108 protein-coding genes, 1 tRNA gene and 2 pseudogenes (1 of these 111 running past the window's edge) are annotated in these 113357 nt (G+C 60.8%); 39 read left to right on the forward strand and 72 right to left on the reverse strand.

What is annotated here, in order from left to right:
• Positions 1 to 635 precede the first annotated feature (635 nt).
• The 11 genes from AC5ZG5_RS21000 to AC5ZG5_RS21050 all read right to left on the reverse strand — a co-directional run bounded on the left by AC5ZG5_RS21000 (position 636) and on the right by AC5ZG5_RS21050 (position 12868).
• Entirely contained in the window at positions 636 to 788 is a 153-nt protein-coding gene (locus AC5ZG5_RS21000; RefSeq protein WP_165435298.1) for a hypothetical protein, read from the reverse strand.
• Positions 789 to 954: 166 nt separating this feature from the next.
• A complete protein-coding gene (locus AC5ZG5_RS21005; protein ID WP_456643070.1) occupies positions 955 to 2421 on the reverse strand; it encodes a flavin-containing monooxygenase in 1467 nt (488 codons plus the stop codon).
• A 127-nt stretch (positions 2422 to 2548) separates the two neighbouring features.
• Positions 2549 to 3976 carry an adenosylhomocysteinase gene (gene ahcY / locus AC5ZG5_RS21010; protein ID WP_208824339.1) on the reverse strand — a complete coding sequence of 476 codons (1428 nt, stop codon included), beginning with the start codon at positions 3974 to 3976 and terminating at the stop codon, positions 2549 to 2551.
• Positions 3977 to 4105: 129 nt separating this feature from the next.
• Positions 4106 to 5302 carry a methionine adenosyltransferase gene (metK, locus tag AC5ZG5_RS21015; protein ID WP_028164937.1) on the reverse strand — a complete coding sequence of 399 codons (1197 nt, stop codon included), beginning with the start codon at positions 5300 to 5302 and terminating at the stop codon, positions 4106 to 4108.
• 58 nt (positions 5303 to 5360) lie between these two features.
• Positions 5361 to 6716 carry a hypothetical protein gene (locus tag AC5ZG5_RS21020; RefSeq protein ID WP_456643071.1) on the reverse strand — a complete coding sequence of 452 codons (1356 nt, stop codon included), beginning with the start codon at positions 6714 to 6716 and terminating at the stop codon, positions 5361 to 5363.
• A gap of 291 nt (positions 6717 to 7007) precedes the next feature.
• Positions 7008 to 8126: a cobalamin-independent methionine synthase II family protein gene (locus tag AC5ZG5_RS21025; RefSeq protein WP_456643072.1), complete on the reverse strand. Its 1119-nt coding sequence runs from the start codon at positions 8124 to 8126 to the stop codon at positions 7008 to 7010.
• A gap of 24 nt (positions 8127 to 8150) precedes the next feature.
• Entirely contained in the window at positions 8151 to 8867 is a 717-nt protein-coding gene (locus AC5ZG5_RS21030) for an ABC transporter ATP-binding protein (protein WP_456643073.1), read from the reverse strand.
• Positions 8860 to 9612 (reverse strand): ABC transporter ATP-binding protein, encoded by a 753-nt coding sequence (locus AC5ZG5_RS21035; RefSeq protein WP_456643074.1) that lies wholly within the window; start codon positions 9610 to 9612, stop codon positions 8860 to 8862. Before AC5ZG5_RS21035 ends, AC5ZG5_RS21030 begins: the two co-directional genes overlap by 8 nt.
• Positions 9609 to 10640 (reverse strand): branched-chain amino acid ABC transporter permease, encoded by a 1032-nt coding sequence (locus AC5ZG5_RS21040; protein ID WP_456643075.1) that lies wholly within the window; start codon positions 10638 to 10640, stop codon positions 9609 to 9611. Before AC5ZG5_RS21040 ends, AC5ZG5_RS21035 begins: the two co-directional genes overlap by 4 nt.
• Positions 10641 to 10648: 8 nt before the next feature.
• Positions 10649 to 11518, reverse strand: a complete 870-nt coding sequence (locus tag AC5ZG5_RS21045; protein WP_456643076.1) for a branched-chain amino acid ABC transporter permease — start codon at positions 11516 to 11518, stop codon at positions 10649 to 10651.
• 177 nt (positions 11519 to 11695) lie between these two features.
• On the reverse strand, positions 11696 to 12868 hold the full coding sequence (locus tag AC5ZG5_RS21050) for an ABC transporter substrate-binding protein (protein ID WP_456643077.1): 1173 nt from the start codon (positions 12866 to 12868) through the stop codon (positions 11696 to 11698).
• Between the two features lie 306 nt (positions 12869 to 13174).
• Here AC5ZG5_RS21050 and AC5ZG5_RS21055 point away from each other — a divergent pair, with 306 nt between their 5' ends.
• Entirely contained in the window at positions 13175 to 13453 is a 279-nt protein-coding gene (locus AC5ZG5_RS21055) for a hypothetical protein (protein WP_028164929.1), read from the forward strand.
• A 22-nt stretch (positions 13454 to 13475) separates the two neighbouring features.
• Here the strand turns inward: AC5ZG5_RS21055 and purU are convergent, their stop codons facing one another.
• Complete coding sequence (purU, locus tag AC5ZG5_RS21060) at positions 13476 to 14339, reverse strand: formyltetrahydrofolate deformylase (RefSeq protein WP_456643078.1); 864 nt, start codon at positions 14337 to 14339, stop codon at positions 13476 to 13478.
• 169 nt (positions 14340 to 14508) lie between these two features.
• Here purU and AC5ZG5_RS21065 point away from each other — a divergent pair, with 169 nt between their 5' ends.
• Positions 14509 to 15351 carry a uroporphyrinogen-III synthase gene (locus AC5ZG5_RS21065; RefSeq protein ID WP_456643079.1) on the forward strand — a complete coding sequence of 281 codons (843 nt, stop codon included), beginning with the start codon at positions 14509 to 14511 and terminating at the stop codon, positions 15349 to 15351.
• A 150-nt stretch (positions 15352 to 15501) separates the two neighbouring features.
• On the opposite strand, the gene AC5ZG5_RS21070 is transcribed toward AC5ZG5_RS21065, so the two are convergent.
• From AC5ZG5_RS21070 to AC5ZG5_RS21080, 3 genes are all read right to left on the reverse strand, one after another.
• Positions 15502 to 16458, reverse strand: coding sequence for a GDP-L-fucose synthase family protein (locus tag AC5ZG5_RS21070; RefSeq protein WP_456643080.1), 957 nt, complete (start codon positions 16456 to 16458; stop codon positions 15502 to 15504).
• Positions 16439 to 17524 carry a GDP-mannose 4,6-dehydratase gene (gene gmd / locus AC5ZG5_RS21075; RefSeq protein WP_130227074.1) on the reverse strand — a complete coding sequence of 362 codons (1086 nt, stop codon included), beginning with the start codon at positions 17522 to 17524 and terminating at the stop codon, positions 16439 to 16441. Before gmd ends, AC5ZG5_RS21070 begins: the two co-directional genes overlap by 20 nt.
• 152 nt (positions 17525 to 17676) lie before the next feature.
• Positions 17677 to 18351 (reverse strand): Crp/Fnr family transcriptional regulator, encoded by a 675-nt coding sequence (locus tag AC5ZG5_RS21080; RefSeq protein ID WP_028167639.1) that lies wholly within the window; start codon positions 18349 to 18351, stop codon positions 17677 to 17679.
• 333 nt (positions 18352 to 18684) lie between these two features.
• On the opposite strand from AC5ZG5_RS21080, the gene AC5ZG5_RS21085 reads away from it, so the two are divergent.
• From AC5ZG5_RS21085 to AC5ZG5_RS21110, 6 genes are all read left to right on the forward strand, one after another.
• Positions 18685 to 19506 (forward strand): ABC transporter ATP-binding protein, encoded by an 822-nt coding sequence (locus tag AC5ZG5_RS21085; RefSeq protein ID WP_456643081.1) that lies wholly within the window; start codon positions 18685 to 18687, stop codon positions 19504 to 19506.
• Positions 19503 to 21431 carry a long-chain fatty acid--CoA ligase gene (locus tag AC5ZG5_RS21090; RefSeq protein WP_456643082.1) on the forward strand — a complete coding sequence of 643 codons (1929 nt, stop codon included), beginning with the start codon at positions 19503 to 19505 and terminating at the stop codon, positions 21429 to 21431. The genes AC5ZG5_RS21085 and AC5ZG5_RS21090 overlap by 4 nt, the downstream gene beginning before the upstream one ends.
• Before the next feature lie 130 nt (positions 21432 to 21561).
• Entirely contained in the window at positions 21562 to 22455 is an 894-nt protein-coding gene (locus AC5ZG5_RS21095) for a branched-chain amino acid ABC transporter permease (protein ID WP_456643083.1), read from the forward strand.
• 2 nt (positions 22456 to 22457) lie between these two features.
• Positions 22458 to 23531, forward strand: a complete 1074-nt coding sequence (locus AC5ZG5_RS21100) for a branched-chain amino acid ABC transporter permease (RefSeq protein ID WP_130227079.1) — start codon at positions 22458 to 22460, stop codon at positions 23529 to 23531.
• Between the two features lie 49 nt (positions 23532 to 23580).
• Entirely contained in the window at positions 23581 to 24864 is a 1284-nt protein-coding gene (locus AC5ZG5_RS21105) for an ABC transporter substrate-binding protein (RefSeq protein WP_456643084.1), read from the forward strand.
• 140 nt (positions 24865 to 25004) lie between these two features.
• Positions 25005 to 25844 (forward strand): ABC transporter ATP-binding protein, encoded by an 840-nt coding sequence (locus tag AC5ZG5_RS21110; protein WP_456643085.1) that lies wholly within the window; start codon positions 25005 to 25007, stop codon positions 25842 to 25844.
• 14 nt (positions 25845 to 25858) lie between these two features.
• On the opposite strand, the gene AC5ZG5_RS21115 is transcribed toward AC5ZG5_RS21110, so the two are convergent.
• On the reverse strand, positions 25859 to 27007 hold the full coding sequence (locus tag AC5ZG5_RS21115; RefSeq protein ID WP_456643187.1) for an AGE family epimerase/isomerase: 1149 nt from the start codon (positions 27005 to 27007) through the stop codon (positions 25859 to 25861).
• A gap of 102 nt (positions 27008 to 27109) precedes the next feature.
• On the opposite strand from AC5ZG5_RS21115, the gene AC5ZG5_RS21120 reads away from it, so the two are divergent.
• Complete coding sequence (locus tag AC5ZG5_RS21120; protein ID WP_456643086.1) at positions 27110 to 28333, forward strand: phenylacetate--CoA ligase family protein; 1224 nt, start codon at positions 27110 to 27112, stop codon at positions 28331 to 28333.
• Between the two features lie 343 nt (positions 28334 to 28676).
• Here the strand turns inward: AC5ZG5_RS21120 and AC5ZG5_RS21125 are convergent, their stop codons facing one another.
• The 3 genes from AC5ZG5_RS21125 to AC5ZG5_RS21135 all read right to left on the reverse strand — a co-directional run bounded on the left by AC5ZG5_RS21125 (position 28677) and on the right by AC5ZG5_RS21135 (position 30521).
• A complete protein-coding gene (locus AC5ZG5_RS21125; RefSeq protein ID WP_456643087.1) occupies positions 28677 to 29009 on the reverse strand; it encodes a hypothetical protein in 333 nt (110 codons plus the stop codon).
• Positions 29009 to 29530: a hypothetical protein gene (locus AC5ZG5_RS21130; protein ID WP_456671196.1), complete on the reverse strand. Its 522-nt coding sequence runs from the start codon at positions 29528 to 29530 to the stop codon at positions 29009 to 29011. The genes AC5ZG5_RS21125 and AC5ZG5_RS21130 overlap by 1 nt, the downstream gene beginning before the upstream one ends.
• A 229-nt stretch (positions 29531 to 29759) precedes the next feature.
• Complete coding sequence (locus AC5ZG5_RS21135) at positions 29760 to 30521, reverse strand: hypothetical protein (protein ID WP_456643089.1); 762 nt, start codon at positions 30519 to 30521, stop codon at positions 29760 to 29762.
• A gap of 947 nt (positions 30522 to 31468) precedes the next feature.
• Here AC5ZG5_RS21135 and AC5ZG5_RS21140 point away from each other — a divergent pair.
• The gene (locus AC5ZG5_RS21140) at positions 31469 to 32008 is read left to right on the forward strand and encodes a hypothetical protein (protein ID WP_456643090.1); all 540 of its coding nucleotides are present in this window, start codon (positions 31469 to 31471) and stop codon (positions 32006 to 32008) included.
• A complete protein-coding gene (locus tag AC5ZG5_RS21145; RefSeq protein WP_456643091.1) occupies positions 32001 to 32345 on the forward strand; it encodes a hypothetical protein in 345 nt (114 codons plus the stop codon). The genes AC5ZG5_RS21140 and AC5ZG5_RS21145 overlap by 8 nt, the downstream gene beginning before the upstream one ends.
• 170 nt (positions 32346 to 32515) lie before the next feature.
• On the opposite strand, the gene AC5ZG5_RS21150 is transcribed toward AC5ZG5_RS21145, so the two are convergent.
• From AC5ZG5_RS21150 to AC5ZG5_RS21175, 6 genes and pseudogenes are all read right to left on the reverse strand, one after another.
• Positions 32516 to 32607, reverse strand: a tRNA-Ile gene (locus tag AC5ZG5_RS21150).
• A 345-nt stretch (positions 32608 to 32952) separates the two neighbouring features.
• On the reverse strand, positions 32953 to 33900 hold the full coding sequence (locus AC5ZG5_RS21155) for a plasmid partitioning protein RepB C-terminal domain-containing protein (protein ID WP_456643092.1): 948 nt from the start codon (positions 33898 to 33900) through the stop codon (positions 32953 to 32955).
• Complete coding sequence (locus AC5ZG5_RS21160; protein ID WP_456643093.1) at positions 33897 to 34763, reverse strand: ParB/RepB/Spo0J family partition protein; 867 nt, start codon at positions 34761 to 34763, stop codon at positions 33897 to 33899. Before AC5ZG5_RS21160 ends, AC5ZG5_RS21155 begins: the two co-directional genes overlap by 4 nt.
• On the reverse strand, positions 34760 to 35707 hold the full coding sequence (locus AC5ZG5_RS21165; protein ID WP_456671200.1) for a recombinase family protein: 948 nt from the start codon (positions 35705 to 35707) through the stop codon (positions 34760 to 34762). The genes AC5ZG5_RS21160 and AC5ZG5_RS21165 overlap by 4 nt, the downstream gene beginning before the upstream one ends.
• Positions 35708 to 35977: 270 nt before the next feature.
• Positions 35978 to 36325 (reverse strand): annotated as a pseudogene (locus tag AC5ZG5_RS21170) (recombinase family protein); the annotation flags it as partial.
• 379 nt (positions 36326 to 36704) lie between these two features.
• Positions 36705 to 37046 (reverse strand): helix-turn-helix domain-containing protein, encoded by a 342-nt coding sequence (locus AC5ZG5_RS21175; protein ID WP_456643095.1) that lies wholly within the window; start codon positions 37044 to 37046, stop codon positions 36705 to 36707.
• Here AC5ZG5_RS21175 and AC5ZG5_RS21180 point away from each other — a divergent pair.
• The 3 genes from AC5ZG5_RS21180 to AC5ZG5_RS21190 all read left to right on the forward strand — a co-directional run bounded on the left by AC5ZG5_RS21180 (position 37033) and on the right by AC5ZG5_RS21190 (position 39837).
• Positions 37033 to 37860, forward strand: coding sequence for a YqaJ viral recombinase family nuclease (locus tag AC5ZG5_RS21180; protein WP_456643096.1), 828 nt, complete (start codon positions 37033 to 37035; stop codon positions 37858 to 37860). The genes AC5ZG5_RS21175 and AC5ZG5_RS21180 overlap by 14 nt on opposite strands.
• Positions 37847 to 38974 carry an ERF family protein gene (locus AC5ZG5_RS21185; protein ID WP_456643097.1) on the forward strand — a complete coding sequence of 376 codons (1128 nt, stop codon included), beginning with the start codon at positions 37847 to 37849 and terminating at the stop codon, positions 38972 to 38974. Before AC5ZG5_RS21180 ends, AC5ZG5_RS21185 begins: the two co-directional genes overlap by 14 nt.
• A 344-nt stretch (positions 38975 to 39318) precedes the next feature.
• Positions 39319 to 39837, forward strand: coding sequence for a D-glycero-alpha-D-manno-heptose-1,7-bisphosphate 7-phosphatase (locus AC5ZG5_RS21190; protein WP_456643188.1), 519 nt, complete (start codon positions 39319 to 39321; stop codon positions 39835 to 39837).
• Positions 39838 to 39849: 12 nt separating this feature from the next.
• Here the strand turns inward: AC5ZG5_RS21190 and AC5ZG5_RS21195 are convergent, their stop codons facing one another.
• The 12 genes from AC5ZG5_RS21195 to AC5ZG5_RS21250 all read right to left on the reverse strand — a co-directional run bounded on the left by AC5ZG5_RS21195 (position 39850) and on the right by AC5ZG5_RS21250 (position 50994).
• Positions 39850 to 40512 (reverse strand): acyltransferase, encoded by a 663-nt coding sequence (locus AC5ZG5_RS21195; protein ID WP_456643098.1) that lies wholly within the window; start codon positions 40510 to 40512, stop codon positions 39850 to 39852.
• A 358-nt stretch (positions 40513 to 40870) separates the two neighbouring features.
• Complete coding sequence (locus tag AC5ZG5_RS21200) at positions 40871 to 41533, reverse strand: class I SAM-dependent methyltransferase (protein ID WP_456643099.1); 663 nt, start codon at positions 41531 to 41533, stop codon at positions 40871 to 40873.
• Between the two features lie 42 nt (positions 41534 to 41575).
• Positions 41576 to 42607 carry an aminoglycoside phosphotransferase family protein gene (locus tag AC5ZG5_RS21205; protein ID WP_456643100.1) on the reverse strand — a complete coding sequence of 344 codons (1032 nt, stop codon included), beginning with the start codon at positions 42605 to 42607 and terminating at the stop codon, positions 41576 to 41578.
• Entirely contained in the window at positions 42594 to 43220 is a 627-nt protein-coding gene (locus AC5ZG5_RS21210) for an HAD family hydrolase (protein WP_456643101.1), read from the reverse strand. Before AC5ZG5_RS21210 ends, AC5ZG5_RS21205 begins: the two co-directional genes overlap by 14 nt.
• Positions 43221 to 43238: 18 nt before the next feature.
• Positions 43239 to 44279 (reverse strand): zinc-binding dehydrogenase, encoded by a 1041-nt coding sequence (locus tag AC5ZG5_RS21215; RefSeq protein WP_456643102.1) that lies wholly within the window; start codon positions 44277 to 44279, stop codon positions 43239 to 43241.
• Positions 44280 to 44292: 13 nt separating this feature from the next.
• Entirely contained in the window at positions 44293 to 45213 is a 921-nt protein-coding gene (locus tag AC5ZG5_RS21220; RefSeq protein ID WP_456643103.1) for a transketolase family protein, read from the reverse strand.
• Complete coding sequence (locus AC5ZG5_RS21225; RefSeq protein ID WP_456643104.1) at positions 45210 to 46058, reverse strand: transketolase; 849 nt, start codon at positions 46056 to 46058, stop codon at positions 45210 to 45212. Before AC5ZG5_RS21225 ends, AC5ZG5_RS21220 begins: the two co-directional genes overlap by 4 nt.
• 40 nt (positions 46059 to 46098) lie before the next feature.
• Positions 46099 to 47097: a GDP-mannose 4,6-dehydratase gene (locus AC5ZG5_RS21230; protein WP_456643105.1), complete on the reverse strand. Its 999-nt coding sequence runs from the start codon at positions 47095 to 47097 to the stop codon at positions 46099 to 46101.
• 18 nt (positions 47098 to 47115) lie between these two features.
• Positions 47116 to 47718, reverse strand: a complete 603-nt coding sequence (locus tag AC5ZG5_RS21235) for an SIS domain-containing protein (protein WP_456643106.1) — start codon at positions 47716 to 47718, stop codon at positions 47116 to 47118.
• Positions 47715 to 48653, reverse strand: a complete 939-nt coding sequence (locus tag AC5ZG5_RS21240) for an NAD-dependent epimerase/dehydratase family protein (protein WP_456643107.1) — start codon at positions 48651 to 48653, stop codon at positions 47715 to 47717. The genes AC5ZG5_RS21235 and AC5ZG5_RS21240 overlap by 4 nt, the downstream gene beginning before the upstream one ends.
• 66 nt (positions 48654 to 48719) lie before the next feature.
• The gene (locus AC5ZG5_RS21245) at positions 48720 to 49481 is read right to left on the reverse strand and encodes a nucleotidyltransferase family protein (protein ID WP_456643189.1); all 762 of its coding nucleotides are present in this window, start codon (positions 49479 to 49481) and stop codon (positions 48720 to 48722) included.
• 7 nt (positions 49482 to 49488) lie between these two features.
• Positions 49489 to 50994 carry a PfkB family carbohydrate kinase gene (locus tag AC5ZG5_RS21250; protein ID WP_456643108.1) on the reverse strand — a complete coding sequence of 502 codons (1506 nt, stop codon included), beginning with the start codon at positions 50992 to 50994 and terminating at the stop codon, positions 49489 to 49491.
• A 687-nt stretch (positions 50995 to 51681) separates the two neighbouring features.
• On the opposite strand from AC5ZG5_RS21250, the gene AC5ZG5_RS21255 reads away from it, so the two are divergent.
• Together AC5ZG5_RS21255 and AC5ZG5_RS21260 are read left to right on the forward strand one after the other, a co-directional pair.
• Complete coding sequence (locus tag AC5ZG5_RS21255; RefSeq protein ID WP_456643109.1) at positions 51682 to 52824, forward strand: glycosyltransferase family 4 protein; 1143 nt, start codon at positions 51682 to 51684, stop codon at positions 52822 to 52824.
• Between the two features lie 111 nt (positions 52825 to 52935).
• On the forward strand, positions 52936 to 53820 hold the full coding sequence (locus tag AC5ZG5_RS21260) for a class I SAM-dependent methyltransferase (protein WP_456643110.1): 885 nt from the start codon (positions 52936 to 52938) through the stop codon (positions 53818 to 53820).
• Positions 53821 to 53917: 97 nt separating this feature from the next.
• Here AC5ZG5_RS21260 and AC5ZG5_RS21265 read toward each other — a convergent pair whose 3' ends face one another.
• From AC5ZG5_RS21265 to AC5ZG5_RS21295, 7 genes are all read right to left on the reverse strand, one after another.
• Entirely contained in the window at positions 53918 to 54922 is a 1005-nt protein-coding gene (locus tag AC5ZG5_RS21265) for a TylF/MycF/NovP-related O-methyltransferase (RefSeq protein ID WP_456643111.1), read from the reverse strand.
• A 118-nt stretch (positions 54923 to 55040) separates the two neighbouring features.
• Positions 55041 to 56510, reverse strand: a complete 1470-nt coding sequence (locus AC5ZG5_RS21270; protein ID WP_456643112.1) for a putative sugar O-methyltransferase — start codon at positions 56508 to 56510, stop codon at positions 55041 to 55043.
• 173 nt (positions 56511 to 56683) lie between these two features.
• On the reverse strand, positions 56684 to 57784 hold the full coding sequence (locus AC5ZG5_RS21275) for a glycosyltransferase family 2 protein (RefSeq protein WP_456643113.1): 1101 nt from the start codon (positions 57782 to 57784) through the stop codon (positions 56684 to 56686).
• A 36-nt stretch (positions 57785 to 57820) separates the two neighbouring features.
• Positions 57821 to 58501 carry a class I SAM-dependent methyltransferase gene (locus AC5ZG5_RS21280; protein WP_456643114.1) on the reverse strand — a complete coding sequence of 227 codons (681 nt, stop codon included), beginning with the start codon at positions 58499 to 58501 and terminating at the stop codon, positions 57821 to 57823.
• A 58-nt stretch (positions 58502 to 58559) separates the two neighbouring features.
• On the reverse strand, positions 58560 to 59822 hold the full coding sequence (locus AC5ZG5_RS21285) for a methyltransferase domain-containing protein (protein WP_456643115.1): 1263 nt from the start codon (positions 59820 to 59822) through the stop codon (positions 58560 to 58562).
• A gap of 15 nt (positions 59823 to 59837) precedes the next feature.
• Positions 59838 to 60728 (reverse strand): sugar nucleotide-binding protein, encoded by an 891-nt coding sequence (locus tag AC5ZG5_RS21290; RefSeq protein WP_456643116.1) that lies wholly within the window; start codon positions 60726 to 60728, stop codon positions 59838 to 59840.
• A gap of 103 nt (positions 60729 to 60831) precedes the next feature.
• The gene (locus AC5ZG5_RS21295) at positions 60832 to 62865 is read right to left on the reverse strand and encodes a hypothetical protein (RefSeq protein WP_456643117.1); all 2034 of its coding nucleotides are present in this window, start codon (positions 62863 to 62865) and stop codon (positions 60832 to 60834) included.
• A 349-nt stretch (positions 62866 to 63214) separates the two neighbouring features.
• Here AC5ZG5_RS21295 and AC5ZG5_RS21300 point away from each other — a divergent pair, with 349 nt between their 5' ends.
• From AC5ZG5_RS21300 to AC5ZG5_RS21315, 4 genes are all read left to right on the forward strand, one after another.
• On the forward strand, positions 63215 to 63745 hold the full coding sequence (locus tag AC5ZG5_RS21300; protein ID WP_456643118.1) for a WbuC family cupin fold metalloprotein: 531 nt from the start codon (positions 63215 to 63217) through the stop codon (positions 63743 to 63745).
• A 52-nt stretch (positions 63746 to 63797) separates the two neighbouring features.
• Entirely contained in the window at positions 63798 to 65060 is a 1263-nt protein-coding gene (locus tag AC5ZG5_RS21305; protein ID WP_456643119.1) for a methyltransferase domain-containing protein, read from the forward strand.
• Positions 65061 to 65140: 80 nt separating this feature from the next.
• Positions 65141 to 65989 carry an ABC transporter permease gene (locus tag AC5ZG5_RS21310; protein WP_456643120.1) on the forward strand — a complete coding sequence of 283 codons (849 nt, stop codon included), beginning with the start codon at positions 65141 to 65143 and terminating at the stop codon, positions 65987 to 65989.
• 10 nt (positions 65990 to 65999) lie between these two features.
• Positions 66000 to 67091: an ABC transporter ATP-binding protein gene (locus AC5ZG5_RS21315; protein WP_456643121.1), complete on the forward strand. Its 1092-nt coding sequence runs from the start codon at positions 66000 to 66002 to the stop codon at positions 67089 to 67091.
• Positions 67092 to 67100: 9 nt separating this feature from the next.
• Here the strand turns inward: AC5ZG5_RS21315 and AC5ZG5_RS21320 are convergent, their stop codons facing one another.
• From AC5ZG5_RS21320 to AC5ZG5_RS21330, 3 genes are all read right to left on the reverse strand, one after another.
• Complete coding sequence (locus tag AC5ZG5_RS21320) at positions 67101 to 67922, reverse strand: class I SAM-dependent methyltransferase (RefSeq protein ID WP_456643122.1); 822 nt, start codon at positions 67920 to 67922, stop codon at positions 67101 to 67103.
• A 408-nt stretch (positions 67923 to 68330) separates the two neighbouring features.
• A complete protein-coding gene (locus tag AC5ZG5_RS21325) occupies positions 68331 to 69170 on the reverse strand; it encodes an EamA family transporter (protein ID WP_456643123.1) in 840 nt (279 codons plus the stop codon).
• Between the two features lie 8 nt (positions 69171 to 69178).
• Positions 69179 to 69709, reverse strand: a complete 531-nt coding sequence (locus AC5ZG5_RS21330; protein WP_456643124.1) for an NUDIX domain-containing protein — start codon at positions 69707 to 69709, stop codon at positions 69179 to 69181.
• A gap of 149 nt (positions 69710 to 69858) precedes the next feature.
• Between AC5ZG5_RS21330 and AC5ZG5_RS21335 the strand changes: the two genes are divergently transcribed.
• The 6 genes from AC5ZG5_RS21335 to AC5ZG5_RS21360 all read left to right on the forward strand — a co-directional run bounded on the left by AC5ZG5_RS21335 (position 69859) and on the right by AC5ZG5_RS21360 (position 76101).
• Positions 69859 to 71205, forward strand: coding sequence for a hypothetical protein (locus AC5ZG5_RS21335; RefSeq protein WP_456643125.1), 1347 nt, complete (start codon positions 69859 to 69861; stop codon positions 71203 to 71205).
• A gap of 51 nt (positions 71206 to 71256) precedes the next feature.
• A complete protein-coding gene (locus AC5ZG5_RS21340; RefSeq protein ID WP_456643126.1) occupies positions 71257 to 72435 on the forward strand; it encodes a CgeB family protein in 1179 nt (392 codons plus the stop codon).
• Between the two features lie 117 nt (positions 72436 to 72552).
• Positions 72553 to 72999 carry a cupin domain-containing protein gene (locus AC5ZG5_RS21345; RefSeq protein ID WP_130223574.1) on the forward strand — a complete coding sequence of 149 codons (447 nt, stop codon included), beginning with the start codon at positions 72553 to 72555 and terminating at the stop codon, positions 72997 to 72999.
• Positions 72996 to 74117, forward strand: a complete 1122-nt coding sequence (locus AC5ZG5_RS21350) for a DegT/DnrJ/EryC1/StrS family aminotransferase (protein WP_456643127.1) — start codon at positions 72996 to 72998, stop codon at positions 74115 to 74117. The genes AC5ZG5_RS21345 and AC5ZG5_RS21350 overlap by 4 nt, the downstream gene beginning before the upstream one ends.
• Positions 74114 to 74887, forward strand: coding sequence for a class I SAM-dependent DNA methyltransferase (locus AC5ZG5_RS21355; protein WP_456643128.1), 774 nt, complete (start codon positions 74114 to 74116; stop codon positions 74885 to 74887). The genes AC5ZG5_RS21350 and AC5ZG5_RS21355 overlap by 4 nt, the downstream gene beginning before the upstream one ends.
• The gene (locus tag AC5ZG5_RS21360) at positions 74806 to 76101 is read left to right on the forward strand and encodes a glycosyltransferase (protein WP_456643129.1); all 1296 of its coding nucleotides are present in this window, start codon (positions 74806 to 74808) and stop codon (positions 76099 to 76101) included. The genes AC5ZG5_RS21355 and AC5ZG5_RS21360 overlap by 82 nt, the downstream gene beginning before the upstream one ends.
• Before the next feature lie 15 nt (positions 76102 to 76116).
• Here AC5ZG5_RS21360 and AC5ZG5_RS21365 read toward each other — a convergent pair whose 3' ends face one another.
• Positions 76117 to 77682 carry an MATE family efflux transporter gene (locus tag AC5ZG5_RS21365; RefSeq protein ID WP_456643130.1) on the reverse strand — a complete coding sequence of 522 codons (1566 nt, stop codon included), beginning with the start codon at positions 77680 to 77682 and terminating at the stop codon, positions 76117 to 76119.
• A gap of 320 nt (positions 77683 to 78002) precedes the next feature.
• On the opposite strand from AC5ZG5_RS21365, the gene AC5ZG5_RS21370 reads away from it, so the two are divergent.
• Positions 78003 to 79196, forward strand: coding sequence for a CaiB/BaiF CoA transferase family protein (locus AC5ZG5_RS21370; RefSeq protein ID WP_456643131.1), 1194 nt, complete (start codon positions 78003 to 78005; stop codon positions 79194 to 79196).
• A gap of 4 nt (positions 79197 to 79200) precedes the next feature.
• Here AC5ZG5_RS21370 and AC5ZG5_RS21375 read toward each other — a convergent pair whose 3' ends face one another.
• From AC5ZG5_RS21375 to AC5ZG5_RS21390, 4 genes are all read right to left on the reverse strand, one after another.
• Complete coding sequence (locus tag AC5ZG5_RS21375; protein ID WP_456643132.1) at positions 79201 to 80712, reverse strand: tripartite tricarboxylate transporter permease; 1512 nt, start codon at positions 80710 to 80712, stop codon at positions 79201 to 79203.
• Between the two features lie 22 nt (positions 80713 to 80734).
• Positions 80735 to 81277, reverse strand: coding sequence for a tripartite tricarboxylate transporter TctB family protein (locus AC5ZG5_RS21380; RefSeq protein WP_130223586.1), 543 nt, complete (start codon positions 81275 to 81277; stop codon positions 80735 to 80737).
• Positions 81278 to 81346: 69 nt separating this feature from the next.
• A complete protein-coding gene (gene mtnA, locus AC5ZG5_RS21385) occupies positions 81347 to 82444 on the reverse strand; it encodes an S-methyl-5-thioribose-1-phosphate isomerase (protein ID WP_456643133.1) in 1098 nt (365 codons plus the stop codon).
• A complete protein-coding gene (locus tag AC5ZG5_RS21390) occupies positions 82441 to 83316 on the reverse strand; it encodes an S-methyl-5'-thioadenosine phosphorylase (protein WP_456643134.1) in 876 nt (291 codons plus the stop codon). The genes mtnA and AC5ZG5_RS21390 overlap by 4 nt, the downstream gene beginning before the upstream one ends.
• Positions 83317 to 83416: 100 nt before the next feature.
• On the opposite strand from AC5ZG5_RS21390, the gene AC5ZG5_RS21395 reads away from it, so the two are divergent.
• Positions 83417 to 84058 (forward strand): class II aldolase/adducin family protein, encoded by a 642-nt coding sequence (locus tag AC5ZG5_RS21395; protein ID WP_208824448.1) that lies wholly within the window; start codon positions 83417 to 83419, stop codon positions 84056 to 84058.
• Positions 84059 to 84088: 30 nt separating this feature from the next.
• Here the strand turns inward: AC5ZG5_RS21395 and AC5ZG5_RS21400 are convergent, their stop codons facing one another.
• The 3 genes from AC5ZG5_RS21400 to AC5ZG5_RS21410 all read right to left on the reverse strand — a co-directional run bounded on the left by AC5ZG5_RS21400 (position 84089) and on the right by AC5ZG5_RS21410 (position 87335).
• Positions 84089 to 85075: a Bug family tripartite tricarboxylate transporter substrate binding protein gene (locus tag AC5ZG5_RS21400; RefSeq protein ID WP_456643135.1), complete on the reverse strand. Its 987-nt coding sequence runs from the start codon at positions 85073 to 85075 to the stop codon at positions 84089 to 84091.
• A gap of 231 nt (positions 85076 to 85306) precedes the next feature.
• Entirely contained in the window at positions 85307 to 86104 is a 798-nt protein-coding gene (locus AC5ZG5_RS21405; protein ID WP_130223594.1) for an enoyl-CoA hydratase/isomerase family protein, read from the reverse strand.
• A gap of 31 nt (positions 86105 to 86135) precedes the next feature.
• Positions 86136 to 87335, reverse strand: coding sequence for a pyridoxal-phosphate-dependent aminotransferase family protein (locus AC5ZG5_RS21410; protein WP_456643136.1), 1200 nt, complete (start codon positions 87333 to 87335; stop codon positions 86136 to 86138).
• A 178-nt stretch (positions 87336 to 87513) separates the two neighbouring features.
• Here AC5ZG5_RS21410 and AC5ZG5_RS21415 point away from each other — a divergent pair, with 178 nt between their 5' ends.
• Positions 87514 to 90513, forward strand: a complete 3000-nt coding sequence (locus AC5ZG5_RS21415) for an FAD-binding and (Fe-S)-binding domain-containing protein (protein WP_456643137.1) — start codon at positions 87514 to 87516, stop codon at positions 90511 to 90513.
• A complete protein-coding gene (locus AC5ZG5_RS21420; RefSeq protein WP_028164903.1) occupies positions 90506 to 90934 on the forward strand; it encodes a GlcG/HbpS family heme-binding protein in 429 nt (142 codons plus the stop codon). The genes AC5ZG5_RS21415 and AC5ZG5_RS21420 overlap by 8 nt, the downstream gene beginning before the upstream one ends.
• A 46-nt stretch (positions 90935 to 90980) precedes the next feature.
• Here AC5ZG5_RS21420 and AC5ZG5_RS21425 read toward each other — a convergent pair whose 3' ends face one another.
• The 10 genes and pseudogenes from AC5ZG5_RS21425 to AC5ZG5_RS21470 all read right to left on the reverse strand — a co-directional run bounded on the left by AC5ZG5_RS21425 (position 90981) and on the right by AC5ZG5_RS21470 (position 99314).
• Positions 90981 to 91763 carry an enoyl-CoA hydratase/isomerase family protein gene (locus AC5ZG5_RS21425; protein ID WP_130223602.1) on the reverse strand — a complete coding sequence of 261 codons (783 nt, stop codon included), beginning with the start codon at positions 91761 to 91763 and terminating at the stop codon, positions 90981 to 90983.
• 68 nt (positions 91764 to 91831) lie between these two features.
• Positions 91832 to 93928: a molybdopterin oxidoreductase family protein gene (locus AC5ZG5_RS21430; RefSeq protein WP_456643138.1), complete on the reverse strand. Its 2097-nt coding sequence runs from the start codon at positions 93926 to 93928 to the stop codon at positions 91832 to 91834.
• A gap of 98 nt (positions 93929 to 94026) precedes the next feature.
• A complete protein-coding gene (locus AC5ZG5_RS21435; protein WP_130223606.1) occupies positions 94027 to 94296 on the reverse strand; it encodes a hypothetical protein in 270 nt (89 codons plus the stop codon).
• 117 nt (positions 94297 to 94413) lie between these two features.
• Positions 94414 to 95148 carry a Crp/Fnr family transcriptional regulator gene (locus AC5ZG5_RS21440; RefSeq protein ID WP_027582438.1) on the reverse strand — a complete coding sequence of 245 codons (735 nt, stop codon included), beginning with the start codon at positions 95146 to 95148 and terminating at the stop codon, positions 94414 to 94416.
• Between the two features lie 329 nt (positions 95149 to 95477).
• The gene (locus AC5ZG5_RS21445) at positions 95478 to 96026 is read right to left on the reverse strand and encodes a flavin reductase family protein (protein WP_456643139.1); all 549 of its coding nucleotides are present in this window, start codon (positions 96024 to 96026) and stop codon (positions 95478 to 95480) included.
• Between the two features lie 10 nt (positions 96027 to 96036).
• Positions 96037 to 97263: an acyl-CoA dehydrogenase family protein gene (locus tag AC5ZG5_RS21450; RefSeq protein WP_456643140.1), complete on the reverse strand. Its 1227-nt coding sequence runs from the start codon at positions 97261 to 97263 to the stop codon at positions 96037 to 96039.
• A gap of 195 nt (positions 97264 to 97458) precedes the next feature.
• Positions 97459 to 97905 (reverse strand): GNAT family N-acetyltransferase, encoded by a 447-nt coding sequence (locus tag AC5ZG5_RS21455; RefSeq protein WP_456643141.1) that lies wholly within the window; start codon positions 97903 to 97905, stop codon positions 97459 to 97461.
• 27 nt (positions 97906 to 97932) lie between these two features.
• A pseudogene (locus tag AC5ZG5_RS21460) lies at positions 97933 to 98225 on the reverse strand (hypothetical protein).
• A 5-nt stretch (positions 98226 to 98230) separates the two neighbouring features.
• Complete coding sequence (locus AC5ZG5_RS21465) at positions 98231 to 98434, reverse strand: hypothetical protein (protein WP_456643142.1); 204 nt, start codon at positions 98432 to 98434, stop codon at positions 98231 to 98233.
• A gap of 646 nt (positions 98435 to 99080) precedes the next feature.
• Positions 99081 to 99314, reverse strand: coding sequence for a hypothetical protein (locus AC5ZG5_RS21470; RefSeq protein WP_456643143.1), 234 nt, complete (start codon positions 99312 to 99314; stop codon positions 99081 to 99083).
• A 230-nt stretch (positions 99315 to 99544) separates the two neighbouring features.
• Between AC5ZG5_RS21470 and AC5ZG5_RS21475 the strand changes: the two genes are divergently transcribed.
• Positions 99545 to 99805, forward strand: a complete 261-nt coding sequence (locus tag AC5ZG5_RS21475) for a hypothetical protein (RefSeq protein ID WP_456643144.1) — start codon at positions 99545 to 99547, stop codon at positions 99803 to 99805.
• A 164-nt stretch (positions 99806 to 99969) separates the two neighbouring features.
• Positions 99970 to 100155, forward strand: a complete 186-nt coding sequence (locus tag AC5ZG5_RS21480) for a hypothetical protein (RefSeq protein WP_028164894.1) — start codon at positions 99970 to 99972, stop codon at positions 100153 to 100155.
• A gap of 8 nt (positions 100156 to 100163) precedes the next feature.
• Here AC5ZG5_RS21480 and AC5ZG5_RS21485 read toward each other — a convergent pair whose 3' ends face one another.
• The 3 genes from AC5ZG5_RS21485 to AC5ZG5_RS21495 form a co-directional block, all read right to left on the reverse strand.
• Positions 100164 to 100388, reverse strand: a complete 225-nt coding sequence (locus tag AC5ZG5_RS21485; RefSeq protein WP_245474541.1) for a hypothetical protein — start codon at positions 100386 to 100388, stop codon at positions 100164 to 100166.
• Between the two features lie 204 nt (positions 100389 to 100592).
• Positions 100593 to 101726 carry an alpha-hydroxy acid oxidase gene (locus AC5ZG5_RS21490; protein WP_456643145.1) on the reverse strand — a complete coding sequence of 378 codons (1134 nt, stop codon included), beginning with the start codon at positions 101724 to 101726 and terminating at the stop codon, positions 100593 to 100595.
• Between the two features lie 146 nt (positions 101727 to 101872).
• Positions 101873 to 102838 carry a GlxA family transcriptional regulator gene (locus tag AC5ZG5_RS21495; protein ID WP_456643146.1) on the reverse strand — a complete coding sequence of 322 codons (966 nt, stop codon included), beginning with the start codon at positions 102836 to 102838 and terminating at the stop codon, positions 101873 to 101875.
• Positions 102839 to 102954: 116 nt separating this feature from the next.
• On the opposite strand from AC5ZG5_RS21495, the gene AC5ZG5_RS21500 reads away from it, so the two are divergent.
• The 5 genes from AC5ZG5_RS21500 to AC5ZG5_RS21520 all read left to right on the forward strand — a co-directional run bounded on the left by AC5ZG5_RS21500 (position 102955) and on the right by AC5ZG5_RS21520 (position 106336).
• Positions 102955 to 103668, forward strand: a complete 714-nt coding sequence (locus AC5ZG5_RS21500; RefSeq protein WP_456643147.1) for a hypothetical protein — start codon at positions 102955 to 102957, stop codon at positions 103666 to 103668.
• On the forward strand, positions 103668 to 104960 hold the full coding sequence (locus tag AC5ZG5_RS21505; protein ID WP_456643148.1) for an MFS transporter: 1293 nt from the start codon (positions 103668 to 103670) through the stop codon (positions 104958 to 104960). Before AC5ZG5_RS21500 ends, AC5ZG5_RS21505 begins: the two co-directional genes overlap by 1 nt.
• A 73-nt stretch (positions 104961 to 105033) precedes the next feature.
• The gene (locus AC5ZG5_RS21510; protein WP_456643149.1) at positions 105034 to 105741 is read left to right on the forward strand and encodes a YqcI/YcgG family protein; all 708 of its coding nucleotides are present in this window, start codon (positions 105034 to 105036) and stop codon (positions 105739 to 105741) included.
• Positions 105738 to 106058 (forward strand): cupin domain-containing protein, encoded by a 321-nt coding sequence (locus tag AC5ZG5_RS21515; protein ID WP_456643150.1) that lies wholly within the window; start codon positions 105738 to 105740, stop codon positions 106056 to 106058. The genes AC5ZG5_RS21510 and AC5ZG5_RS21515 overlap by 4 nt, the downstream gene beginning before the upstream one ends.
• 119 nt (positions 106059 to 106177) lie before the next feature.
• Positions 106178 to 106336, forward strand: a complete 159-nt coding sequence (locus tag AC5ZG5_RS21520; protein ID WP_245474543.1) for a hypothetical protein — start codon at positions 106178 to 106180, stop codon at positions 106334 to 106336.
• Positions 106337 to 106430: 94 nt separating this feature from the next.
• On the opposite strand, the gene AC5ZG5_RS21525 is transcribed toward AC5ZG5_RS21520, so the two are convergent.
• Both AC5ZG5_RS21525 and AC5ZG5_RS21530 read right to left on the reverse strand, forming a co-directional pair.
• Complete coding sequence (locus AC5ZG5_RS21525) at positions 106431 to 107684, reverse strand: CaiB/BaiF CoA transferase family protein (protein WP_456643151.1); 1254 nt, start codon at positions 107682 to 107684, stop codon at positions 106431 to 106433.
• A 196-nt stretch (positions 107685 to 107880) separates the two neighbouring features.
• On the reverse strand, positions 107881 to 108933 hold the full coding sequence (locus AC5ZG5_RS21530) for a hypothetical protein (RefSeq protein WP_456643152.1): 1053 nt from the start codon (positions 108931 to 108933) through the stop codon (positions 107881 to 107883).
• Positions 108934 to 109094: 161 nt separating this feature from the next.
• Between AC5ZG5_RS21530 and bamA the strand changes: the two genes are divergently transcribed.
• Complete coding sequence (gene bamA / locus AC5ZG5_RS21535; protein WP_456643153.1) at positions 109095 to 111521, forward strand: outer membrane protein assembly factor BamA; 2427 nt, start codon at positions 109095 to 109097, stop codon at positions 111519 to 111521.
• Here the strand turns inward: bamA and AC5ZG5_RS21540 are convergent.
• Together AC5ZG5_RS21540 and AC5ZG5_RS21545 are read right to left on the reverse strand one after the other, a co-directional pair.
• Positions 111502 to 112077, reverse strand: coding sequence for a DUF6456 domain-containing protein (locus AC5ZG5_RS21540; RefSeq protein WP_456643154.1), 576 nt, complete (start codon positions 112075 to 112077; stop codon positions 111502 to 111504). The two genes, bamA and AC5ZG5_RS21540, sit on opposite strands and share 20 nt — an antisense overlap.
• Before the next feature lie 97 nt (positions 112078 to 112174).
• A complete protein-coding gene (locus AC5ZG5_RS21545; protein ID WP_456643155.1) occupies positions 112175 to 112714 on the reverse strand; it encodes a GcrA family cell cycle regulator in 540 nt (179 codons plus the stop codon).
• 132 nt (positions 112715 to 112846) lie between these two features.
• Here AC5ZG5_RS21545 and AC5ZG5_RS21550 point away from each other — a divergent pair, with 132 nt between their 5' ends.
• Positions 112847 to 113357 carry the 5' portion of a S24 family peptidase gene (locus AC5ZG5_RS21550; protein ID WP_456643156.1) on the forward strand. The gene runs 122 nt beyond the window's last position, so the window shows 511 of its 633 coding nt (coding positions 1–511); its start codon is at positions 112847 to 112849; the stop codon falls past the right edge of the window.

The raw sequence follows: 113357 nt of genomic DNA on the forward strand, positions 1-113357 counted from the left end.
GTGGTCCTACCCCCGTGCTTTTTGTTGCACGGGACCCATGGGTGCAACCGGCACCCGGCTTTCCCTGCGCCCTCTGTCTTCGAGGAGGGTGAAACGAGATGCAAAGCTCGGGCGTAACGCGCCGCGAGAATGCGGAGTTACACCACCTCACACACTCCACCGTCATGCCCGCCAAGGCGGGCATCCAGTACTCCGCGGCGCTTCGGATCAGCCTCGAACGCTTCTGGAATACTTCATCGTCCGGTCAAGCCGGACGATGACAGTGGAGAGCTGTTTGACATTTGAATCAGAACCTCTCCCCTCGTCATTGCGAGGAGCGAAGCGACGAAGCAATCCACGCCTGCGCAAGCGGCGCGATGGATTGCTTCGCTCCGCTCGCAATGACAATGGCGAGGGCAGCGCACTCCAACCTGTCCCCTCACTCTGACGAGACCGCGCAGCGGTCGTCTCGAAGGGCGAGGCCACCGGCGGGGCCTCATCCTTCGAGACGCGGCCAAATGGCCGCTCCTCAGAGGGGCTAACGGCGCACGCCAAATTCGTAAGATGGGTAGAGCGAAGCGAAACCCATCATTCACGCCGCGTGCACTATGGCGATGGGTTTCGCTCCGCTCTACCCCTCCTACGGCGCGGCTCCCTCAGGCGCGCATCGCCTGCAGGCCCTTGAAGGTCAGGCGCTTGGGGTCCTTGATGCCGGCGAGGTAGAAGCGGCGGATGAAGGCAACGGCGGCGTCGCGGTCGCAATCGGTCAGCGCCACGAGGGCATCGACGGCAATTCGCTGGGCGTCCATGGGCTTCCTCTTGCTATCAGCAGCCACAGGCCGTGCAGCGTAGGGTGTCTCGGTTAATCCGGCGTTAACCGTCGCGGCAGAATGGCTGATTCGGCGGGAAGCCCGAATCCGCAAAACTACCCATGGGGCGTTAAGGCGCAGGTTTCGCCGAGAACAACGAGGACTGTCACGAATACTGCATCACGCCGTCATCCACCTTGCCGTAGCGCAGGGAGACGATGTCGAGCGCATAGTTCTGGTAGAGCCGCCACGGCCGCTTCGAGCCCTGCTTGGGCAATTTCGCGATCGAGCGCTGGACATAGCCGGACGAGAAATCCAGCGCCGGCAGCGCCTCGATCGAAGGATCGAGATTATGCGCCACGCACTGCCTGAAGCCGTGCCGGTCCATGTAGTTGATCAGACGGCAGGCATATTCGCAGGTGAGGTCGCATTTCAGCGTCCACGACGCGTTTGTGTAGCCGAGCGTCGCCGCGAGGTTCGGCACATCCGAATACATCATGCCCTTGTAGCTCAGCGTTTTCGCGAAATCGACGATGCGACCGTCGACGCTGACCTCGACGCCGCCGAGCACCTGCAGGACCAGCCCGGTAGCGGTGATGATGATGTCGGCCGGAAGCTCGCTGCCGTCCTTCAGGCGAATGCCGTTCCTGGTGAAGGTATCGATCTGGCTGGTGACGACGGAGGCGCGCTTCTCGCGGATCGATTTGAACAGGTCGCCGTCCGGCACGAGGCAGAGCCGCTGCTCCCACGGATTGTAGCGCGGCGTGAAATGCGTGCCGATGTCGTAATCCGGACCGAGCGCCATCTTGATGCCGCCAAGGATGAGCTCCTTGGCGCGCTCCGGCTTGCGGCGGCAGAGCTGGAAGAAATACATGCCGAGCAGCACGTTGCGCCAGCGGATCAGATGATAAGCGAGCCCCGCCGAGAGATTGCGCCGGAGCTTGTTGGCGAGCGCATCCTCCGCCGGACGCGCCACCACGTAAGTCGGCGAGCGCTGCAGCATCGTCACGTGCGCGGCTGTCTTGGCAAGCTCCGGCACCAGCGTCACCGCTGTCGCGCCCGAGCCGATCACGACCACGCGCTTGCCGGCGTAGTCGAGATGCTCGGGCCATTTCTGCGGATGAACGATCTGACCCTCGAAGTCGGCGAGACCTGCGAATTCCGGCGTGTAGCCTTCCTCATATCTGTAATAACCCGAGCACATGAGGAGGAAATTGCAGGTGATGCGCACGATCTCGGCCGCGCCCTCGCCTGCCCTGCGCTCCGCCTCGACGGTCCAGCGCGCCTCGTCGGACGACCACGAGACACGCTTGACGCGATGGTTGAAGCGGATCTTGCGGTCGATCCCGTTCTGCGCCGCGGTCTCGCGTACATAGTTCAGGATGCGCGGCCCGTCCGCGATCGCCTTCGGTTCGGTCCACGGGCGGAACGAGTAGCCGAGCGTGTACATGTCGCTGTCGGAGCGGATGCCGGGATAGCGGAACAGATCCCAGGTGCCGCCGATGCAGTCGCGGCCCTCGAGGATGACGTAGCTTTTGGTCGGGCACTTCTGCTGCAGGTGATAGCCCGCGCCGATGCCGGACAGCCCGGCGCCGACGATCAGAACATCGAAATGCTCCATTGCCTCGGTCATGACGCTCTCCCTGCCAAAGTATTGAGCAGGCGGGAACCAATTTGCAACTCGCTTCGGTTGGCCGCGGCAAAGAAAAAGGCCCCGGACTGCGCCGGGCCCCTGCATATTCCGTTCAGGAGAAGTGGGATCAGTAGCGGTAATGATCCGACTTGTACGGCCCTTCCGTCTTGACGCCGATATAGTCGGCCTGGTCTTTGCGCAGCTCGGTCAGCTTGACGCCGATCTTGGCGAGGTGCAGGCGGGCGACCTTTTCGTCCAGCGTCTTCGGCAGCACGTAGACCTTCTTCTCGTACTTGCCGTTCTTGTTGTTGGCGAACAGCTCGATCTGCGCCAGCGTCTGGTTGGTGAACGAGGCCGACATCACGAAGGACGGATGGCCCATGGCGTTGCCGAGGTTCACGAGGCGGCCTTCCGACAGCAGAATGATGCGGTGCTTGTCAGGGAATTCGATCTCGTCGACCTGCGGCTTGATGTTGGTCCATTTCAGATTGCGCAGCGACGCGATCTGGATCTCGTTGTCGAAGTGGCCGATGTTGCAGACGATGGCACGATCCTTCATCGCGCGCATGTGCTCGATGGTGATGATGTCCTTGTTGCCGGTGGCGGTGACGAAGATGTCGGCGCGCGGCGCGGCATCTTCCATGGTTACGACCTCATAGCCTTCCATCGCCGCCTGCAGCGCGCAGATCGGATCGACCTCGGAGACCATCACGCGGCAGCCGGCCTGGCGCAGCGAAGCCGCCGAGCCCTTGCCGACGTCGCCGAAGCCCGCGACCATCGCGACCTTGCCCGACAACATCACGTCGGTGCCGCGGCGGATGCCGTCGACCAGCGACTCGCGGCAGCCATAGAGGTTGTCGAACTTCGACTTGGTAACGCTGTCGTTGACGTTGATGGCCGGGAACAGCAGCGTACCCTTGTTCGCCATCTCATAAAGGCGGTGCACACCGGTGGTGGTCTCTTCCGAGACGCCCTTGATGTTCTTGGCGATCTCGGCGAACCAGCCCTTCGGCTTCTCCTTCAGAAGCCGCTTGATCAGCGCGTAGAAGATCTCCTCTTCCTCCGAGCCGGGCTTGTCGAGGAACGCAGTGTCGCCCTGCTCGGCGCGGTAACCGGCATGAACCAGCATGGTGGCGTCGCCGCCGTCGTCGAGGATCATGTTGGGCGTGCCGCCGCCGTGCCAGTCGAACAGCTTGGCGGTGTAGTCCCAGTATTCGGTGAGGGTCTCGCCCTTCACCGCGAACACCGGAATGCCGGCAGCAGCGATCGCGGCCGCGGCGTGGTCCTGGGTCGAATAGATGTTGCAGGAGACCCAGCGGATGTCGGCGCCGAGCGCGGCCAGCGTCTCGATCAAGACAGCGGTCTGGATGGTCATGTGCAGGGAGCCGGCAATACGCGCGCCCTTCAGGGGCTGCTTGGGGCCGAACTCCTCGCGTGTCGCCATCAACCCGGGCATCTCGGTTTCTGCGAGCGAGATTTCCTTGCGGCCGAAGTCGGCGAGCGAGATGTCCTTGACGATATAGTCGGTGAAGCCAGGCTTTGTCGGGGCGTTCATCGCGAGATTCCTGTTGTTAAACTCGTCATTCCGGGGCGCCGCGAAGAGGCGAACCCGGAATCTCAAAATGATGGACAAGGATTCCGGGTTCGCTCGCTCTCGCGAGCGCCCCGGAATGACGTACGCTGCTTAGACTGCGCGCTTGAGCGGCTCGACAAGATCGGTCTTCTCCCAGGAGAAGCCGCCCTCATTATCGGGCGTGCGGCCGAAATGACCGTAGGCCGAGGTCCGCGCGTAGATCGGACGGTTGAGGTCGAGATGGGTGCGGATGCCGCGCGGGGTCAGGTCCATCGCTTGCGCCACCGCCTTCTCGAGCTTGTCCTCCGGCACCTTACCGGTGCCATGGGTGTCGATGTAGATCGACAGCGGCCGCGCCACGCCGATCGCGTAAGCGAGCTGCAGGGTGCAGCGGTCGGCGAGACCGGCGGCGACGATGTTCTTGGCCACATAGCGCGCGGCATAGGCGGCCGAGCGGTCGACCTTGGTCGGATCCTTGCCGGAGAAAGCGCCGCCGCCATGCGGGGCTGCGCCGCCATAGGTGTCGACGATGATCTTGCGGCCGGTGAGGCCGGAGTCGCCATCGGGGCCGCCGATGAAGAACTTGCCGGTCGGGTTGATGTGCCAGATGGTCTTGCCGTTGATCCAATCCTTCGGCAGCGCCTCGCGCACATAGGGCTCGACGATGTCGCGAACCTGATTGGAGGAGAGATCCTCGACCAGATGCTGGTGCGAGACCACGATCTCGCGCACGCCGACCGGCTTGCCGTTCTCGTACTGTACGGTGACCTGGCTCTTGGAGTCCGGCCCCAGCACCTTCTCGCGGCCGGAGTGGCGCGCTTCGGAAATCAGCCGCAGGATCTTGTGGGCATAGAAGATCGGCGCCGGCATCAGGTCCGGCGTCTCATTGGTGGCGTAACCGAACATGATGCCCTGGTCGCCCGCGCCCTCTTCCTTGGCGTCGCCCGGCTGCTGCCCATCGACGCCCTGCGCGATATCGGCCGACTGCGGATGCAGGAGGATCTCGATGTCGCAGTTCTTCCAGTGGAAGCCCTCCTGCTCGTAGCCGATGTCCTTGATCGCCTCGCGGACGGTGCTTTCGATCTGGTCGTTGGTCACCGACTGGGGCCCGCGGGTTTCGCCGGCGATCACCACCTTGTTGGTCGTGGCGAGCGTTTCGCAGGCGGCGCGGATCTGCCACGGGTCGATGCCGGCTTTCGGCCCTTCCCGATAGAACAGATCGACGATCTCGTCCGAGATCCGGTCGCAGACCTTGTCTGGATGCCCTTCGGAGACCGACTCGCTGGTGAACAGGTAAGACGCGCGCATCAAGCAAACCCCTTGTTATGTCGACTTCCGACGTTTGTGTGAGTGTGTTCCTGACATGTCAGTCCCGGCGACGCGAGATGACGTAGGATTCGTCGTAGAACCAAAGCCCATTATGTTTGCGCAGAACGTCGCGGGTGGCTTCGAGAGTTCGGCCGCTTTCCGCCAACTCCGCCAACCGGTCGTCTTCAACCTGGGCGACATACACCGCCGCGTTCCACGCTGCAAAGGCAGTCGAGGTTCCGATCGAGCCGGTGACCTCGTTAGGCAAGGCTTCCATATCATAGCGGAAGATCGAGCGGTTATCCGCGTATGCGTTAAAGTTAAGGTCGCGCCCGGCCGACCCCAGCTCGTATTTGACCGCGCGCAGTATCTCATGGCGGCTGACGGCGAAAGGATTTTCTCCGGGCCACACGGCCTGGATAATTTCCAAACCCGGATCGTCGCCATGGGAGTGAATACCGATCAGGCGACCGCCGCTGCGCAAGGCGCGCGCCAGCGGCGCAATGATGCGCTTGGCCCGGAAATTCACCGAGGATTTCGCCCGGTATGGCTGGGATGCGATGACGAGGTCGAAATTGGCCTCGGTCTTGCCGGCCCGCGGGATGATCGAATCGAGCAGGAATCTCTGGTCCTCCCGGTAGAGCACCAAAACCACCGGACGCTCATAGATGGGCATCCCGGATCGTGGGCTGACGCGGGCACGCCAATTCTGCTCGAGAAACGGGCCGAGTTCCGCGATCTGGGCCTCGAATTCGCCCGACGAGCCGCCCCGCAGCGGCACCTCGTGCCAGAGCGTGCTGGCGGCCGCCACCGGGGATTTGGGGGTCAGCCAAGGCGCCTCGTCGTAATACATGTTGGTCAGCACGAACACGGTCGAGGGGTGTTCGAACAGCCGGTCCGGCACCTTGTCGAGGGTCAGCCGGACGTCCTCCAGGCTGAGTTCCTTGCCGGCCACGTAGAACGGCATATGGGGAAAGCGGCTATGCATGGCGCGCAGCACCCGCGCCAGCACCGTGCCATCGCCGACGCCGGCGTCGAACACCCGCAGCGCCGGCGGCCGGGGATGGATAGCGGAAAGCTCCAACGCCACCCGCTGCGCGATCACCCGCTTCTCGCCGCAGGTATGGACGAACAGCAAATACCGCTGCCGGTTCTCGAAAAAACGGAAATTCTGCCGCGGATCGCGCTTCTCCAGTGGCACCACCAGCCCCCGCGGCGGCGCCACACCGCCCGGCGTCGAGGTGGCAATGAAGGCCTGGATGCGGTCCAGCGTGTCGATGGTGATCTTTTTGCCCTCCCGCAGCCGGTGCACCAGCTTGCCGTCATTGACCGCACGCCGGCCGAACGTGGACTCGGCCATGTCGGCCCCCCGGCAGAAGTCAATGATCTGGCTCAGGATTTGGTCGTTCTTCATCGGGCCAAGTGAGTGGGACAGCAGTGGGCAGCCATAGAGGGCAGCATGCTGTTAGCACATATTTCCCACTCTTTGAACCCCCCTCGCCCGCCCTGCCATAAAGCAGGCCGAACGCCCCCCGACGGCAGCGATGGCAGGCCGTGGTCGAACTCGTCGCTATCGGGAAAGGTCTAGCTGGCGCAGAAGTGACGGGGTGCTTCCACACCGTCACTCCGGGGCGATGCGATACATTGAACCTCGAGATTCCCGATGCGCGTCTGCGACGCGCCCCGGAATGACAGGCCGTGGCTACTACTTACCCCACACCTCTTCTGCGACTTCCACTGCAAGCCTGAGCTTCGCCCACTGTTCTTCTTCGGAAAGGACGTTGCCTTCCTCGGTCGAAGCGAAGCCGCATTGGGGCGAGAGCGCGAGTTGTTCGAGCGGCGCGAATTTGGAAGCTTCCTCCAGGCGCCGCTTGATGGCGTCCTTGTTTTCGAGCTCGCCGAACTTGGACGTAATGACGCCGACCACCACGACCTTGTTGCCCTTTGGCAAATAGCGCAGCGGCTCGAAACCGCCGGCACGGTCGGAATCATATTCGAGGAAATAGCCATCGTAGTTAGTGCCGCCGAGCAGCGTTTCCGCCACCGGCTCGTAGCCGCCGGACGAAATCCAGGTGGAGCGGAAATTGCCGCGGCAGACATGGGTCGAGATCACCATGTCGGACGGACGGTCCGCGATCGCGTAGTTGATGACGCGGGCGTAGATCTCCTGCAGGCCATCGGGATTGTCGCCGCGCTCGCGCGCCTTCTGCAATTCGTCCTGCGAGCAGAGATAGGCCCACACCGTGTCGTCGAACTGCAGATAGCGGCAGCCGGCGTCATAAAACGCCTTCACGGCCTTGCGGTAGGTCTTGCCGAGATCCTCGAAGAACGGTTCGAGCTCGGGATAGACCTCCTTCGAGATCAGCTTGCGGCCACCGCGGAAGTGCAGCACCGACGGCGCGGGGATCGTCATCTTCGCCGTGACATGAGCCTGGTCGGCGTATTTCTTCAGAAACCTGAAGTGATCGAGCATCGGGTGGTCGTCGGGGAAATCCAATCTGTCGATCACGCGGATTGCGTCATGGCGCGTCTGCACGCCTGTGAACTGGATGCCGGCGTCCGGGTGGAACAGTTCGCAGCCGGTCAGCTTGGCGAGAAAATCAAAGTGCCACCAGGAGCGACGGAATTCACCGTCGGTCGCGAGCTTCAGCCCGGTGGAGGCCTGGCGGTGCACGACCTTCTCGATCTCGATGTCCTCGATCTTGCGCAGATCCTCGGGCGTGATCTCGCCCTTTTCAAGCTTGGCGCGCGCCTCCTTGATCTTCGGTGGCCGCAGCAGGCTGCCGACCTCGTCGGCGCGGAAAGGAGGTTTTGTTCGTTGCATGGTTTCGACTCCCTAGGGACGGAATTAATGCGCTTTGGCGCCGGAGACCCCAAGATGCCGCTCGAGCACCGTGGGATCGGCTTTCAAGGCATCGCTTGCCGCATCGTGCACGATTGTGCCGCGTTCCAATATCACGAGGCGGTCCGCGAGCCCCAGAACCTTTTGCGCGTGCTGTTCTACGATGATCGAGCAGATACCACCAGAGCGGGTGATCGTGCCGAGCGCTTTCAGCAATTCCTCAACGATGATCGGCGCCAGTCCCTCTGTCGGCTCGTCCAAGAGCAGCACCTTTGGGTTCAAGGTCAGCGCGCGGCCGATCGCCAACATCTGCTGCTCGCCACCGGAGAGCTGGTTGCCGAAATTGCCGCGCCGCTCCTTCAGCCGGGGGAACATCTGGTAGATCCTCTCCACCGTCCATGGTCCTGGCTGGGCCACTGCGGTCATGTTCTCCTCAACCGTGAGGGAGCGAAAGATATTGCGTTCCTGCGGCACCCAGCCGACCCCAGCGCGGGCCCGCTGATCCGGACGCAGCGCCGTGATGTCCTGCCCGGCCAGCGCAATGCGGCCGCCGAAACGGCGGGTGACGCCGACGATGGAATTGATCAGCGTGGTCTTGCCTGTGCCGTTGCGCCCGAGCAGCGCCAGCACCTGGCCTTCGGGGAGCGACAGCGTCATGCCCGGCAGCACCACCGCCTCGCCATAGCCAGCACGCAGGCCCTCGATCGCGAGCAGCTCAGGCATCGGCCGCCTCGCCGAGATAGACCGCCTTCACTTGCGGGTCGCGCGCCACGGCATCCGGCGGACCTTCAGTCAATAGCGCACCGTTGACCAGTACCGAAATGCGGTCGGCGAAGGAGAATACGAGATCCATGTCGTGCTCGATCAGGAGCACCGTTACCTCGCGCGGCAGCGCGGCGACAGCGGTCAGAATGTCGTGGCGCTCGATTTCGGGTACGCCGGCGGCCGGCTCGTCGAGCAGCAGCACGCGGGGTCTGGTGGCAATCGCGACCGCGATCTCGAGCAGGCGCTGCTTGCCATAGGGCAAAGTGACGGTGGGCTCGTTCATGACGTCGAGCAAATGAAACCGCGCCAGGATCTCGGCGATCTCGGCATTGACGACTACCCGCGTCCCCATCCGCCGCCACCAGTCGCCGCCGCGTCCCATCCGTTCGGAGACCGCGAGCCCAATGGTCTCCAGTGGGGTGAGATCGGGATAGAGCTGGTTGATCTGGAACGTACGCGACAGGCCACGCAGCACGCGCTTGTGCACCGGCAGGTTGGTGATGTCGTTGCCTTCGAGCAGGATGCGGCCGGCATTGGGCCGCAGCACCCCGGTGAGCAGGTTGATCACCGTGGTCTTGCCGGCCCCGTTCGGCCCGATCAAAGCGTGGCGGGCGCCCCGCTCGATCCGGAGCGAAAGGTCGCGCGTGACGCGCAAGCCGCCGAAGGTTTTTTCCAGTCCCCTGGTTTCCAGCGCGATCATCATGACGGATCGCTTTCGGGAACCACGACAACGGCCCGGCGACCGGTAAATTGCCGGATGATGAGGTTGGGCAGCCAAAGCGCCCAGCGATGGATGCGGGCGCGGCCGACCAGAACGATCACGACCAGCACCAGCCCGATCCAGAACAGCCAGTATTGCGGCGTAATGGTCGAAAACAGCTCCTGCAGCATCTTGAACACGACGGCGCCGATCAGCCCGCCATAGAGATAGCCGGTGCCGCCGATGACCAGCATCAGCATCAAATCCGCCGAACGCTCGAACGAGAACACGTCGAGCGAAGCCAGCGCCGTGGTCTGCGTGAACAGCGCGCCGGCGACGCCGGCATAGAACGCCGATACCGTGTAGATCGCCACCAATCGGCGATTGACGGGAATGCCGATCGCGGCGGCGCGCAGCGGGTTGTTCCTGATCGCGCGCAGCGACAGCCCGAACGGCGAATGCACGATCCGCCGCGCCAGCACGAACAGGAGGAACAGCACGATCAGCGAGTAGAAGAAGCCGGTCTGGCCGAAGATGTCGAACGCGAAGCGGCCGAGGATCGGCTGCATCTCGATGCCTTGCAATCCGTCGGTACCGCCGGTGATATCGGAGAAGCGTTCGGCGAGCGCCTCCAGGAGCAGCGCGATGCCGAGCGTGACCATCAGCCGCGTCAGATCGACGCCGCGGATGACAAGAAAGCTCGTGAAGAAGCCGAGCACCATGGCAGCAAGGCCTGCGACCACGAGCGCGACTACCGGCTCGCTGATGATACCGTGCAGCGCCAGCAGCCCCGCGGAATAGGCGCCGACGCCGAAGAATGCGGCATGCCCAAGCGAGACGATGCCAGCATAGCCAAGGATCAGGTCGAGCGACAGCGCGAACAAAGCGAGCCGCACGATCTCGGCCATGATCAGGTAGCGGGATGGAAACAGGAAGCCGCAGGCGGCGACCACGATCCAGAAGGCAATCTCGCCCGCTCGCCAGCGGGCGCCGGCAACCACATGCGTGGAAACGTCGGGAAGCGTGCTCATCGCACCCCTCAGCGCGCGGCCGTGCGGCCGAACAGGCCGTTCGGACGCCAGATCAGGATCACGATCATGATCGTGTAGATCACGAAGGGTCCCATCTTCGGGACATAATACTTGCCGGCAACATCGCCGATGCCGAGCAAGAGCGAAGCCAGGAATGGGCCGGTGATCGAGGAGGAGCCGCCCACCGTCACCACGATCAGAAAGTAGATCATGAATTTGAGCGGGAAATAAGGATCAAGGCCGAGGATCTCCGCGCTCAACGCGCCGCCGAGCCCGGCCAGCCCGCAACCGAAGGCGAAGGTGAAAGCGAAGACCTGCGGCACATTGATGCCGAGCCCGATCGCGGCACGGGGATCATCGACCGCCGCGCGCAGGCGGCTGCCGAAGCGCGTCCGCGCCAGGATCAATTGCAGCGCGACCGTGAGCAAACCGCAGATCACGATGATCATCAGCCGGTAGCGACCGATGCCGACCCCGAAGACATCGAACTGCCCCTCGAGGGCCGCCGGCAATTTGATGAAGACCCGCGACGAGCCCATGGTGTAGTCGACCGCCGCGATCGACATGAAAACGAGTCCGATGGAGAACAGCACCTGGTCGAGATGGCTGCGCGCGTAGAGATGACGGTACAGCGTTCGCTCAAGGACCACGCCAACCGCGGCACTGCCGACGAAGGCGAGCGGCAGCGCCGCAAAGAACGGCCAGCCGGAATTATTCACCAGCACCGCGCAGATGTAGCCGCCGGCCATCGCGAAGGCGCCGTGCGCGAGATTGACAAAATTCATCAGTCCGAGCGTCACCGCGAGCCCGCAGGCGAGCACGAACAGCAGCATGCCGTAGGCAACGCCGTCGAACAGGATGGTGAAGAGCGAGGTCATTTCATCCCCGATCAGCCAATATTGAAGAGTGGCCCACGTCTAGCGACCGCGTCATGGCCGGGCCTGTCCCGGCCATCCACGTCTTTCTCGCTGCAGAGAACAGCGTGGATGCCTGAGACAAGCCCGGGCATGACGTGGAGAGAACGCGGCGCGCACCCGATAATGACGAGCGCGGAGTCACTTCTTGGTCTTGCCGGGGTCCTTCACGGCTTCGAAGGTCGCGAATTCGACGTTGTAGAGTTCGCCGTCAACCTTCTCGACCTTGCGGATATAGATGTTCTGCACGATGTCGCGCGTCTCAGGGTCGATCGAGATCGGCCCCCGCGGGCTCTCCCACTTCATCCCCTTCATCGCCGCGATCAGCTTGTCGCCGGTCACGTCGCCACCGGTCTTCTTCAGGGCTTCGTAGATAAGATGGATGCCATCATAGCCGCCCACCGCCATGAAGCCGGGCCGGTTGTTGAACGCCTTCTTGTAGGCGGCCACGAATTCCTTGTTGGTCTGCGAGGGATGTGCGGCGGAATAGAGATGCGCGGTGACCGCGCCGAGCGCGGCATCGCCCATATTATTGAGGAGATCGTCGTCCATGACGTCACCTGGGCCGATCACCCTGATGCCGCTCTTGTCCAGCCCGCGCTCAGCATATTGCTTCATGAAATTGCCGCCCTGCCCGGCCGGCACGAACACGAACATGGCGTCCGGCTTGGAATCCTTCATCCGTTGCAAGAATGGCGCGAAGTCGGGATTAGCGAGCGGCACCTTGACCTCTTCGACGATCTCGCCGCCGCCGGCCACGAAATGCTCCTTGAAGGAAGCGAGCGCATCGTTGCCGGGCGCGTAATCCGAGGTCAGCGTGGCCACCTTCTTGATGCCGTTCTTGACCGCCCAATCGCCGATGATGGTGGAAGACTGCGGCAGCGTGAAGCTGGTGCGGACGATATAGGGCGAGCGCTCGGTAATGATCGAGGTGCCGGCCGCCATCACGATTTCCGGAACTTTCGCCTGGGTCGCCAGGGGCGCCGCGGCGAGCGCGGCCGGGGTGACGCCGAAACCGGCAATGATATTGACCTTCTCGTTGACAATCAGCTCCTGGGCGATCCGCTTGGTGTTGTCGGGAACCGCGACATCGTCCCTCAGGATGATTTCGATCTTCTTGCCGGCGACCGTGTCCCCCTTCTGCTGCATGTAGAGCTTGATCGCGTTGTCGATCTGTTTGCCGGTCGAGGCTTGCCCGCCGGTCATCGGCACGATCAGGCCGACCTTGACCGTTTCCTCCGCCCGGACGGGCACGACGGCCGCTGCGGCGGCAATGGTGCCTGCAGCCAGCAACAATTGACGGCGAATGAACATGAACGCCTCTCCCCCTCATCGTTCTTGCAGATCGAACCGAGTCCCCGGCCCTGCCTCACCATAGCCCAGATTGTTCGGCGGTGTAGCGCGGCGAATGGCGTCGTCCGGCACCGGTTTGTCAAGCCGACGTATGGATGGTACCTGCGCGCTGACCGCCAGGAGCTGCCGATAGCTTAAGGTTCAATAATACCTCCAACAAGACCTGATACGGCTATCTTACCATTTCGAAACGAGGCTCCGCTGACCCGCGCCAATGGTTCGCGTAGCTAGGTCCAAATCTTCAAACGCAAGACACCCTGCATTGCGATGCCAACCAGCGCCCGCCCTCTCGCAACCCTCTTCGCCCTCGCTCTGACAGGCTGCGCCTTGGCCGGATGCGGTACCGTCAACGAGAAGCTGTCTGCCGGCGCGGCGGACTTCATTCCGGCCTGGGCGGGCGGGCTGCCCGCCGACGCCCCACCCCGGCCGGGGACCGCCAAATATGACGAATTCATGCGCGAGCGAGAACGCAAGCGGATGATGCCTGCGGCTGAGCGAGGCGACGAAAATAAGCCGGCACCGACCTCGCAGGACACCGCTCATTGAGGACTGACGAGCGCTACTGCGCTCAGTCGACGAATACCACCGTCTTGCGGCCGTTGGGGATCACGCGGTCCTCGAGATGGTAGCGGATCGCGCGGGCCAGCACCCGGCGCTCGATATCGCGGCCCTTGCGGACGAGATCGTCGGGCGTATCGCGGTGGCTGATGCGCTCGACGTCCTGGTCGATGATCGGCCCTTCGTCGAGGTCGCCGGTGACGTAATGCGCGGTGGCGCCGATTAGTTTGACGCCGCGCTCATGGGCCTGGTGGTAGGGGCGCGCACCCTTGAAGCCCGGCAGGAACGAATGGTGGATATTGATGCAGCGGCCGGCGAGCTTTGCCGACAATTCGTCCGACAGGATCTGCATGTAGCGCGCGAGCACGACGAGGTCGGTATTCGTGTCCTCCGCGAGCTTCCAGACCGCGGCTTCCTGCTCGCGTTTGGTCTCCTTGGTCACGGCCAGGTAGTGGAACGGGATATCACCGAAATCGAGGTGGCTGTAGGTCTCGCGCGGATGGTTGGAGACGATCGCGGTCGGGATCATCTGCAACTCGCCGGTGCGCCAGCGATAGAGGATATCGACCAGGCAGTGATCGGATTTGGAGACCAGCAGCATCACACGGCGGCGGCTTGCGCGGTCGCGCATCTGCCAAACCATGCCGAAGCGCTCGGCGATTGCGGCAAAGCCGGTCTGCAGCGCCGACAATTCGACCGCGAGGTCGGCGGCGGTGAAGACCACCCGCATGAAGAATTTCTTGGTTTCGATATCGTCGAACTGTTGGGCGTCCAGGATGTTCTGACCATTATGCGCGAGAAAGGTCGAGACCGCCGAGACGATACCGGGACGGTCGGGGCAGGACAGAGTCAGGACAAATTGGGGGTCGGACATGGCGATGGATCGAGACTTGGCTGATTGGGGTTTGGCCGATGAGGGCTTGATTGATTAAGGCTTGGGCAGCCGCAGGAACCGCGGATTTGCGGGCCCTGCTGTACCACCGCCGTCGCCCTTGCGCCAATCCCGCAGCAGGGGCCAAATTAAACTCTACGAGAGGCACATCATGGCTGACCGGCTGAACGGCTACCGCATCCTGATCCTGGAGACACGCGAGGAGGCGCAATTCTCCCGGCTGCTCGCCGAACAGGGAGCCGACGTGCTGCAATGTCCGATGTTCGCGATCCACGATGCTCCGGATCCGGCGCCGGTCGAAGCCTGGATCAGGCGCTGTATCGAAAAGCCATTCGATGATCTGGTGCTGATGACCGGCGAAGGCCTGCGGCGCTTGATGAAGGTGGTGCGCCGCGTCGGCGTCGAGCAGGAATTCATTGCAGCGCTGAGCAAGGCCCGCAAATTCGCCCGTGGCCCAAAGCCCGGCCGTGCGTTGCGCGAAATCGGGCTCGAGCCGCAGGTGACGACGGAGAAACCGACCTCGGAGGGCGTCATCGAGATGCTGTCCCGGATCGATCTGAAGGGCCATCGCCTCGGCCTCCAACTCTATCCGGACAAGGATCACAGCGCATTGATCGGCGCGATCAAAGCCCAGGGTGCGGAGGTCGATACCGTGCTGCCCTATGTCTACGATCCCAAGGCTGCCGACGCCAACATCGTCGCCGCCATCGACGAGATGGCGGAGGGCCGGATCGATGCGATCGCGTTGACCAATCTCGGCCAGGTGCGCCGGCTGTTCGAAGCCGCGCGGGCGCGCGGCTCTGAGGACAGGTTGCGTCAGGGCCTAGACCGAACCTCGATCGCCTCGGTGGGGCCGGCGGTCTCGGGCGAACTCGCCTCGCACGGCCTCCGCACCGACATCGCGCCGGCGAACGACGCCTACTTCATGAAGCCGCTGATCTCGGCGATGGCCGTGGCACTCGGAAAACATCCGCCGCGAGTGGGGACGAGGTAACCACTCTCTTCGCCGTCATTGCGAGGAGCAAAGCGACGAAGCAATCCATGCCTCCGCACGTGGCGAGATGGATTGCTTCGCGGAGCCTGTCATCGGGCGCGCGTTCGCGCGACCCGTTGGCTCGCAATGACGGGCTGTGAGGCTGGGGCGCTATTCCGCCGCCTGCAGGGTCTCGCTCAGATATGCCCGATAGGCGAGCCTGATGCCGTCTTCCAGCGATGTCCTCGCTTGCCAGCCAAGCGCGGCCAGCCGGCTGACGTCGAGCAATTTGCGCGGCGTGCCGTCGGGCCGCGAGGTGTCATAGCTGATCTCGCCGTCATAGCCGACCGCCGCCGCGACGACGCGGGCGAATTCCGCGATCGTGATGTCCTTGCCCGTGCCGATATTGACCAAGCCGCTGTCGGAATAGACCTTCATCAGGTGGATGCAGGCGTCGGCGAGATCGTCGACATAGAGGAATTCGCGCCGCGGCGCGCCGGTGCCCCAGACCGCAACACTCTTCGCCCCGGACGCTTTCGCCTCATGGAAACGGCGGATCAAGGCCGCGACGACGTGGCTGTATTCGGGGTGATAATTATCACCGCGACCATAAAGATTGGTGGGCATCACGCTGATGAAATCTGCGCCGTACTGGCTGCGATAGGTTTCCGCCATCTTGATGCCCGCGATCTTGGCAATCGCATAGGGCTCATTGGTCGGCTCCAGCGGCCCGGTCAGCATCGAGTCCTCGCGCAGCGGCTGTGGCGCCAAGCGAGGATAGATGCAGGAGGAGCCGAAGAACATCAGCTTCTCGGTTCCGTTGACGTGAGCCGCGTGGATCACGTTGGTTGCGATCGCCAGATTGTCGTAGAGGAACTCGGCGCGCAGCAGGTCGTTGGCGGCGATGCCACCGACTTTCGCCGCCGCCAGGAACACCACCTGTGGCCGCCTGGCGGCAAACCACCGGTTGACCGCGGCCTGGTCGCGCAGATCGACTTCGCCGTGCGGCACCGTCAGAACCTCGACATCCTCCTGTGCAAGCCGTCGCACCAGCGACGAGCCGACCATGCCACGATGGCCGGCGACAAAGACCGTCTTGCCTTTCAGCTCAAACGGCGTGCTTGCCATTGGCGGCCTCCTGCCTGGCCTCGGCGAGGTCGCTCGCGACCATCTCCTTCACGAGCTGGGCAAAGCCGGTCTTCGGCTTCCAGCCGAGCTTTGCGCGCGCCTTGCTGGCGTCGCCGATCAAGAGGTCGACCTCGGTCGGCCGGAAATAAGTCGGGTCGATACGGACCACGGTCTTGCCGGATTTTGTGTCGACCCCGACCTCGTCAACGCCCTTCCCGCGCCACTCGATTCCGCGGCCGACTTCGGCAAACGCAAGTTCCACGAATTCGCGCACCGAGCGCGTCTCGCCAGTCGCCAGCACGAAATCGTCAGGAGCATCCGCCTGCAGGATCCTGTGCATACCCTCGACATAATCCCGCGCATGACCCCAGTCGCGCTTGGCCTCGAGATTGCCGAGATAGAGCGTGTCCTCGAGCCCGACCTCGATGCGGGCGACGCCGCGGGTGATCTTGCGGGTAACGAAGGTCTCGCCGCGAATCGGGCTCTCATGGTTGAACAGGATGCCGTTCGAAGCGTACATGCCGTAGGCCTCGCGGTAGTTCACCGTGATCCAGTAGCCGTAAAGCTTCGCCACGCCATAAGGCGAACGCGGATAGAACGGCGTGGTTTCCCGCTGCGGCACTTCCTGAACCAGGCCGTAAAGCTCCGATGTCGAGGCCTGATAGAACCGCGTCTCCTTCTCCATGTTGAGGATGCGGATCGCCTCCAAGAGGCGCAGCACGCCGATGGCATCGGCATTCGCCGTATATTCCGGGCTTTCGAAACTGACCCCGACATGGCTTTGCGCGGCGAGGTTATAGATCTCGGTCGGCCTGATCTGCTGCATCAGCCGGATCAGGTTGGTCGAGTCCGTCATATCGCCATAGTGCAGCAGGAACGGCACGTTGCCGACATGGGGATCCTGGTAGAGATGATCGACGCGCGCCGTATTGAACGACGACGAGCGACGCTTGATGCCATGGACGGTGTAGCCAAGGCCGAGCAGATATTCAGCGAGGTAAGCGCCGTCCTGACCGGTGGCGCCCGTGATCAGCGCGACACGTCGCTTGGAGTCCTGAACCGGCATGTCCTCTCCGAGGGCGCGGAACTGCGCCAGGTTGCGAATGGTCCGGTCTGTAGCATCCGGCCTCCGCGAAGTCTAATGCCATAACCCCGTTTGGATTCAGGACGTTAGGCGCGAGCTTTCGGTCAAGCACTGCGCCGGGCCAGCCGGCTGGACTATTCGCCGTAGTGGCGGAGACGTTCGAGGTCGACGATGGTCACGCCGCCATATTCCAGCCGGAGGAGCCCCTCCTTCTCCAGCCGCTTCAGGCACTGGTTCGCATTCTGCCGCGAGATGCCGGAAAGCGCTCCGATTTCCTCCTGCGTGATCTCGAGATGGCGCGACAGCTCGGGGTAGAGAATTGGATTGAACAGGGAGGCGATGGAACGCGCCAGTCGCGCGGTCGCATCCAGGGTACGGCCATATTCCAGCAGCGCAATGAACTGGCCAAGCCGCTCGTTGAGCTGCGCCACCAGGAAACGGTTGAACGCCACGCTGTTCTCGAACAGCCAGACGAAGGTCTTGCGGTCCATCATGGCCAGCCGCGTGTCACGCAGCGCCACCACATCGTAACGCCGCGCTTCGTTCTTCAGCACCGACCCCTCGCCGAACCAGGCACCGGCGGTCAATCCGGCGAAGCTTGCGGCCTTGCCGCCGCGGGAGACGATGCCCATCCGCGCCAGCCCCGTCACCACGCCGGTCCAATAGTCAAAACGGTCGCCGCGCATGAAGATGAATTCATTGGTGCCATAGGATTTCTCGGTAATGCCGCTGCGCGCGACCTCGATCTCGCGGTCATCCAGCTCACGCGACCAGGCCGCGATGCGCTTCAGGTAATCGGCAGCAATCATGATCCCGTTGACTGTCGTTCGTCTCGTTATGTTGCGTCGCAACAATACACAGGCCGAACGAAATTTGGCGGCCAATTGTCGGGCACAAGACATTTCACCGTATCGCTTTGCCCTATGGAGGGCTACCGGCGCAATGTCATCTGCACGACACGCGTGGAAGTGCGGACGGGGCAAAGTGCCGGCTGCGGCGTTACCGCGCATCAACGGTGGGGTCCGCAGTGTAACGAGGCACCATTAGTCGGATGGCTTAGCCGGAACGGCCGATGTAAGATTATCGCTGTCTTTGCAACAAGAGACACAGAGCGCGTGAAGCGCCGCTTCTGGAGGGAATAGGTGGATTACACGTTGGAGGTGCGCGGGGTGTCGCTGCGCTTTGGTGGCGTCCGTGCGCTGACCGAAGTGAGCTTTGGCATCAAGCCCGGCGAATTGTTCTCCATCATCGGCCCCAACGGCGCCGGCAAGACCTCGATCGTCAACTGCATTTCCGGCCGCTACAAGCCGACCGAAGGTCAGCTTTTCTATCGCGGCAAGGATATCACGGGTCTCAATCCGAACGCCCGGCCCTCGCTCGGCATCGGCCGCACCTTCCAGAATCTCGCGCTGTTCCATCACATGAGCGTGCTCGACAACATCATGGTCGGCCGCCATCACCTGCTGAAGAACAATTTCATCACTGGATCGCTGTACTGGCTGACCGGCGCGCGGGGCCAGGAACTCGATCATCGCCGCAAGGTCGAGGAGATCATCGATTTCCTCGATCTGCAATCGGTGCGCAAGGCGACCGCCGGCACGCTTCCCTACGGCCTGCGCAAGCGCGTGGAACTTGCCCGCGCGATGGCGCTCGAGCCGCAATTGATCCTGCTGGACGAGCCGATGGCCGGCATGAACTTCGAAGAGAAGGAGGACATGACGCGCTACATCGTCGATCTCAACGAAGAGTTCGGCATGACCGTCGTGATGATCGAGCACGACATGGGCGTGGTGATGGACATCTCCCACCGCGTCATGGTGCTCGATTTCGGTCGCAAGATCGCCGAGGGCGATCCGGCGACCGTGCTCGCCGATCCCCACGTCAAGCGCGCCTATCTCGGCGAAGAGGATGAGGCGTTGGTCGATCCTGATCACGTGCCGCTAGCGCGGGAGAGCGTGGCATGATGGACTACGCCGGACGCGCCGCGCAGGCCGACACCTTCCCGAAGATATTACGGCTGAATGCAAGGGAGCATGGCCGCGAGATTGCGCTGCGCGAGAAGGATCTCGGCCTGTGGCGCGAATTCACCTGGGACGATTACCAGGCCCGCGTGCGCGATTTCGCGCTCGGCATGATCGAACTGGGGCTGGGCCACGGCGACGTGATCGGCATCATCGGCGACAACCGTCCGGACTGGGTGGCCGCCGAGATCGCCACCCACGCGATCGGCGGCATGAGCCTTGGACTTTACCGCGACGTGCTCGATGAGGAAGCGGCCTACCTCCTGAACTATGGCGAGGCGAAGCTGGTGTTCGCCGAGGACGAGGAGCAGGTCGACAAGCTGCTGGGGCTCGCCGACCGCGCGCCGCACTTGAAGCACATCATCTATTCCGATCCGCGCGGCATGCGGAAATATGACGACCCGCGCCTGATGGAAGCGAGCAAGCTTGCCGGCTTCGGCCGCGAGCGCGCCGCGTCCGAGCCGGGCCTCTATGATGCGCTGGTCGATGCCACTGGCGGCGAGGATGTCGCGATCCTCTGCACGACATCCGGCACGACGGCCAATCCGAAGCTGGCGATGCTTGCGGCCGGCCGCGTGCTCAAGCACTGCGCGACCTATCTCTCCTTCGATCCGAAGGGACCGGACGATGAATATGTGTCGGTGCTGCCGCTGCCCTGGATCATGGAGCAGGTCTACGCGCTCGGCAAAGGTCTGCTCTGCCGGATGAAGGTCAACTTCGTCGAAGAGCCCGACACCATGATGCACGATTTCCGCGAAATCGCGCCGACCTTCGTGCTGTTCGCGCCTCGGGTATGGGAGGCGATCGCGGCAGACGTGCGCGCCGACGTGATGGACTCGTCGCCGTTGAAGCAAAGCCTCTACGAGCTCGGTATGAAGACGGGACTTGCCGCGCTCGAGCAGGGCAAGCGCTCGGTCGTCGCCGACCAGCTTCTATTCCGCGCGCTCCGCGACCGGCTCGGGTTCACGCGGCTGCGTTCGGCAGCCACCGGCGGCGCCGCGCTCGGCCCCGACACCTTCAAATTCTTCCGGGCAATGGGCGTGCCGCTGCGTACGCTCTATGGCCAGACCGAATTGCTCGGCGCCTATACGCTGCATCCGCCCGGCGCAGTCGATCCCGATACCACGGGCATCGCGATGGCCGAGACGATCGAGATCCGGGTCGACAATCCCGATGTCAACGGCGTCGGCGAGATCGTGGTGCGCCACCCCAACATGTTCTTAGGGTATTACAAGAACCCGGAGGCATCTGTGGCGGACATCCAGGATGGCTGGATGCGCTCCGGTGATGCCGGCTATTTCAACGATAACAACCAGCTCGTGGTGATCGACCGTATCAAGGATCTCGCCGAGACCTCGCGCGGCGATCGCTTCTCGCCACAATATATCGAAAACAAGCTGAAGTTCTCGCCCTATATCGCGGAAGCGGTGGTGCTCGGCGCCGGCCGCGACGCGCTCGCCTCCATGATCTGTATCCGCTACTCCATCATCTCGAAATGGGCGGAGAAGAGCCGGATCTCGTTCACGACCTATAGCGACCTCTCCTCGCGTCCCGAGGTCTATGCGCTGTTGCGGAAGGAAGTCGAGACCGTCAACGCCTCCCTGCCGCCGGCCCAACGGATTTCCCGCTTCCTGCTGCTCTACAAGGAACTCGACGCCGACGACGGCGAACTGACCCGCACCCGAAAAGTGCGCCGTGGCGTCATCAACGAGAAATACGCCGACATCATCGACGCGATCTATCGCGGCGACGCGAACATTCCGGTCGATACCGTGATCCGCTTCCAGGATGGCACGACCCAGCGCGTGCGGACCACGCTGAAGGTGGTGGATCTCGCATCTGCGATGACCGCGGAGGCTGCGGAATGACTCGTTCACTTATCGCCACATATTCGATCGTCATGCGCGGGCTCGACCCGCGCATCCATCATCTTGGAAAGCGTCTCTTTGAGCGATGGATTGCCGGGTCAAGCCCAGCAATGACGAGTCTGGCATTCACATGAACACCCAATTCCTGCTCCAGCTCCTGATCAACGGCCTCGTGGTCGGCACGCTCTACGGCGTGGTCGCGATGTCGTTCGTGCTGATCTACAAGGCGACGCAGGTCGTGAACTTCGCGCAAGGCGAACTGCTATTGATCGGCGCCTGGGTGTGCTGGGCACTGCTCGCCAAATACCAGGTGCCGTTCTGGCTCGGCATGCCGCTCACGCTGGTGTTCATGTTCGTCTTCGGCATCGCGATCCAGATCGTGATCCTGCGGCCAATGATCGGCGAGCCTATCATCTCCGTCATCATGGTGACGATCGGGCTCTCGACAGTGTTCCAGGCCGCGCTGAAATGGATGTTCGGTGTCAATCCGCAGCCGTTCCCACGTGTGTTCCAGAGCCAATCTGTCCACCTGTTCGGCCTCCAGATCCAGACCGTCTACGTGATGAGTCTCGTGGTTTCCATCGCGATGATGATCGGCATGGCCTGGTTCTTCCGCGCCTCCAAATACGGCTTGGCGATGCGGGCCACCGCCTACAACCAGCAGGTCGCGCAGTCGCTCGGCATTTCCGTGAAAAGCGTGTTCGCGATGGCCTGGGCGATCTCGGCGACCGTATCGGCGGTCGCGGGCGTCGTCGTGGCCGTCGTCAACGGCGTCTCTTCCGGCCTCTCCGCCTACGGCATCAAGGTATTTCCGGCGGCGATCCTCGGGGGGCTCGATTCGGTCGGCGGCGCAGTGCTCGGCGGCATCATCATCGGGCTGCTCGAGAATGTCGCGCAGTATGTCGACAGCCAGTACCTGCACTGGGGTAATCTCTACGAGATCGCGCCGTTCTACGTCTTGATCATCATCCTCATGATCAAGCCCTACGGCCTGTTCGGCACCAAAGACATTGAGCGGGTCTGACCATGGCGACGCGTTCCCTAATCCCCTCCGGCGACTTCCGCACCACCTATGCGGCCGACACCACGATCTTTCCGACCATCACCAGCCGCAATTTCGCGATCGCCGGCATCGTGCTGGCTTGCCTTGCGCCTTACGTCTTCTCGAACTACTGGCTGAGCATCTCGATCCAGATCGGCATCTTCGCGATCGCGGCGCTCGGCCTCAACGTGCTGGTCGGCTTCACCGGGCAGATCTCGATCGGCCACGCAGCATTCTTCCTGCTTGGCGCGTTCACTTCAGCCTATATCTCGAACAACGCGCCGATCCCGGTGTTCTTCGCCATTCCACTTGCGGGTCTCGTCACCGCGCTGGTCGGCCTGATCTTCGGCGTGCCGGCGGCGCGGCTCAAGGGACTTTATCTCGCCATCGCCACGCTCGCCGCACAATACATCCTGCTCGATTTCTTCTCCCGCGCCGAATGGTTCTCCGGCGGCTCGGTGCCGGCGAGCGCCGAGCCATTTTCGATGTTCGGCTACACACTGCGCGGCGACCGCCAGTATTTTTATGTCGTGCTGGCTTACCTCATCGTCAGCTATCTTCTGGTCACCAATCTGATGCGCACGCGCGACGGCCGCGCGCTGATCGCGATCCGCGACCATTATCTTTCCGCCGAGATCATGGGCATCAACCTCACCAAATACCGAACGCTGTCGTTCGGTATTGCCGCGTTCTTCGCCGGCATCGCCGGCGCGCTCTATGCGCACTATCAGCTTGTCGTCTCGCAGGAAGGCTTCGGCATCGAGCGCTCCGTGCTGTTCCTGGCCATGGTTATCATCGGCGGCACCGGCTCGGTGATGGGCACGCTGATGGGCACGGCCTTTGTGGTGCTGCTGCCGGAGGCAATGGAGTGGCTCAGCCTGCAATTGAAGGGGAGCGCGATCGACAGGGCGCTGGAGCTCAACAACAACATCACGTTCCTGCGCGAGATCGCGATCGGGCTGATCATCATCGCGTTCCTGATGTTCGAGCCGGACGGGCTCGCGCACCGCTGGCGGCAGATCAAGGCATATTGGAAACTTTACCCGTTCTCGCATTAAGGTCGGGCAAGAATTACAAACCTATCAACGAATAACAGGAGGAAAGACCATGACGATTAGATCCCTTTTGAGCACGGCCTCGTTGGCACTGCTGATCGGCGGCGCATCCGTGGCGGCGCAGGCCCAGATCGCGATCGGCCACCTTGCCGACTATTCAGGCGGCACCTCTGATGTCGGCACACCCTACGGCCAGGCCGTCGCCGACACCTTTGCGTGGGTCAACAAGAACGGCGGCATCGGCGGCAAGAAGCTCAATGTCGATACCAATGACTACGGCTATCAGGTGCCGCGCGCGATCGCGCTTTACAAGAAATGGTCGGCGCCCGACAGCAAGGTCGCGGCGATCATGGGCTGGGGCACCGCCGATACGGAGGCGCTGACCGGTTTCCTCGCCCAGGACAAGATCCCCGATATCTCCGGCTCCTACGCGGCAGCGTTGACCGATCCGGTAGGCAGCAGCGGCAAGGCCAAGCCCGCGCCCTATAATTTCTTCTATGGTCCGAGCTATTCTGACTCGCTGCGCGCCATGCTGATCTGGGCGGCGGATGATTGGAAAGCCAAGGGCAAGCCGGGCAAGCCCAAATTCGTCCATATGGGCGCCAACCACCCCTATCCGAACGCACCAAAGGCGGCCGGCGAAGCGATGGCCACCGAGCTCGGCTTCGAGGTGTTGCCGCCGCTGGTGTTCGCGCTCACCCCCGGCGACTACTCCGCGCAATGCCTCAGCCTGAAGAGCTCCGGCGCCAATTACGCCTATCTCGGCAATACGGCGGCCTCCAACATCTCTGTGCTGAAAGCCTGCAAGGCGGCCGCCGCCGACGTGCAATTCCTCGGCAACGTCTGGGGCATGGATGAGAACGCGGCCAAGACCGCCGGTGATGCCGCCGACGGCGTGATCTTCCCGCTGCGCACGGCGGTCGGCTGGGGCGGCGATGCGCCCGGCATGAAGACGGTGATGGAAATCTCCAAAATGTCGGATCCCTCCGGCAAGATCTACCGTCCCGTGCACTACATCGCTGCGGTCTGCTCCGCCCTCTACATGAAGGAGGCGATCGAATGGGCCGACAAGAACGGCGGCGCCACCGGCGAGAATGTCGCGAAAGGCTTCCATCAGAAGAAGGACTGGGTGCCATCAGGCATGGAGGGCGTCTGCAACGCCTCGACCTGGACCGAGAAGGACCATCGCCCGACCACGAAGGTCGATCTCTACCGCTCCAAGGTCACGGGCTCGACCGACGGCGATCTCAACGACCTCATGGGCAAGGGCGTGATCAAGCTCGAGAAGGTCAAGACCGTGGAGCTGCCGCGCAAGCCGGAATGGCTGGGGTGGTAAACTTCATCCCCCATAAGCGAGCGTCATCCCCGCGCAGGCGGGGGATCCAGTACGCCGTGGCACCGGATCTGATCGCAGGCGTCTCTGGAATACTGGGTCACCCGCCTTCGCGGGTGACGACAGTCTGAGGTGATCCCAATATGACCCAAACCGTCGAAGCAAATCACCCGGCACCGACTGCGGTCCCTGCGCCGCCCCTCCTCAGCGTCAACAACATCGAGGTCGTCTACGACGACGTCATCCTGGTGCTGCGAGGACTGAGCCTCGAGGTGCCCGCGGGTTCGATCGTGTCGCTGCTGGGGGCCAACGGCGCGGGCAAATCGACCACGCTGAAGGCGATCTCGGGGCTGCTCAAGACCGAAGACGGCGAGGTGACGCGCGGCGAGATCATCTTCGACGGCGAGCGCATCAACGGCATCGATCCCGACAAGATCGTCCGCCGCGGCATCTTTCAAGTCATGGAGGGGCGCCGCATCATCGCCGACATGACGTCGCTGGAGAATCTGCGGCTTGGCGCCTTCACCCGCAGCGACGGCGAGGTCAGTGCCGACATCGACATGGTCTTCAACTATTTCCCGCGCCTGAAGGAGCGTACGGGGCTCGCCGGCTATCTCTCCGGCGGCGAACAGCAGATGCTGGCGATCGGCCGCGCGCTGATGGCGCGCCCGAAGATGATCCTGATGGACGAGCCGTCCATGGGTCTGTCGCCGCTGCTGGTCAAGGAAGTGTTCGCCATCATCAAGGAGATCAACCGCGACCTCGGCGTTACCATCCTCCTGGTCGAGCAGAATGCGCGCGCGGCGCTTTCAGTGGCGAGCCACGGCTACATCATGGAACAGGGCAAGGTGGTGCTCGACGGAACCGCCGACGAATTGCGCGACAACGAGGACGTCAAGGAATTCTACCTCGGCGGCGCCGGCGACCAGCGCAAGAGTTTCAAGAACCTCAAGAGCTTCAAGCGGCGGAAGCGGTGGCTGTGAGTGTAGCCGGGTGCCTATTGCAGCACCTGCTCCGCTTCCGTAACCGCGCAAAGAACATGATAGAACGAAGACGCAGGGATGGTGTCGACCAGCGACTTGCCGTCGCGGTCGAACTGATCGTACCAGCCGCCCGCAACAGGGTGGCTCAGATAATGCCGCTCCAGGCGCGCCAATGCGGCGCGCGCCTCGTCGGCGGCCCCCGCCTCGCCGGCTTCAGCTTGCGCAATCCAGGCCTTGGCGATCTCGCTCTGCGGCCACAGGCGCCGAGAGTGGCGCCGGATACGGCCCTCGACACTACCCTCGTCGGTGAGGCAGCCGGTCGCCTCGTCGCGGTAGCGCAGCGCCGACGCCAGCAATTCGCCGCGATAGCGCCCCGTCGGACAGCCCGTGATCCGTTCAAATCCCTTCAAGAGCCAGACCCATTCGGCCAAATGTCCGGGTTCGACGCTAATGGGCGGAATTTTGGACCAGTCGTCTTCGAAATATTCGCCAAGCACCTGGGTCTGCTTGTCATAGAGATTGGCAAGGAACAGCGCGAAAAACTCGCCGGCGCGTTGCTGAAACGCGAGATCATGCGTCGCGTCGAATACCGCGATCATCGCCTCGAACAGATGCATCTGCGGATTTTGTCGCCGTGGCAGGGACGCCGGCGCCCCCTCGAGAAAGCCGCCGTTCGGCGAGCGCAGATGCCCGTCGAGATAGGCGAGCAGCGCATCGATCTCCGAGCGCACCTGCGCGTCGCGATCAAGTCCGTAGACGGTGGCGAGCGCCAGCAGCACGAAGGCGTGGTCGTAGGTGTCGCGCCGCGCGTCCAGCACCCCGCCGTCGGCCGTCAACCTGTGGACAAAGCCCGGGCGGCCGTCCGGCGCCTTCGCCTTCGTCAACAGGTGATCGAGCCCCTTCAGGGCGATCTCGCGGCCTTCGGCGTACCAGCCCATCTGCGCGGCTTTGGCGTAGCAGTAGATCTGCCGGGCCTGAACGAATATGCGCCGCGGCGCCAGCCGATCGGCGCGGCCGTCAGGGTCGAGCCGGTCGACGAAGCCGCCTGCCGCACCGTCCCAGCCTTCCGTGCACCACAACGGCAGGCAGTGCTCGATGACGCGACGCTTCAGCCTGCCGACGACGTCGGCATCGGAAGGGCCGCTCGCCGCGGCGGTCTGCATGTCTGCCATTGCACTTCCCGGAGCATCGCCAGTTCGGCGGGAAGCCGTCTGATAGCACGTCGAAAGCGGAGCGCAATTGGCGCGAACCCGTGAGGATCACCCATGACGGATCACTATGACGCCCGCGAAACCCGCGATCCCGCCCAGCGCGAGGCGGAACTGTTCGCCCGCCTGCCGGAGGTCCTGCGGCGGGCCATGGCGGCTCCGGCCTATGCCGACCGCCTCAAAGACGTCGATCCTGCCACCGTCACCAGCCGCGCCGCGCTGGCGCGCCTGCCGGTGCTGCGCAAGTCGGAACTCCCGGCCCTGCACAGGGCCGCCCCGCCCTTCGGCGGTTTCGTTGCCGGGCCGCCTGGATCGTTTGCGCGCCTGTTTACGTCGCCCGGACCGATCTTCGAGCCCGAGGCCGCCCAGGGCGACGCCTGGCGCGGGGCGCGGGCGCTGTTCGCGGCAGGCTTTCGTCCGGGCGACGTGGTGCTCAACACCTTCAGCTATCACCTCACCCCGGGCGGCTTCATCTTCGATACCTCCGCCCGGGCGCTCGGCTGCGCCGTGATCCCTGCGGGCCCCGGGAATACCGAGCAGCAATTCGAGCTGATCGAGGCCTACCGACCGATCGGCTACAGTGGCACGCCCGATTTCCTGAAGATCCTGCTCGACGCAGCCGCGAGCGCCAGACGCGATGTGTCCTCGATCAAGCGGGCGCTGGTGTCGGGGGCGGCTTTTCCGAAGTCGCTGCAGGAGGAGATCAAGTCACGCGGCATCGAGGCCTATCAGGCATTCGGCACCGCCGATCTGGGCATGGTCGCGTTCGAGACCGAGGCCCGCGACGGCATGGTGGTGAACGAGGAGCTGATCCTCGAGATCGTCAGGCCTGGCACCGGCGACCCCGTCGCGGAGGGTGACGTCGGCGAGATCGTGGTCACCTCCCTCGACCCGCACCACCCCTGGATCCGCCTCGCTCTGGGCGATCTTACCGCGGAGCTGCCCGGCGCAAGCCCGTGCGGGCGCACCAACATGCGGATCAAGGGCTGGATGGGGCGCGCCGACCAAACGACCAAAGTCAAAGGCATGTTCGTGCGCCCCGAACAGATCGCCGAGATCGGCAAGCGTCATCCGGAGCTCGGGCGGCTGCGCCTGGTCGTGACACGTTCCGGCGAGACCGACGTGATGACGCTGAAGGCAGAAGCAGCCGCGGCAAGCGCAGCCTTTCAGAGCGAGCTCGCAGCGACCCTGCGGACCGTGACCAAGCTCGGCGGCAACGTCGAACTGGTCGGCGCCGGCGCGCTGCCGAACGATGGCAAGGTGATTGCCGACGAGCGCTAGACGGACGTCTGTCAAGTCCGGCCTTGCCGAACGCACCCACTCGACACGCATTCTTGCCCGTTCCGGCAGTGCGCAGCTCGCCATATTTCCGATCACGCGTAAGATTTCGTACGTGATTGTCTATGTCCGTGACCGAGCAATCTCCTATCCTTCGCCAGTTGGGTTCGTTCTGGCAAATCCTCTTGGTGGGTTCTGGTGCCAAAGGGATGCCAATGGCACACGATGAGCGTTGCAGTTCCAACTTCTTCTTCAGGCACAGTTGAGTGGCTGCGCTTGACGCATCGTTTTTGTAATTGCAGGCCTCCAATACGCGGGAAATTGGGTTCGTTCTGACAAATCGGCTCTACCTCTTGCGCAGCTGAGACGCAGAGCGTTGGGCGTAGCGGTCCAGAGCAACTGACCGCCTGAGGTTGCGCTCGACCCCGCAGAAGTCTTGGGCGGCAAGATGGTCCTCAAGCTGCTGGTAGAGCTTGGCTCGCTCGGCCTCGATCTGCGCGAACCGGCCTGCGAGGGAATCGAGATCGAGCATGACGTCGGGCTTTGCGCCTTCGAGAGCCGAGGCAAGACCATGCCGGCGTGCATTCAGTCGGGAGCGGGCCTTTCCCGCTTCGGTTCGTGGTCCCGTGCTTTTTGCAGCGTTGCGGCGGTTGGCTTCGATTTGCTTTTCCGTCGCCATTAGGCGGCTCCAGCATTCTGCATTGCGCTGGCGCGACCACGCGCGAGCGCCCTAGCCGCTGCCCTGCGGATCTCCTCGGCGCGTCGAGCGTAGCGATGATCGAGCTCCTTTAGGAATGACATGAGCATTCTTTCAGCGACCGCGATCTGGCGCTCGATCGCGTTGATGAGCGGCTGGGCTTGCAGGTAGCTCTCCGTTTCCACCGCATCATGCGAGTAGCCCGCTTGGGAAAACGATTCCACAGATTTCTTCCGGCCCTCCTCCGATGCGAAATATGTCCGCGCCTTGTCATGAGCCGAGCTGTAGGCAAGGGATCCGGGCTCAGCAATCCCATCTCTCGTCGTGCGAATGTGCAAGGTCAAGACTGCGGCAGGGCGAAAGTGCGTAACGAGCTGCGCGCGCTGCCGTTCCAGTCGTTGCAGATTGAAGATCAGCTTCGTGACCTCAAAGATCATGATGTACTCGGCGCTGGTCTTGGGGCCCCGATCCGGGGAGTATTCGAGCTCGAAGAACAATTCCATGAAGTTCTTGCGCTTCTCACCCGGAAGCAGTGGCGTATTCTCGATCAGGGCGCGGATAGCTTGAGGAAGAACGCGCGGTCCTTCCTCCAACGGCTCATTTGCCATAGGGCATTTCTCCTGTGTCCACCGACACACGCGGGATTGCGTGACAAAACTGACCAAACCGCACGGCTGATCTGATTCCCAGTGGTTGTCCTGTGGGAGAAAAGGGGCATCGGTTCTAGGATCCTTATTGGAAATGCTCTGTCGCAATTCGCTCGATAGTCTCGATAGTTACGGGCGGCAGACCATGCGCCTTGAGGTGCTTCTGCAAAGGACCAATTACCATCTCTAAGAATCGGTAGAACGGGCCATCCTCGACAACGACGACCTTCGAGCCGAGGTCCATCGTGGTCTGATGGCGCACGATGCGGCGGCCGCTCAGCGAGCGGTACGCGGAGGCGAGATATTCAGCCGCCAGCCAGTTGCCGACATTTTGCGGGCGCCCTCGTGGCCTGGGAAGCGCGACTGAAGCCGCTTGCGCTGCCCGCACGATGTTTCTAGATGTTGGGCGCCGTTTCCTTCTTCGAAAGCGGATGCGGCGGCGACTAAGAACGTCTTGCAAATGTGTGCCCGGAGGTTCCTTGCCGCGCTGGTAGTGGGCAACAATGGCCTCAATTGCTTCGGGGGGCAGGTCCCTAGAGCGGAGCAGAATGGGTTTATTCGCGACTGCCGCGAGCCAAGCGGCGACAACTCCGGGAGCGGTCCGGTGCGCGCCGTTCGCGGCGATTGTCAAAGCGGTCGCGACTCTCTCAAGCGCGCCTCTCTCTTCCTCACTAAGCTTGTAGCGAATGGCCTCAATTTCCGGAGGTTCTCTGTCGTGCGCTTCATAGAATTCGGAGGCCTGCAGAATCGGGACGCCTTGCTTCTCGAGCTCCGCGTAGAATTGCTTCCAGAGCTTCTTCCAACTAGGCGCCGGCCTATAGGCGGACGGCTTGTAGCGCTTGGGCACACACTGCCTCCGATGCTATAACCCGTCCATTGTACATTACCAGCGATCCGCGGCAAACTTCGGAGGCACAGTGTGACACGCAAGGGGTCCGAATCGACTGGATGAGTTATTAGAGGAGCGCTGCCGTCGAACGGAAATGGTCGACCCCGCCGTGCGAGCGCGGAAGAATTAAACGAGCTTTTGGATGTTTGAAACCTGGCGCAGATTTGATACGAGAAAAGCTGCATCTTTGTTGCGTCAGCATCGCAAATTGCTGCAAGACGAGCTCCGAACGATAAAGGTTCTGCTCGGAGCTTCAACAGAGACGGACTACGCGATCGTAGCCGAGCGAACTAGGAGTCTGGGGCAGCACTACACGCACGCGCTCAACGATCACATTGAGGCATCGAAGGCGATACGTCGGAGCATCACCTTCCTCGACCTCCTCAAATTCGTGGATGTAGTCAAGGCGCAATCCGATCTCCTCGCAACCACGTCCGCTATTTACCAATTCCTTGCTGAACGAGCTGTACCAGCGCGAGGAAATGCGCCCTCTAAGGTGTTTTGTGAATCCTACTCAGCCGGAGACCATTCCTCGAACCAACCTGACACCTAAGCCTCGATCGCTCTCGTCGAGGAATTGCACACCAGCAGACCAACAGCGTTCAAGGCTTTTTCATGGTGTCAGCTCTGTCGCCGAGTGGCCTCGAGGCGCTTGATTGTCGGAGTGGATAGCAGCCTGCATCCTGCTTTGATGTCCTGCTCCTCCAGGTGAGCTTGGTCATGGCAACGGCGTCCAATAGCGGGCGATTCGGCAGGATCCCCGATCCGAAATTGGCTCTCGAACCTGGGGTTCGAGGCGACAAGATTCTCTTGCTCGAGCCATTCGCGAGGCAACTTGATCCATCGAATTTGCGTCAAACAGACCAACCGAGCTTTCCACACCGGCTCGAAGGCGATGGAGCGTCTTGCATCGCGGGCTCGCTTCGCCGGTTCTGTGCAAGCCGGTCGAAAATACGTTCTCCGACGAAGTCACCGTGATGGGATCGACGCTTGCTGAGCTCGCCGACCACATCCAGCGGAACGGCGGGCAAGTTGTCGGCGTTGTGACCCTTGTCAATGCTGGCCGAAGCGGTGTAATGACAGCGCCGAAGACAGTGGTCCGAGAGATCGAAAGGAGGTTTGGAAATGAAGTTAGAGAACTCTTCCACCTCGATCCAGTCAGCCTCACCGCGGACAAGGCCCAATACCTTCTCAACTTCCGAGATGCTGACGCCGTCCGAACTCGACGCCTTGCAGCAGAGCGCGAACGAAACGATCGACTACGTTCGAAAGGAATTGGCGAGGCGAAAAGCCTCCACATAGCAGACAACGCCGCCCCATTGGGCGGCGATTTTGTTTCTGGTCGCAGGCTCTCGCCCGACGCCCGCGCCAACCTCGAGCAGGCGCTCACGGACCTCTTCCGCAAGATCGCTGGGCCGTCCGTGCAGGTACGGCTCGTTGAATAGTACCCAATCAAGCCGCCGCAGGGCTGGCTACAGCGAGGGCAAGCTGATCGCGGCCGGCTCCTACATCCCCGCACAGTCACTCATCACTGTAGCGCGGGCCGATCCGGCCTACCCGCTCACACAGGTGCTCGACACCACCGTTCACGAATCCTTCCATGCGCTTGAGGACAAGCTTCTCACTGATCAGGAGATGCAGGTCTTGAAGCGGGAGGACGCGCGGTTACGAGAAGTGGTGCGCCGCACCTTCGGTTTCACGAGCAGCAGATCAGCGAGTTCGCTGGCTTCGAGATGCGCGAGCACGTCGGCGACACGCGGAAACGCTGGCGCTGGGCTCTAGGGAAGCAGCCAGCAGCCGCTCCTTCTCGGCGGTGCTCCAGCGCCGCCGACGTTCTACCGACGTGATCACCTCAGTCGCCTTGCTCGCGTGACTACTACGCCGACATCTCGGAGTGCGATAAATGGTGTCTACTGAGGGCGGGGATGAGAGCCGTTAGTTTTGGATTCGACTGGTACGGGGCGCCGGACTCGAACCGGCCCGCGAACAGCCATCTACTGCCTAAGGGGGTATAAATCCCTCCCGCACACCCGTGCTGCCCCGCGCGATCAGCGAGAACGGCGTATCGAGTGGTGAGCGTGGTGGAACTTCATGCAGAATTAATAACTGCCCCGTCACTCCTTGACAAGGCCCTCATCTTCGCTCGCCGCCGTGCCGAACGCCTGAACAGAAAAGACAACGACATGGCCGATCTACCGACGTTGACAAGGGATGCGGCCCGACAAACTCTCCAACGCTGCCACGCCCTTGGTGCTGATGCTGAATATCACTGTGAAGGTGAGACATTCTCAACTCAGAAAGCCAAGTCGAACTTTTTCGGATAGTAAATTCTGGAACGTCAGCCAATTTATTTGCAGGATAAGGGCTCTCACCGGCACGCACGCCAAACTTATGATGGCGCGGGTCGGAAATCAGAATTTGGTTTCATTGGCTCGGATTGTCCCTCCCACCTTTCTCCAAGCGATGCGGCAGAAACGATGCTCCTGAATTCCTTCAGTATCTCTGGATGGTTTTCGTCAAGGTATCGAAAGATCTTGGGACGTTCGAGAAGGCGCGAAACGTACCTGGTCGCAATCACTAGATCGAGCATATCCCTGCCATAAGAAGTCTCGAGCTCTCGCATGTCATGCTGAACGGTTTGCAGCTCGCGCTCCATGAGGGTGAGATCTGCTGATGTTACAATCCTGGGCACCTTCGGCCGTTCAGGTTTCACGCGATCGACGTCCTTGCTAGCTGATAGAAGGGCCTTCGCATAGGACGATGAGAAGTTCGCTGCAGAGACCATCAGCCTGCAGGCTTCCAATTGACGAGAGGCCTTCATTTTCCGCAGGACGTCAAAGGTTACGGGATTCACCGACTTATCGCGCAGCAGACTGACCGCTTCCGGACAGATGCTGTTTAGCAGTTTGCGACGTCGCTTGATATGCTCGATCTTGACGTTCAAAGCCCCGGCCAGTTTCGCCTCGGGCACCCCCCGGTCAATCGCCCGCAAGATCATGAAGTGCTCCTGGACGATCGAGAGACGGTTCACCCGCTTGTTGTAGGTCAAGGCCTCGTCGTCGCGGGCCAACAGGCACTCCGCTTCAGTTTGCCCTTGTTCCTGCAGGATCTCCCGTCTGAGGAGCCCGTCGAGAAGCAAATGCCGGCCGCGGCGATCCGCCTTCCGGTAAGCCACCAACGGTTCGACCACTCCGATTTCCGCGATCGATCTTGCGATGCACTTGTACTTGGGTGATTTCTTCACGGCCTCAGTGACCCGCTTGAGTGGCAGCAGATTCTTGAGCGGCAGAATCACCAGCTCTGCCTCGAACGCCGCTTCAATGTGCCTCGCCGTCATGGCCGATCCGCCCGCGACGCCGATATCCGGCGCAAGATGGGCAGGGGCAGCTTGTCGAGCCCTTCTTCGCGCAGCAACGACGTGAACATGCGCTGGCTCAAGAGGGTCCTCAGGGCGTTGACGATGAAAAGGAGTCGCGCTTGAGTGAGCTCCGCCTTTCTCGCAACTAGTTTTTGACGGTCGGTCTCCCGACGATAGGCGCGGACCAGTGCAACGGGGTCGATCTGGTTGTCTGAAGCATTGATGCGCGCGGCGTTCCGATGACGCTGCTCGACGATTCGGCGCATCATCGCTATCTGCCTGCTGGTGTGCTGTTCTTTGATATGCGCCTCCAGCAGCAATCCCTGCAGCTTCGGACTTTTGGCCCGCGCGATCTCGAGCGCCAACGTTGGCGGAACGACCCCTCGCTCGACTGCACTGATCAGCCGCTCCTCTCCATGCTTGAGCAGGTAGACGATGGCTCTAATACGCTCCGGCTCTAGGTCGAGCTTGGCCGCGATCTCGCTCGTTGCATAGTGCCTGGCGAGCCGGCCGATCTCGCCGACGAGCTCGACTGGCCAATGTCGGCGTCGCGCAATATTCTCGACCAGACTCATTAGTATGCAGTCTTCGGTCGATACATCAACGACGATCGCGGGAATCTCATTTTGGTCTAGGGCGACGAACGCCTCGATCCGCCCTTCCCCACAGACAAGCTCATATGAGCCGGTGCGCTTGTGATTGCTGACGACGATGGGCCGTTTCAGCCCCAGATTCCGGATGCTTCTTACGATTTCGTTGAACGGGGCTCGGGTCCGCTGACGCGAATTTGGCACCGTAATGGCAGATATCGGGATCGGCTCTATCTTCCGACTTCGCTTCATGCCACACGCCTCTCCTCCAAACCTGCACAGAGCCGGCAGAAGACGTCAAGGCTGTCATACCGGCACGCCGCCGCGAAGATAGGATTGCTCATCCGCAGGTTCTTCATCCCGCAGTTGACCAGCTCGGGCGTTGGCAGCAAATAATATGCAGCAATCGCGGTATCAGTGGCGTCGATTCGCGCCAGCAGCGTCAGGTCGGAGCGGGCTTGGCTACTCGCGCGCACCCGCCAGCGAACGCGCCCCGAGCCGCATGAGGTCGGACGGGCCCAGCCGAGCGAAACACGGCATTCGTCGTTGATGACGACAATGCCGGCTGCCCGGTCGACGATCGCCCGGCCGCCGAGCCGTTCGATGGCGGCAACGATCTCCGCGGCGATCCGATCGAGTGCGATCCGATATTGGGCCGTTTTCGCAGCGCGGCGCTGGCGCGGTGCCGGCTGATATCCGGACAGCTCGTAGGCTGCCATTAGGGAGCCGAAGCGACGTCGATAAGCTTCGGTCGACGGCATGTCCTCGGCGGCCGCGACAATCGCGCGTGTGAGGTGGCCTTTCTCGCGTCCCAGAGCCGCCAATCGATCGAGCACCTCTTGGTCGGAACGCCGCTGCCGTCGTTCACGCAGGATCTCCTGCGCCTTTGCGAACACGGCAGGGCTGACAATCGGAGGAAATGCGTTGTCGCGCCGAATCCACATGTCCGGCGGATTGTCTACGCGCTGCTGCTTTAGCTTGAAAGATGTGCGGTTGAAGATCAGGTTGCCAGCATATTTCTCGTTCTCAAGAATCTTACCGACAGTTTCGCCATTCCAGCGCAGTCCGCGAGTGGTTCGGATCTGGTCAGCATTCAACTCGGCGGCGATCTCATGGAAATGCTTCCCCTCCTGGACAAAAGACCTGAACATGCGCTTGACCGTCTCGACTTCTCGGTCTGGACCGTGGACCAGCACGACACGATCGGTCTGCAGGCATTTCCGCTGGCCGGCCTCAAGCCGTGCTCTTACTGCTCCGCGGTCATCGACCAATAGACGTCGCAGACCATAGCCACACGGTCCACCTCGCCAGAAGCCGAGCCTAGTGACGCGGCTCTGGCCCATGAATACGTTCACCGACAGCTGGCGGCTGAACTCGCCGGCCCTGACCCGAGTCAGGTTCTTCAGGAGCGTCGACGTCAGGCTGCCGTCGTTCTCGAACTGCTCGGCGCAGTAGTGAACCTGAAGCCCGGCCTCCCGGCAAATGAACTCGTAATAGGCGCTCTCGTCAGCGTCCTGGAACCGGCCCCAGCGGCTGATATCAAAGACGAGGATGGCGTCAAAGTCCGCGCGGCCATCTCTGACGTCTCGGATCAGCGCCTGCAGGCCTTTTCTGCCGCCGATATCTAGCCCGCTTCGTCCTTCGTCGGCATAGGTCCGAACGATTGTGAAGCCTTTGCGGGCGGCGTAGGCGGCGATGACCTCCGTTTGGTTTATGGTGGAATACTTCTGGTGATCAGTCGACATGCGCACATATTGCGCCGCTCGAGCGGGACGCTGTATCGCTCCAAAGGCAATCGGCACATCCGTTTGCATGGCTGCACCTTGCAAAGAGGCGACCTGATGTGGCGCTGGACCGAAGTTAGTTGCAGACGCCAAATGCTCCGTTTACGCAAAGCGCGTCAGTTGAGATTTAGATTACTCAATATTTTCGCAACTGCCGGCAGTGGCACGCGCGGAACGGCAGCGGTCGTAAGCGTCCGGACAATCTTGCTGCAACGAGGACTGAGACTCTCCGCTTAGAAGCTTTGGTCCCATCCATTCGTCGTCTAATTTATACAACCACTAGTAGCGACGTTCCTATACGCAAAGCTTTTGAGTTCTAGCTTTAGGCATGGGCTCGTTCTTCTGCGTGCTAAAGCCGAACGTAAGGGTATGGCTGTGCAGCATCTAGCTGGAACGAAATCAGACGCGATCAACGCGTCGGTTTGCGCAGCCGCACGCCAGGACCTCCGCCGTTCTCGTCGATGAATTGAACGCCAGCATTTTCTAGAGCCCTTTGAATGGCACGCTGATTTGCGGCTGTCATCGAGGTGAGGCCATCCGCTGCCTCCGCGCGCCGAACAGTGTTCGCCCCTACCGCCGACGCCTCTGCCAGGTCCTCAGCACTCCACCTTAGCAGTGCACGAGCGGCACGAATCTGAGCGCCGAAAAGAATACGGTCGGCCCGCTTGACATTTTCTACCATGTGGGTAATTTTCAACCATATGGGGTTATATTGACCATCATCAAAGGAGCATAGAATGGACTCGGTCAATTCAGCAAAGCCAATCTGGAGTCGGCGCTCGTTCATCGGCGGATCAGACGCCCGGATCATCATGGGCGACAATGAAGCAAAGCTTATGCAGCTATGGCGCGAGAAGCGCGGCGAGCTCGAGCCTGAAGACCTAAGCGAAGATCTCATCGTGCAGCTCGGAAGCATCACGGAAGACCTAAATCGCACCTGGTACGAGCGTAACAGCGGCCACGCTGTCAGGGATGTACAACGAAGGGTCTGCCATCCCATCCACAAATGGATGGCAGCAACCCTAGACGGTCGCGTCCAAGAGACCGAGGCGGTGTTCGAAGCCAAGTTCATGCTGCCTTGGAATTTCACTGAGGAAGCCGCCGCGGAAAAGCATATGGCTCAGTTGCAACACAACATGTGGGTAGTTGCTGCGCGTTCAGCCGTGCTTTCGATCATTACCGGCGGTGGTAAGTGGGTCGAGATCCACGTGCATGCCGACCCCCTCTACCAACATCTCCTTTTGACAGCAGAGAAAAAGTTCTGGCGGTGCGTGCAGACAGGAGAGCCGCCTTCGCTTTTCGGGATCGAAGCGCCACGGCCACGGCTCGAAGCCGTAAGGGTTGTCGACATGGGCCCGTCGAACTCCTGGGCAGAGCTCGCCGCGACCTACTTGCGAACTCGTACAGCGCATCAGAGTCACGAAAGCGCCAAAGCGGATCTCAAGAAACTGATCCCTGAAGACGCAAAGGAGGCGTTCGGACATGGTATCCGAGCAAAACGCTCGAAGTCCGGCGCCATCAGCTTTGACGCGCTCCAGATGGAGGCCTCCAATGCATCAGTCTAGTGAGCGCATCGGCGCGATCGCGGCGGCGCTTGCGAAGGCACAGGCCGAGCTAACCAACCCCGAGAAAAACCTGATCGCTACGATCCGCTCGCCTTTTCCGCGAGAGGAGGATCGTACGTTCCGCTACGCCTCTCTAGCGAGCGGGCTCGACATCGTGCGCAAGGCCTTAAGCCAGCAGGAGATCGCGGCCATTCAGACCACCCGGATTGAACCGAGCACGGGACGGGTCCAGCTGACCACGCTGCTTGCCCATTCCTCCGGCGAATGGATTTCCTCTGACTGGCCGGTATGCGCCGCCAAGGACACCGAGGCTCCTCACCGAATGGGAGCAGCGCTGACCTACGCCCGCCGCTATGCCCTATTCGCCCTGGTCGGCATCGCAGGGGAGGACGATCTGGATGCGCCCGATATCTTACGCGATTCACCACCCGCCGAACCGGGACCCAGTAACGGCACCGGAGGCAAAAAAGGAAGAAGCGTTCTTGTGCGTCCCCCAACGCTCAGTACACAACAATCGGCCAAGCTGCGCGATGAAATGCTGGGGGAGGTCAAATCCCTGGGTACCGAAAACGAACTTCTCGTGTGGGCCAAGAACAGCCTACCCCGTAAGAATACCCTGATCGAGGCCGACGCCCGAACTGTCGAGGCCACCTACCAGTGGAAACTCGGAGAAGCTGCACTTCCCGATATCGACAGCAGCCCTCCTGAAGCCGAAAGCTCCCGCCCTCGTGCCGATACCGTAACGCCCGCGGTCGGACTTGCGTTTCCCAAGGAGTCGGCCCCCAAGCGAAGCAAGGCACATTTGGCATTCGTTCGGGGCCAGCCCTGTCTCGTGTGCAAGCAGACCCCATCGGACCCCCATCATCTGAAATTCGCTCAGCCGAGAGCGTTGGGCCGCAAGGTTGGCGACGAGTTCACGGTTCCGCTCTGCCGTACTCACCATCAGGAGCTGCACCGACATGGTAACGAAAAGGCGTGGTGGGCCGACATGCAGATTGCACCGCTACCGTTCGCCAAGCAACTGTGGGACACAAGCCAAATCCATGGCAAGGCCGGTGTCGTGACGCCTTCGGATGCATCGGGCGAACTCAACTCCAGGAGCTTCGCCGTATGAATGCGCCATTCAACGGAGCCCAGGGAAAACCGCGCACCAAGCAAAAGCGTTTGCATTTGTCGTGGAAGACGAGTGCTATCGAAGCACCGGCCATCGAGAATTGTTCCGGCTCGAGCGCTGCGCACCCTGAACCTTCGACGACGCAAGAAATTCCAGGCCCTCGGCTCGGGGGCGGGGATTCCAGCATTGAGGGGGCGAGCCGTTGCGCACATGAGAGTTAACCTCGGCGACCCAAAATTGCCTACTTCACTTGCGGACTGGCTCCGTCGCCTACGGACAGCCTAAGTGCTATTCTGCCGGCTTCAGAACTGAAGCCACGACGTCAACCCGTGACAATGGATAATATGGTGATTGAGAGACCAGCCGTTTTCTTTGATCGTGACGGTGTCCTCAATGAGGATACCGGGTACGTGTTTGAGATCACCAAATTGCGATGGATGGAGGGAGCACGGGAGGCGGTAAAGATCGTAAATGATGCCGGATACTTCGCCTTCGTGGTTACCAATCAGTCAGGCGTGGCCAGAGGCATGTATGAAGAGGCTCACGTCAATGCGCTACATGATTGGATGGCAGCGGAGCTGGCAAAGACTGGCGCTCATATAGATGCATTTGAGTATTGCCCTTATCATCCCGAAGGTACAGTGGAGAAGTACCGTCGAATAAGTGATAGACGCAAACCGGGCGCGGGTATGATCACCGATCTTTTGAAGCGGTTTCCGGTGAATGTCTCCCGCAGTATTCTGGTCGGCGACAATCCAACTGATCTGGAAGCCGCCCGCCTGGCCGGAGTAAGAGGGCACTTATTCGTAGGGGGCAACCTCGCACAGTTCTTGGCGCCACTCTTGGACTTGGATCGGCCGTAAGGGGCTGGAGCTTTAGCGGACTTCCATTCGCACCAATCGTTGTCCGGGCTCGTACTTCAGAATATCCTTGGGACCTGGATGCCGTGTCACCTCTGCACCATTCAAGACGTAGAGATCGTCCGTATGCTTACAGCGCCATTCGCCGTGGCCGGATAGCGGCAGATCGATCTTCTCGCCGAACGCACTCACCCAGCCGACTTGGCGGGCTGGCGTGCCTACCATCATTGACCAGTCCTTCGAGCTCTTGGTCAGAGTCGCGCCGGCGGCAAGAAAGGTACCTACGCCGCAAGTAATGTCCGGGACCACTGTGGAATTCGCGCCCAAGGTCGTTCCTGTTTTCACCAACGTCTTCTTGAAGACAGCGTGCCGATTGACCGCGGCACGGGGAAAGGAGATGTGGGTAAACACCATGTAAGGCGCACAGAACACGAAATCCTCGAGCTCGACATGCGAGAAGATCGAGACCGAATTGCCAAGCCGGCACGCATTGCCGACGATGGCGTTGCGCTCGACGTAGGTGTTCTGGCCGAGGCTGCAGTTCTCGCCGATCACCGCACCTGGCGCGACGTGGGAGAAATACCAGACCCTGGTGAACTTGCCGACCTTCGCCCCCTCCTCGACCACGGCGGTCGAATGGATAAAGGGTTGTGGATCATCTGATTCCGGCGTCCTCATGCAGGATGCTTCTCCTCCCTGGCGCGTTCACAGCACCCCATAGTCGCTGCTGACGCCCCTTGACCGCTCCATCCTATATTAAGAAAACCGTTTGAGGATCAAGGCGGAAGTGCAGAAAACCGGCTGAGCCTGGAGCCACCTATCCCGGGCTCCTGATTAAGATGGATCCCCGACAGGTGAACGGGGGTGTGCGTTCGGCATATTACGAGAAAACACCACAAGAATAGAGTTCGGAACCCATGTCATCTGCGTGTTCTTGATATCGCAGTGCGACGGCACCGGTGCAGAGACATGGATTCCATTCCTGAGAGCATAATTCTTCGGACGGCCTTTCAACGAGAGAGCGTCCGGCCCGGGTTTATTCAAAGAAAATTAACTCATGATCTCCGGTGTAGCCGGAGCGCTTGAATTCGAACTCCCATTCGGCGGGCGTGTGGAAGATGCGGCAGGTGAGCTGCCAGTACATCAGATTCACTTTCTCACGCTCGTTGCGGTAGCCCTCAACGCAAAGATATTTGGCGCCTCGGCCGACGCGCTCGATCTCGCGCAGCGCGGCATCGAGATCGTAGTTGTATAGGTTGTGCAACGTGTTGATGGAGATGACGAGGTCGAAATGCTTGTCTGGCCAGGGCAGCTTTGTGGCCGAGCCAACCTGGCAGAACGGTTTGACATCCTCCATTGTGTGTTCGACACCGTAACTCGAAATGTCGATGCCGGCGACTTCGATGCCGGGCACCGCCTCGCGAAAGTCGTGGAGCAAAAAGCCCTTGCCAGAACCGACGTCGAGCACGCGCATGCCCGGCTTGATGCCGTAAGCTGCAACCATGGCATCCGCCACCTTGCGCCAGCGGCCATCATACTTGTAGCCACCATAGCCGGTCTCCCGGCTGCCATCCCAATAGTCATAGTCGAATTTGATCGCCAGTTCGGCGACGTCGGCTTTGTCGCGCTGCGTGACGCGAGCAAGGTAGTCACGTTTGGTCGACTTATGAATGAGGCTGACGAATTCTCGATAGGCCATACGCGGTGTCTCCAGGCTGGAATCTTGCGATCGATAATGGGATCAGGCGTGCAAAGCGGCGAGTTTCGCCTTCGCCTTGGCAAGCTGGCCGGCGCAGCGCGCCGCCCAGGCGCCCGCGTCGGCGAAGGCGCGTCGCGCAGCGCCAAGCGGCAGAAAGTCGTTGAGGATGATGCAAGTCCATTTGACCCGGTAGACATCGAGCAGCATCCGGCATCGCGCGCAGCCCTTTTCGTCGAGCCCAAAACCGTCCGCCACGCGCGCGACGAAGGTCGCGTGATAGTCGAGCGGAACCGGGATTTCCGGCTGGCAAAAGAAGTCGGAGACGAGCTTGGCGGGATCGTCTCGCCCGGCATATTCGAAATCAAGGAACGTCACGCGGCCCGTATCGTCGGCCAGCGCATTGTGAAAGCCGAAATCCGACGGTGACAGGCAGCAATCGTCAGGCGCGAGCGCCTGGTCCATCGAGATACCGGCACGCTGCGCGTGGGCCGAGAGGTCAGACTGCACCGCGTGCCATGTAGGTAGCAGCCGCGTCGCTACGAAGGTTCGCGCCTCTTTGGCATGTGGGGCTTCAGGGTCGAGCCTAGCCAGACGCTCAACGCGGCGTTCGACCGTTGCTATATGTTCGGCGAGTGTGAAGCAGGCCTCCGAACCCGGTGCCAGTTCCGCGCGTGGCTTGGCGTTCATTGCAAGCACGAAATCGATCGCCGCCGCGATATGCGCGGGCTGGAGTTCGGACGCCAGGAGCTTGCGCCCCTCTACAAAACTGTAGAGCCCGGCATGCACCGCTGCGTCGCAGGCCAACGGCTGCGGCACACAGCGGATGCCACGCGCCCAGGCGTGCTGCAGAAACTCCCATTCGGCGCGAAGCCGATCGCGCGGATCACGCGGATCAGTGAAGTAGCGCTTGAGGACAAGCGAAGCACCGCCCTCGGTTTCAACGCGATAGACCTGGTTGTTCTTGCCGCCGGCGAGCCGCGACAGGGCGCACACCTGTCCCTTGCCGGCGCTCTCCGCCAGGCTGGTCGCTAGCGCCAGCAGATTCTCGTCGGCCTGTGGTTCAGCTCTGTTCACGAGCCATATCCGCCGAGATCGCGACCCAGGACGAACGGCGGTCAAGCTCTTTCCCGCAGCCGGCATGGCCCGCGAATTGGTTGTCCGGGTCGAACAGGATCTTGTGCATGCCTTCGGGGAACCCCTGCATCGCCAGGATTTCCGGAAGGTCGTCGATAAACATGTTAACGCGAAGGTCTGCGGCGCGCGCCACCTTTTCTTCCTTGGTCAATTCAAAGAAGACCTTTGCCGGATCGATCTTCGCTGCGCCCTCGCCAATCAGCCCACGATCGACAAGAAAGGCGCGCGCTGCCGCATGCATATCGTGCTTCGGCCCGAGGATCGGATGCCGGGTCTTGTGGCTGACGATGAAGAGGTCATGACCGGCGCGCTTTGCCACGTCAATGAATTCCGCGAAGCCCGGGAAAGGCGACACCAGGTCCATGCGCGCGCCGTAGATATAACCCTGCAGTTCCGTGAAATCGTCCTTGCGGCCGCTACCGTTGAGGTGATCGCGCACGCTGTTCTTGTCGCGCGCGAGATCGGGCGGGATCAGTCCGCGTTCGAGCGCCGCCGCATGAAACACGCCGTCGTAACACGCAATCGTGTTGTCGAAGTCAATCCCGATCCGCATCAGCGGTCCTCTCAGACCTCAACTCAGCGACATGTCGATCAGCGGCCGGCCAACCTTGCCCGCTGCGAGATCCTGCAGCGCCTGATCCGCGTCTGCAAGGCGATAGGGCTTTGACAGGAGATCACGCACCGGGAAGCGGTTGGAGGCGAGCAATCGGCCATACCTTCCGTAGTCGCGGTCAGGAACACTGTCGCCGCCCCAAGTGCCAAGCAAACTCTTGCCCTGATTGAAGACGCCCGGATTGAGCGAGAGCACCGCGCCATGCTTGGCATTACCGATGACGACCGCGCGCCCGCCCTGCTGCCGCGTCGCGTTGATAGCCTGCTCCATCACCGCCGGGATCCCGGACGCTTCCACCGCCAGATCCACGCCCTGCGAAGTAATCTTCTTGATCTCGGCGATCACATCACTCGCTGAGGGATCAAGCACATGGGTCGCGCCATAGATCTGGGCGAGCGCTCGACGGGTCGGATTGGGATCGATGCCGATTAGGGGCATGGCCCCGGCAAGTGCAGCCGCCATCAGCGCATTCAGCCCGATGCCGCCGGTGCCGAAGACCGCGACCGCATCGCCGGGCTGCACCTTCAGCACGTTATAGATCGCGCCCATTCCGGTCGGCGCCGCGCAGCCGAGCAGCACGGCGACATCCATGGGCAGCCCATCCGGTAGCAGGGTCAGTCGGTTTTCGCTCACCACTGCGTGGCGCTGAAAAGTCGTCACGCCGCCGGCGTTGACCTTGCGGCCGTCCCAATCATAGACGGCGCCACCCGCTTCGATGCCGTTGCCCTTGATCCAGGAGAGCACGACTTTGTCGCCCGCCTTGACCTTGGTCACCGCACTGCCGGTTTCCAGCACCGTCCCGGTGCCTTCGTGGCCGAGGCAATGGGGCACCCATTTGTCTTCGCCCTTGTCGCCGCGCCATTCCATGACTTGCGTTCCGCAAGCGCCCGAATAGACGATCTCGACCAGCACCTGGCCGGGCTTGAGCACGGGTATTTCGATTTCTGCCAGAACCAGAGGCTTTCCGGTTTGAACGAGAAGCGCAGCTTCGGTTTTCATTATCGACGTCGTTTCAAAGAGCGTGGAGAACTTTTTCGGCGATCTGGTGCCCAGTCAGGCCCAGCACTTCACGGGCGTATTCCTGTTCGCCCGATTTCTTGAAGAACGCATCGGGCGTACCAAAGCGCAGGAATTTGTTCGCGGGCGTCTGGCTGTCAGCGAGCCATTCCGAGACTGCAGCGCCAAAGCCGCCGATCAGCGAATGCTCCTCGAGCGTCGCAACCAGCTTGAAGCGTGCGAACGCGTCCTTGAGGCAAGCTTCGTCGAGTGGCTTGACGGTATGGAAACTCACAACCTTGGCCGAAATGCCCTGGTCCTTCAGCTTGTGCGCGGCCTCAACCGCCTCAGGCAGCATATTGCCGGTCGACAACAGGCAGACTTCGCTGCCGTCGGCAATGGTGATGGCCTTGCCGATCTTGAAGTCGGCGAGCGCTGCGGAATGCACGACCGGCTCGCCCTTCTTGCCCATCCGGATATAGACCGGCCGATCCTGCTGCATCGATGCACGCAACGCTGCACGCACCTCGAAAGCGTCGCCCGGACAAATCACCACCATGTTCGGGATCGAGCGCAGGAAGGAAATGTCCTCGCAGGCATGGTGAGTGGGACCAAGGCCCGAATAGGCGAGCCCGGCGCCGACCGCGACGATGGTCACCGGCGCCTCGTGGTAGCAGACGTCGGTTCGGATCTGCTCGAGACAGCGCGTGGTCACGAACGGGGTAATGGTGTAGGCCACCGGCCGCAGCCCGTTCATGGCCATGCCAGCGGCGACCCCCATCATATTGGCTTCAGCCACCCCGCAATTGAAAAAACGCGAGGGATGCTTGTCCTTGAATTTATCGAACAAGCGATTGCCGATATCGCCCGACAGCATCACGACGCGGGGATCATCGTTGCCGAGCTTGGTCAACTCGTCCGCGAATGCGTTTCTCATGCGAGGCCGAGCTCCTTATGCGCCTTCACCACCTCTTCGGCCGTGGGCGCGCGATAATGCCAGTTGTTGTCGTCTTCCATGAACGACACCCCTTTGCCCTTCACCGTGTGCGCAATCAGCGCGACCGGCTTGCCGGAGCCGTTTGGAATGCGCTGCATAGCCTCGGCCAATGCGCCGACATCATGGCCGTCGATTTCGTGGGCATCCCAGCCGAAGGCCGCCCATTTGTCGCGCAAGGGGGCCAGCATCAGGGTCTCATTGGAGCGCGCCGTAGCCTGCCATTTGTTGTAGTCGACGACGACGCAGACATTTTCGAGTTTCTGCGCAGCGGCGAACATCGCCGCCTCCCAGACCGAGCCCTCGTTGTTCTCGCCATCGGACAGGAGTGCGAATACCCGGAAGGCTTCGCCCTTGATGCGTCCGGACAGCGCCATGCCGCAACCGAGCGGCAAGCCATGACCAAGCGAGCCGGTGGCGGCCTCAACGCCCGGCAACAAATTGGCGGGCGGATGCTCAGCGAGCCGCCCGCCATCCTTGCAATAGGTGTCGAGCTCGGAAAGCGGGAAATAGCCCTTCATCGCGAGCGTCGCATAGAGCGCAGCCGCGGCATGTCCCTTGGAGAGGATGAAGCGGTCGCGCAGTGCATCGGCCGGCCTTTTCGGGTCGACGTTCAGCACATGCCAATAGGCTGCTGTCAGCACATCCGCGCAGGACAGCGAGGACGCCAGATGCGCGGCCTGCGCCGCATGCGACATCTCGATGATCTTGCCGCGGAGCCGCGCCGCCTGGAGCTTCAGCGCACCGGCATCAAGTTGCCCGGTGCTTGTCCGGACTGCAACGTTCATCGTGCCTCCAATCACGCACCCCAATGGGGCGCATGGTGTTCTAGGGTTTGTGTTCGTACTTCGTAGGCAACTTCGGCATATCGTTACGGAACCGCTCCGCCCAGGCGACGACATCGTCAATCCCCTGTTGCAGCGAGAACGTGTCGCGCCAGCCGAGCTCAGTGCGCAGTTTGAAACTGTCGAGCGTATAGGCGGTATCCTTGCCAGGCCGCTCTGGACCGACCTCGACGCATTCCTCGAACGACTTGCCAAGACGCTGGAGGATCATCTCCACCAGCGCGCGGATCGAGACGAGCTCATAACCGGAAATGTGATAGGTCTCGCCAATCGTTCCGCGCTGAGCGATCTTCAGCGTGGCGTCGGAGACATCCGTCATATGGATGAAGACACGGACCGATTTGCCACCGCCGTCGAGCCTGAGCTTCTGGCCGCCGATTGCGGCAATGATCGTCCGTGGCACGATCCGATAGAGCTGCTGGCCGGGGCCGTATACGTTCGCCGCGCGGGTAAAGACCACGGGGAAGCTGTAGTTCGCAAAATAGGTGCGCAGGCTCATGTCGCCGGCGGCACGCGACACTGCGTACGGCGTCGATGGGTTAAAGGGCGCATCCTCCCGCACCCAGCCTTCCGTCGATCCATAGACCTCCGGCGTCGTCACATGAACATAGCGCTCAAGCCCGTCATAGTTCCGCAAAAGCTCGTGCAGCCGCACCGCGGAGACGACGTTGGTCATCATCCAGTGGTCCGGATAGAGCCAGCTCTCGCCGACCATGCTTTGGGCCGCGAAGTTTACGACATGGGTCGGACGTTCGGCGGCCAGCAACGATTTCAGGGCTTCGAGATCGTGATTGAGATCAATCCGCCTGAACTGGACCTTGCCCGGCCGCTTCTGCCACTTGTAGGGCAGAAACGCGTCGTGAGGCTCGTCCGAGCGGCTGGTGGCCAGGACGTCATAGCCTTTCGCCGCAAGAAAATCGGCAAAGGTAGCGCCCGAAAACGAGTTCGAGCCGAGGATCAGATACTTTTCGTGTCCTGCCATCGCAATGCGCTTTTCAACTCAAACCCTGGCCGAAATCTCACCGCGCTGGCGGTACAGCCACTGCATCAGCATGTGACCGACAATCATTTGAGCGTCTTCGGATATCTGCATGTCATCGATCTCGAAATGGATCGGTACATCGGCAAGCGGCTTGGCTTTACCGCCCGAGAAGCCAAGTACGGCATAGCTCGTCATCCCGATCTTCTTGGCCTCTTCCAGAGCCTTCAAGATGTTCGGTGAATTACCCGAACCCGAAAAGGTGATGAGGACGTCACCCTTGCGCGCCAGCACCGCGAGCTGCAGCGAGAAGACCTGATCGTAACCTTCGTCATTGGCAAGACAGGTGAGAACGGAAGGGTTGGCCGCGAGCGAGTGCACGCGCAGACCCGAGCCCGGCGTCTTCGACAAGGCGTAGAGGAAGTCGTTGGCGAGGTGATTGGCGTTGCCGCCGCTGCCACCATTGCCACAGAAAAACACTTGGCGCCCGGTCTGCCAGCAATCGCGCAGATCATAGGCAAGCCGTTCGACGGGGCTCCAGTCGAAGCCCTCCAGGGTCGCGGACAGCCGCCTGGAATAGTCGCCGAACAGCTTGGCTGGAGCAGAGAATGCGGGCGCGTTCATCTCACGACTTCCTTCTCCATCCATTTCAGATTGTACCAGCGATCCTCATTCTTGAGCTGACCCTGGGAGTACATCCCGATCAACTCCTTGATTGCGTCCTCTACGGTCTTCTTGGGCTTGAAACCCGTCGCCAGTAGGCGGTCGGAATTGACCCGGTAGCTGCGCGGGTCGTTGGAGGGGGTCACAACGATCTCGGCTTTCACATGTTTTGCCACCAGCTGCGCAATGTCGAGAATCGAGATGTTCTCGAAGCCGGCGTTGTAGATGCCGGTGTGCTCGGGATGGTCGAGCAGGAACAGATAGAGCTCGGTGATATCATCGATGTGAATGTTGGGCCGGGTCTGGTCGCCTCCGAACACTGTGATACGTCCGTTCATCAGCGCCTGCATCGTCAGCATGTTCACCGAAACATCAAGCCTCTGACGCGGAGAGTAGCCGCAGACGGTGGCGGGACGCACGATCTGCACTGTCATGTCGTCCTTGTACGACAGCACAATTCGCTCCCCGCACATCTTGGTCTTGTTGTATTCGGAGATTGGCAGGAGCTCGAGATCCTCGGTGACCTGCTCCTCTTCCTTCACCCCGTAGACGCTGCCGGAAGAGGCGTAGATGAACCGCTTAATACCATGGCGTTTGGCGCGATCGGCGAGTTGCATAGTCGCCAGACAGGAGATTTCCCAGGTCAGTTTCGGATCGAGATCGCCGCAGGGATCATTGGCTACGCTCGACAGATGAATGATCGCATCGACGCCAGTCAGATCGATCTCATCCGGGTTACGCACGTCACCTTTGACAACCGTAAGGTCGGGATGCGGATCGAGAAAATTGCCGAACCACATGATGTCGAAGGCGATGACTTGATGGCCGGCCTTGAGCAATTTGGGAACGAGAACGCTACCCTTGTAGCCGCACGCGCCGGTGACAAAAATCTTCATCTCTTTACGGCTCCTCGAAAATTTGTCCCCGGGGACTCGGTCGAAGGCGTTATCGGATTTGCCCGCTCAATCCGACACGGCAGTTGAACCCAACTGGCAATCAAGACCGGTAGCGCCACCGCTACGCGGCCTCTGCTTAAACTCAGACTGGGCTCGGCGCAAGCTTTCCGGATTGCCGATATCCCTGTGATAACCGTCTGTCTCCACGCACAGAATTCGCCCCAAATAGTTCGGTATGATCTCGGTAGAGAGATCGACAAACTCTTTCCCGAGCGCGGCAATATCTGCGATGACCTCCGGCTCGAAAATGTACACCGCCCCGTTGGCGAGATTTCCCGGCGGGTTCTCGACCTTCTCATGGAAGGCAGTGACAATTTTTTGGCGGTCCAATTCCAGGATTCCGCACGAGCGAGGATCGTCAGTGCGAAAAGCCAGCATGGTCATTACGCAGCCTTTCGGGCGGCTGCGATGAGCTTCGATCAGGCGCGGCACGTCGAAATCCGTGAGATTGTCGGCATGCGCAACTAGAAACGCCTCGTTCTGAAACCAGTCCCGATTGGCGAGCACGGTGCCGCCGGTCCCTAAGAGTTCATTCTCATGGACAAGCTCAATGCGCGACCGCCAGGGCGAGGCCGCCGCGTGCCCCCTCACTTGGTCCGCGAGCCAATGGGTGTTCAGAAGTGCACGCTGGACCCCACCCTCGAATAGAAGATCGAGCCAGTAATCGAGCAGCGGACGACCATGCACCAGCACCAGGCATTTCGGCGTGGTACTTGTCAGTGGACGCAACCGGCTTCCGATTCCGGCTGCAAGAAGCAGCGCGCGCATGGGTGCGTCATTCATGGGTAAAGCCGGTCTCGTCGATTTCGGTGACGAGTTCGGCCGTCGTAAGCGGCAAATTGCCGACGCGGGAGACCTGCAATGCCGCTGCAAGCGAACCGAGATAGGAGGCCTGCCAGATATCGGAGCCAGCGCGCAAGGCCATGGAGGAGGCCATAAAGAAGCTGTCGCCGGCACCCGATACATCCTTCGGCGACGGATTGAAGGCCGGCAGGCGGTCCGATTTCTGCACGCCATCGGCCATAGTATTAATCAGCGCGCCTTCGGCACCGAGTGTGATGATGAGATTTTTGGTGCTAGCCCTTCCGATCAGTCGCTCACTGATGACCGCAAGGCCCGAGATGAAATCATTGAGCGCAACGCGCGCCTCGCGCTCGGTCGGGGTCAAGAGCGTCATGCCTTTGAAGCGGGAGACGTCGCCGGTCTGCGAGGACACCTGGCTGTCGGCCGCCATCATCACGTCGCTGGCACGTGCGCGTTCGGCGACCGCATCAACCAGATCTTGCGGGAGACAGCCATAGTTAAAGCAGGAAAACAGTAGGAGGTCACAGCTCTTGAGCGCGCGCTCTACCGAACTCAGCATCTGGCGTTGAATTTCGGTGTTCGCGGCGTGCTGGCGCAGATGATTGACCCGCAGCAGGGTCTTGTTCAGAGCGCGGAAGCGCTGCTTGCGCGTGGTCGGGCGTGTATCGTCGATAAAGGAGTGACAGTTGACACCATGCTGCTCGAGGGTGTCACGGGCGAAGCGGGCCGCTTCATCGTTCCCAACCAGGGTGAAGAAGCGGACATCCGCCCCGAGACCGTGCGCATGCGCCGCAACGGCCCCCGCGCCGCCAACGAAGGTGCGCGTCATCAGCGGGGTGACAACAATCGTGGGATCTTCCTGAGACATGCCCACTGCGTCGCAGGTGACATATTCGTCGACAATTAGGTCACCGATCACTGCAACCCGCATGCCCGAGAGCTTACCTAGCAGTCTCTTCAGACCCGAGATTTCAAAGCCATGCCGCTTCGGATATTCGAGCGGCTTGCGAACATTGGAAATGTCGACATCCGCATCGCGCTCGAGCAACGACAGCGATGTGAAGCGCAATTCACCGGAGGAAAAGATCAGCCGTCCGCCATAGAGAGCAACAACGTCTTGTTCAGGATTGGACCGGTCCTCGAATTCCTTTCCCTTGACAACAACAGAAGGTTGCAGCTTTGCGATGAAATCGGCAGCCGACGTTTCCAGACGCACCACGTGGTTGACGAAGGAAATCGAGCGAACATTCTCCAATCGCATGTCCTGCGCCAACGTTACTCCCCGAGTAGAGTCGGGGTTGATGCCGACCACAAGGATGTCCGCCTGCTCCGCCGCAAACTTTAGAAGCCGTAAATGTCCGGGGTGCACCACGTTGAAGTTGCCAGAAACGAACGCGATGGTCTGGTTCGCGCCGCAGGAAGCGCGAATCGTCTGGCACGCGATGTCGCCATGCGCGGTATCGATCAACTGGTCCAAGTGTCGCCCTCCAGCTCCCTGTCGCACCGCATCAAGACCCCGGGGGGAGCTCACGAGAAATTGCACCGATAGCCCAACTCATCGGCCGAGAGAAGCCGGAACACGTGGAAACAAGCCTAGATTTTGCGTGAAGCTCCCATTTATCCAAAAAAATGTCGATTTTTCAGCAGCTTATCGGCGACATTTCAGGTTGCCACCTGATAGGCGCGCGAAGCGCCGGCCGGGAACGCCTCAGTGGCCGGTGCCGGATTGGCAACTGCCGACGCGCGCCGGGACGGATCTAGTGAGCGTTTACAGGGGACAGGAAGATCGCTTGATCGAGGTGTGATAGGCCGTCGTGGCAACCGACCCACCAGAATTGATCTGCGGAACGCTCTTCCCGAAATCCAGCAGACATGATTCGTCGATCAGGCTCGAATCCTTTTCGACAAGCCTCACCCATTGATTCCGAAGGCAAGCTCTTCCGACGAGCGCAATCATCGATCGATCAGGAGCTTGATTGCAGGATTTCGGCAATGCATTATCGGCTGGTTCAACTCTGTCCACTGGAAACGCCCAATGGTGGTCAACTAGAGATAGTGTATCCCCGTGGGGACCCAGCATTCGACAGTATGGTCACGAGACGCAGGCTCCAAGGTTGGGAATTTTGATGCCTCCGATGCCTCAATCTCGTATTCGGATGCCGTTGTGATTCCGACTATTTTGTATTTTGCGTCTGAAGACTGGGTATTTCTGGAACACTTTAGTGTCACCGGCCGCGCCGCCTTGGAGGCTGGTCTCAAGGTGAACGTTGCGACGCGCGTTCGAAATTCTCGCCGACAGCTGGAGAACAGAGGGTTTGGCGTCATTCCGTTGGAGAGCGAACGACGCAATCTCGGAATCCTCTACAACCTCCTGCTGATCGTAAAGATGGCCAAGGTCATCGCGCAGACCAAGCCAGCAATCGTTCACTGCATCGGACTACGAATGGTGGTGTTGGGCGGTCTTGCCGCACGGCTTGCGCGCGTCAAACATCTGGTCTTGATGCCGACTGGTCTGATCTATCTGTGGATCAATGAAGGGATTCGCATACGAATGCTGCGCGAGGCAGTGCGCTGGTTGGTCAAGCATCTGCTGCATCGGCCCGGCACGGAGTTCATCTTCGAGAACAGCGATGATCCGATCGAATTTGGGATTCCTCCTCATGCTGCCAACCTCACGATCATCGGCGGTGTGGGTGTCGAACCAAACGAATATCCGTTTGTTCGCGAGCCGGCCACACTTCCCATCAAGATCGCGGTGGTTGCGCGCATGCTGCAGGGAAAGGGGATTGCCGAAGCCGTGGAGGCTGTGAGGCAGGTGCGAGCGGAGGGAGTTGCAGTTGAGCTTCACCTTTACGGCGATGTCGATCGCTCAAGCCGCATGACGTTGTCGGAGGGCACACTGCGCAGTTGGGAGCAGGAGGGCGGTGTGTTTTGGCATGGCCGCGTCTCAAATATCGATCAGGTGTGGCGCACACACCATATTGCGATGCTTTTGTCCCATCGAGAGGGCTTGCCGCGAAGCCTCATCGAGGCATCGGCCGCCGGGCGCCCGATCATCACAACCGATGTCGTTGGCTGCCGCGACGTCATTCGTGACAATATCGAGGGCTTCATCGTTGCGAAGGGGGAGGTCACGGAAGCAGCCGATCGGCTCCGCCAACTCGCGCTTGATCCGACTTTGCGTCAGCGCATGGGGGAAGCGGCCCACGAGCGCTTCCTAAAGCGCTTCACAGCGGCCGCGGTCAAGTCCACGATCAAAGACGTCTATTGCAAAATTCTCGATGGCGTGGCACTTCGCCAAGCTTGAGTTCCACTACGGACTCGTGTTGCAGCCCGGATCACCACTTCAGCCGCTGAGCCTGACTGGCAGTCGTCCTGCAAAAGCTCTGTGACGCGCGCACATCAAAGGGGAAACCTTGTGGGATCAACTCCAAAGACTCTTGAACGCCTGAAATATCTCACCTCGGTTGGGGCCCTTCCGGCGGGCGGAAGTATTTGCGATATCGGCGCGACGCAACTTTTTGGCGATGAAACTCAAGACGGGTCGCGCGCATTTCTTTCCTACTACGCCGAGCGTTTCCCGCACGCCAAACGTCCGGAAGAAGTCGCACCGGAGATGCTCCGTTCCATAACTCAAAACGGCTTCTTAGGTGATTTGCTTACTCTTGCCGGTTTCGAATACAAGGCACTCGATATCTTTCATGCGACCAATACCATCCTGTTCGATCTTAACGTCCATGAACCCGGTCCTGGTCTCGTCGGGCGGTTTGATTTGGTGATGAATTTTGGCACCACCGAACACGTCTTCAATCAGCTCCGGGCCTTCCAGACCATTCATGCACTCATGAAGGTCAACGGGCTTTGCTATCACGACCTCCCAATGGCAGGGTATCTCAACCACGCGCTATATCGATATGACCCGCTCTTCTTTACCACGATCGTGCCGGCAAACCGATATGAGGTAATCATGGAACAGATCACGAGCGGAGCCGAACGAGCGGTGGCGCCCGAATTAAACGCCATGGGTTACAAGGACGGTACCGTGACCGATGTGGGAATCGAGATGATCTACAGACGCTCTACTCCGGACCCATTCGCGATACCGATGGAGACAAGTACTTCGATCGCAGTTGACCCGACACTCAGCCACATCGAGCAAGATGAATACGTCCGCACGCCAACCGGCTCCAGCGTCTCTTATGGAACAAATCCCACGCTGGATGCGCTGAGCTTCGCCGAACTGACATCTATCTGGCTCTCTAGATTGAAGAGAGGCCTCGGTCGCCGATTGCTCCGGTCCTGAAGCTGCGCTGTGGGAGACTTCGGCGCTCGCTCGAGTGCTCCGATGCCAATAACTCGCCTTCAGACTATGAGCTGCCTTGCTTTAGTTAGTCTACACTTCAGCACGTCTTGACCACGAGCCGGCCGGTATAATCGACTCGATTAAGCAGCAAGGGCAACTTGTGCTCGGCGATATATTCATCGACCGCCTGACGAGCACCTTTGAAGTGACCGTAGTCGTCGACTATCAAGATTCCCTTGTAAGCGAGACGAGGGAAAAGATGATCCATCTCATGCTTCGTCGACACGTACCAATCCGTATCCAAGCGCAAGAGTGAAATGGCATCCGGAGCGTAGCGAGGTACGGTCCGTTCTACCAACCCCTTGATGAAGTGAAGTTTCGCTTCCGGATATCCCGTCGATAGTAGATTGGCCCGTACGTCTTCGATGCTTGCCTCGGCCCAATAGCTGCCGTCATCGTTGGTCTGCCGGCTCAACCAACCGTCGATGGCGCGATTACCCCATAGGTCCACATCCTTTTTCTCATCTGGGCGAGGGAGGCCTTCGTATGTATCGAAGAGATATAGATCGCGATCGGTGCATCCCATGGACAGCAAGGTATGAGCGACAACCATCATGCTGCCGCCTCGCCACACTCCGCACTCTACAATGCTGCCTGGAATTTCCGCCTGCTGCACATATCTCGTCGCGTTGTACAAGGCATACATCCGCTCCACGGACGTCATCGAAAAAGTCCGCACCCGCTCAACCAAGGTGCGGAATTCCGGTTCGGTGTCGCTGAGCCCGGTCTTCTCAGCATATTGCGCGGCTGCAAGTTGGTGATCTGTCGCCCGTTCCTCCGATCGCGCAATCTCCGCAAAACGCCCCTCAACCTCATCCGGAATGGTTTTGCCGAGCGTCCGCAGCACGGTGCGGTAACGCATGAGGATATCCATCCGATCCGGCTCTTGGGCAAGACAGAGTTCGAGGACCTTCTCCTCCCACTCCATTGCGAACGCGACACCCCGGCCCGTCAATGATGAATACAGTTGCAGCCCTTGCTCCAGGCTGGATTTGCCTTCCAGCAGCGCCCTCAGTTGCACCTTCTCGTCGTCAGTCAGCATGGAGATTCTACTTAAGTCAGCGATTAGTTTTGCCAAGCTTATTGCCTGCTTCGGATTGGATCAGCATCGAACTCGGGTTTCGGCCGTTTACCCAAGGCATCCGCCCGTTCAAATGCCTCTATTGGTAGAACGCCTCAACTCCGAGCGCGCGTTTGCTTTCGAGTTCCTCGCGCCAGCGCGCGACCTTCTCCAGCTCCCCCTTGCCCAGCGGATGTCCCAAAAGCTCTTTGGCGAGCCAGAGAGCTTCCTTGGTCGCGACCGGCATGCTCATGGCATGCGAAAGGACGCGCAACATCAGCTTGGGATCGGAACTGCGGCGGATCAGGTCGAACATCTCGACCATCACCTCACCGGAAGGTGCACGCTCCAGCTGACGGTTAAGCAGAAACTCCGCTTCCTCGCTCCCCAGCGGCGCGCTACCTTTTTCGTACAGTGCTTCGAGAAAATCACGATCGGACTGCATGCGCACAAAAGCGGGATTCCATCTCAAGAGGCGAGCGATCCAATCGGGACCGAGACGGGGACTCAACAAATTTCCACTTTCCCACAAGGCGCTCACCGGCTGCGCAAAATAATTTAGCGAATAGAACCAGCGACAGCGCTGGCGATCGAGCCAGGCTCGGTAGAAATCCACCCATTCTTCGCTCATCTCCTGAAGAGAGCCCGTATTGACAACGAGGTCGACCGGCAAACTTCCCAGAGCGTTGAAGAGAGGCAATGGGCATAGAATGAAACTGAACCGTTCGACTGCCTCGTCAGTCAAGTGCTCGCGACCAGTTACGTAGCAGACGGAATTTTCGCCAAACTCTTTTCGCAAAAACACATCGGCAAAGAACAGGGATTCGGGCATGTCCAGGATGAGGTAACATTTCGGTCGTGAGATTGAATTCATCATCCAAAGGCGTCCTGGCGCACCATACCCTCCGCCAACTTCCAGAATTACGCGGGGGGGCTCAGGCAATACGGCGAGACAGGAAAGGATGACACGAGCCAAATAGAACAGCACGTTGCTGATCGGCCGACCGTTGTGCTCGTAGGTCGTTTCCGCGGCAGATCCCGCGATGTCCGCAAACTGATTCAGGCGATCGGCAAATTGCGGGAAGCTGGCGGCCAGTTCCCGTTCATACATCGCGGTGAACTTGCCCTCATGTTGTACGTGGCCACGATGTTCGAAGCCAATTTTCGATTGCGCGAAATGCAGCGCTTCAACGGGACTTGTGATCTCCGAAATGGCGTCGCGGATTCGCTTCGCATAGGCAGCCCACCGCACGCCGTGAGGAGGCAATGCCTCAGTCGACAAACCACAGGAATGAGCAAATCTTTCCTTCGCTTCGGTGACGAGCCGTTGATCCTCAAGCACTCGGCTGCGGTCCCGGACCTCGCCACGCAACTGCTCCAGGCGGTCGCTCATATCCTTTCGATCAGGATGAGCAGCTAGGCCCAGCTCAAGGATTCGAATTTCCCAGTCGACCGGGAATTGCCGACCATTGGCTACAACAGAATTATAAAGCTGCAGGCCCTCGGCAAGAGTGAAATCGGGCTCAAACAGCCTTTCGTAAATCAGCCGTTCGGACCGATTGAGAGACATGGCCGAGTCGCCCTGAGATCCTTCCTTTGACAGGTTCAGTTCTCCAGCGCCAGCTTTGATGAGGGACCGCGTTTCCAGCCAAACCATGCCTGTTGAACAGTATGGTCGTGGGTGCTGCTTTATAGTGGAGGTTTCGCAGTGTCAACGGAACCTGACCGCCCCCTCCCATACATCTAAAATATCTCGTCTATTTGATCGCGGATATACGCTGCGCCCCGGGAGCGGGACAGTCTCGTTCTCAACAAGCCAGGCAACGAGGTCGGCCGCTCCTGCAGCGTCAGCCAGGCGAGCGCCGCAAGCCGCCCGGCACGTCCATCCACCGAGACCGCGCTCATGAGGACAGCCCTTCCGATCGCCCCCTTAGCCAATCGCATGAGCACTGCCTGATTGATGGGACGGGCTTCGCAGGCGAGCCGGCCTATGGCGAAACGCCAGCGGCGCTCGAAGACAGCCGGGTACCAATGGGGAAACACTGGATCGGCACGCATTCGTCCGAGGGCACGCTCCAGCGTGAGCATCGCGGCATCGGGATCGGCCACCGACGACCGGGACAGGCCGGAAGAGCTCGTCTTCCACACAACGCCGTCCCGCGGCACGAAACAGCAGCCGTACTGTAGAGAAAGGCGACGGAATGCAAAACCGTCTGCGAAAGCTCCGAGTATGGCATCGAAGCCACCCGCGGCCACGATCAGGTCGCGCCGGACTACTGCCGTTCCGGTCAGGATCCAGTTATCGATCCGTCGCAGCACCTTCGCTACCTGCGCGCTGTCGAGAAACATCGCCTCGTAGCTCGGCCGAACCGGAGGCCGCGACGCGATCCGTCCGGTATCGAGGTCAAGAATGGTCGCCTCGCAGGACGCAAACGCCGCTTGCGGGTGATGTTCCAGCTCCGCCAGCATTGCCGCGAACAGTCCCGGTCGCGTGACGTCGTCCGCCGCACCGAAGTAGACATATCGTCCGCGCGCCTCCTGCAGTCCGCGATTCATTGCAGGGATGGCGCCCCTATTCCGATCGAACTGGACAACTCGCAATGTGGGATACGCGAGCCTAAGTTCCTCCAACACCGCGATGCTGTTGTCCGTCGAGCCATCGTCCACAACGATGATTTCGTCGGGACACGGCGTCTGCTTGGCAAGCGCCGCGATCGCTTCTCCGATGACCGCACCGTGGTTGAAGTTAGGGACAACTGCGCTCAGCCCAGACAGCCCTTGTCCGGCGGAGAGCTGGCGTTGATCCAATCCTGCCCCGAAGGCCTGGTCTTCGATATCTGCCATCTGGCAACAGAACCAGGAAAGAGGGAGTTCCGTCTCCTAAACACGCTTTCCTGCACCGATGGCGAAAACGTAGTTCGCCATCTTGTGAAAGCCGGTGTGCACAACCTCGTCGTTCATGCTGAAGATAAAGACGTTATAGAAGAACTCTTCCATCAGCTGTCTCAACTCGGGCGCCGATTTGCAATTGACGTGGCCGAGCTTCGACTGAACCGACGCGTAGGGTTGGCTTTCGAGCGAGGGCAAACCGATCACGGCCGCCCCGTTGGGGTCGAGCGAACCAAAAGCGTTTTTCAGGAACAGTCGCTCCTTCGATTGCTCGATATGTTCGAGCACGTCGAGCGAGTACACGGCGTCGAACTGGCCCGGCACGGGGCCGTCGAGCATATCGTGAACACGGACATCGAATTGCCAGCGCGGCACCATCCGCTGCTTGACATCTTCAACGAAGACTGGATCGAAATCGATAGCCGTCACTTTGCCGACTTCGGCCTGCACGATGCGGGTACCGAAAGCGTCACCGCATCCAACTTCCAGGACATGCTTTCGCCCGGCAAGCATCTTGGCGACGAATTTATAGCGCGAGAGCCTGAAGACGATGTGCTTCGGATCTTGATACCAACTTTCGCTGCCACGAAGCCCAAGCGTTTCGTACCCTCGCTCACTAGCCGCATCGACACAGACTTGATACTGCGTCTCTTTCGTCTTCACCGTTGTCATGATCTCACACCTTTCTGCAACGCCAGGTCTATGCGCACATCATCGCAGCGGCTGTTGCTCAGATCTTCACGTCACCATCTTTGCTCACGACACGCGTCTCCGGGCAGAGAACGATGAAGCGCCCTCCTCGCTTCAGATACTCCTGGTTGGTGTCGATAATCTTGTTCGCGTGAACCCACGCCAGGATGAGCGTATAGTCGGGCATGCGTTCGCAAAGCTGTGCCGTAGGCACGACGGGTATGCCGTCCCCTGTCTCGAATTTCCCGACCTTTTGCGGATGATCGTCAACGATATAGTCAATCGTGCCAGCAAGGCCCAGCTGGGCAATCAGCGTGGGGCCGCTGCGCGCCGCGCCGTAACCGGCGATTTTGGCGCCTTCTTTTTTCAGCCTCGCAACCAGATCGGCCGTCTTCTCGCGGAGCTCGCTCACCCTAGTATTAAAATCCCGCAGCGTCTGCACTTCTCCCAGCCGACGGTCGGCTTCCAGCGCTAGAAGCCTGCTGACCGACGCCTCAACCCGCCGCCGCCCGCCCTTGAGCTGCACGACGCCGATCAGCGAACCATGCTGGACGCGTGCCCGCTCCGCGGCGATCAGTTCGAGCCCATGACAATCCAGGAACTTCGTCAGCGGCGTCACCGAATGGTGGCTCATGTGCTCATGGAAAATCGTGGCGATCAGCACGCCGTCGATGATGTCGAGCAGATACTGCGCTTCGAAGAAGAACAGCCCGTCAGGATGCAGCATCGTCCGCACGCAATCGACCATCTCGCCGAGGTCATCGGCGTGCGCGAAAACGTTGAAGGCGCAAACCACATGGGCAGGCCCGTGCCCCTCCCTAATGCGTCGCGCCAGATCAGCCGTCATGAGCGAACGGAAGGTCGGGATGCCCGCTTCGTTGGCGCGGCGGGCCGCCTCGGTGGCGGGGTCGATACCCAATACCTGGAAGCCAGCATTCTTAAAAGGTTTCAGCAGCGAGCCGTCATTGCTTCCGATGTCGATGATCAGCGATCCTGCCGGGGGGGCGCATTTGCGCAGAATGTCTTCGGATACCTGTTGGAAATGTTCGGGCATGCCTTTGGCATCGCCGGAATAATAGGTGTAGGAATCCCAAAGGATTTTTGGATCGATGACGTCCAGATGCTGTACGTGGCCGCAATCGGCGCACATATAGACGTCAACCGGAAATCGTGCGGCGCTCAGCGCGACATTCCGGTCAGTCGAATAATTCTCGGAAAGTGGAATGGGCTTCAGATTGACCACCAGCTCCACGTTGCTGGAATCGCACAAGCGGCATGTATTTCGATGGCTGACTACTGACACCCACCATTCCTCCGATTAATGCCCCCGGGCCGCCACGAGCTCGTCGACCAGCTGTTCAAGCCGCTGTGGCCGAATCCCGCTGAGGTTCGTCGTCCTTACCATGCCCAAGCCGCTGAACCGCGGTTTGAACGGGATATTCACCCCCTTGTCAACTGACGTCGACGGCCTGATCAGGGCGGGAGCAACCCCCAATCGCCCGGCCAATGCGCACGCGAAGTCGACATAATTGACATTTTCCGCGCCGGAAAGGTGCAGGTTGCCGGGAATGCGTATCTCCCCAATGGTCGCAAGGGCCTCGCCCACAAACTGAACCGATATCGGGGCAAAGATCAGGTCGCGGAACGGCTCGATCGGCTCACCCCGCTCCCAGGCGGCAAGCCAGGCCGGTAGCGGCGATGTTTCCGGCCCCATGATTTTTGTCAGACGAACGATATTCAGTCGATCTTTTGCACCAAGACGTTCGGCGTGCGCACGGACGGCGTCTTCGCCTTCGGACTTCTGACGGGCGTAAGCAATACCTGGCGCATGCGCCTCATCCTCATGTGGCCACGGCCGATTCCCACCGAACACCGAGTTGGTAGAGATGAAGGTCACGAACAGTCCTTGCTCGAGCAGCGAAGCCACCACGCGGGGGATCAATTGCACATTGATCACTTGCGCCAGCGGGTCCGTTTCGCAACGATCATAATTGGTCGCTGCCGCGACGAGAAAGGCATAATTCACGCCTTTCGGCGCGCGGAACGGTTTGTCGCTCTCGAAATCCAGGTAGACGCGGTTGTTACCGACGGTGTCGCGCCGGCGCGTGCTCGCAAAGATCGCGTGACCGCGGCGCTGCAATGCCGCGCCAAGACCGCCTCCAACGAGACTGTCGGCTCCGATAACCAGAAATGCTTGGTCCGTCATCATTTACCAAGCGCCAATGGCGCCCCTTCGTTTTGCTTCATGCTCGCTGAGCGAACTCGTCAGTGATGCCGTGCCCAGCTTGGACACCAGCCGCGGTTCTGAAGACTTACGGCGAGAGATACAGCTCCTCGGCAACTCCGGCCCTTTCACGCCTCCCGCGGAGTTCTTTGGATGAGGTGGAAGCAGGCCCGGCATCCACATGGCTAAAGACCAAGAGCGCGCTAGTGCAATATTCCGGGCACTGAGAAAAGGTATTCCGCAGTCGAAAGTTGTTCATAGCCGTCGCGATGGCGAGCGCCGGCCAGGCCATCATGGCCAGCAAACAGTGCGGAAGCTCGGCGAGCGAGCTTGGCACTAAGTAATGAAAAAGACGCCGTTCAGCGAGCCGCAGCAGTCGTTTGGAGGAGCCGCCGGCAAAATAGGCGGTCAGACGGCAGCCGAGCCAGGCCGGCGGCAGCAGTTTCTCAGCACGGTGTGCGAGTTCAGCGGAGAAATTAGAGCCGTCCAGCTCCGAATGCTTGTGTTCGAAGAATACGACCATCGAGCCGCCAGACTTTAAGAACTTCAGGCCCGTCTCGAATAGATCCCGGAACTTCAGTAGGTCTTTCCGCTCGACATGCATGAAGACTGCTTCGAAGCTGGCGGCGCCCGGATGATGGGAGCGCACCGGATCCTCGTTGTCTGGCATCAACTCCCCAAAGCGCATCTGCACCGCGATGGGCACCAACTTGGGCATCGCATGGCGGAGAGGACTATCCTCCTCCGATACGAGCAGGATGCGATTCGTCGAGGCGTGCCCATGGCCCGCCCAACGCTGAATCAGCTGTGAATCCAGCCACAGATGATGCCAGATTGGAACGTTCGGAATCGATCCGGCCTTGCGGTTGATCTGGCTGAGAAGCCGCAGGTAAGAATGCCGCCACGAGCTCAAGTATCCGGCCAGACGGCTACGCACCTGATCGAAAACGTTGGGACCACTGTGCGACATAGTTGCCGGTGCTTGGACCAGAGGTGAGGAAAGCCCCGCCTTTTCCTCGATCTCGGGCGGGAATTTCGTACCCCCCTCCGGGAACTTTAGAGAAGCCCAAGCTGCAACCCCGGAAACCCAATAGAAGTGATCAGCATGGTCCACCGGCGAGCCCATCCGCCGATGTAGATCCTCGATCAAGCGTGCGGCGTGCTGGCGAATCTCGGTAAGAGGCGAAGGTAGATCGTCCGCATGGAACACTACGTCCCGTTCCGCGAATCGCCGATGCTCCCGGGTGGTCCATCGAGCAAGGCTGGCTGCGATCTTCGCGGGATTGCCGGCCCCGCAGCTGAGCATGCTTCGTTCTTGAGCCGCGGATTGGAGTTCCAGCATGAAAAAATCGTCCGAATCGTCGAGAAGGCAGAAGTCCTGGGATGGGACCAATTCGGGAACAAAACCATAGTCGCAGTATGAGTTGACATATCCCAACGGGACTTCCGGCCGGATCGCGAGCATGAAAATCAAGTGATACCGCGCCAGCAGCGTGTCCTTGTTCACCTGCCAGTAGATTTGATTGTGGGTCTCGCAGGTGAGAAAGCTCTGTGTGACCGTCTTACCGATCACCGTCGGGTGCAGATTGTCGAAGGCAAGCCGCACCAGGGGCCGAGGGGCCATCGTCAGCGTACCGTGTTCGCGATCAACCATCCCGCTCAGCGTAGGAAGCACCGTTTCGGCGCAAGCTCGCAGCGAGGGCGCCATGACGCTCCGATGCCCTTCCGACAACCTCTTCACGAGCGTCCTCAGCGACCCGTTCGCCAGCACGAAATCCGAATTCATGAATACGAAGGTCGTATTCGTCTGCGCCTCTCCGCTGTCGCGAATGCCTCGCGCATAGGCCAAAGTCAGCGTTACGCCGTAGTTACCCGACGTGATGAGGTCGTCGATGAAGATGTACTTGACGGGGCAAAGCGCACTTAGTTTCCGAAAGATCGGCAACTCGTCGAACTTCTGTCGGCTGTCGGTCGAGGTCAGAATGACGATCTCGAGGGCGGTTTCCGAGGCAAGGAACGGCAAATTGCCTTCTGCAAGATAAGAGGGCAGCGAAATGCTCGCAAATTCCTCAATATAGCGTGCACCCCAGATCGCAGTCAGGAACTTGACTTTCGTCTTCATATTCGCACTCACGTTCTGATCAGCGCCATGATGCAGAAGTCAGTCCACGGCCCTCGGAAAACGGCGGCTTTCTAAACCCCAAGCTGCAATCGCTAAAGTGTTTTGGAGCAATTGCAAGAGCCGGTCTATCACCCGGCCAATCAGGCGAACGGAAACCCACCAAGTAGCTGAAAATACTTGAATTTCAAATGGGTACACGGAATCGACGTCGAAATGTCCAAACTTGCCTTCGGTTTATGAGCCGTGTTAGCCACACAACCGGCCGATTGCCAACATTAAACAGTCATCGCGCCCGGAAGTTGGGGCCTGGTTCCAGCTGTGTCACAGACGCTCGAGTTTCGGTGCCGGAATGACCGGATTCCATAGCCGCCTACGCCAGGTCTCACCAGAGGTCATCTATTCCGATGGGGGTTTTCTTGCCGCGGACGACTCGGTCGTTTCGCTCTTGAAAACTCAGGCAAAGGACTCACAAAGGAGACGATGTCGCCTGTGCTTTCACGCGAGTGCGGCTGCGGGGCAACAGGAGATGCTGATCGTCATGCACCGCAGCTCTTATGTTCGCCCGCATCGCCACACGTCGAAGGTGGAGACGCTCACGATCGTCGAAGGAAGTTGTGACGCACTGCTGTTCGATGAAACTGGTCGTGTCACGCAAGCGATACCAATGTCCGCGCCACCTGGCGATGGGTGCTTCTTCTACCGTATGCCGGACGGCATCTTTCACACACTCGTCTTTAGGTCTGAGTGGCTAGTGTTCCTCGAAACCACAATTGGCCCCTTCGATCCCGCTCTGACTGAGCAAGCAGCCTGGGCTCCCCCCGAGACCAGTCCTGAAGCCGGGTACGCCTATTTGTCCTCTCTCCGCTTGCCCGAAGCCTGATATGCTCGGGAGCGGGCACACGCTTTGTACATCGAGCAAATTCAGTTAAGAGTTGGCGGACGAGGTGCTTCGTCCTCGCGCAGCTACAAATTTGGAGAGAAAGATGGGCTGTCTAGTTTGCAGCAGTCACGCGGTCACGCAACAACTGGATGTCGGAAAGCATCCGGTGTCGTCCTTCTTTCTTCGGGAGCGGAACGCCGCTGAACGCGAATTTGCGCTAGCACTAGGTCAATGTGAGACTTGCGGGACGATACAGTTGATGCAGCCGGTGCCTCACGAGGCTCTTGTCCCGCCATACGACTGGCTTTTCGCGCGCGAGCCCGAAGGACACCTCGACACGGTCGTTAACCAGATCGTTGAACTGCCCGGCGTGAACAAGGAGAGCGTCATCGGGGCTCTGACGTCAAAGGACGACACCACCGTCGACCGCTTCAAGGCCCTGGGTTTCCGCAACACCTGGCGTGTGGAGCTGGCCGGCGACCTTGAGATAAGTAATCCAGCGGCGAACATCGAGACCGTGCAAAAACTGACGGCGCCGGCCCGGATGGCAGCAATCGCCGCGCGTCGCGGGCCGGCCGATATCCTGATCGTGCGTCACATCATGGAACACGCCGAGGACCTAAACGCCTTCATCTGTGGAATCGCGGCGCTCGTGAAACCCGGCGGGGTTGTGATGGTGGAGGTCCCAGACTGCAGTACGAGCCTGCGGCTTCAGGATTATTGCATGGTCTGGGAGGAACACTCGCTCTATCTCACACCTGAGACGTTCGCCCCTCTGCTCACGATCGGCGGCTTCGAGCCGATCCGGACGGACATCTATCCGCTGCCGTTCGAGAATTCGCTCGTGCAGCTCGCGCGAAAGACGGGCGTACCTGGACAGATCAAGAGCTCCGATGCAGCTCGCGCTCAGGTTGGCCTACTGCCGCAATATGCGCGAGCATACGAGCCGACCCGCCAGCAGCTGCGCGCCAAGCTTGAACGCGCGCGCGCGGAAAAGGGACCGATCGCCTTGTTCGGCGCTGGCCACCTCGCCTGTGCGTTCGCGAATTTCCTCGGCGTTGCGGACCTGATCGAGTTCGTAGCGGACGATACGCCGCAGAAGCAAAACAAGTTTCTTCCAGGTGCACGCCTGCCGATCCTGCCTTCCGCGGCCCTGACCGAACGCAAGATTGCGCTTTGCTTGCTGGCGTTATCGATCAACAACGAGGATACAGTGATCGGCCGCAATCAGGCCTTCGTGCAATCAGGCGGAGTATTTCGCTCCATCTTCAAGGCAAGCCCACGATCGGTCTTCGCGGACGGTGCGCCAAACTAAGGACGAGCATCATCGCAGCCCTGCAACGGGTGCTCGGCAATATCAGCGCAGCATATGGAACTGAGGTTACGTCGAACAAAATGACAGTGCACACGACATCGAGTGCCACGGATCGGGTGGTGATCTCCCCTTCGCCTGGCGGCCCGTTCTCCGTCGCATTCTCCGACGTGGCGGATGCCGTGCGGCTGGCGTCGGTCTGGTTGCACGCAGGCTGGATCGATATCGTCTGGAGATTTCGACGCACCCGCATCGGCCCCTTCTGGCATACCTTCAGTCTCGCGTTCTTTGTACTGGTTATGGGTTTGCTATGGAGCACGATCCTAAAACAAGACCCCTACCACTATTTCCGCTACGTCACCGCCGGCATGATTGTCTGGGGTCTCATCGCCTCCTTCGTCACAGAGGGAACTGGCATCCTGGTTTCCGGGCAGGCCACAGCGCTCTCGATGCGATTCCCATACATCGCATTCGCGTTTGCTCACGTCTGGCGCAGCCTGTTGCTGTTCGCCCATCAGTTTGTGTTTTACGTTGTCGTAATGGTTGGTACATTGACGTCTCCGGGATGGGTGGGCCTGCTAGCAATTCCGGCCATGGTCCTCGTTATCGCGAATGGCATATGGATAAGTCTCCTTTTGGGTATCGCTTGCCTGCGCTGGCGGGATCTAATCCCGGCGACCGCAAGCGCGATGCAGATTGCGATGTTCGCGACGCCGGTGTTTTGGCCAAGGGATATGTTAGGCCCTCAGTTCGGTTTGGCGGCTGACCTCAATCCGCTCTTTCACCTCGTACAGATTCTACGCGAGCCTCTCTTGGGCGCAGCCCCTTCAGCTGTAAGCTGGACGTGGTGCATCATCACGCTCATTGTAGGTACTCTCTCAACTCTTTGGGTCTACGGCAAACAGCGCCATCGTCTGCCGTACTGGTACTGAGGACGAGCAAATGGCACGGCTCAAGGTCGAAAATGCCTGGGTGGAATTTCCCGTTAAGCTGACGCAAAATCTCAGGGCGGGAATATCGCGAACAGGCGGCCGCATCGACTTCAAACGTGGAGTGGTCACGGCGCTGCAGGACATCTCCTTGGACTTGCGCGAGGGCGATCGCCTAGGATTGATGGGCCACAACGGGGCCGGTAAGTCGACGATGCTTCGCCTCCTGGCCGGCGCCTATCCTCCCTGCCGCGGCAGGGTCACCTCCGTCGGACGGATTTCGACCCTGTTCAACACAATGCCGGGTCTAAGCATGGATGGCACCGGGCGGGAAAATCTGATCACATGCGGACTGCAACTTGGCCTGAGCCGGCGCAGTATCCTCGCGAAGATGGACGAGATCATTGAGTTCGCCGAACTCGGCGACTACATCGACCTGCCCGTCAGGATCTATTCTGCGGGCATGTTGACCCGGCTCGGCTTCTCGATCGCCACGTCCGTAGATCCGGAGATCCTTCTGCTGGATGAGGGTCTAGCGACCGGCGACGCCCAGTTCGCCCAGAAAGCCGAACATAAGCTCCACGATCTGATCGCCAGGTCCTCGATCCTGGTCATCGCCTCGCATTCAGAGACCTTGCTTGCCAACATGTGCAATCGATGCATCCTGCTGGAGCACGGTCGGGTCCTCTCAGATGGCCCGGCTCAGAACATGATCGAGTCTTATCGCGCGTCCGTCATCGACTTGGCCCGCGCCGACAACGCCGAGGCGCTGCATCGGGCCTATGTCTTGGCAACTGACATGGCCCGGCGAGGAGAACGGCCGCCGCTGGAATTGGAGGAACAGGGACTGCGGTATGCCCTCACTCTCGCGCCCGACGACGCCGGAATGCTGCAGCGTTATGTCAGCGTCCTGACTGCTCAGCATAAGCCAGTCGATGCAGGGCTTGAGGCACGAATGATCTTAACGGTTCTCGAGAGGGATCCTTCGCGCACAGAACTGATTGATCGCCTCAGGACGATTCTGGCCGGCTCGCCGGAGCTGCCGGCCGCAATTCGCCCTCGTGCACTCGCAGTAACGGCCTCAGCAGCAGTAGCCGACAACTAAGTGATCGGGCTAGCTGCTATAAGAAGACATCAGATCGGTCGGTAGCTGGCCAACACTGGTGCTGGTCTCGACTGTTCCCATAAACGGTACATCCTGGTTCTTACGATAGATGATGCCGATCGCGATTGTTGGCACGGCGGTGCGATCCTGCACCGTCTCGCGTTCCACCTTGCCGATGTTTTCGAGGCGCTGCGTCAACACGGGGAAATACGTTTGATACTGCCGCGCCGAGGCGAAGATGTTCTCGTTGGACGCCGGCCCTTCGTACCACATATCGATCACCTCGTACTGATTGTATCCGGCGAGGTCGAAGAAAAAGCGGCTGGTGTAGCAAAAGTATCCGTGGTCCACATATCCGATGCTGGGCACCAAATGCATGATGAACCCGCCCGGCCTTGTTGCCGCATGCACGGCAGCAAACACATTCATCTGGTTTAAGATGTGCTCGCTGGTGCCGTGATTGAGGACGGTGTCGTAAATACCGGCCATCCGATTCGGCAGGCGCGAGGTGTTGAGATCTACGATCGTGGTCTTATAGCCATCGGCAATATCGATCGCGTCGTATTCCATGCTGGCGGCTTCCAGCATCTCGCCGACAAACGACTGGTTCAGAGGCTGTCCCGACGCATCGGAAAGCGATCCTGCCGCGAGCCTGTCGGCCCAAGCGCCCAGATCCACCCGGGGCACAGGATTGTGGCGTTTCACGAAATCAACCACCTCCCCAGTGTTTGCGAAGTACAGATTGGAACTTCCGAAATCAAGCACTTTGCGGCCGGCCCCAAGCAGTCCGTACTTCTCCATCACATGGACCATGGCCATGTTGATTCCCATCATATCACTCCGTGCAAGAACCTCTGGTGCAACCGCCGGCGCGGTCCCGAACTCTCCTTTAGCACGGCCGTCACGGACCGCGCCACTAGGAGCGAATGACTGCCCGGACCGTCCGCACCCGCAGCGTCCTTGCAGTCCTAGTCATAACAGAGGCGCTCGCGGGCAGCAGCGCTTTTTCTATCGGAAATCTCTCGTCACCATCCGTGGCGGGAGGACGCGCCGTATACGCGAATTTTCCCGCTCCGATCCGGCTTTCACGAGTCTATTCAGGCAACGTGCAGGTTTCGGCAGAGAGCGCGAAGCAAGCTCAGGAACGGGCCAGAGAGGCACCGCATCCTTTGCAATCTTTCGACCGCCCTCATTCAAGAGAGCCGGATGCCCCGGCCCGGTGCAGTGCCGCCCCTTCGCCTAGTGATTGGCGGCGACCACCGCCAGACCGGCCGCGATTATTCCGACCGCCAGCAGCTTGCGAGTGTTGAAGTGTTCCGACAACACGAAAAAGCCGAGAAGCGCCGCGAAAACGACACCGCATTCGCGGAAAGCCGCGACGACGGCCACAGGACTAAGACTTAACGCCCACACGAAGACGGCAAAAGAGCCCGTCCCCATCGCGCTCGCGACGACAGTTCTCACCCTGAATTTGCTCAGTTGAGACCACAATGCATTGCCCTGGACAACCCGGGCGACCACAGCGAATGCGACGCCGTCCAGAAAGATCAGCCAGATCGTGAACGAGAACCATCCGATTGGGCTTCGTGCACCGTAGGCATCCACTACCGAGTAACCCGCGATCATCGCGCTCGTAGCGAGTGATATAAGCGGCAAACGAAGACCGATGACCGACAGTAGCTCTCCTGAGATGAGACCAAGTGCACCCACGGAAACAAGGGCTATGCCGATGAGCTGCCCCGTGTTTGGCAACTGCCCGGATACGAGATATGACAATAGCGTCGCACAGATTGGCACCGACGCTCGTATCAGAGGGTAGACCTTACTCAGGTCACCCTGTTCATATGCAAGTCCCAGAAAAAGCTTGTAGCCGATGTGAAGCGATATTGAGATCAGGTAAATCGGCCAGAGCGAAGGAGGCGGACAAGGAACAACGAACAAGACTGGGACGACGAGCGAACTGCTTACCAGTCCCATGCCGGCGAGCAGCGGTGGTGTGCTCGCGCCTTTGACCAGTACATGCCAAGCGGCATGAAGGGCGCCTGCAAGCAGCATCAAAAGTGCTGCTGTTGTGTCCATCTTTAGCGCTAGCCGCTGTTGTCCAGCAAGCCTGGCTGGCCTTGAGGCTTCCAGGTGGGAGGCGAAAAGTAAGGATTACTCCGCCGCTCAAAAGCCTGACTGGCAATGACATGACTGGAGCGCGACAAATTTAGCTTATCGCATTCTTCCCTCGTGAAATAGCCCAAGCGGAGCGTCTCATATCCGTCTGGGCATGGAGAACCACCTATCACGCGGCCCTCAAATGCGATTGCGGTGTAGTAGCATATGTCGGCGTTCGGATAGACCACTCGAAATTCCGAACCACCGAATACTCCGATCATTCTGACGAGGTCAATAAGAAGACCGGTTTCCTCCCAGCATTCCCGCACGGCCGCATCGGACGGGAGCTCGTCCGGATCAATTGCGCCTCCAGGCAGTGTCCAAAGGCCCGTATCGGCGTCCTCGGCCAGAAGTATACGCCCGTCGGGATCGAAAATGGAGATCGAGACGGCCGTTAGCGCAACCAGATCGTGTCCAACCTTCGCCCTGATCCCGGCCAAGTAGGAAGATACTGGCATTTGCTTTTATCCCCATTTAGTCTTGCGTCGACTACCGAGAGGCCGTTCATGTCCTCATGCCGTGCCACGGCCAGCCATTGGACGCGTGAACGACATGAATTCCTGTTTTGAGCACCGAACTCGATCCTAGCGCAATAGCAGACATGTCTATGCAGCGGCAATATCAGGATAGTATCGGCAAGCTTGCCTGCATGTCCAATCGAGGGACTACAGCTTATCCGCTGCTTCTACTTCTGTGCATCCAGATCGTGGTCCAATGCTTGAATCTTGTTGTTGTATCCAAGCTCATATATGTTGACCCGCTGCTCGGCACTGTGAAGTTCGATCCTAGCGGCTATCACATATTCTACGATCCGAACAACCTGCGAGCGGCACTTGTTTCCGTTGCCATTCTTGCACCTATCACGGCACTTTTTTGGGTTGCCCGCGTCAGCTTCGGCTACATCGTAGCGTTCTATCTTTACATGGTGGCGCTCGGCTACATGTGGCTGAGTTCATTTTCAGACCTCAAATATGACCACGCGCTGTACGGGACATCAGTCGCTGCAGCGACTTTTGCTTTTGTTCTGCCGACCCTGTTGATCTCCTCACCCGTTAGACGGAGGCTCACCCTCTCGAAGCGGGCGTTCGACAACACGCTCAAATTTATCCTCTTGATTGCCGCAGTCACGGTAGCAATCGGCGCATACTACAATTTCAGGCTCGTCGGGATGTCGTCGATTTACGAATTCCGAAACGACCTCGATTTTCCCCGACCGCTTAAGTACCTGCTCTCGGTCAATGCGAGCGTGCTGCTTCCATTTGCATTCGCGGGCTTCGTTGAGCGCGGGAATCGTTGGGGAGCGGCGGCCGCCCTGCTACTTCTGCTTCTTCTTTATCCGGTTACCCTGACCAAAGTCGCCCTCTTCGCACCAGTTTGGCTTGCCTTCATATTGCTTCTGACTTCGCTTTTTGAAGCGAGGCTATCGCTCGTCTTATCGTTGCTTCTGCCGACGCTTGTCGGGTTGCTTGCGATAGCGTTCGGGGCGTGGACGTATTTCCTATTGATCAACTTTCGGATGGTCGCGATCCCTTCCGTAGCGCTGGACATTTACAGCCACTATTTTTCGAGCCACAGCTACACTTATTTCTGCCAGATTTGGCTCCTCAAACCCCTCATGCCGTGTGCTTACCAAGACCCGCTGTCCGTGGTGATGGAAGGGACCTATCACCTCGGCTTCTTCAATGCCTCGTTGTTTGCAACTGAAGGCATCGCATCAGCGGGTCCCTACCTTGCTCCAGTTGCCATTTTCCTGTGCGGATTAATCATTGCGCTTGGGAGCCGGTTGTCCGCGGGATTGCCACCTCGGTTTATTCTAACCTCAAGCGCGATCATGGCTCAGGCGCTGCTCAACGTCCCGCTGTCGACTGTCTTGCTCACGCATGGTCTGGCGATCCTGTATCTGCTTTGGTATATCACGCCGCAGAACCTTCATTCAGTCGACGAAGAGCGCTGAGGAGAAACGCAATCCCGCGCAGCCGGTTCAAGACGACGCGTCCAGCAAATCATGCGTATCCTGATCCTCAACGCCGACTACCCGCGGTTTCTTGCCCGGCTCTATCGTAGCCAGGCGGGACTTGAAACTGCACCCTACTCCACCCAAATGGCCGCGCGAAACAACAGCCTGTTCGGTGTCGCGGACTTCTACTCGAAGAATTTCTCCGCGCAGGGCCATTCCGCGGCGGAGATCCATGTCAACAACCCTTGGCTGCAGGCGGCCTGGGCTCGGGAGCATGGCATGGCCGTGGCAGCCATCGGGTCAACCATGAGCGCCAGTAACAGGCTTCCCGCTTGGCTGCTGCAGGCGGTCGCTCCCTTCAAGCCGATGCTGCGGCCGCTCGCCCGCAAGGTGGGGCTCAGCCCGAAGCTCGATGAACAAGCCGAAAGAATCCTGCTCGCCCAGATCGAGGATTTCAGGCCCGATCTAGTGCTGAACCAGGACACCTTCCATGCCGATACCGGCCTGATGCGGCGCATCAAGGGGATCGGCAAGCCGATCCTGGTCGGCCAGATCGGAATTGCACCGTCCCGCGGCGAAGACTGGTCGGTCTATGATCTGATGCTGTCGCAACTCGCCGCCACCGTGGGTTTCTTTCGTAGCCTCGGCGTCCGCGCCGAAGTGAGCCACCTCGCCTTCGAACCTTACGTGAACGATGCGCTACCTCCCGCACCGGCCATGGACATCGACATCTCCTTCGTCGGCACCGTCTCGGCCGATCATCAGCAACGGATCGCGCTATTGGAGGCAGTTGCCGCGCGTTACGATCTCAAGCTGTTCGGCAATATCGCGCCGGGCCTCCCCGCCTCCTCTCCGCTGCATCGCTGCTTTCAAGGCGAGGCCTGGGGCACTGAGATGTATCAGGCCCTGCGGCGGTCGCGCATCACGCTGAACTCCCACATCGACATGGCCGGCCAGGAGGCCGGAAATGTGCGGCTTTTCGAAGCGACCGGCGTCGGCACGTTCCTGCTTACTGATTTCAAGGACAATCTGCACACGCTGTTCGACCTTGACCGCGAAGTCGTGGCATGGCGCTCCATCGACGAGTGCATTGAAAAGATCGACCGATATCTCGCGGACGATGCAGCACGAAAGGAAATTGCTGCTGCCGGTCAGCGCCGCACGCTGAAGGCGCATAATTACCGCGAACGTACCCGCGCAATCCTAGCCGCCGTCGAAAATTCGTGACCATCCGGCGCGACGGGATGGACGGAATATTTCCTTGACGCCGGGGGGCAAAGCAGCCACATTGCCCTCAAAATAGCCGCTTTGCGGTTGATTTTACTCACCTTTTTCGGCCAGCCGATGGATAGCGTCGAACACTGTCGCTTTAACGATCAGCTCTACGCGATCATCGTTCGCGCCTCCTTTCGGGAACCGGGGATCACGTTTTTCTCCACACCCGAATTGTCGCAGCAGCTTGCCTATATGAGCCACCCCAAGGGCAAGAGCATTGCGCCGCATCGGCACAACAAGGTGACGCGCGAGGTTCACTACACCCAGGAAGTGCTGGTAATCCAGAAAGGCAAGCTGCAGGTCGACTTCTACACCGAGAGCGAAGAATATCTGGAGAGCCGCGTGCTCTCGGCCGGGGACATCATTCTTCTGTGCAGCGGTGCGCACGGATTCGAGGTGCTGGAACCGCTCGAGATGATTGAAATCAAGCAGGGCCCCTACGCGGGCGAAGGCGACAAGACGCGCTTCCCCGAGGCGCCAGCGGCTGTGAGGCGGATCAAGGGTCCGGTTGCGTGACGCAGGATTTCGTTCCAGTCAACACGCCGCTCCTGAACGGAAACGAAGCTGAATATCTGGCCGAGTGCGTTCGCACCGGATGGATATCTTCGGAAGGCCCATTCATTCCGCGGTTTGAGGCGGCGATGGCGCAGATCGCGGGACGGCGCCACGGCATTGCCGTCACCAACGGATCCGTTGCGCTCGATATTGCCGTTCACGCGCTTTCGCTCGAGCCGGGCAGCGAAGTCATCATCCCGACGTTTACGATCATCAGTTGCGCATCCGCGGTGATCCGCGCCGGACTTGTTCCCGTCGTGGTCGACTGTGATCCGAACACCTGGAATATGACCGCGGACGCAGTAGAAGCAGCGATCACCTCGAAAACCCGCGCAATCATGGTGGTGCACATCTACGGCCTGCCGGTCGACCTCGACCCAATCCTTGAACTTGCGCGCAAGCATGGCCTTCGCGTGATCGAGGACGCTGCCGAGATGCACGGCCAGACTTATCGCGGCCAGCCCTGCGGCAGCTTTGGAGACGCGAGCACGTTCAGCTTCTATCCGAACAAGCACGTCACGACGGGCGAAGGCGGCATGATCCTGACCGATGACGCGCAACTCGCCGACCGGCTGCGCAGCCTCCGCAACCTCTGCTTCAAGCCCGAGCAGCGTTTCGTCCATGAAGAGCTTGGATGGAACGCGCGCATGACCAACCTGCAGGCCGCGCTCGGCGTCGCCCAGACCGAACGGCTGGGCGAGATGATCGACATCAAGCGCCGGACCGGCCGACGCTATGACGAGCTCCTGGAAGGGCTCGATCTGATCCAGCGCCCTATCCCCCGCACCAATTACGCTGACAACGTCTATTGGGTGTACGGCGTCGTCCTGAAAGACGCGGTCGAGTTCGACGCCAAGGAAGCGATGCGCCGGCTTGCCGGCAAGGGCATCGGCACCCGTCCCTTCTTTTGGTGCATGCATGAACAGCCCGTCCTGCGCAGAGCCGGCCTGTTCGCGAGCGACTCGCATCCTCACGCGGAGCGGATCGCGCGCCGCGGCTTCTATCTCCCGAGCGGCCTTGGATTGACGGACGACCAGATCGTGCGATCCGCACAGGCGCTGAAGGAGATCCTTGCTTGAGCGCCTTCGAACGCTACGCGCCGTGGTATGACCTCCTCTATCAGGACAAGGATTATGCCGCGGAAGCATCCTTTGTGGACGTGCAACTCCGTCGTCATGGCGCTACGCCCGGTACGTTGCTCGATCTCGGTTGCGGCACCGGCGTACACGCCCATGAATTCGCGCGCATGGGATGGACAGTCACCGGGGTCGACATCAGCGCAGACATGATCCGCCGGGCCGAGGCGCGCACGGGAGGCGGTTCGGAACACGTTCGATTCCGGCAGGGGGACGTCTGTGAATCCGGCCCGGAGCGGGATTTCGACGCCGCGGTCGCCCTGTTCCATGTGGCAAGCTACCAGACCAGCCGGGGAAGACTTCAGAACATGCTGGCGAGTGCGGCCATCGCACTCAAGCCGGGCGGTATTCTCCTGTTCGACTATTGGTATGGCGGCGCCGTACTCGCGCAAGGCGTTGAAACCCGTGTCAAGGTCGTTGAACGCGCGCCACTGCGCGTCACCCGGATCGCCCAATCCAACCATAATGAGGCCAGCGCGACCGTTCAGGTCAACTACACGCTGTTCTGCGAGGACGTTGCGCAATCGACGATCCATCGGATCGACGAAGCACACCACCTCCGCTACTGGTTTCCGTTCGAGGTCGAGGCGCTTCTCGGCGCGACCGGTTTCGAACCAATCGGTCACTATGCGTGGCTGTCGACGACCAGCCCGCCGAACTCGCGAGACTGGGCGGCTTACTCTATCGCCAGAAAAAAGACGGTTCAACCGTGAGGCAGTTTCACGTTGGCGTCGTGCTGGAGTTGCCGCTCGAGGTTGGCGGCGGCTTCCAGCAAGGGCTTAGCGATATCACATGGCTGCGCGGCTGGGCGAAGACGGCCGACATTGGTGTGACCGTCTTTACTACTCAGCCGAACAATATCGCCATCCTGGCTGAACTCGGCATCGAGGCCAAGCTGTTGCGGATTGGCTGGTTCGACCGGCTGTTCCTGTTCCTGAAATACTGCGGATGGTTCGATCTCCTGCAGTACGCGTTGCATCTGTGTCCGCCCTTTGAAAAGCGGCTGATCCGGGAGCAGGTCGACATCGTCTATTTCCTGACGACGTCGAACTGGCAACTTGTGCTCTACAAGCTGCCTTTCATCGTCACGATATTCGACGGTTGCCACCGCGATTCGCCGGAATTCGACGAGGCGCGCGAATTCGCCGAGTTCGAACGCCGCGAAATCGTCTTTCGCAGCGCCAGCACCAAGGCAGCTTTGGTCGTCGCCAACGCCGAGGAGGTAATTGACGCGCTGTGCCGTCGTTATGCGATGGAAAGGAATCGCGCGGTTTGTATCCCGTTTTCGCCATCGCCTTATGTGACACGGTCGGGTGAGGCTGGCGAGCAAACGGATGCGGACGGCGCGATCCTGCGCAAGTACGGGCTTGAGCCCGACTATCTCTTCTACCCCGCCCAGTTCTGGTCTCATAAAAATCACGCAACCATCCTGCTGGCGATGAGTTTGCTGCAGGAGCACGGGGTACAGACAACGCTGGTGCTATGTGGATCGGATCGCGGTTCGCGTAGCGCAATCCAAGCCTTAGCCGCGCAACTCGGCCTTGGCGACCGCGTGCGTATCCTCGGCTTTGTTCCCTCTATCGAACTCGGCCCGCTCTATCGCAACGCAGCGGCGCTGGTGATGGCAAGCTACTTCGGTCCGACCAATCTGCCGCCGCTCGAAGCCTGGTCGGTCGGCACGCCCGTGATCTATCCCGAAGCCTTCAAGGCGCAAGCCGGCGATGCCGCCATCCTGTTCGACTACGACAATCCCGCTTCGCTGGCGGAAGCCATCGTCAAGGCCAGCCTACCCGAGGAACGTGCCCGGCTCGCCACCGCGGGCAAAGAGAGGCTCGAATATTTTGCGCGCCAGATTGACGACGGACATCGCGAGTTCGCGCAGCACCTTCTGAGACTGCGGTACCGCCGCTACCCTCGGATCTATTGAGGACCGCGGACGATCCTATCGGGGGATCGTCGCGATTATCTTTTCGCGGATATTTCCGATCAGCAACGGGATCGCCGCCACTCCTGCAACCACCAGCCAGATCGCACATTCCGCGAAGAAGCGCTGCATGCCGGTCCAGGATATCATGGAGCGGATCATAATTCCCAACCCCCAGCCTGCGATTATCGTCGCACCCATTACCCCCGCCAGAAACGCCAGGTGACGGAACGGATGCATGAGCGTTTGACGCATGATGACAAGCGTCAACAGACCGAACTGAACCAGGAGATCGCTCGTCACGATCGCGGCCGCCGCGCCGAGCGGGCCCAGTTGAGGGATCAGCAGCAGCGATAGCACGAGAAAGACAATGAGCTGCAGCCCCTTGCTGCGTACAAGAAGATCGGCCCGGTTGCTGTAATTGGCATAGCTTAACGCCAAGATCGCGGGCGCGGCCACGCTGGTGCCGATCAGCATCGTCTTTGCCAGCAACGGATCGTAGGGAATGGCACCGCGGGTCCAGAGCACGAAGAAATCGGGCCAGAACGGCAACAGTCCCGACACGACCGCACTGGCGAGCACCGCCACAAATACCGAACCGCGGGCATAGAGCGCGCGCAACCGTTCGGTCGCACCAACAGCATAGTCGTGGCCGAGTTCAGCAGCCAGCGGAAGAGTTACCTGCAGGCAGAGCGCCCGCAATAGCCCAGCCGCAACGCGGATCAATCCCCATTGTGCGACAGCGACGCGATCGGCTACCAGCGCGCTGACCAGGAGCACCGGGAGGTTCATCAGCGCCAGCTCGGTCGCGCCAGCGATTCCGAACGGCGCGGCCTTGCGTAGCTGACCGACCATCCAGCGCATGGGACGTCTGCCCCGCGCCTTGCGCAGGAATGGATGCAAGCGCGATGCATCGATGGTGATCAGATAGACCGCAATCAATATCTGCATCGCGACATAGGCGAACGTGACGGCAAACAAGCTCGCTGTCACGACAATAGCAACCAACTGCGCGACCTGTCCGATCAGCGTTCCGAAGCTCTGCAACCAGACAGCGCGGCCGTACAGGCCCCGCGCCCGATAGAGTGCCGACACCAGACCCGCCGGAAGCGTGAGCAGCATACCCGCCGTCATCGCCACAAAGGCAGCATCGAAATTCTCGATCGCCTCGAACCGGAACACCGTGGACGGCGAAACAGCCAGCGCCGCTGCCAGCACCAGACCGACGAGCAGGACGCTAAGCCAGAGGTAGAGCCGCATTATCGCAGCATAGAATGTCGTGGTGCGGCCGTCGCAATCAACGCTGGACTTGAATGAGAAGAAGCGATTGATGGCACGAAGCTGCAGGCCGGCATCAGCAACCAGCACAAGGTTGCCGATCGCATAGATGACGAACCAGGCGGCCAGCTCCTCGCCGCTCCAGAAATGCAGAAAGACAGGAACCAGCGCGACCTGTTGGATGATCCCGAGCACCATCTGGAAAATGCTGGCGGACCAACCCGCAAGCAGCCGTCGTGCCCGGGTCGGGGGCGAAATGCCCGCGGGGACGTTCTCTCTGCCGCGCGCGTTTGGCTCTTCGATCAAGTCCGGGGACCCCTTTGACGTACAGAGGGGGCTAGCAGCAACCCGATGGGATGTCGATACTTGGCCCTCGTGCCAAAACATGCGGCAAGCGGGCTCTCATGGACCACAGAGGCCACTGGCGCGGAGCAGCCACCCGAACATGAAAAGCGCACCCGGTCTTGCGGATGTCCCTAAAACAGATCCCGGCCGCCTTCCCTTACGATCCCCGCCAAGCCACTCAAAACATCAAGTCCGCCATGCCGTTGCTGGCGGGAGGCAGACCTTGCCGGGAGGTTGTCCGGCGCTATTGTAGCGCCGCCGTTCGATCCGGAGTCCCCGTAATGCCCGTCCCGCATGCATCGCAAGCCCTGTCCCGATTCACAGTTCTCGACCTCACCCGCGTCCGCTCCGGCCCCACCTGTGTGCGGCAGCTCGCGGACTGGGGTGCCAACGTCATCAAGATCGATGCATTGACGGAGGACGCCGGCGGCGAGCAACCGGGCGGCCCACGGCATGGCTCGGACTTCCAGAACCTGCACCGCAACAAGCGCGCGATGACGCTCAATCTCAAGGATCCGAAAGGCCTCGAAGTATTCAAGCGGCTAGCCGAACAGGCTGACGTTGTGGTTGAGAATTTCCGGCCTGATGTCAAAGCCAAACTCGGCATCGACTACGAGAGTCTCCGCCAGATCAATCCGCGCATTGTCTATGGCAGCATCTCCGGCTTCGGCCAGGACGGGCCCTACCATAAACGCCCGGGGTTCGATCAGATCGCGCAGGGCATGGGCGGATTGATGTCAGTGACCGGCGCGCCCGGCGGCGGCCCAATGCGGGTCGGTATTCCCATTGCCGACCTTGCCGCTGGCCTGTTCTGTGCGATCGGCATCCTCACGGCGCTCCTGGAACGCGACGTATCGGGTGAGGGTCAATGGGTACAAACGTCGCTGTTGCAGGCGCAGATCTTCATGCTGGATTTCCAGGCCGCGCGCTGGCTGATGGAAAAGGACGTGGCGCAGCAGGCAGGGAACAACCACCCGACGTCGATCCCCACCGGCGTGTTCAAGACGTCGGATGGTTACATCAACATCGCCACGACAGGCGGACGCATCTGGGAACGCTGCGCACAGGCGATCGGGGCGCCCGAACTCATCAGCGATCCCGACTATGCCACGGCTCCGGCACGCTCCAAGAACCGCGACGCGCTCAACGCGAGGATCAACGAGCTGACGCATAAGAAATCCACCGAGACCTGGGTCAACGAGCTGAACGCAGCCGGCGTGCCCTGCGGCCCGATCTATTCCATCGACCAGATGTTCGAGGATGCGCAAGTGAAATATCTCGGCATCGCCCAGGACGTGCCGAACGCAGAGAACCGCCACATCCGACTGGTGGGCCAACCGGTGACACTGTCACGGACGCCAAGCACCATGGCGGCGCGCCCGCCGGAATTCGGCGAGCAGACCGACGAAGTGCTGGCGGAGTTCGGCTTCAGCAAGGATGAGATCGCCGAGCTCAGGCAGCGCAAAGTCGTGTGAGGCTTTACGCCTTCGCCGGCCGCAGCCGGCGAGTGGCGCCGCTAAGCGCCATGTCGATCAAGGGCCAGAACAACAGGACGATTGCGAGCGTCGTGATCGAACCGACGAGCCCGTTCGACCAGAACACCTTCATATCGCCGCCGGAGCCGATCATCGATAGCCGGAAGGCATCCTCCGCGCGGTTGCCGAGCACAAGCGCGAGCGTGAACGGCGCCAAGGGAATGCCGATCTTCTTGAAGACGTAACCGACCACGCCAAAGCCCAGCATCAGCCAGATATCGAACATCGCATTCTGGATCGCGTAAGCGCCGATCGCACAGGACACCACGATCATCGGCGCAACAGCGGCAAACGGCACGCGCAGGATCGAGGCGAAGATCGGCACCGTCGTCAGCACCAGGACCAGGCCGACGACGTTGCCGAGATACATCGAGGCAATCAGGCCCCAAACGAAATCCTTGTGCTCGACGAACAAGAGCGGCCCAGGATTAAGTCCCCATACCATCAAGCCGCCGAGCAGGATGGCGGCGGTTCCAGATCCGGGAATTCCGAGCGCAAGCATCGGAAGCAGCGCTGAGGTGCCGGACGCATGCGCCGCCGTCTCCGGCGCAAATACGCCCTCGATACGGCCTTTGCCAAAACTGTCCTGGTCCTTGGCAAAGCGTTTGGCGAGATTGTAGCCCATGAACGAGGCGGCGATCGCGCCGCCCGGCGTGATTCCAAGCCAGCAACCGATGAAGGATGAACGCACCAGCGTCACCCAGTATTTCGGTAGATCTTTCCAGACCGACAGCACCACGCGCAGGCTGATGCCGGCAGCATGGCCGCGCAGCGCCAGACGCTCTTCCATTGTCAGCAGGATTTCGCTGATGCCGAACAGGCCGATGACCGCGACCAGGAAGTTGATGCCGCGGAGCAGCTCGGTAGAACCAAAGGTCATGCGGAGCTGGCCGGACACGGTGTCCATGCCGACGCCGGCAAGCAGAAGACCAAGTGACATCGAGATGACGGTCTTGTGCTTGGCCTCGCGGCCAAGACCGACGAAGGAGCAGAAGGTCAGCAGATAGACCGCAAAGAATTCCGGTGGCCCGAACTTCAGCGCGAACGACGAGATCATCGGGGCAAGAAACGTGATCAGGAGCACCGCGACCAGCGAGCCGATGAAGGACGAGGTGAAAGCAGCCGTCAGCGCTTCCGCCGCCCTGCCCTGCTGCGCCATCGGATAGCCGTCAAACGTGGTCGCAACAGACCAAGCTTCGCCGGGAATATTGAACAGAATAGAGGTAATGGCGCCGCCGAACAGTGCCCCCCAGTAGATGCAGGATAGCATCACGATGGCCGAGGTCGGGTCCATCGTGAACGTCAATGGCAACAGGATCGCCACGCCATTCGGCCCACCAAGCCCCGGCAGTACGCCGACGAAAATGCCGAGCACGAGCCCGACCATCATCAGTAACAGCGTTTTCCAGGTGAGGAGAACGGCGAAGCCATGAAGGAGCAGGCCAAAAGCTTCCATGACTGAAAGTCCCGCCGATCGATTAGTAGCCAAGGGCCGCTTCGAGCGGTCCCTTCGGCATGATGACGTCGAAGGCGATGTCAAACGTCACGAACATCGCGGCGGTGAAGATGAAAGCGGTGAGCAGAGACTTCCACGCCGCGATCTTGCCGACAAAGCGCATGAAGCCAGCGATCAAGAGGAAGCTCGCAACATAGAGCCCAAGGAATTGCGTGGCGAGACAGAACAAGACCGTCGGCACGAACACCGCCATGACCCGGCGAAGTTGTGCCCGTGTCACAAAGATCTCGGAAGCTTCCTTGCGCGAGAAGATCGCTGCAAGCAGCCCGTAGAGGCTGGCGCCGCCAAGAACGATCGAAAGGTAGAACGGGAAGTAGCCCGGCTCGGGGCCGGTCGCATCCCACGCCGCGCCCGTGCGCCAATTATCCCATCCGAGCGTGACGGCAAGCGCGAGCAACACGAGCGACACGACAGCGTCCACGACGCGATTGCTGGTCACCGCGGGTGAATTAGCTTCCGGCGCAGTCGGATCGTCGACGACGATTTCGATATCGGTGTTGGACATGGAGGCAGACGGTTCGGACGGGCGCTCCAGCGTGGATACGTGCTGCCGCAACCGGCGTCAATCTAGCGCTCAACGCCTGCCGGTCCGCTCCGGGAACGCGCTCGCAAGTGCAGCATGATCGGGTCGGACCACGCCGCGTTCGGTAATCAAACCAGTCACCAGGCGCGCCGGCGTGACGTCAAAGCCGTAATTAGCGATCGGCGAGCCCTCGGGGACCACACGCACCATCTCAATTCGTCCATCCGCCGTACGCCCACTCAAATGCGTCACTTCGCTTGCTGCACGCTGTTCGATCGGAATTTGCCGGCCATCATTGATACTAAAGTCGATAGTCGGCGACGGCAGTGCAACATAGAATGGCACGCTGTTGTCGCGCGCGGCGAGCGCCTTCAGGTAGGTACCAATCTTGTTGCAGACATCGCCATTGGCTGCGACCCGATCGGTTCCAACGATCGCCAGATCGACCATGCCGTGCTGCATCAGATGGCCCCCCGTGTTGTCGGGGATGATGGTGTGTGGGACGCCATGGTGGCCGAGTTCCCAGGCGGTGAGTGAGGCCCCCTGATTGCGCGGACGCGTTTCGTCGACCCAGACATGAACGCTGAGTCCCATGTCATGAGCCCGGTAGATCGGTGCCGTCGCCGTCCCCCAATCGACGGTAGCCAGCCAGCCCGCGTTGCAGTGCGTCAAAATGTTGATGGTGCCGCCGGCTTTCTCGGCAGCGATCGCCTCGATGACTTCGAGGCCGTGGCTGCCGATCGCCTGGTTGATCCCGACGTCCTCATCGGCGATCTCGCCGGCACGCTTATATGCTGCCTCCCTGCGCACGGAGGGCGCCAGCGGACGAAGCACAGCCGCCATCTCGTCGAGCGCCCATTTCAGATTGATGGCCGTCGGCCGGGTCGCGATCAGCAGCTTGTATGCGCGATCGAGCGCCACGTCGGACGGATCAGCGTGCATGGCCAACGCCATGCCGTAAGCGGCGGTAGCACCGATAAGCGGCGCACCGCGGACTAGCATGGTTTGGATTGCGTCCGCAGCCTCCTCCGCACTCGTCAGGCTCGCGATGACAAACTCATGCGGCAGCCGCCGCTGATCGATAGCCCCGACGGACCAGCCGTCGGGCTCGAGCCAAATGCTGCGGAAATGCCGGCCGTCGACTTTCATGAACGCAGGATCCGCGCTGCTACCGCGTCGAGCTTCCTGAGCAGTTCCGGATCGCGCGCCTCGGGCGCCGTGATCAGCGCGGTCTCGAGCGCGCGATCGGAGCCGATCGGGCACGGCTCATGCTCGCGCGGAAAATCCTTTGCCAGGCGCGTCACTAGCGCCTTGGCTTTCTCGGCATTTGAACTAAGCACGCGAATGATGTCTTGCACGGTCACCGCATCGTGATCCGGATGCCAGCAATCGAAGTCGGTCACCATCGCGACGCTCGCGTAGCAAATCTCCGCTTCGCGAGCGAGCTTCGCCTCAGGCATATTGGTCATGCCTATCACCGCGTAGCCGAGTTCCTTGTACGTCAGACTTTCGGCAAGGCTCGAAAACTGCGGACCTTCCATGCACAGATAGGTGCCGCTGCGCGCGAAGGGAATGCCTTCGGCCTCTGCGGCGGCCGCCAGATGAATGCGCAAGCGCGGCGATACCGGATGCGCCATCGAGACATGAGCGACGCAGCCTTTGCCGAAGAACGAGCTTTCGCGCTTGTAGGTGCGGTCGACGAACTGATCGATGATCACGAAAGTGCCAGGCGGCAATTCTTCCTTGAACGATCCGCAGGCCGACAGCGACACCAAGTCGGTAACCCCCGCCCGCTTCAGCACATCGATATTGGCCCGGTAGTTGATGTCGGAGGGGGACAGGCGGTGCCCCTTGTCGTGCCGCGGCAGGAACACGATCGGCAGGCCGGCAATGGTGCCAAAGCGGAGCGGCGCGGAGGGCTCGCCCCAGGGGCTCCTGATCGCCTCCTCGCGGACGTTTTCAAGACCCGGCAAGTCATAGATGCCGGATCCGCCGATAATGCCTAGCACGGCGCTGGTCATGGCCTCTCCCGATCAGACTTTCGAAGTAACGTTCGACTATACTGCGACGCAATAATCAAGCATTCTCGAGGGGCCGTAAACGGCGTTTGATAGGTTAACCATGAACGACAAGGAAAAACGCCAATCCATCATCGATGCCTGCCTGCGCATGAATGCGCTCGGCATCAACCAGGGCACTTCGGGCAACATCAGCCTGCGGCATGAGGCCGGCCTGCTGATCACTCCGACCAGCGTCTCCTATGAGACGATGCGGCCCGAGCAGATCGTCTATATGGGTCTCGACGGCTCATTTGATCCGGCGCAGCGGCCATCGAGCGAATGGCGCTTCCACCTGGACATCCTGCGCGCTCGCCCGGACGTGAACGCCGTGGTTCACGCCCACCCGACCTATTGCACGATCCTCGCCATCATGGGTCTGGAGATCCCGCCGATCCACTACATGGTCGCCTGCGCCGGCGGCGACACGATCCGCTGTGCGCCCTACGCCACATTCGGAACGCAGGAACTTTCGGCGCATGCGGTCAAGGCGCTCGATGGAAGGCTGGCCTGCCTCCTCGAACATCACGGCATGATCGCCGTCGGGCCATCGCTGGCAAAGGCCATGTGGCTGGCGGTCGAGGTCGAAACGCTGGCGCGGCAGTACCACGGCTGTCTGCAGATCGGGAAGCCGCGTCTGCTGCCGACCGAAGAGATCGAAAATGTGCGTGTCCGCATGGCCGGCTACGGCCACGCGGATAAATGAGAGCGGGAAGCCGACTGCTGCCGTGACGCGTTACTTGGCGATGAAGCCCGCTTCGTTCATTAGCGAAGCGTTGAGCTTGTCGTCTTCCTCCAGGAACTGCACCATGTCCTTGCCGGTGAGGAAGATCGGCTTCAGCGCCTGCTTTTCCATATAATCCTTATATTCCGGCGTTTGCGTTACTTTCTGAAACAGGTCGACATAGAATGCCTGCTGCTCGGCCGTAACCTTGCCCGGCAGGAACATCGCCCGCAGCATCAGGTATTGGACGTCGAGCCCCTCTTCCTTGCAGGTCGGGATGTCGTTCCAGGATTGCGTTTCGGTGACCTTGGTCTTGTAGGAGATGCGCTCCTTGTCGAACACACAGAGCGCGCGCACCTGGCCGGCGCGCCAGACTTCCAGATTCTCAGATGGATTGTTGACGTTGGCTTCGGTGTGATTCCCGACCAATTGCGTCGCCGCCTCTCCGCCAGACTTGTAGGGCAGATAGGAGAATTTCGCGCCGGTCTTCTGCTCCATGAACACGGTGAGCACGTGATCCTCGCGCTTGGAGCCGGTGCCGCCCATCTTGAAGGGCGAGGATGCAGCCTTCGCTGCCGCAATGAACTCCTTCACTGTCTTGGGACCCGATGCGTTGTCCCACAAAACGAACTGATCCATTGCGACCACCGATACCGGAGTGAGGTCACGCCAGTTGAACGGAATTTTCGCCGACAGCGGCAGCATGTAAATCAGGGAATAGGCGATCAGCACCTTGTTTGGATCACCCTCGCTCGATTTCATATACATTAGCGCTTCGGCACCCGATGCGCCGCCCTTGAGCGAAACCACCATCGGCTGCTTCATCAGATTGTTCTTCTGGATCGCTGCCTGCATCATGCGCGCCATCTGGTCGGAGGCGCCGCCGGCTCCGGCAGCGACGACGATCTCGACGGGTTTGGTCGGCTCCCAAGCGGCAAGTGCCGGCGCGGTCGTAAGAACGGCCGCCAGAGCGGTCGCGGCTCCTGCAAAATGTCTCACGTCTCTTCCCTATGTCTTTATTTAGATTGGCACATCAGGGGCGTGCCTGCATCGCCATTCTGCGGACTGGGAACGCGAAGTTCAAGCCGCGAACGACCACATTGCTACTGACTTTGGGATGAGATTGTAAGAGCGACGCAAAGAATTCGGCCCTCTCCGCGAGCCTGTCCACGCGACGTCGGCTCGCGGCAGCGTCCGCCCAGCGTCGATCTCACGGAAAGACGATGATACCTACTTGCCCTTCCAGTTCGGCGTGCGCTTGTTGAGGAACGCGTCCATGCCCTCTCGAAAATCCTCACTCATATAGGCGCGCAGGATCAGATCCTCGCCCTCATCACGCGACAGCGTGCGGCGGATGCGACGCACCGCCTCCTTCGTCACTTCGAGCGTGATCGGCGCGTGGCTCGCAATGAGCTTTGCGGTCTCGTCGGCGCGGCGCTGCAAGGTCGCGACGTCGGGCACGACTTCATTGAGCAAGCCGAGCGCCAGCGCTTCCGGCGCCTCGACCAGGCGAGCCTTGAAAATCATATCCTTGGTGCGCGCCGGACCGACCAGCGCGACGATGCGCGAAATATTCGACATCGAGAGGCAATTACCGAGCGTACGTGCGATTGGAAATCCGATCCGCGTCGCTTCGGTACCGATCCGGATGTCGCAGCAGGCTGCGATCCCGGCGCCGCCGCCCGTGCAGGCTCCGGCAATCGCCGCAATGACAGGCACCCGGCACTGCTCGAGAGCGCCGAGCACACGGTCGATCCGCGCCTCATAGTCAAGTGCGTCCTGCGCGGTCTTGAAGGCGCGGAATTGCGAGATGTCGGTACCGGAGGCAAAAGCCTTGTCACCGGCACCGGTCAGGATCAGCGCCTTGATCGAGCGGTCCTCGTTGATGCTCTCGCAGATCGAGGCCATCTGCTCGTACATCGCGAAGGTCAGCGCGTTACGCGCCTGCGGCCGGTTGAAAATGATCTTGGCGATCCCCTCCTCGACGGAATAGATCAGGTCTTCGCTGGGAGTGACTGGGGCGTTCATGGCGACCTCTTTCTCTCGTTGTCGGACCGGCTCAGGCGACCGCGGCCTTCGGCATCGGCAAGACGTCGCGCCCCTTGAGCACCTCCATCGCCGCCAACACTCCACCGCTCCGGTGCGGCACCTTGGCCAGGTCCAGCCCCATCTCGACGCCCGACAGCGTGCCCATCAGCATCAAGTCGTTGAAGTGCCCGATATGGCCGATCCGGAAAACCTTGCCTTTGATCTTGTTCAGGCCGGTCCCGAGCGACATGTCGAAGTTTTCCAGCACCACCTTGCGGAAATTGTCGGCGTCATGGCCTTCCGGCATCACCACACCGGTCAGGGCCGGCGAATGCGCTTGGGGATCCTGGCACTGGGTCTCCAGCCCCCACACCTTCATCGCCGCGCGCGTTGCCGCGCTGTGGCGCTTGTGGCGGGCGAAGACATTTTCGAGGCCCTCCTCTTCCAGCATCTTCACGGCCTCTCTCAGGCCCATCAGCAAATTAGTCGCCGGCGTATAGGGCCAAGTGCCCACCTTGTTGATGGCGATCACCTCCTGCCAGTCCCAGTAGGACCGCATCGCAGGGTTGGCCTTGGCCACCGCCAGCGCCTTCTCCGAAACGGCGTTGAAGCCAAGGCCCGGCGGCAGCATCAATCCCTTCTGGGAACCCGCGACCGAGACGTCAACGCCCCAGGCGTCATGTTCATATTCAAGCGAACCGAGGCCGGAGATGGTGTCGACCATCAAGAGCGCCGGATGGTTGATCCGATCCATAATCTTGCGAACCTCGAGGGGGTACGTCACGCACCCGGTGGAGGTCTCGTTGTGGACGATCATGACGGCCTTGATCTTGTGCTGGCGGTCGGCGGATAGCCGCGCGTCGATCTGCTCAAGATCGGCCCCGTGGCGCCAGTCACCGGGAACGAAGTCGATGTCGAGCTTGAACTTGTCGGCAATGCCGCGCCACAACACGGCGAACTGGCCAGTCTCGCACATCAACACCTTGTCACCGGGGGCGAGCGTGTTGACGATCGCGGCCTCCCAGGCGCCCGTCCCCGAGGACGGATAGATGATCACCGGCTGCTTGGTCCGGAATACCCGTTGCATGGCCGCCAGCACCGCATGGCCGAGCTCCGCAAATTCGGGACCGCGGTGGTCCAGGGTCGGCATGTCCATGGCGCGCAGAACCCGATCCGGCACGTTAGTCGGTCCCGGAATCTGCAGAAAATGCCGTCCAGTATGCAGGGTCATGAGGCGTCCTTCCCGGTCTAGCTTGGCGTCGCGAGCCGCTCGAATATCACCATTTTGCGGGCTTGTCCCTCGCCCAACGGTGCCCATCAATGCATAAGAAGCAGGGCTTTGCCTTGCCAAGCCGGTCCTTGGAAGGCAAGAGAATGGTGCAATGCACGAGAACCGACCGGCGGCGGCAATGAGAGCCGAACAGACCCAAAAAACGGCCGACAGCAGCGCGCTCGCTAAGAGCTTGGCCCGCGAGATCACAGGCGATGTGCTTTTCGACGCCTTCAGCCGCGGACGTTACGCGACCGATGCCTCGTTCTACCAGATCGTGCCCGAGGGCGTGGTGGTTCCCCGAACTATGGACGAGGCGCTGCGGGCGCTGACGATCGCGCGCGACGCCGGCCGGATCGTGACTCCCCGTGGAGGCGGCACCTCGCAATGCGGCCAAACCGTTAACCACGGCGTTGTGATCGATTTCTCGCGGCACCTGAATAAAATCCTATCGTTGGATGTGGAGAACCGGACCTGCGTGGTCGAGCCGGGCATCGTGCTCGACGATCTCAACCGCCAGCTCAGAAAGCATGGGCTGTGGTTTCCGGTCGACGTCTCCACCGCCTCACGCGCCACCATTGGTGGCATGGCCGGCAACAATTCCTGCGGCGGGCGCTCGCTGCGCTACGGCACCATGCGCGACAATACGCTGTCGATGGATGCCGCGCTTGCCGACGGCACGCTCCTGCATTTCAGCGAAGTGCCGCGCGATCTCGCGCAGGTGAATTCACCGGACAGCGGGCTGACACTCTTCCGGGACATGCTCGATCTCGGCGAGCGTGAGGCAGCCGAAATCGCAGACAAATTCCCGAAAGTGCAGCGCCGGGTCGGCGGTTATAATCTCGATGCGCTGGTGCCGCGCAATGCGCCGAACAACTTGGCGCATTTGCTGGTGGGATCCGAGGGTACCCTCGCCTTCACCACCAAAGTCGAGCTCAAGCTGTGGCCGACGATCCGCAACAAGGTGCTAGGCGTCTGTCATTTCGGCAGCTTCTACGAGGCGATGGACGCAGCCCAGCATCTGGTCAAGCTGCGGCCGATCGCAGTCGAACTGGTCGATCGCACCATGATCGCGCTCGGCCGGGATATCGCGATGTTCAAACCGGTCATCGCCTCCGCCGTGCGCGGCGATCCCGATGCGATCCTGGTGGTGGAATTCGCTGAGGAGGATCAGGCTGAAAATCTCACGCGGCTGAAGCAACTGGGCGAGTTGATGGGAGATCTCGGCTTCGGCTGGGACAAGCCGCCGCGCAAATGGGGTGGCGTGGTCGAGATCGTCGAACCCGCCCTGCAAAGCGCTATCGCCGACTTCCGTGCCGCCGGGCTCAACGTCATGATGTCGATGAAGCAGGAAGGCAAGCCGGTCTCCTTCGTCGAGGATTGCGCGGTGCCGTTGCCGCATCTCGCTGAATACACCGACCGGCTCAACGCCGTGTTCGCCAGGCACGGCACCAGCGGCACGATGTACGCTCACGCCTCCGAAGGCTGTCTGCATGTCCGCCCCGTGCTTAACCTCAAGCTCGAAAAGGACGTCAAGGCGATGCGCGCCATCGCCGAAGAGGCGTTTGCCCTGGTGCGCGAATACAAGGGCTCGCATTCCGGCGAGCATGGCGACGGCCTGGTGCGGTCGGAATTTCACGAGACGATGTTCGGCTCGCGCATTGTCGCCGACTTCAGGGAGATCAAACATCGGTTCGATCCGAACGGTGTGCTGAACCCCGGCAAGATCGTCGATCCACCAAGGATGGATGACCGTTCGTTGTTTCGCTACTCGCCGCAATACAAGGTCAACGAACTGAAGACCGTACTCGACTGGTCGGCATATCCGGGCGCCGGCGGCGGTTTCCAAGGTGCCGTCGAAATGTGCAACAATAACGGCGCTTGCCGGAAGCTTGAGGGCGGCGTGATGTGCCCGTCCTATCGCGCGACACGCAACGAGAAGGACGTTACGCGCGGACGCGCCAACACGTTGCGGCTGGCCATATCTGGGCAGTTGGGACCCGACGCGCTTTCGTCGGACGAGATGATGGAGACGCTAAAGCTCTGCGTCTCATGCAAGGCCTGTCGTCATGAGTGTCCGACTGGGGTCGACATGGCCAAGATGAAGATCGAGGTATTGGCTGCGCGAGCGGCGAAGCACGGGCTCTCGCTCCGCGACCGGCTGGTTGGCTATTTGCCCCGTTATGCGGGTCTTGCGTCGCGCTTTGCGCCATTAGCCAATTGGCGCAACAGCAGTAGATCGTTACGAGCGCTGTTCGAAAGGTTCACGGGCATCAGTTCGAAACGATCGCTGCCGGCATTCCGGCGCGATGTCTTCAAGACGGACGCGGAAGTCTTTGGTCCGGAACAGGGCCATGAAGTGGTTCTGTTCGCCGACACCTTCAACCGCACCTATGAGCGCGAGAACCTCGATGCCGCGCTGCGTGTACTCGTGGAGGGCGGCTACCGCGTTCATCTCCCGCAGCCCATCGATCGCGCCCGGCCGCTTTGCTGCGGACGCACATTCCTCTCGGCTGGCATGGTGGATCAGGCTCGCACCGAATTGGACCGGTTGGTCGCCACCTACGCGCCTTTCGCAGCGCGCGGCGTGCCGATCGTCGGCCTAGAACCGAGCTGCCTTTTGACCCTGCGCGACGAACTGCTCTCATTGCGTTCCGACGAAATCGCAAGAAACATCAGCGCCCATGCGCTGCTCTTTGAGGAGTTCTTGGTGCGCGAAGCGGAGGCTGGCCGCTTGCGGCTGCCGCTTGGCGCCATCGCCAACAAGGCCCTGGTCCACGGCCATTGTCACCAGAAATCATTCGGCGCGTTCAAACCTGTCGAAAAAGTGCTGCGCCTTGTCCCGGACCTGACTGTCGAAAGCATCGAGTCGAGCTGTTGTGGCATGGCCGGCGCGTTCGGCTACGGCGCTGACACCTACCAAGCCTCGATCGATATGGCTGAACTCTCTCTCCTTCCCGCAGTGCGCCGCGCCGACGACACGACGCTGATTGTTGCTGACGGCACCTCGTGCCGACACCAGATCAAGGATGGCACTGCACGTTCTCCGCTCCATGTCGCGCGCGTGCTGGCCATGAGCCTGGATCGCGCGAAATCCGAAGGTCACTCTACCCCCGTAAAGGAACCCCTCCATGACTGAGTTTACGCTTGATGTTGCCCGAAAGATCCTTGACGCCGCGCTTGCTACGGCCATCGAGAAAAAGCTCAAGCCCCTGGTCATCACCATCCTCGACGCGCGCGGCGCGGTCAAACTGACCGCCGCGCAGGACGGGACCAGCCTGATGCGCGCCGAGATCGCGCATGGGAAAGCCTATGGCGCGCTGGCGCTCGGCATGGGATCACGGGCATTGTTTCAGCGCGCGCAGGAGCAGGCCTATTTCATCGGCGCGGTGAATGCGCTGGCGCAGGGCCGCCTGGTACCGGTGCCCGGCGGCGTACTCGTTCTGGATGGCACCACGCTGCTTGGTGCCGTTGGCGTCAGCGGCGATACTTCGGATAACGATGAGATCTGCGCGATCGCGGGCATCGAAGCAGCCGGACTCAAGGCGAATCCGGGATAGTCGCAAAAGGCGCGACGAGAGCAGATTTCCTTATCCTGGATCGGCCCTATCGCCCGGGCCAGGATGGTTTGCGCTTCTCGCTGAACGCTTTGAGGCCTTCCTTGGCATCCTCGGTCATCGCCAACAACGCGATCTGGCTCTCGGTATAGGCGATGCTCTCGTCGAACGACATCGAGGCTATCGCGCGCATGGCATATTTGCCGCGCCGGATTGCGGTCGGCGACTTGTCGACGATGCGGTTGATCAACCACTCGACCTTCGCGTCCAGCTCGGCCGCCGGCACCACATAATTCAGCAGCCCTGCGGCCTGCGCGGCCTTGGCGTCAAAGGGCTCGCCGGTCAGCGCCCATTCGTTGACCAGGCGAGGCGGCGCCATCGACTGCAATAGGCTCATCACCTGCATCGGGAAGACGCCGACCTTTACCTCCGGAAGGCCGAAGATGACGTGATCGGCGGCCACGGCCATATCGGTCATACATAGCAGGCCCATGCCGCCGGCCATGCACACGCCGCCTACGCGCGCGATCGCGGGTTTGGTCGAATTTTGCGAGAGCCGCAGCAGATCGGCGTAGTCGACGTTCGGTTTGGAATAATCCATCGAGAAGGCGGCGCCGCTGTTCTGCAGGTCGGCCCCCGCGCAAAAGGCCTTGTCGCCCGCTCCTGTCAGCACGATGACGCGGACAGCGCTGTCATCATGAGCGTCGCGGTAGCCTCTTGCGATGCCCGCGATCACGTCACCATTGAGCGCATTGCGCTTGTCCGGTCGGTTGATCGTGATCCAGAAGGCCTGGCCTCGCTTCTCCAGGATCACGCTGCTGGTCTCGGTCATCTGGCCCACCTGTTCTTGCCGTTTCCGGCAACCATTTGCGGCAGGTGGCGGCCGACTGCAAGAGCGATTTAGGCTGAGACCCGAGCCTTCCGGACCCAAACCTTGTTGTCGTGGAACGCGGCGCCGCCGACAGGGGCGACCGTCTCGGCGCCCGTCAGCGTATTGATGCCGCGGCCACCAATATGGGCCTTATTTGGGTGGATGGATTCGGCGATCAGCACGCCGCGACGCACGCCGTCAAACAGCTTCGCCGTTAGCGTCGTTTCGCCGCGCATGTTGCCGAGCGTCACCGCATCGCCGTCGGCAATCGAAAGAGCGGCCGCGTCGTCCGGATGGATCATCACCGTTGGCTTACCCTCACGGGCCCGGGATCCCGGCGTCTCATTGAAGCTGGTGTTGAGGTAGCTCCGTGACGGCGAGGTTGCCAGCCGGAACGGATGCTGCTCATCGGCCTCTTCAATAATGGTCCAATGGTCGGGTAGCGACGGCATCTGATCCCACGGCCCTAAACCGGCGATCCCGAAAGGCGGATGCGCCCAATCGGCCTTGAAGTGGAACTTCTTGTCCGCATGTGCAAAGCCGTCGAGGTAGTGCGAGGTCCGGAAATCTGGCTGGATGTCACGCCACAAATCCGCCTCAAGCCTCTCGATATCGCCATGACCGCTCTTCTTCAGCGTCACGTCGATCAATTCACGCGGTGACATCTCAAAGCCGGGATGGACTGCATTGAGGCGGCGCCCGAGTGCCTGAATCACTTGATGGTTGCTGCGGCATTCGGCCGGAGGCTCGATCAGCTTGGGTCCAACTGAAATGTGCTGGTGACCGCCGCCGTAATAGAGATCGTCGTGCTCCATGAACATCGTCGCGGGCAGGACGATATCGGCCATGGCTGCGGTCTCGGTCATGAACTGCTCATGGACCGCCACGAACAGGTCCTCCCGAGCAAACCCTTCGCGCACCAAGGTCTGCTCCGGCGCCACCGTCACCGGATTGGTGTTCTGGATCAGCATCGCCTTGACCGGCGGTCCGCCCTTCAAGGCCTCGGCGTCGCCGGTCAGGATACGTCCAATCCTCGATTGATCGAGCCAACGCGTGGTGCGGTCGATCGCATCATGTCCCTCGATGACGGATTCGTTGAATTTCCAGATCGCGGCATTGTTGAAAAATGCGCCGCCGCCTTCATATTGCCAAGCGCCAGTCACCGCCGGGATGCAGAGCGCCGCGTGCATTTGCGCCGCACCATTTCGGCTTCGTGTGAAGCCGTAGCCCAGGCGGAAGAACGAGCGTTTGGTTTGGCCGACCAGGCGGGCGAAAGCCTCGATCTCCTCCACCGGCACGCCTGATATCGAGGAAGCCCATTCGGGCGTCCTGGTGGCGAGATGTGCTTCCAGTTCATCCGGGCAATCCGTATAGCGATCCATGTAGGCGCGATCTGCGTAGCCTTCGCGAAACAGCGCATGCATGACGCCGCAGGCGAAAGCAGCGTCGGTGCCGGGCCGCAGGATGATCTTCACGTCAGCCTGTTTCACCGTGTCATTGTTGTAGATATCGATCGCGGCAATCTTGGCGCCCCGCTCCTTCCGAGCGCGCATCGCGTGCGTCATGACGTTGACCTGGGTGTTCACCGGGTTGGTTCCCCAGATCACGACGAGGTCGGAGACGCCCATTTCACGCGGATCAACGCCGGCGATCTTGCCGGTGCCAACCGAAAATCCGACGCGCGCGATATTCGCGCAAATCGTGGAATAGAAGCGGGAGTATTTCTTGACATGCGCCAGGCGATTGATGCCGTCGCGCATCACGAGCCCCATGGTGCCGGCGTAGTAGTAGGGCCAGATCGACTCGGCCCCGAATTCGCGTTCGGCCGCATCGAAGCGCGCGACGATCTCGTCTAACGCCTCGTCCCAGGAAATGCGGTCAAACTGGCCGGAGCCCTTCGGCCCGGTTCGCCGCATCGGGTAGAGGAGCCGCTCGGGATGATGGATACGCTCGGCATAACGCGCAACCTTGGCGCAGACGACACCTGCTGTATAGGTCTGCAACTTTGAGCCGCGGACCCGTCCAATCGAGCGGCCCTCGATCACTTCGATGTCGAGCGCACAGGCCGACGGACAATCGTGCGGACAGGTTGAATGGCGAATGTCGATCTTGGCGCGCTCGTTCATGCCAAATAGGTAACATCAAATTCCAGCGCCGCCGAGGGGGATTGTCGGGAATTTGCGTGCGAAACAGGGCATAAGCCGGGTTCCGCCGAGCAGCGACATCAATCGCCGGGGAGCGTGCGGATTCGACTCGCCGGGAGAGCAAGTCGTGTCGGTCGGGGAGCGTCCGGTATGATGTCTGGGCCGACGAAGTCTGGGCCGACAGGCTCGGCCTGCGCCGTGTCCGAAACCCAATTTATAGCCGACGGATGACTAACCACCATGCCGATCAGGGCGATGACGATGAGCAACGGCAAAGCAATGAGCTTGATGCTCCAGCTTTGATAGATGTTCTGGTCGTCGTCAGGGGGCTGGTCGAATGAGTCGTGCATGGATCTCTCCACATTGCGGTCCCTGACGTGGGGTTACCGCAATGCGCGCCACCACCCTGTGAGCAGCTTCACAGGCCCGACGAACTCACCGCGTTGTGAAAGATGTCACGGAACGTGCTATTCGCTGCCGTTTTCCGATCCAGAATCGACCAGGGTCTGTAGTTCTTCCGGCTTCAGCACCACGATCGCACCATGCTCGAGCCGCACCCAGCCACGCGTGGCCCAAACCCGGAGCTGCTTATTGATGCTTTCACGGGTCATGCCGACCATCTCGCTGATCTCTTGCTGGGTGATGGCAATGACACGACCTTGCGGCTCAGGCTTGTGCTTTTCGGTAAGGCGAAGCAAAGCACTGGCGACCCGCCCCGGAAGGTCTTGCAGGATGACCTGTTCGACTTGATCACTGGTCCAGCGCAGCCGTATGCACAGGAGCTCGATGAACTTCATCGCAAGCGCCGGCTGGCTTCGGACGAAGGGAATGAATTCGCGCTTATCGATGATGAAAAGTTCGCAATTGCTGTTCGCGGTAGCGTCGGCTGTCCGCAACCCTGAATCGAGCACCGCGATCTCGCCGAAGATCTCTCCGGCCTCGATCAGGTTCAGGATCGCGTTGCGACCATCGGGCGATGAGATGCTGATTTTGACGGTGCCCGATATGACAGCAAACAGGCTTGTGCCCGGATCTCCCTTCGAGAAGATCGCAGCTCCGCGCTTCAGCGTCGTGTGCTTGGCGTAACGACAAAGCTGCTCGAACGCCTCGGGTTCGAGATCGACAAAGTATGGATGCTTGCGGAGAACCGACAATTTGCTGGTCGAAAATCCGCGAGTCTCGCCCGTTTTATCCTGGGGCACGCTCGTTACAACTCCGAAAGCAAAAATTGCCTGGGATGTAGTTCTTCCGTAGTCAACCAAAACCGGCTTTTCAACTGGAAAGCGGTTTCCTACGTTGATGTGAGTGTAACGCTCCGATCCTGACGTGGGAAGCCAGCCGTCCGGAGCCCCTCTCCTGTCTCGCCCAAGTAGCCCTCGCCTGCATCTGCCACCTGGACGGCACGTGCGACACATCCGACAACTCTACGACAAACTTAAGTAATTTCAGCTTCGCGCTCGAAAAGTGACTGCGCCAATTTGCTGGAGCGCTGCCGCGCACCCCTGGCCTTGTCACCCGGGGCGATCTGGGTCTATTTGCCGCCCTCGTCCGCGAGAAAGCGACCGAACGACCCGCGCGCAAACAGCAGGGGCTCCTGCCGGTTGTAGGAATAGGCCTCAACCGCACCCAAGAATATGACGTGATCGCCGCCATAGTAGCGATTGACGGCACGACATTGAAAGTTGGCGCCGCAGTCGGCGATGACGGGTGCGTTTCCCAGTCCAGGCGTCCAGCTCACCCCGGCGAATTTATCGTTTGAGGATTTTGCAAATTGCGACGCCAATGCCTGCTGGGACGCGCCGAGCACATTGACAGTGAAGTGGCTCGAATTCTGGAAGATGGGCAGGCCCTGCGAGAACAGGCCAAGGCTCCACAACACCAACGGCGGATTCAGCGATACCGACGCAAAGGAGTTGCAGGTGACGCCATATGGCCTGCCGTCCGCGGCCATCGCCGTCACGATTGTGACACCGGTCGCAAATGCGCCCAGCGCATTCCGAAAATCCCGTGGATCGATCGGCGAGTTTCCGCTGGCAAATTCATTGGCCGGGTCGGCCGGATGCTTGGGTACATCAGACATCCGGTGAACCTCAGAGCGTCAGATTTTCGGACGGCAAGCCCAGCGCCACGCGTCCATAGTTGGTCCCCGCCGCATCGAAATTGAAGGCAAGGTGTGAATTGACCGCATGGGCGTCGCGGAACTGCCGCTGCAACGTACCTGATGTGAAAAGGCTGCGCGCCCCGCTTGCGGCGAACAACAGCGATACCGCCTCGCTGCAGAGATTGACTGAGAAAGCGCCGTCGCGCCGCAGCCTGGTCTTGGCGGCGATATCGGGGATATGGCCGCTCCGTACGTCCGCCATCGCGCCAATGCAGTTCGCTCGCATGATCAGGCGCGCCGCATCGATCTTGGCGGAAGCTTCCGCGATCTTGATCTGTGTGCTCTGCATGTCGCCAAGCTTGGCGCGATTGGAGGTCGAAACGCGATGGCGGGCGATCCCGACATAGTCGTCGAGACATGCCTGTGCATTGCCGAGGGCAACGCCTGACAAGACATATGGAAACAGCGCAAAGACCGGCAGCGCGTAGAGCGGGTTCGGATTGACCGAACTGCCAGGCGTCGGCCCACCCGCGAGATCGCTCACCGCGATCGACATCGAATTTGCGACAAAGGCTCCCTCGACCTCGACCTCATTCGAGCCGGTCCCGCGCAGGCCGGTCGCGTTCCAGATATCCTTGATCCTGTAGTCCCGCCGATTGAGCAGGAATATCCGATATTCGACGCCATCGGCCTCGTCCTCCGAGGAGACCACGCTGCCAAGCATATTCCATTCGCAGGATTCGACGCCCGACGAGAATGGCCAGCATCCGATCAACACGTAGCCGCCATCGACCTTCCGCGCCCGGCCGGCGGGGAATATGAAGGAGGACGCAATCAGAGTATTCGGTTCCTTGCTCCAGACCACATCCTGAGCCTGTGGATCGAACATCCCAAGCATCCAGTGGTGGCTCGCAAGATTGGCGAAATTCCACGCAACGGAGGCATCGCCCTGCCCCAGCGCATCGGCACAATCGATCAGCGCGACATAGTCGAGCTCCGCGCCGCCGACGCGCCTTGGCTGCAGAATCCGGAACAGGCCGGCGTTATGCAGATCGTACTCGGTCTCCGCCGGCAGGCGCCGTAATTCCTCGGTCCGTGCCGCCCGCTCGCGAAGTGCCGGAATGAGTGCCCTGGCACGCGCGACCATGGCCACATAATCTTCTGCTTGCCGCTCGATAGGCGAGCTTCCACCGGGGCTGTGGCCGTCCGTTGCCATTGGCGTTTTCCCGCTCGGCCTTTCTGATCCCAAAGTGGCCAAGACCGCTCGCAGTTTATCGCTTGAACACCACGGATCAAGACTCCTCGCGGCATCCCGACGTGAACGAGTTTCCGCCTGGAAGCAAAAATAAGCCCGGCGGCCAGGACGGCCACCGGGCTTGTTCGGAACTTCTCACGGACCTGCGTGCCTCGTCTAACCTCCTGCGGGCTGCCATTTCGCTAGCTCGCTTCCAGTATCACCCCGGGTGCGCGGCCACGCCCAGGGAGCCTGCGGCTGATACAGCCGATACCCCGCACGGATGAAGTTGTTGGCAGAGGCGATATTGTCGGTCGTATCCGAAACGGTCGAATACCATCCATTGCGGCGTGCACGAGCCTCCAGGGCGCGCATGAGGCGCAGTTGGAGAGAGCGGCCCAAATGTTCTCTTAGTACGCCAACCCGACAAAAGTAGCCGGCGTTGTCGACATGCGTCGAAGCAACAAGTCCGGCAAACGCCACCGGCTCAACTCCGTCGAACGCAACCACCAATGTCCATGATCGAACTGAGGAACGCGCGCCGAAGAACGGCTGCTGATGCAGTTCGGCAAGCGTGTCCGCGACGTCTTCATCCTGGCCGTCGACCTCCCGAATTCGATACATCAGTGAGTTCCCTCCAATCCTTGTCATTCACTTAGCAAGGGTCGCCTTGATGCCCAGCCAGATTGCCCCAAGCACCCCCGTCGCGATGACCGTGATTACTGCCTTGAAAGTGTAACTCTGAGCTTGCTCTACGCTCCGCCGCCAACGTCGCAGGTGCTGAAAATCGGCCCGCAATTCGCGACGATCCTCCTCCTCAATGCCAAAGAAGTCAGGATCGTCGCAACCGTCTTCAGGACCACGGCGTCGATTTCCTCGTGATGGATTCTTTGCTGTTCGGCCAGCGTCTCGATCACGATGGCCCGGATGTCCGCTTCATGCATCTCGATCAGCGCTTAATGATGCGGGCCACGTTCTCGAATCGCCACTTGGCGAAATAAAACGAAACCACGAGGTTCGACGTGACCGCAGCAAATCCTGCCAGCGGATCGGTCGTGCCAAGTCCAAGAACTTTATCCCAGACCAGCAACTTCAACGCTGTTCTGGTGTGACTGCGGGCGAGCGAACGAATTTCGGTAAGAGTTTTTGCCACTTAAGTCTCATGCAGATCAGGAAGATCGTATGGCTTCGCTTGCGCGCGACGGCGTATTGAATTTGCGGCAGATCGCTCCGGAGACAGCGATCATTTCGGCACGAACCTTATCCCCTGGATCGTCGGGGGCCGCTTGCGGCCATGGCACATCTGCCAGGCCGCGAGGCCGGCGCGTTCGCGCGCGCCGGCTGATTGACTGAAAGTGGTTCGGACGACGGCGCGCTTGCGACGCGCGGCGTCGGGGCATGGAGATGTGGCGTCGTGACGCGCCGCCGTCGTCCGATTCGAAAAACGGAAAAGAAAAAGCCCGCCGCGGATTTCTCCGCGCGGGCTTCACAATGTTTGCGATGATGTCCTTATGCCCCTGATTTGCCCGATATGTCAACGTCCGAGTTGACTTGGCGCAGAGCCAGCGATCCGGCGGCGCATCATCGGTGGTCGCACGCTGGGACAGCAAAATGCCCGCAGCGGTTACTTCCGCTGCGGGCATTGATGAATTCCGCGACGATGTCCTTATGCTGCTGATTTGCCCGACGCGTCAAACGCTTTCTAAGAAACGACTTCGACGTTCGGGACCAGTTCGTCAGCGTGCGCTGAACCGCGCAGATCCCGTGTGAGCGAAGCAAACGAAAACCAGTCTCGAGTGTCATTCCGGCGCCGTGGAGTTAGCCGGATGCGCGGGCTTCGGTCCGGGCGGAGCAGGTTCGATCGGCGATTTTGGCTCCGTCGGCATGACCGTGGCGCCTGCCGCTCGCGCGGCTTCCCCGGTTGTGGAGTAATTGGCTGTCGCGGCCGGCTGTACCTTCGGCTTGCTCCACGGACCATGATCGACCACCAATATGCCGAGCACGCCGGCTGCCGCCACCGCCAGTGCTACCAAGAGGGGCGCCCCGCCGTGCCGGTTCGAGCGATTTCCTATCAAAGGACTCTTCTCCATCGAATGCGTCTGGCCTAGTGAACAAATCCTCCGGAGCTCCGAGGTTCCGCGCCCGCCAGACCGAAGGGACTGTCCGCAGGTGGAACAAATTCGCCGTTGACGCATTTCATCGGTTGGGTGCTGATCTTCGGCGCATCGTGCCCTGTCAGACCCGATCTCGTGAGGTTCGAGCCGTGAACTTCGAAACACCTGAATCCCCGCTGCAGCCTAGCCTCGGCGAACGCGCGATCGACACCGCAACCGACGTATCGCGCACGATCACGGAGGTTTCCGATGGGCTTCGGGGTGCAATCGACCGGCTCAGCGACGCGATCAAGACGTCGCGTCAACCCGGCGGCACGCTGTCCACGATCAGCGCAATCACCCGCGAAGCGCCGCTAACGAGCCTGTTCGTCGCATTCCTGTTCGGCGTCGCGGTAGCGCGGCGGCGTTGAGCGCGGCGGCCAGGCACGGCTGTCGACACCTCCCTCGATAAACATTTTCTGGCGGCATCGAACCTGCCCGGATTCCAATGGTGGCGAGAGTGTGGCACAGTGATTCGGTGGGTTGTTCGTCCACAAGTCAGTGGCGTTGCGTCTCTTGGGGGAGAGGGGATCCAATGCTGCGCACATTCCGGCCGACGCCGACCTGCACGCGATTCAAGACCGGCATCGAAATGCCATGCATGAAGTGCGGCGCACAGATGCGCCTCGCCTCGATCGAGCCGCGAGATCAGGTTTACGACGTGCTGACCTATCGCTGCACGCCGTGCGACTCCGGGGAGAGCTTCCTGCAGGCCCGCTAAAGCTTGCATCAGCCGCTCAGCACCGCCATGCCGGCCTGAGTCAAAACGGGACTCTCGTCCTGCAGCTCGACCAGACCGAGCTCGCTCAGGACGCGGAGGTCCTCGTCGCTGACAGGGGATATCTTCAGGCGGCGAGCCTGGATGTCCCGCAACGCCCAGCGGAGCGCAATGGCTCGTTCGAGAGAAAAATCTGCGAACGGGTTATCCGCCATTCGCGTCGACCATTCCGGCATTCTCGTTTCCCGCTTCTCGGATGCGGCGGCGATGGTTGCGATAACGCGACAGGCACCTTCGCGTTCCCTCGCCCGCTTCCGGAAGTAGGAAATCGCTGCCGCTGGAGCGTTTTCGAGCGAAGTGGACACCGGTTCGCGCGAAGAAAACGCGTCAAAACAAGAATCTAGAGCTTCGGTTCTGATTCCATCAGAACCGAAAATGCTCTAATAGCGATACGGCTCGATGTCCAACAGCGGAAACGCGCTGAACACGCCCGGCGGGTTGGTCGCCGTCGCCGGATGCAGGTAGGACTTGTCGAGTTCGGCGAAGCTGGTCACGCCGAGCAGACCGAGGCAGCGGATCACCTCGTCTTCCAGCAATTCCAGCATGCGGGCGACGCCCCTCTCGCCCTCGGCGGCCAGCGCCCAGCATTGCAGGCGACCGATGCCGACGAGATCGGCGCCCGAGGCGATCGCCTTCACGATGTCGGTGCCGCGGCAGAACGAGCCGTCCACCATGATCTTGGCGCGGCCCCTCACCGCCTCGACGATTTCCGGCAGGACGTGCATCGCACCGCGGCCGTGATCGAGCTGACGGCCTCCATGGTTGGACACGTAGATCCAGTCGACGCCGTGATCGAGCGCGATGATTGCGTCCTCGGCAGTCGCGATGCCCTTGATGACCAGCGGTATCCTGAACTTATCCTTGATCAACTTCACCGTCCGCCATTCCAGCCCCTTCTGGAAGTCGCCGCCGGTGGCGCGAATACGGCTTTCCCGCACGTACCGCTTGGCAATGTCGCGCTCGCGACGGCTGTAATGGGCGGTGTCGACGGTCAGGCAGAATGCGGAATAGCCGTTGGCGACACTGCGGCTGACGACGTCCTCGACAAAGGCATCATCCCCGCGGACATAGAGCTGGAAAATGCGCAGCGCATCGGGTGCGGCCTTCGCGGTATTCTCAAGCCCTGGCTCGGACACCGAGCTCAGCATGTGCGCCGCGCCGAATGCGCCCGCGCCGCGGGCGACCGCCGCTCCCGCCGCAGGATCGAAGATCTCAAGCGCGCCGACCGGTGCAAGCATGACCGGCAGTCGCAATTTGCGTCCGAACACCTCCGTCGAAGCATCGACGTGAACGACGTTGCGCAGCACACGCGGCCGGAACGCGATCTCATCCAGCGCCACCCGGTTGCGCCGCAGCGTGGTCTCGGTCTCGGAAGCGCCGACGATGTAATCCCAGGCGTTCTGGTTCAGCCTGGCGCGAGCCTTACGGACAAATTCGTGCAGGTTCTGGTATTCTTCGCCGCTGGCCCCGAGTTCGACATTGCGTGTCGGCCGGATGGAGGTCCCGTCATTCATGGTAGTTTCTCTCCCGTTTTGACCGGCACATTAGCCGCAGATAAGCGGCAAAAGCTACCGCCTTGAAGGGCTAAATCCCGGATGCAAATGAAGGGCAGCTATTCGCTTGCGATCACCCGTCTGCCGACAGCGGAGAACTCCAGCGCTCAACCGCCCGAAAAGCGGCTTCTGTATTCGGTCGGCGATACGCCGAGATGCCTGAGGAAGGCGCGCCGCATCCGCTCGTCGTCACCAAAGCCGGCACGTTTTGCGACCTCGACGACGCCGCGTATTTGCCGGCTCTCCAGCAGCAGCCGAGCGGTTTCGACGCGGAGGGCCTCGACGCCGTTTGCCGGCGTCATGCCGGTGCGGCTGGCATAGGTGCGGGCGAAGGTGCGCGGCGTCATGCCGGCTTTCGCGGCCAATGTTTCTACCCGCAGGTCGCTGGCGATGTTTTCGATGATCCAGGCATGGAGCGCGCTGAAGCGACCTTCGACATCGGAAGCCTGTGCTGCGAGAACGGTCGAGAACTGGCTCTGACCGCCCGGCCGTTTCAGGAACACCACCAGCCGCCGGGCAACATCGAGCGCAATCGTATGGCCGAAATCCTCTTCGATCATGGCGAGCGCCAGGTCGATGCCGGCGCTGACGCCGGCCGACGACCAGACATGCCCATCCTTGACGAAGATCGCATTGGGCTCGACGCGGACATTTGGAAAGCTGTCCTGCAGCCGCGGGCAATAGCGCCAGTGCGTCGCAGCGCGCTTGCCGTCCAGCACACCGGTCCACGCGAGCGCGAAAGCCCCGAGACAGACCGAGGCGATCCGGCGTACTTGCGGCAGCGCCTGCGAAATCCATTTCATCAAGCGCGCGTCATTGCGGATCTCCCAGATGCCGGGGCCACCCGGGATCACCAACGTGTCGATCTGGTGCGGTCGCACGCTGCTGATCGGAGCCGTGCCGATCATCATCCCCACATCCGTCGAAACCAGTCCGCCCGAGGTGGACAGATAGGAAAGCGAATATCCGGGGCCCGGCAATTCGATTGCCTCCAATTCGGCGAACACCTGCGCCGGCCCGGAGATGTCGAGCAGTGTCACGCCGGGGAAAGCGACAATCGCAATCCGCCGCATCGCGGCCTGCGGGCGCGGAGGGAGCCGTCGGGATTTGGCAGATTTCGAGGGCATATTGTCCTTTAAGCCATTCGAGCCTCGCCTGTATAGCTCTCTATGGACAGTGGAGTTCTGCCATGGTGCGAAAGCTCGGTAGCCAATACCAGGCCATCAACTCGCCCTGGACCGGTTATGCAGTCTACAGTTTTCCGGATGCATCCTGCATCGGAGCTTCCGACCGCCAGCCGCTGATGGACGCCATGAATGGCATCATCGCCGTAAACTGGAAGGCGACGGAGCCGCACTGGACCGCAAGCTCTCCCCCATTCGACCGCAAGTATAGCCTCATCCTTGTGTTTGACAGCTTGGGATTGGCGGCCTTTTCCGTCTATCGCGTGCTGCAGATGTCATGCGGACCTGCGGTCTATCGCAGCGGCACCGAGGTGCTTCCGGCTCACCAGGGACACGGTCTGTACGGCTTCTTCACTCAGGAAGTGCTGAAGCGTGCAAGCTCCGCAGCAAAGGGAATTGGCGGCCTGTTCTACGGATGGCGGACACGCAATCCAATCGTCTGGGCGGCCAATGCCAAGATCTGCGAGAAAGTGACACCTTCGCTGCTCGACGACATCAGGGATTCCGCCCTGCAGGCAGCCTGCGTCGAGATGTGCGCAACCCTCTATCCCGGCAAACCGCTCGAGGTGCCGGAAATGATCATGCGCGGCGCGTACGGCCACATTAAGCACCACCGGCAGGCTTACCGCGGCACCGCATCACTGGTCGATGCGGCGATGTCCCGCATGATTCCGGATTCGGCGGATGCACTATTCTCGGTTGGATTTGCGAGGGTGTGATGTCGATGCTGGGTCAGCAAACCGCATACGCCTCGACGGCCTCGCGGCTCGGGGACCGGGCCTATTGGGCCTGGGCGACGGTCGCTGTCGCCTACGCCATCGCCTTCCTGCAGCGCGTCTCGCCGCAATCGGTCAATCTGAGCCTGATGCACGACTTCGGCACCGACGCCGCGGGCGTCGCGATGCTCGCCTCCGGCTACTTCTGGGGCTACACGCTGATGCAGATTCCGGCCGGCCTTCTGGTCGACCGTTACGGCGTCAAGCGCGTGGTGCTGGCCAGCATGGCCGCTTCGTCGCTGGGCAGCGCAGCCTTTGCGCTGGCGCCGAACCTGCTTGATGTCTTCGCAGCGCGCCTGATCGTCGCGTGCGGCGACGCGCTGGTGTTCACCGCGCTCTTGAAACTGGTCGCGCAGAACTTCTCCGATGAGCGGTTCGGCATCATGTCGGGCATCTCACAGGTGTCGGGATATGTCGGAGGCGTGATCGCGACGACGCCGCTTGCGGCCGCCGTAACGGGCTTCGGGTGGCGCGCCTGCTTTCTGTTCATAGCCGCTGTCGGTCTCGCCAATCTCGTCGCCGCCAAGTTCGCATTAAAACCAAATCCGGTGGCATCCGGCAACAAGACGCTGAAGAGCGTCATCGGCGCCGCACGGCAATCGTTGTCGCATGTCGCCAATTGGGGATGCGCCATGACCTTTGCGTCCCACTTCGCAGTGGTGACGACGCTGTCGGGAGTATGGGGCATTCCGATGGTGGCGCACTTTTTCAACATCTCGCCGATCGCCGCCGGAACGCCGCTGCTTGCCTTCATGATCGGCAACGCCATCGGCTCCATCTTCCTTGGTCACGCAGCCGACCGCGTGGCGGCACTCGACGCAGCACTGATCCGCATTTGCGTGCTGCGCATGATCCTCGTCGCGATGCTGCTGCCGCCGATCGCCAAGGCATTCGGCCTTGTTTATGTCACCGTGGTGTTCACCACGCTCGGCCTGGTCGCCGGCGGAACGGTCCCCCTTGTGCTCAAATGCACCAAGCGGCTCTACACGGCCGACCTCATCGGCGTCGGCGCATCCGTGAACACGACGGCGGCCGGGATCTTTGCCGGCATCGCGCAACCGATCATCGGGTTCGCCATGCTTGTCGCGAGCCAGTTCGCCGTAGCCGATACCGCACATGGCGCAGGTGCGATCGGAGATGCCGGCTACGGCACCTTGATCGCAATTCTGCTGCTCATGTCGCTGCCCGGGATTGCCGGACCGCTTTTGATGAAAGGCAAACTGATAGTTCAGTAGTGGCGTTAACCTTGTAGGGGGCGTTATGGAGCGTTTGTTCTTGAGAAGAGAAGAAGTCGCGTCGAAATTTGCGGTGAGCAGTTGGCAAAGCGTGATGTTCGCCGAGTTCGAAGCGCAGATGAGCAGCGAAGCGAGACCGTTCCCCTGCGTGTTCGGCGTAGCCGGTTATCGCCAGGACCAGCTCCGCTACCTGTTCCTCGATCCGTATGACGTCGAAGTACTCGGAGAACAGCTCGCGCATTATGTCTCGCAAGCCCGCTCGTTCGGCCCCAATACTTCACTGATCATGTTTACGCGGCCGCGCCCGGTACAAACGCTTGACGCCTATTATCGCAAAATGTGGTCGACGCTCGACCAGCTTGCGCGGTTGGACAAGTCTGCTTGGCCAAGCGACATTCCTGAACAGTTGGACGATCCCATGTGGGAATTCTCCTTCGCCGGCGAACCGATCTTCGTGGTGTGCACGACGCCCGCGCATGTGATGCGCCAGAGCCGTCGCTCCAGCGCGTTCATGCTGACCTTCCAGCCGCGGTGGGTGTTCGAAAAGATCCTCGGAACGGAAAAGGCGGCCGATGCGGCATTCGCGGAAGTGCGCAAACGGCTCATTCCCTACGACAGCACCAGTCCCTCGCCGCTGCTCGGACGCTACGGCGCGACCAACGGACGCGAGTACCAGCAATATTTCCTGCAGGACGACAACCATTCCGTAGGGGGCTGCCCCTTCGCCAAGCTCGCGCAGAACAAGTCGGCTCACACCAGCAACACGGAGCAAGCGGCATGACCAGGATTGTGACAGCTCAGAAGACCGAATTCGCGATCGATCCGGCGATCCTCAACCTGCTTCCGGAACAAGGCTCGATCGAACTGCAGCATGACGTTGCGGGCAAGGTCCATAGCTTCCACACCCATCCGGTCGACGAGATCCTGATGATCATCAGCGGCAGGCTGAATTTCACCTGGGATGGCGGTCAGCGCATCGTCAGCGCCGGCGATACCATCTTCCTCCCGGCCGGCACGGTCCACCAATCGGAAGCGCTGGAAGGCGGTGCGGTCTATGCAATCGCGACCCAGCCACCCGCCAATATGGCGCGCAACTGATCGTTTCGCTCGATGGAGCTCCGAGCTATCTACTGCAGCTCCACAACACACAACTTGGATTGTTAATCCACTTATTAGGAGAGGAAGAACTTATGGCATATCCAGGCAAACGCGACGGCTTGGCCAAGAAGGTTGAAACCGCAGCCCAAGAGGCCGAACGCCTCGGTCTGACCACGGCCACCTTGATACTGCGGATGGCGCGTCTCGAGATCGATCGGGCCGAGCACAAGGAAGCGGACGAGAGGCCAAACAACAAACTCCGCAGCAAGCCGAACTGAAGCTGTGGCTTGGCTGGTTTGGAGCCGAGACCCGTCGAAGAAGCGCGATCGCCGGCGGAGCGTGCCCAAGCCGATCCGCCAGACGATGGTCCGCTTAGTCCGTCTTCCCGAACGCTCCAGCTTTCTTCAGCGCCGCGATACGGCCGTCGTCATAGCCGAGCGTGGCGCGCAGCACGTCCCTGGTGTGCTGGCCAAGCAGCGGCGCGGCAACCGGATCGACGGTCGGCGTAACGCTCATCCCGATCGGCGTCTCGATATTGGGAACGAAGCCCGCGGTCGGGTGCGGAATCCTGCTGAGGCGATCACGGTCGCGCACTTCCGGCGCATTGAACCCCTGCTCGACTGTGCGCAGATAGCCGACCGGAATATTGGCCTTCTTCATCTTCGCCATCCAGTTTTCGAGCCTGTCGGTGGCAAAGATGCCGGCAATGATCGCGCGCAGCTTCTCTTTGTTTGCGGTCCGGTTCTTGCGGTGTGCGAAATCGGGATGGGTGATGAGATCCGGCCGGTCGAACACTTCGGTGACGAGGCGGCGGTACAGCCGGTCGTTGGCGCAGGCCATGTAGAGCGGACCGTCGGCGGCCTGGTAGAGACCGACCGTTGGCGAACCGTTTGGCGAATTGCCGAAGCGACCAGGATTCTGGCCGCTGATCAGATAGGCCATGCCGTAAAATCCGGTCATCGCTACCGCCATATCGATCAGCGCGACCTCGACATGCTGGCCGCGTCCAAGCCGGTCGCGTGCCAGCAATGCAAGCAGGATCGCATTGCAGGCCGACATACCGGTTGCCATGTCGACGATGGGCGGCCCGGTCCTAACCGGCTCGCCATCGGGAAAACCGTTCAGCGACATGAAGCCGCTTTCGGCCTGCGTGATCGGATCGAACCCCGGTCGCAGGGCAAACTCGCCCTTGCGGCCATAAGCCGAGATCGAGCAATAGATCAGTCGCGGATTGCTCGGCGCCACCGAAGCATAGTCGAGGCCGAACTTCTTCATCACGCCGCCGGAGAAATTCTCCACCACGACATCAGCCTTGGCGATGAGTTCGCGCACCACCTCGAGCGCTGCGGGATTGGTGAAGTCGAGCGCAATACCCCGCTTGTTGCGGTTGAGGCTGAGATAGGCCGCGCTCTCGCCGCCGATTTCCGCATGCTCATAGGCGCGCGTGTCGTCGCCACCATCTGGATTTTCGATCTTGATGACCTCCGCGCCGAAGTCGGCAAGTGTCTGCGTACAGGCGGGACCGGCAACCACGCGGGTGAAATCGATAACCAGCAGACCATCGAGGGCGGTCGGTTCGCCCTTTGCGCGCGGCGCGCGCTCGGGCAATTGTGGTCCAGCGGTCATGGTTGGGTGTTTCCTCTTATTGTCAGTTCACGGGCAAACACCCGTGGTCGCCAAGAGCGACGCCACGACTTTCTAGCGGAAGCACCAAGGTGAGGCCAAACCCGGATTTTGCAGGGCGGGATATCAGTCTGACATGGCTACCCGCTCAGACCGCGGATATTCCGCGGCGAGAAAGGGCACCACGCCCGATCGAGCCTCATTGCTGCTTTTCCCAGAACTGCAACAGTCCCTGCGAGGCCGAGCCACCGATCACGCAGGGGATGCCGATCGCGACCTGCCCGAGCGCCGCAGCCGAGACGCACCCGAGCGAGAGCGCGCCGACGCCAACCTGGCCCCAGAAGTCCAGATTGCGCCGGCTATCGGAGCCCTTGGCCTTGAGTTCGTCGACGGCAGCAAGGGCATCCCTGCGCAGCGCCGCGATCTCCACCGTATCGGCCGCATCGACGACCTCCGCGAGCGGCGCCTTGATCGGCGGTTTCTGCCGCGCCAGTTCGTTGCGCAGGAATTCACGCAGGCTGGCGTCGCGGATCGCATAGCTTGCCAGCGTATAGCGCGCCATGCTGCCGACCGTGAGCTTGTCAACGGTATCACGGCTCCTGCTCCACGGCAGCATTTCGATGATGCGCTGGATCGGAACATGGGAGCCGGTCGCAAAATAATACCCCCATAGCGTGTCCAGGAGATCCTGGTTGGTGGCAAAGGTCAGCGTTGTGTTCAGCTTCCTCTCCTCCTTGGAGAACGGATTGCGCGTAAACGCGACGCGCAGCTTGTCCATCATCCCGGGAGTCGCCTCCTCGAGTGGAATATCGTTGAGTGTCGGCAGCCTGCCCGAAAGGTAGCTGTCAATCATCACGCGGCGTCCCGGCATTCGCTCCGCAACCCTGCGCAGGATATTCCGCCAGTCAACCAGCCCGGAATAGGCGATTGCGCGCACGATCACCCATTCATCTTCCGGCGCGACGGGGAAGAAACTCGCAACCAGTTGCTCGGCCTTTTCCGGATTGGAGCCGATCGCACCGGCGATAAAGCCGAGATAGATGCCGGCATTTTCCGGCTCCTTGAAGCTTTGCGAATGGAAGAGAATGCGCACCGCGGCCGGCACATGGGCGTAATCCGGCTTGGCGCGATAATTATAGATCCACTGCTGGACCACGGCGAGCGAGGCGCGCGGGTCGATGTCCGGCGTCTTCTCCGCATGCGCCGATTGCATCAGCAGCAGGGAGCTTACGACGAGAGCTGCGTAACGCATCCGGCACTCCTGGCGAGCGTTGATGTATCACCGCCCCAACATCTCGGACTTTGTGCTGCAAAGCATGATGCGGCCATTGCGACAATTCTGCGAACCGCCAGGTTAAATATGCGCGCTCAAATTATGGCGGGCGGCCAATTCCAGCCTGCAACTCACCCCAGATGCGACATCGTTTTGCCCGGCACCGGCAATTCGATATCGCCGGTCAATGGGAGACCGCAAGGGACGTGAAGCTCGAGCGCATCACGCTGTATCGGCAACCATCGAGGCTGCGCCTGATCGGCTCGGTGCTTGTCGCCGCCGCGGCCCTGTTGAACGCGGCCGCACCGCTTGCCGCCGAGGGCGTGCCGGCGCCAACAGCGACAATTATCGTCGAAGGCAATCGCCGGGTCGAGGCCGATACCGTACGCTCCTACTTTCATCCAGGGCCGGACGGCCGGCTCGATGAAGCCGCGCGCGATGAAGCCCTGAAGGCGCTGGTCGAAACGGGCCTGTTCGAGAAGGTCTCGATCGAGCGTACCGGCGATGGTCTGACGGTGCGTGTAGCGGAAGCGCCAATCCTCGACCGTGTCGCCTTCGAGGGAAACAGGAGAATAAAGGATGCCGATCTGGCCGCCGCGATCGAGTCCAAGCCGCACGGCAGCCTGCAGCGTGCAACGGTGCAGTCGGACGTCGGCCGTATCATCGAAGCTTACCGCCATGCCGGACGCGACGACGTCCGCGTCGCGCCCGAGATCATCGACCGCGGCAACAGCCGCGTCGATCTCGTTTATGTGATCACGGAGGGTGCGAAAACGCCTGTACGCCAGATCAAGTTTGTCGGCAATCGGACATTCGGCGCACGCCAGCTCAACGCCGTGATCAAGACGTCGGCCACCAACATGCTCAGTTTTCTGACCGGCGGCGACGTCTACGATCCGGACCGCGTCGCGCAGGATCAGGAGCAGTTGCGTCTCTATTATCGCAGCAAGGGCTATGCGGATGCTGCCGTTCGCTCGGCAACGGCCGAATACGACCCAGCGGCCAAGGGATTTGCAGTCACTTTTGTGATCGATGAAGGCCCACTCTATCACTTCGGCGATGTCAGCATCGCCTGCAACATTCCCGGGCTCGATCCGCAAAAATTGCGCGGGGTCGCGCTCGCTCGCGCCGGCGCGGTGTTTGACGGCAACGCGCTGGACAAGAGCACCGGGCTCCTTGCCGTCGAGATGGCCAAGCTCGGTTATCCCTTTGCGCAGGCGGTGACGCGCATCGCACGCGATGCCGCCGCACAGCGGATCGATGTCACGTTCGTGATCGACCAGGGGCCGCGCACCTATGTCGAGCGCATCGAGATCCACGGCAACACCCACACGCGCGACTATGTGATCCGACGCGAGTTCGACATCGCCGAGGGCGATCCCGATAACAAGACGCTGATCGATCGCGCGGAGCGGCGATTGAAGAACTTGAACTACTTCAAGACCGTCAAGATCTCCAATCGGCCCGGCTCAACGCCTGATCGCGTCGTGCTCGATGTCGAGACCGTGGAGCAGGCAACCGGCGAGTTCAACATCTCCGGCGGCTACTCGAGCACTGACGGCGCGCTGGTCGAGGTCAAGGCGGGCGACCGCAATTTCTATGGGACCGGAAAGAACGTTCAGGCCTCTGTGAGCTATGGCCAATACGCCCGCGGCATCGACCTCGCGGCGTCAGAACCCTATTTCCTCGGCACCAAGGTGTCAGCGGGAATCGAACTGTTCGGCCGGCAGAGCGAGGTGAGCAGCTATCAGTCCTATAACAGCACGACCTATGGCTCGACCCTGCAATTGGGCACGCCGATCACCGAGCAGCTCGGCGTGCAATGGCGTTACTCGATCTACAACCAGGACATCTCGCTCGGCCCGACCAGCTCCGGCTTGCCCCCTTCCCTCGCAGTCCAGCAGGCCGCCGCTAATGGGCCAGCCTGGGTCTCCGCCGTTGGTTCGGCCTCGACCTACAGCACGCTCGACAACAACAAGAGCCCTACGAGCGGATTGAGGTCGCAACTGAGCCAGGATCTGGCCGGCCTCGGCGGTGACGTGAAGTTCCTGCGGACCAGCGAAGACGCGCGCTACTATCAATCACTCGCGGGCGACCTCGTGGGCATGGTCCGCGCTCAGGGCGGCTACGTCACCGGCTGGGGCGGTCAGCAGGTGCAGCTGATGAACAGCTTTTTCGGCGGCCCGACCATGGTCCGGGGCTTTGCCAGCAACGGCTTCGGCCCACGTGATCTGACGCCCGGCACCACCATGGATAACGTCGGCGGCAGTGCCTATTGGGCGACGACGGCGGAACTACAGAGCGGAATTCCCGGCGTGCCGGACGAATACGGCCTCAAGGCATCGGCTTTCGTCGATGCCGGAAGTGTATTCCGTTATACCGGTCCGACGAGCGTGGGCGGCACCTCGCTGCAAGTTGCCAATAAAAACGTCGTGCGCTCTTCGGTCGGCATGGGCCTCACTTGGGCCTCCCCGTTCGGCGCCCTCACCGTCGACTACGCGGTGCCGTTGACCAAAGCCGCCTATGACGTGGTGCAGCCGCTCCGCTTCAGCGCTGGAGGCTTTTGACGGGAACGGGATGCGGCGTCGCAAAGCCGTAGATCAGCGCCAGCCGGTCGAGACATTCCTTGAGGCGCCGCGCAAAGTAATCGTTCCAGCGCTGGGTTCGCAGTCCCCGCCGCTCGCCGACCTGCTCCATGGTCATGCCGAGGATCAGGACTTCATGCACCAGTGCCGAACCGTCGGCGCCGAGTTCGCGCTCGACCCGGTTGAGCCGCGATACCGCCCTGCGCTGGGCCTCGGTGATCGGCTCGCGCTGCGTGCCACCATCGACATATTCCCTGGTCGTGTCGACCGCGCGCGGCCCACGCTCGGCCTTCTCCCAATCACTCTGAAACGCGCGGCCACCTCGAAACTGGGTATCATCGATCTGACGGTGCGAATGCAGGCGTCCGAGCGGATCGTTGCGGACCGAGCGCAGCGCAACGACTTTGTCTCCAGGCTCGAGCGCAAGTGGATCGTCGACCTCAACGGCAGCGACTTCGGCGTTGTACGGCAAATCCTGTGCGCGGCGGTCATGTGCTCTTGCGGGATGATATGGTTTCTTGCGTTTGGCGCGCGGCATGGCTTGGCTCCTTCAGGGCAAAATTCAACCGGGACCATCTCGCCGGCGGCAAGACGGGTCGCTAGCAAGATGGATGAGGTGGGAGGCGCGTACGCCGCTATGCCGGCTCGCTTAGGTGCAGCGGTACGGTGCTCGGTGACGGCTCCGTCTCGAGCTCCGGATTGCGGCTCAAGTGGAAATGGGGCGTGCAGTAGCTTGAGCCTGGCCGCCTCCGATGACCACAAAACGTGATGGGTTCGCCATCGCTGTCACCGCCATAGGGGTATCGGCAATCTCCGTATTCGAGCTCCACCAGCGAAAGGTGGCGCGGCGCGATCTCGACACAACGGAGCTCGACCTGCGGCGCCTTCTCGAACATAGGCATCGGCCAAGGGAATTCGATCGATCTTGGCTGGCGTTCCCGCGGCTCGCTCGACCTGTTCAATTGCGGCACTGGCGTCGGCCGCGGCGTCACCGGTGGCGAACCGTCCGGCGTCGACAGGCCGAGCCGCCTGGCACGGCCGATCGCGGCGCTTCTCGTATAGTCGGTGTTGAATCTGGCGTTGATCGTCTTGGCGATCTTCGCAAAGCTCATGCCTTGGGCGAGATATTCCCGCAACGCGTCCGAATGTTCGGGCGCCCAGCCTGTCACTTCCATTGTTGATTCTTGTCCTTCGCTCGGCGCCCGACGCCTCACCGCCAATTTCTGATATTCCGAAATGAAAGTCAAGCTTGATTTCTGATTATCAGAATTGCTACGCTTTCTGGGGATTCGAAAGAAGGATACGCCATGCTGGACGCCAGATTGATCGAGCGGGGCCTGCGGAAGCCAGGCAAGACCAAGGGTGGGCTCGCGCAGGCGATGGGTGTTCGCCCCGGCGCTGTTTCCGAAATCCTCTCCGGGATACGCCTGATCAAGGCGTCCGAGATTGCACCGATCATGGAATATCTCGAGCTCAACTCGGTGCCGGTCATGGGGCGTGTCGGTGCCGGCGCGTCGATCGAGCCGGAATATGAGCAGGTGCCGCCCGAGGGGCTCGGTGAAGTCGAGTTACCCTTCCCGATCGCAGAAGAAATCATCGCATTCGAAGTATCGGGCGATTCCATGCTGCCGAAATACGAGAATGGCGACATCATTGTCGTCTATCGCGAGCAGCGACATCCGCTCTCGAGCTTCTATGGCGAAGAGGCTGCCGTTCGCCTGAAGACCGGCGAGCGCTATCTGAAGACGATCGAGCGCGGAAAGTCGCCGACGGTGGTCAACCTCACGAGCTTCAACGCCAAGCCGATCAACGGGGTGA

The organism is Bradyrhizobium sp. Ses1 (assembly GCF_059512365.1).

Bases quoted from the DNA above. Each gene is read 5' to 3' on its own strand.
- AC5ZG5_RS21000 (WP_165435298.1), bottom strand. From the start codon at position 788: ATGGACGCCCAGCGAATTGCCGTCGATGCCCTCGTGGCGCTGACCGAT.
- AC5ZG5_RS21005 (WP_456643070.1), bottom strand. From the start codon at position 2,421: ATGACCGAGGCAATGGAGCATTTCGATGTTCTGATCGTCGGCGCCGGG.
- ahcY (WP_208824339.1), bottom strand. From the start codon at position 3,976: ATGAACGCCCCGACAAAGCCTGGCTTCACCGACTATATCGTCAAGGAC.
- metK (WP_028164937.1), bottom strand. From the start codon at position 5,302: ATGCGCGCGTCTTACCTGTTCACCAGCGAGTCGGTCTCCGAAGGGCAT.
- AC5ZG5_RS21020 (WP_456643071.1), bottom strand. From the start codon at position 6,716: ATGAAGAACGACCAAATCCTGAGCCAGATCATTGACTTCTGCCGGGGG.
- AC5ZG5_RS21025 (WP_456643072.1), bottom strand. From the start codon at position 8,126: ATGCAACGAACAAAACCTCCTTTCCGCGCCGACGAGGTCGGCAGCCTG.
- AC5ZG5_RS21030 (WP_456643073.1), bottom strand. From the start codon at position 8,867: ATGCCTGAGCTGCTCGCGATCGAGGGCCTGCGTGCTGGCTATGGCGAG.
- AC5ZG5_RS21035 (WP_456643074.1), bottom strand. From the start codon at position 9,612: ATGATGATCGCGCTGGAAACCAGGGGACTGGAAAAAACCTTCGGCGGC.
- AC5ZG5_RS21040 (WP_456643075.1), bottom strand. From the start codon at position 10,640: ATGAGCACGCTTCCCGACGTTTCCACGCATGTGGTTGCCGGCGCCCGC.
- AC5ZG5_RS21045 (WP_456643076.1), bottom strand. From the start codon at position 11,518: ATGACCTCGCTCTTCACCATCCTGTTCGACGGCGTTGCCTACGGCATG.
- AC5ZG5_RS21050 (WP_456643077.1), bottom strand. From the start codon at position 12,868: ATGTTCATTCGCCGTCAATTGTTGCTGGCTGCAGGCACCATTGCCGCC.
- AC5ZG5_RS21055 (WP_028164929.1), top strand. From the start codon at position 13,175: ATGCCAACCAGCGCCCGCCCTCTCGCAACCCTCTTCGCCCTCGCTCTG.
- purU (WP_456643078.1), bottom strand. From the start codon at position 14,339: ATGTCCGACCCCCAATTTGTCCTGACTCTGTCCTGCCCCGACCGTCCC.
- AC5ZG5_RS21065 (WP_456643079.1), top strand. From the start codon at position 14,509: ATGGCTGACCGGCTGAACGGCTACCGCATCCTGATCCTGGAGACACGC.
- AC5ZG5_RS21070 (WP_456643080.1), bottom strand. From the start codon at position 16,458: ATGGCAAGCACGCCGTTTGAGCTGAAAGGCAAGACGGTCTTTGTCGCC.
- gmd (WP_130227074.1), bottom strand. From the start codon at position 17,524: ATGCCGGTTCAGGACTCCAAGCGACGTGTCGCGCTGATCACGGGCGCC.
- AC5ZG5_RS21080 (WP_028167639.1), bottom strand. From the start codon at position 18,351: ATGATTGCTGCCGATTACCTGAAGCGCATCGCGGCCTGGTCGCGTGAG.
- AC5ZG5_RS21090 (WP_456643082.1), top strand. From the start codon at position 19,503: ATGATGGACTACGCCGGACGCGCCGCGCAGGCCGACACCTTCCCGAAG.
- AC5ZG5_RS21095 (WP_456643083.1), top strand. From the start codon at position 21,562: ATGAACACCCAATTCCTGCTCCAGCTCCTGATCAACGGCCTCGTGGTC.
- AC5ZG5_RS21100 (WP_130227079.1), top strand. From the start codon at position 22,458: ATGGCGACGCGTTCCCTAATCCCCTCCGGCGACTTCCGCACCACCTAT.
- AC5ZG5_RS21105 (WP_456643084.1), top strand. From the start codon at position 23,581: ATGACGATTAGATCCCTTTTGAGCACGGCCTCGTTGGCACTGCTGATC.
- AC5ZG5_RS21110 (WP_456643085.1), top strand. From the start codon at position 25,005: ATGACCCAAACCGTCGAAGCAAATCACCCGGCACCGACTGCGGTCCCT.
- AC5ZG5_RS21115 (WP_456643187.1), bottom strand. From the start codon at position 27,007: ATGCAGACCGCCGCGGCGAGCGGCCCTTCCGATGCCGACGTCGTCGGC.
- AC5ZG5_RS21120 (WP_456643086.1), top strand. From the start codon at position 27,110: ATGACGGATCACTATGACGCCCGCGAAACCCGCGATCCCGCCCAGCGC.
- AC5ZG5_RS21125 (WP_456643087.1), bottom strand. From the start codon at position 29,009: ATGGCGACGGAAAAGCAAATCGAAGCCAACCGCCGCAACGCTGCAAAA.
- AC5ZG5_RS21130 (WP_456671196.1), bottom strand. From the start codon at position 29,530: ATGGAATTGTTCTTCGAGCTCGAATACTCCCCGGATCGGGGCCCCAAG.
- AC5ZG5_RS21155 (WP_456643092.1), bottom strand. From the start codon at position 33,900: ATGACGGCGAGGCACATTGAAGCGGCGTTCGAGGCAGAGCTGGTGATT.
- AC5ZG5_RS21160 (WP_456643093.1), bottom strand. From the start codon at position 34,763: ATGAAGCGAAGTCGGAAGATAGAGCCGATCCCGATATCTGCCATTACG.
- AC5ZG5_RS21180 (WP_456643096.1), top strand. From the start codon at position 37,033: ATGGACTCGGTCAATTCAGCAAAGCCAATCTGGAGTCGGCGCTCGTTC.
- AC5ZG5_RS21185 (WP_456643097.1), top strand. From the start codon at position 37,847: ATGCATCAGTCTAGTGAGCGCATCGGCGCGATCGCGGCGGCGCTTGCG.
- AC5ZG5_RS21190 (WP_456643188.1), top strand. From the start codon at position 39,319: ATGGTGATTGAGAGACCAGCCGTTTTCTTTGATCGTGACGGTGTCCTC.
- AC5ZG5_RS21195 (WP_456643098.1), bottom strand. From the start codon at position 40,512: ATGAGGACGCCGGAATCAGATGATCCACAACCCTTTATCCATTCGACC.
- AC5ZG5_RS21200 (WP_456643099.1), bottom strand. From the start codon at position 41,533: ATGGCCTATCGAGAATTCGTCAGCCTCATTCATAAGTCGACCAAACGT.
- AC5ZG5_RS21210 (WP_456643101.1), bottom strand. From the start codon at position 43,220: ATGCGGATCGGGATTGACTTCGACAACACGATTGCGTGTTACGACGGC.
- AC5ZG5_RS21215 (WP_456643102.1), bottom strand. From the start codon at position 44,279: ATGAAAACCGAAGCTGCGCTTCTCGTTCAAACCGGAAAGCCTCTGGTT.
- AC5ZG5_RS21220 (WP_456643103.1), bottom strand. From the start codon at position 45,213: ATGAGAAACGCATTCGCGGACGAGTTGACCAAGCTCGGCAACGATGAT.
- AC5ZG5_RS21225 (WP_456643104.1), bottom strand. From the start codon at position 46,058: ATGAACGTTGCAGTCCGGACAAGCACCGGGCAACTTGATGCCGGTGCG.
- AC5ZG5_RS21230 (WP_456643105.1), bottom strand. From the start codon at position 47,097: ATGGCAGGACACGAAAAGTATCTGATCCTCGGCTCGAACTCGTTTTCG.
- AC5ZG5_RS21235 (WP_456643106.1), bottom strand. From the start codon at position 47,718: ATGAACGCGCCCGCATTCTCTGCTCCAGCCAAGCTGTTCGGCGACTAT.
- AC5ZG5_RS21240 (WP_456643107.1), bottom strand. From the start codon at position 48,653: ATGAAGATTTTTGTCACCGGCGCGTGCGGCTACAAGGGTAGCGTTCTC.
- AC5ZG5_RS21245 (WP_456643189.1), bottom strand. From the start codon at position 49,481: ATGCGCGCGCTGCTTCTTGCAGCCGGAATCGGAAGCCGGTTGCGTCCA.
- AC5ZG5_RS21265 (WP_456643111.1), bottom strand. From the start codon at position 54,922: ATGCTGACTGACGACGAGAAGGTGCAACTGAGGGCGCTGCTGGAAGGC.
- AC5ZG5_RS21270 (WP_456643112.1), bottom strand. From the start codon at position 56,510: ATGTCTCTCAATCGGTCCGAACGGCTGATTTACGAAAGGCTGTTTGAG.
- AC5ZG5_RS21275 (WP_456643113.1), bottom strand. From the start codon at position 57,784: ATGGCAGATATCGAAGACCAGGCCTTCGGGGCAGGATTGGATCAACGC.
- AC5ZG5_RS21280 (WP_456643114.1), bottom strand. From the start codon at position 58,501: ATGACAACGGTGAAGACGAAAGAGACGCAGTATCAAGTCTGTGTCGAT.
- AC5ZG5_RS21290 (WP_456643116.1), bottom strand. From the start codon at position 60,728: ATGATGACGGACCAAGCATTTCTGGTTATCGGAGCCGACAGTCTCGTT.
- AC5ZG5_RS21295 (WP_456643117.1), bottom strand. From the start codon at position 62,865: ATGAAGACGAAAGTCAAGTTCCTGACTGCGATCTGGGGTGCACGCTAT.
- AC5ZG5_RS21300 (WP_456643118.1), top strand. From the start codon at position 63,215: ATGACCGGATTCCATAGCCGCCTACGCCAGGTCTCACCAGAGGTCATC.
- AC5ZG5_RS21310 (WP_456643120.1), top strand. From the start codon at position 65,141: ATGACAGTGCACACGACATCGAGTGCCACGGATCGGGTGGTGATCTCC.
- AC5ZG5_RS21315 (WP_456643121.1), top strand. From the start codon at position 66,000: ATGGCACGGCTCAAGGTCGAAAATGCCTGGGTGGAATTTCCCGTTAAG.
- AC5ZG5_RS21320 (WP_456643122.1), bottom strand. From the start codon at position 67,922: ATGGGAATCAACATGGCCATGGTCCATGTGATGGAGAAGTACGGACTG.
- AC5ZG5_RS21325 (WP_456643123.1), bottom strand. From the start codon at position 69,170: ATGGACACAACAGCAGCACTTTTGATGCTGCTTGCAGGCGCCCTTCAT.
- AC5ZG5_RS21330 (WP_456643124.1), bottom strand. From the start codon at position 69,709: ATGCCAGTATCTTCCTACTTGGCCGGGATCAGGGCGAAGGTTGGACAC.
- AC5ZG5_RS21335 (WP_456643125.1), top strand. From the start codon at position 69,859: ATGCAGCGGCAATATCAGGATAGTATCGGCAAGCTTGCCTGCATGTCC.
- AC5ZG5_RS21340 (WP_456643126.1), top strand. From the start codon at position 71,257: ATGCGTATCCTGATCCTCAACGCCGACTACCCGCGGTTTCTTGCCCGG.
- AC5ZG5_RS21345 (WP_130223574.1), top strand. From the start codon at position 72,553: ATGGATAGCGTCGAACACTGTCGCTTTAACGATCAGCTCTACGCGATC.
- AC5ZG5_RS21370 (WP_456643131.1), top strand. From the start codon at position 78,003: ATGCCCGTCCCGCATGCATCGCAAGCCCTGTCCCGATTCACAGTTCTC.
- AC5ZG5_RS21375 (WP_456643132.1), bottom strand. From the start codon at position 80,712: ATGGAAGCTTTTGGCCTGCTCCTTCATGGCTTCGCCGTTCTCCTCACC.
- AC5ZG5_RS21380 (WP_130223586.1), bottom strand. From the start codon at position 81,277: ATGTCCAACACCGATATCGAAATCGTCGTCGACGATCCGACTGCGCCG.
- mtnA (WP_456643133.1), bottom strand. From the start codon at position 82,444: ATGAAAGTCGACGGCCGGCATTTCCGCAGCATTTGGCTCGAGCCCGAC.
- AC5ZG5_RS21390 (WP_456643134.1), bottom strand. From the start codon at position 83,316: ATGACCAGCGCCGTGCTAGGCATTATCGGCGGATCCGGCATCTATGAC.
- AC5ZG5_RS21395 (WP_208824448.1), top strand. From the start codon at position 83,417: ATGAACGACAAGGAAAAACGCCAATCCATCATCGATGCCTGCCTGCGC.
- AC5ZG5_RS21405 (WP_130223594.1), bottom strand. From the start codon at position 86,104: ATGAACGCCCCAGTCACTCCCAGCGAAGACCTGATCTATTCCGTCGAG.
- AC5ZG5_RS21410 (WP_456643136.1), bottom strand. From the start codon at position 87,335: ATGACCCTGCATACTGGACGGCATTTTCTGCAGATTCCGGGACCGACT.
- AC5ZG5_RS21415 (WP_456643137.1), top strand. From the start codon at position 87,514: ATGAGAGCCGAACAGACCCAAAAAACGGCCGACAGCAGCGCGCTCGCT.
- AC5ZG5_RS21420 (WP_028164903.1), top strand. From the start codon at position 90,506: ATGACTGAGTTTACGCTTGATGTTGCCCGAAAGATCCTTGACGCCGCG.
- AC5ZG5_RS21425 (WP_130223602.1), bottom strand. From the start codon at position 91,763: ATGACCGAGACCAGCAGCGTGATCCTGGAGAAGCGAGGCCAGGCCTTC.
- AC5ZG5_RS21430 (WP_456643138.1), bottom strand. From the start codon at position 93,928: ATGAACGAGCGCGCCAAGATCGACATTCGCCATTCAACCTGTCCGCAC.
- AC5ZG5_RS21435 (WP_130223606.1), bottom strand. From the start codon at position 94,296: ATGCACGACTCATTCGACCAGCCCCCTGACGACGACCAGAACATCTAT.
- AC5ZG5_RS21445 (WP_456643139.1), bottom strand. From the start codon at position 96,026: ATGTCTGATGTACCCAAGCATCCGGCCGACCCGGCCAATGAATTTGCC.
- AC5ZG5_RS21450 (WP_456643140.1), bottom strand. From the start codon at position 97,263: ATGGCAACGGACGGCCACAGCCCCGGTGGAAGCTCGCCTATCGAGCGG.
- AC5ZG5_RS21455 (WP_456643141.1), bottom strand. From the start codon at position 97,905: ATGTATCGAATTCGGGAGGTCGACGGCCAGGATGAAGACGTCGCGGAC.
- AC5ZG5_RS21480 (WP_028164894.1), top strand. From the start codon at position 99,970: ATGCTGCGCACATTCCGGCCGACGCCGACCTGCACGCGATTCAAGACC.
- AC5ZG5_RS21485 (WP_245474541.1), bottom strand. From the start codon at position 100,388: ATGCCGGAATGGTCGACGCGAATGGCGGATAACCCGTTCGCAGATTTT.
- AC5ZG5_RS21490 (WP_456643145.1), bottom strand. From the start codon at position 101,726: ATGAATGACGGGACCTCCATCCGGCCGACACGCAATGTCGAACTCGGG.
- AC5ZG5_RS21495 (WP_456643146.1), bottom strand. From the start codon at position 102,838: ATGCGGCGGATTGCGATTGTCGCTTTCCCCGGCGTGACACTGCTCGAC.
- AC5ZG5_RS21500 (WP_456643147.1), top strand. From the start codon at position 102,955: ATGGTGCGAAAGCTCGGTAGCCAATACCAGGCCATCAACTCGCCCTGG.
- AC5ZG5_RS21505 (WP_456643148.1), top strand. From the start codon at position 103,668: ATGTCGATGCTGGGTCAGCAAACCGCATACGCCTCGACGGCCTCGCGG.
- AC5ZG5_RS21515 (WP_456643150.1), top strand. From the start codon at position 105,738: ATGACCAGGATTGTGACAGCTCAGAAGACCGAATTCGCGATCGATCCG.
- AC5ZG5_RS21525 (WP_456643151.1), bottom strand. From the start codon at position 107,684: ATGACCGCTGGACCACAATTGCCCGAGCGCGCGCCGCGCGCAAAGGGC.
- AC5ZG5_RS21530 (WP_456643152.1), bottom strand. From the start codon at position 108,933: ATGCGTTACGCAGCTCTCGTCGTAAGCTCCCTGCTGCTGATGCAATCG.
- bamA (WP_456643153.1), top strand. From the start codon at position 109,095: ATGCGACATCGTTTTGCCCGGCACCGGCAATTCGATATCGCCGGTCAA.
- AC5ZG5_RS21540 (WP_456643154.1), bottom strand. From the start codon at position 112,077: ATGCCGCGCGCCAAACGCAAGAAACCATATCATCCCGCAAGAGCACAT.
- AC5ZG5_RS21545 (WP_456643155.1), bottom strand. From the start codon at position 112,714: ATGGAAGTGACAGGCTGGGCGCCCGAACATTCGGACGCGTTGCGGGAA.